The following is a 115,343-nucleotide window of genomic DNA, read 5'->3' on the forward strand; positions in this document are numbered from 1 at the left end:
CATACAATACCTTAGTGCCATTTGGATGGTTGTAAAGGTTATTCCATGCATTTATACTAGATGCTCCGCAATCTACAATTACCTTGTAAGCAATTGATTCTATTTCCCTATTTCTTGATTTTATACAATCTTTGAACACAGTTGCAAAATTTCCTTTGAAAAGTTCATTAAAGTCAATTGCGCTATCTTTTTCAATATTGTATACAACAAGTTTTAACTTTAAGTAATTCGCAAGTATTGTTACCAATAATCTGGAATCAATATTCGAAAGAAGGTTTAATGATTCAATATAATAACTACATGCACTGCTGAGTCTTATGGATTAAGAACTGATTCACTTTGAAACTATTGAATTTCTAAATTGCAGAAATAATGAGTTGCCTTTTAGCATTGAATAATAAGCAACTGACTCTAAATAATCTTGTAAATCATAACTACCAATATTCAATTCGCTAAATGCTTTAGCTGCTTCTAGATAGAGAGGATATCTTTCAGACATATCAACTTCACGTGCATTTTTTGCTTCTTCAAGTATAGCTTTTGCCACAAATGCAGTAGGTTTTCCACCATTACGTATTATATCCGGATGAGTGTATTTATGTTCTTTAATATCAATGTCAATCATTTTGCTAATTGCAGTAGTGTCATCATCTGTTTCAATTAGCAAATGTTCATCGGTTTCTTTATTTGTTTTTGGCTGGTCAACCCTTACTGTCTTTCCCTCTAAATTGTCTTAAAAGGTTAATTGCAGAAATTGTTATTATGTTTAAAATTAAGAGCTTTTAACAGAATTAAGGGCTAGTACTTTTATCTATATTTTGTGCCTGAAGCCTTGCCAGTTCAGTATATAAATGACTTAGATTATTATCTGGTGATTTGATTAACTCATTAAATCTAATTAACTCCTGATAAGAATGTTCAGATAAAGTAGGATTGTTGAGTGAAGAATAAATCTGTGCTTTCTTTAATAGTAAACTGCTTTTATATTTATTATCAATTGTATTGTGTTTTAACTCTTCATCAATGGACTTTAATGCACCTTCATAGGTTTGTTGACGAATTAGGTCGTTTATTCTTTTTTCAATTTGCTTAAATGCCTTTCTGTTTTCAGGATTTTCAGGTGACTTTATATCTGTTTTCTTAATTTCTTTTTGCCCCTCTTTTTTATTAAGAGATTTAAAATATCTTATAAGAATTTCAATTTCGGGGTACTTTTTAGCAATGTTAGCCGCAATAATAAAAAGACTTAAACTAGCCTTTTCAAAATCATCATTTTCAATATAGCAAACAATTTCATTAGCAAAAGTAGAAATAGGTTGCGGTTTTGCGATCGAATTACATATTGCTTCTTTTCCAGCTGTAGTATAGTACACAACAACTACTGGAATTATGGATCCAATTTCGAATGACTCTATTTCATTTTGCAAATCAGTTTGGTAAATCTTACTATTGGGAACTACTATTTTATTATGTTCTTGGTTAGCAGCAACAAACGTTTACCTCTGACATCAATTATATTTGCATTTGGCTTTATGAATTCGTTAACCCTATCCAGTTTTTGTCTAAGAGAAGTAGCCGCTTCAAGTATTTCTTTTTTCTGAAATTTTTCTTCAATACTTCTTGTTTTCTCCTCAAATACTTCCGTATTTATTTTTAAAATCACTTCCCATCCACCAATTAGTTTGTCGAAAAATCTATTTTGAGTGTTATCATTAGCTTGAAGTAAAACGAAGTTTTCACCAATAGAAACAACAATTCCTTCTGGTTCTTTTCCAGTCGTCAAGTAAAGTTTTACTTTATCCCCAATTTTTATGTCTTGCTTAAATATGTCGAACATTTATCTGGTGTAATATTTAGGTAATAATGCGAAGATATAAAACGGTTCTTTGGCTTTTGTGAAGGGTAGGGTTGTGTGTCGGGCAAAACCCAATGTGCCGTTTGTGCGGTTGGCTAAAAGAAATTTTAGAAAATGCGAAAAGTGGGCATTTTCTTTTTTTACTGTCAACTGTCCCAATAGCAAAACACGGTCAGCTTGAACGTTTGTCCGCTTGGTAGATATGGTCTGTATGTCGACTCCAATTTCAGTCATTGTCTTTCTGTGTCGTCTGTCTTTTAGCATTGGTGGTAACATTTTGCAGATTTGCGATGGGCGGGCTTTTTACCGTGAACGTTATTCGAAGATACCATTTTCTAAAAATGTAGAATTATCTGCGGAGCAGGAGATCCCGCCTATTGCAAATGTTCTGTTATGGTAAGGTTCTTTAGTAATTCTACTCTTCTTACTTGTTAATTTTGAATCTAGATTAATACTTTGGTTTTCACAAAAAATCCTAATTAATCTAGCAGCATCAATGAGAGATTTGACTCTTGGCGTGGCAAATCTAATGGAACAACTGGTTTTCCCATGTACAAGTTGATTTCTGAGTTCAAAAGCCTTGATTACTGCATTCCATTCTTTTACAATTGTCGGAAGCTTGGGCAAAAATAAAACATCTGAAATCAATTCCTTCCAACAATCTTTATACTTTTTAATACCATAAACCATTTTTAAATTGCGCCTTACTTCTTTATTAGGTAATATACTTAAAGAGATAATTGCTCTTTGAATTGTCCATTCAAAATGAATAGTTGCCATAATTATAGCAAGTGCTGGATCGTTTTCAACGAATTTAAGAATCCTTGATTCGCGATCTACTGATTTGTCCTTTACAAGAAACATGATACTTTTTATCCAGTTTTAATTGCAATTATCTTGTTATTAATTACGTTCATTCATTATCTTCTAAATCTGCTCTTAGTAACCAACCTTTTGTTATAATTCTATTATTATCAAAAGACACATATACAAAATCTCCCTCGCTATCTAAAACTTGGATTTCTTGACCTATAATAATGTAAGAGTGTCTAAGAGAATTTACTTCTGGTTCATCATAGAAGTAAGTTTTGGCAACTTTCACTGTTGCCTTATGTGGGTATACAACACTTTCCATGCTTAATTGAAGAGTTGAATCATAATTTGAAACTGCATTTGCTTTTTTTTCCTTCTCGATATCTTCAGTTTTTATTATTGAATCCTGATTATTTTTTAATTGCAAAATTGTTTGACGTAAATTCTCTCTTTGATTGTTATATTGTTCAACATAATCAGCATTTGACCCTGTGAAAATAGCCAATTAATATTATTTACCATCAATAACGCATCATCATATTTTTTTTTCTAGTACAGACTGGCTTACATTATTGACAATTTCATCTAACCTTTCTCGTTCATCGGTGATTAACTGTTCGTTTGATATACTAATTTTATCAGTTGAGGTATCATTAATAGAATAAAAGAGAATTATTAAAGTTGTTAAGCCAACTACTATAGATAAATATTTCAAATATGAATTGGGCAATTTTGTCCTATTTGTCAGTTGTCGACTTGTTTTTCCCATTGCATTAGAAGCAGTACTTTCAATTAACACATTTGCTTTTCGTCTACAGTAGAATGTTTTTGAATTTTGTGTTTATCTTCATTAATGTCATCTTGTGAATCATTTAAAGTAATTGATGAAGTTGCAAGTGAGATTTCACTATTTTGCTCAGTACTTAAGGCGTTTTGTTCTGAGTGAGATACTTCCCCTAATGCACTAGAAATTATTTTTTTTGTTCTGAAGGCTGAAAATATTAAAATAAGTATTGAAAATAGAATAAAAAGTAAAAAACCATATTCAGCACTAATAGCTCCACTTATTTTACTGCTAAATTCCCCATATCCAGATTGACTGCTTATTTTACTTTTTGATAAAGTATGTATAAATCCAAATGTAGTAAAAAATATAGCCCATGGCAAAATAACAAATAAATAACGAGGCCTAAGTTTTTTGTTGTAAATTAAGTAGACGTAAAATGCTATTGTCGCAAAAGCGAAAAATCCAGCATTAAAACTGATCCCTGATATGCCTGCTGTACGAAAGCTCGAGTTATTATAAGAACTGTCTCCTCTATAAGAAACTGAACTTTCAACGTGACCCCAAGGAAGGAAAATGGATAGTATAGTAATTAAACACAATGCTAATAATAGATTATTGATTCTATTATTAATAATTCGAGTTTTATTCATTTTTTTAATTCTTATGGTACAATATTTAATTAATTCAAGTGTGTTTTTGATTCTAAAATAAATAAATATTTTAGAATTGATATTTGGAGTTTTTATAGGGATATTTAAAATTACTTACTTTAAATGCCGTATTGGACAAAATAATCAAACATATATTTTCTTCAATAATTAGTGACATGTTTAGTTTTTGCTAACAGTTATTACCATTATTAGTTTTAATTTTGTTTGGTGTAGAAATTGAGAGTATTGTAAAGTTATTTGAGATACAATTATAATTAAAAATATTTATTTTTTTATTTGAGTTTGCTTTAAACTTTCCCATAACGTTTGGCAGATTTGCGATGGGCGGGATTTTCACCACAAATGTTTATTCGAAGATACAAACTTAATATAACCACAAAACTATATGCGGAGCACGAAACCCCGCCTATTGCAAATGTGCTGTTATGTGCCGTTTTTCTTTAGTCTTATTGTTGTCAATCCAAGTCATAGCCTGTTGATTTGCTTACATAATGATTTTTTGTTTCGTCTCTGTTGTCAAGTAGTCGCCAATATTCGTTGTCTGCCTTTGACGCAATTACAGGAAAAACTGTCAAGATTACTTTGCTGTCAAAACAAATTTGAAGTCCACCAAAATTGTCTGCAATTGCAGATTTTACAATGTGCTTTGTGTCTGCTATAAACCTGTCAAGTTTTACGTCTCTTAAATTTACGTTAAACTCTTCCCAATTAAAATTCTCGTCATAGTTCGCTGTTTCGTCCGCTTGTTCGTATAGGTCGTTACTGCCTGCATAATTATTTCGTTGTCATTTGTCAAACGCCAAGGACATTGTAAATGCAATCCAAATTCTCCATAATTCGAAGTTTCGCCCTGTCTGTCTTTGAGATATAAGTTCCAAATTTTAAGCACTCCATATTTGAGGCTCTGGTCGTCTTTGTCAAAGGAATAACCATAAGCAACATTTAAAACTTGAAAGAAGTAAGGTGTGTATTAGTAGAAAGGCACTAAAAGAATCTTTTCTCCTTCAAAAATAATAAATTGTTTAATATACCGGATAGTTAAAAGGTATTTCTCTATGCAATTGTAATTCAGCCTATTAACTGAGCCGTCATATGCCGATATTCAAGATCTACCTGGTAAAATCCTTAATACAAACACCCTCCTTTCACCCAACCATCAAAAACATCAATAAATCACCTCATCATAAAGAGCCCTCTTCAAAACAAATATTAAATTGAACCTTAAACTTCGATCTACAACCCCTCAATCGTCCTCTTTATTATCTCCGCACACTCCCTCAACTGCCCCTCCGTAATCACCAACGGCGGAGCAAAGCGGATAATATGTCCATGTGTAGGTTTCGCAAGTAAGCCGTTTTCTTTTAGTTTGAGGCAGATATCCCAGGCGTTGATTTTATCGGTTTCCCGGATGACGATGGCGTTGAAAAGTCCCTTGCCGCGGACGGTGGTGATGAGGTCGGTTTGAATGTTTTTTAGTTCGTCGCGGAGGATTTTACCGAGGCGCATGGAGTTGTCGGCGAGTTCTTCGTCGAGGACAACTTGCATGGCTTCCATGGCTACTTTGCAGGCGAGTGGATTGCCGCCGTAGGTAGAGCCGTGTTCGCCGGGTTTGATGGTGAGCATGATTTCATCATCGGCCAGGACAGCAGACACGGGTAACATTCCTCCCGAAAGGGCTTTTCCTAAAATTAAGATATCCGGTCGTACACCCTCATGGTCGCAGGCGAGCATTTTGCCGGTGCGGGCGATGCCGGTCTGGACTTCATCGGCAATGAATAATACTCTTTTAGACTTGCACAATGCCGCTACCTTCTGCAAATACCCTTCATCCGGAATAACCACACCCGCTTCTCCCTGTATGGGCTCTACCATGAAACCTGCTACGTTGGGGTCTTCCAGGGCTTTCTCGAGTGCCGGAATATTGTTGTAAGGGATGACTTCAAAGCCCGGCATATAGGGTCCAAAGCCTTCGTAGCTGGAAGGGTCGGTGGAAGTGGAGATGGCAGATAACGTTCTTCCCCAGAAATTACCTTCGGCAAAGAGGATTTTGGCTTTGTTTTTCTCGATGCCTTTCACATCATAGGCCCATCTGCGGGTGAGTTTGATGGCGGTTTCTCCTCCTTCAACGCCGGTGTTCATGGGGAATAGTTTATCGTAACCAAATAATTTGGTCATGAAGGCTTCGTATTCGCCCAAAATGTCGTTGTGGAAGGCTCGGGAGGTGAGGGTGAGGCGTGAGGCCTGGTCGATCATGGCCTGAAGAATGCGCGGGTGACAATGTCCCTGATTGACGGCTGAATAGGCGGCGAGAAAATCATAGTAGCGGTTGCCTTCTACATCCCAGACATAGACACCTTCTCCGCGGGTGATGACGACGGGAATGGGGTGGTAGTTATGTGCACCGTGTTTTTCTTCGAGTTCAATGGCTTGCTGGGTGCTGATAGTAGTGGGGTCGAATCGCATACGGGCAAAGGTAAGGAAGGATTGTCGTCCTGCAAATAATTTGGGGTAGGCAGCCAGTATATACCGTGAAAAGATTGAATTTATCTTATCAAGATACTCATTTTATCAAAGGATAAAGATTTTCGGGGACATAGTGACGACGGTTTTAACCACTAAGGCACAAAGGACACTGAGGGACACTAAGGCTAGCGCTATGATGACGACTAGATAGAATTTTTAATTTTTAATTCTTAATTTTTAATTCTGAATTCTGAATTCTGAATTCTGAATTCTGAATTCTGAATTAATTCCTACCGTATTAATGTTACCGTCCCGGTTTTTTCAATAATGTCGGCTTTTTCAAAACCGGAAAATTTAATTTTGTATAAGTAGACCCCTTGCGGGCAATCATTGCCGTTGTATTTGCCATCCCCAGGTTTGTTCGAAGGTGTTGGTGTAGAAAACGCGTTGGCCCCAGCGGTTGAAGACCTGGATTTCGAGGTTTTTTACGTAGGCGAAGGCGGGGCCCCAGGTGTTGTTGTTGGCATCTTCGTTCGGACTAAAGGCATTGGGAACGTAGAGCAAGGGCGATTGTACGAGTTCTACTTCGTTGGAGAAACTCTCGGCATTGCTTCCTCCTGATCCTTCAAAAGCATGCACTCTGTAATTGAATACGCCTCCGGAGAGGGGGATTTCCCGGTCTTCAAAGGCGAGTCCCTGGGCGGAAAGCTGGACGATGGGTCCGAAGGGGGTGTTGGTGGCGAGGCCGGAGCGCTCGAGCAGGTACGATTGAACGCCGCCGCGCCATTCGCTGTAGGGTGTCCAGGAGAGGTTATTGTAGAAGGGCTTTGCTTCTCCGCTGAGCAGGATGGTGCAGGCTTCCTTGCTGTATTCACTTTCGTTTTCGCAGAAGTTGATGTTCTTCATCCGGTAACAATAACTCTGCTTATCGGTGAAGGTTTGTGCATCTTCCCATTCGTAATCTTTTTTGCCGCTGAGTCGGGCAATTTCAGAGAAGAGGCTGCCGGGTTCATTGTTACGGCGCTCGATGATATAGGTGCCGTATTGTCCATCCGGAAAATCTTCCCAGCGCAGCGAAACGGTATTTTCATCTTTTACGGAAACGACTTCGATGTAATTGACCGTGGTGTTGACTTGTGTAATGGAACATAAAGTGTCGGATACAATTCCTTCTTCACCACAGGTGTTCACGCCGGAAATATAATAGCAATAATCGTTGGAAAAGGGATCAGCAGCCGATGAATCGGTAAGGATGAATTTGGCAGGGTCTTCTTCGTTTTGAATGACCTGATAGGGGCCGCCATTCACACTCCGGTAAAGTTTATAATGCAGAAAATACCGGTCGAGAATTTCCGGCTGGGGATTTTTATAGACATGCACCAGATCATTTTCAAGTCCCAGGCAGAGTAAGTTCGGCTTCTCAATGATGGGCACCGGCTTCACGCGGATAAATACTTTCCCCAGAGATAGTAACGGTATCGGACAGCCGTTATCTTTAATTTCATACACCACTTTATACACCGAATCGCGCGCCTGGTTGCAGGTGGTTTCCCAGTAGAAATTCACGCTAACCGAATCCACACCCACCGTGTCGGAGGAGATGGCATAGGGCGCAGAAAGTCCGGCCGCAGGGGATTGACTAAACACCTCTCCGGTATGCACAAGAAAAATGGAATCGCCATCCGGATCTCTGGCCTTCACTTCAAAGTTCAAGGTATCGGTGGCATAAATTTCATAATTATAATTCGCCACATTGGCAGAGAGGTTGGGCGCGGCATTGTCATCACAAATGATCACCGTAAATTCTATTTCGCGGCGCACACGTCCGATGAGGATTCCGTTTCTATATTCTTCAATCGTCACCGCCATGGCGTAAAATCCGGGGTCATCGGGAATACCTTCTACCAGACCGGTGGCGGGATTGATGGTCAGCGGGACCGTTCCGCCGCAGATATTGGCCAGGCTATAGCCAAACTCCCAGACCGCATTCTGATAGGGCAATGGCTCGGGCGCCAGATTTCCTCCTCCCTGTGAGTTGGTCGCGCTAAAGGGGTTGGGATTCTGGTTCGAGGAATAGCCTCCTGCAATCGGATCGCTGAGGCTGTACACCAGTGAATCTCCATCGGCATCGGTGGCGTCGAAGTTGAAACGGAAAAATTGTCCGGCGCAGGTGTAGGGGAGAGGGGCACTGTTAAACACCGGACTGGAATTATTCAATACCGGATTGGCCATCTCATGATAAAAAGTCATCCCGGTACGATCCGGATTATTGAGATTCGTCACGGTGCTGTTTCTACAACAACGTTCCCATACCAGATAAAATCCTCCGGAAGAAGGGGGCAACTGAATCGTGCGGATATAATCTCCCTTTTCCATACAAACGGCCGGAGGAGGAATACATCCCGCTCCCGCTAATTCCAAAGGTACTACAGTAGAGAGATTCACATGAAACGAATCCTGCAGCACACTGCCATTCATCGTATAGGCAGCAATGATAATCGTAGGATCAAAATTCGCCGCGCTGGGGTTGGAGCAATCTCTGTAGAGGGTCAGCGTCACCTTAAAGGAATTTCCACCTAACCATTGTGTCGTTAAATCACCTCCCGCGATATGATAGGCCCGGGAAGTAAAACCCGATAAAAGCAACAAGAATAAAATGGGCCAGCGTTTCATGGTTCCTTAACACATCAAAGTTATCTAAATTTGCACTTATAAACAGCAGTCGCCGTCAATAGTTTTACAAATGCCGGTAATAGCAAGGTAAATTTACTTAAATTGAAAGGGAAAATACTCAGTGATTTAGAAGTAGTTGACATGGCCGAAGAGGGCCGCGCGATTGCCAAATGGGAAGGTTTGGTCATTTTCATTGAAAAAGTAGTGCCGGGCGATATCGTCGATGTCCGGATTCGCAAGAAGCATTCATCGTATCTCGAGGGCGAAATGGTGGAGCTCAGGAAGCCATCTCCCCTGCGCATTGATCCCTTTTGCCAACATTTCGGGACCTGCGGCGGTTGCAAATGGCAGTACCTCGACTATGAAAGTCAGCTGAAATATAAACAAAAGCAAGTCATGGAGACCCTGATTCGCATTGGCAAGATTCCGAATCCGAATGTCATGGCTATCCTCGGTTCGGCCAATACGCGCTACTACCGGAATAAGCTGGATTATACCTTCGCCGATAAGAAATGGCTGACGCGCGAAGAGTATGCAGAAAGGGAGGAAGCCGGTGGTCCCGCGCTGGGTTTTCATATTCCCGGCAAATTCGACAAGGTGCTCGATATCGAAACCTGCTACCTGCAGCCCGATCCCTCCAATGCCATTCGTCTGGCAGTGCGGAAATATTGCCTCGAACATGAAATTCCGTTCATGAATCTGCGTCACAAGGCGGGCATGATGCGCGGACTCATCATCCGCAATACCCTCGCCGGCGGATTGATGGTGATTGTGATGGTGTACGAAAATGATCAGGAAGTACTCGAAGGCTTGCTCAGACATCTGGAGACGACCTTTCCGCAAATCACCTCGCTCTTGTACATCGTGAATCCAAAAGGGAACGATACCTTCCATGATCTCGAAGTGAAAACATGGTCGGGCTTGCCCTATATCACCGAGGAGATGGAAGGGCTGCAGTTTAGGATTGGACCCAAATCATTTTTCCAAACCAACAGCGGTCAGACCTTAGAGCTCTATAAAATTGCCAGAGATTTTGCCGGACTTCAGGGACATGAAATCGTTTACGACCTGTACACCGGCACCGGCACCATTGCCTTATTCATCTCCCGGACTGTTAAAAAAGTAGTGGGGATAGAGTATGTGCAGGAATCCATTGAAAATGCAAAACTGAATGCGGAGTTGAATGGCGTGAGCAATTCGGTTTTCTTCGCGGGAGATATGAAGGATTTGTTAAAGGAAGAGTTGTTCCGGCAGGAAGGGCATCCCGATGTCATCATCACTGATCCTCCCCGTGCAGGGATGCATTTTGATGTGGTGGAGCAACTGCTCAAGAGTAATTGCCCTAAAATTGTATATGTGAGCTGTAACCCCGCCACTCAGGCGCGTGATGTGCAGATGCTGTCAGAGAAATACGATCTGATAAAAGTACAGCCTGTAGATATGTTTCCACATACCGCCCATGTGGAGAGTGTGGCGTTGCTGGAGTTAAGAGGATAGATATAGAAAAAAATAACGGGAGATGATTTAATTTCTCCCGTTCTCTTATCCTTTCCAATTACCATTTCGAGAAGCCTTTCAGAGCAGTAACAATTCCCAACTTAAACGCTGCGTTCGCGGCGGGTTCGCGGCGGTCGCTGCGTTTAAACAGATGATTTTTTTTGAAAAAGAAATTCCAACTTGAATCTAACTATGCTATAGATTCTTCATGTAGGCGCTGCGTTCGCGGCGGGTTCGTGGCGGTCGCTGCGTTTAAACAGATGAATTTTACTGGAAAAGACAATTGCATTCATTACCATTTCGAGTACCCTTTTGTTGTAATCATTATGACTCCTCCGGTCACATCACCGATACTTGCGGGGATGCCTCCCGTTAGTACTTTCATTTCTTTGATAGCAGTCTTTGGCAGACGAAAATCTCCGATGACTTTGATGCCATCAATATAATACGCCGTTCCATCTTCCCGCGCTCCACGCATATAAATCGATTCCCCTTCATCTTCCTGATACACACCCGCCGTAGTCGCTGCCAATTGTTTGACATCCATATAGGGCGAACTGCGGATTTCTTCCGTTCCAAGCACCTGCATGGTGGAGATCTGTCCGGGATCGATGAGTGGCGTAGTATAGGTGGAAATGGTTGGTCCGGGGAGAGTGATGCCTACCGAATAACACTTTAACGTTAAAAATGTCATTTTTCCGGAGTTGACTTTTACATCGTTAATGATAAGGCTGGAGTAGCCCTGCGAGCTGGTTTTGATCTGATAGGATCCGCTTTGGAGAGGTTTGATGGAGAAGTAGCCCTCGATATCCGTCGTTGCTCCGGCTATAAGTGTGCCGTCCATATAAGCAATAATACTGGCGAAGGGAATCGGTTCCAGGTTGACACTGTCGGTCAGTTTCCCTCTGATTTCTCCAAATTCATTTTGTGCAGTGAGTTTGCCGTTGATTGCTGAGAGCAGCAAGAAGGCGAGGAGGATTTTGTTTTTCATGATCTTTTGTTTCTACTAAGACCGCAATTCCCGGATTTCCATAAAAAATTATTATTTCTTTGTGTTATGGAAAAAGGTCGTTTCGCTGTCACTCTTCTAAACAAGCTGTATGTGGAAGTTTTTCACGGGCAAGAATAAGCATAGCCAAAAGAGTGATGAAGACCTCTTGTCAGTGTATAAAGCGACAGGGGATGGAGAAGTCATGGGGGTCTTATACGACCGGTATGCGCAACTGCTGTTCGGCTTTTGTATGAAGTACCTGAAGGATGAGGAGGGAAGTAAGGATGTGGTCGGTCAGTTGTTCGCGAAATTGTTCGATGACCTGAAGCGGTTTGAAGTGCAGCATTTCAAAGCCTGGGTGACACGAGTGGCTTTTAATGCCTGTATGTCCCGCCTGGAAAGCGAACGCAGGAATGTATATGTACGTGAGGAATTCCCTGAAGTAGAAGAAAGTGCCGGTGCATCGGAAGGTGTGCCGGATGAAACGGAAGTCCTGGAAGCGATGAAGAGTTTGAAAGAAGAACAACGGGTTTGTCTCGAATTGTTTTATTTAAATGAATTGTCGTATGCGCAGGTGAGTGAAAGAACGGGATATCAGATAAATCAAGTGAAAAGTTTTATTCAAAATGGTAAGCGGAACCTTGAATTGTATTTCCGCAAAAAACATGAAAGCATCAATAAGTAATATGCTGAATAGAGGCGCCGGGTCCTGTCCGGATGCGGATGCGCTCTGGTTGTATACCAGGGAGAAATTGCCGCATGCTGAACTTCGTGTGATCGAAGAGCATTTGGTCGGTTGTGATTTATGCGCTGCCGCAGTAGAAGGATTTGCAGGAATGGAGCGTCCCGATGCCCTGAAGGATATTGCAGCAGCAAGGCCGGTTGCTGTTAAAACAAATTTTTCTTCCTTATGGACCATTTCCATCGTGTTGGTGGTGTTGTTTATCATCGGTTGGTGGGGATCTGCTCTTGTGGATAAAAAGGAGGCAGGAGATATGGAGAAGGGAGCAGTAACACCGTCCAGTATTTTAGTCGTTGATTCTATAGGTGCGATGCCGGACTCCGTGGTGCTGCAGGTCGAATCCGGGGAAGCAGATGCTGTAGCAAGAGGGGAGAAGGAGCCGGAGAAAATTCCGGAGCAGAGTCAGCGGTGGACAGAAGAATTGTTTGCTATCGAAAAGAGAAATATTCAACCTGCAAATTTCAATAAGCCGGAATATCGGGTGAGCGGCAGACCTGAAGTGCCGATTATTTATATGAACAATTTAAAGGTCATGGATTTCTCCGGGAAGTATGCTATAGCCGAACAGATATTTGAAGTCCCACAAAATCTCCATCCCCGCTTTGCAAACGCAAGAGAGTCCGGACAAGAATCGCTTCAGGCAGATCAGGACACGGTCTTTTACCGCGAATTACTGCGTTCCGCCTTGTTGGCATTTGGACGCGATGATTTCAATCAGACCATAGAGCAGCTTTCGATTATTTTACAGAAATATCCGGAAGATGATAATGCATTGTTCTATTCCGCTTTTTCATTTGCGCAGCAGGGGAACCTGAACAAGGCGATCGGATTGTTTAAACGGCTTACGGTGAAAAAGCATTCGGCATTTATAGAAGAAGCTTCCTTTCATCTCGCAGAAACTTATCGACAAAACGGCAATGTGAAAGAGTCGGAGGTGTTGTTTAAACGAATTGCTGCAGGAGAGGGATTCTATGCCGGACAAGCAAAATTGAAATTAGCCGAATGAAAGTTTACGGATTGTATTTTTATTGCTGATGTCAGGATGTTCGCCATTTCTTGTCACCGCTCAAACCATTTCCATTCATTGTATCGATTCCGTTTCCGGTGCAGGCATTGCGTTCATCACGGCGCAAACGATTCCTTCAGGACAACTTTTCTTCGCGAATGAAGATGGAATTTTAAAACTGGAATCTTCGAATGGCAAAGGAAGATACGCTTGCTCCTGAGTCGGGTAGGGTATCCGGTGGTGAAATTGCCTTTTCCTCCTCTCTCCGGCAAGGACATCCGGCGGATATACATAGCACCTCTTGTCCGGCAACTTCCTGAATTTACGGCCACCGGTAAATCGCCCGCATCACTTTTGAAAGAGCTCCGTTCTAAAATAGAAAAAGGCAGACCGCAGGCTTCATTCACGATGAAGGGATTTTACCGGCAGTACCATTGGGAAAATGGTCGCGCCGTATTTCTGGTAGAAGCACTCGGGTCCATTTTCTTTTCTGCGCAGAAATCAAAACTCGAGCGGATGAATATGGTGGAACTGAGAAGAGCTTATCCACTGGAGAAAAACAAAGAAACACATGCCGATCATCTTGCCGATCTGCTTTCAGAGAACCCTGTTTATCATGATGCAGGAACTATCCTTTCACCGGATGATAGATCTGCTTATACATTTCATCTCCCGGAGGAGAAAGAAAACAATTCATTGACCACACTACAATTTACGAGCGAGGATGAACTGTTTATTACAGAAGGTTCACTCTTGTTTGCCACGGAAGACCTGCAATTGTTAAAGTATAAATTACACATCTCCTTAAAACCTGATGCGAAAGTGAATTTTTTGAATGGAGGCGGAAGATATGTTTGGTTCAAGCAGGAAGAACGTATAGAAGCCGATTTCTATTGGAAAAAGGATAGTATCTACTTAAGCGAAATACATCAGCAATACCGACATTTCCTCCTTGACCCTGTTTTTCACAGCGTTGATTTTGATCTGACAGAAGATTTTTTCTGGAAGTCGGAGGAGGATATCAATTACACCACACATCCCGGACCTGATTATACTTTTTCCAGCAATCTTTATTCCCGGAAATACATTTACAATCGGGCGAATTGGGAAAGTAGTGCGTTGGTGAGAAGTTGTCCACTTGCCGGTAATGTAGCCCAATCACTCATTGAAAAAGTTCCATTGGAGAATCAGTTTAAGGAAGCCGGACACTAATCATTTTCTTCCACAAAAGCCCTGTAGGGGCGGTATCTCTGTATCCGACAAACTTCCCTTCTTCCTTCAAAGCCCTGTAGGGGCGGAATCTCTGTAACCGACAAACTTCCCTTCTTCCTTCAAAGCCCTGTAGGGGCGGAATCTCTGTATCCGACAAACTTCCCTTCTTCCTTCAAAGCCCTGTAGGGGCGGAATCTCTGTAACCGACAAACTTCCCTTCTTCCTTCAAAGCCCTGTAGGGCGGAATCTGTAACTGACAAACTTCCCTTCTTCCTTCAAAGCCCTGTAGGGGCGGAATCTCTGTAACCGACAAACTTCCCTTCTTCCTTCAAAGCCCTGTAGGGGCGGAATCTTTGTAACCGACAAACTTCCCTCTACTTACAACCGCCGGCCCCCGACCAAAGGTCGGGGGCCGGCATAGATGGGAGAAGATGATTTCCTTTCTTACAGAGATTCCGCCCCTACAGGGCTTGTACGACGAAGAACTCAGTTCATGCTTAAAGCGATGCCTGATCACCCCTAAGACTCCCTTGAATTTGCAGTATCAGATTGTTTTTCTATCAATGATATATTCAACTTTTGTTCAACGGATCAGAAGTGAGTGTGGTTATAGCCTCCGTGAATACCTTTTGAATGAATGAATTATTTTTAATAGGTTTCGGCTGCTATTTTTTTAACGCTTCGATCCGTGGAGATTAAATTAGAGTACCCTGATTTTACGTTTCGTCGTTTTTTCATATTTCTTTCCTGGCATTATGATTTACTTTGCACTCACCTTACTTTCGAACTATTTCGCCGCTTCATTAAAAAATCAAACATTCAGCTCACCATTTATGCAGAAGTTCCTCTGTTTCTCATTGCTATTCCTGACGCTATATTTTAATTCCTCTGCCCAGGTCCCCTCTCAAACCATACGCGGAACAGTAGTGGATGAAATTTCTAAAATTCCTATTCCGGGTGTCACGGTCATCATCAGTTCACTCGACCCTGTACAGGGTGCCGCCACCGACATCAACGGTGAGTTTCGCTTTTCGAATATCCCGGTGGGGAATCATACTTTGCGTTTTACCATGATGGGCTACGAAGAAGTCCTTCGTCCGAATATGGTGCTGAATTCCGGTAAGGAATTGATTTTACAGATAAGTATGCGGGAGAAAATTGTGATGACGAAGGAAGTCACCATCACTGCCGAGCTGGAGAAAAATAAACCCCTGAATGAAATGTCATTGGTGAGTGCGCGTACCTTCTCCGTGGAGGAAACACGGAAATTTGCTGCAGCGGTAAATGATCCGGCCCGGATGGCGACATCATTTGCAGGAGTAGTAGGTACCGATGATGGCAATAACAATATTTCTATACGTGGTAATTCGCCCAATGCTTTGCAATGGAGAATGGAAGGTGTGGAGATTCCCAGCCCGAATCACTTTTCATTTCCCGGTACGGCAGGAGGTGGAATATCGATTCTCAGTGCGCAGGTCTTGAATAATTCCGATTTCCTCACCGGCGCTTTTTCTGCAGAATATGGGAATGCATTGGGTGGTGTTTTCGATCTGAAATTGCGCAAAGGAAACAATGAGAAAAGAGAATTTACCGTGCAGGCCGGATTTCTCGGCTTAGATGTCGCTGCGGAAGGACCGTTTAGCAAGAAGTACAACGGTTCTTATCTGATCAACTATCGCTATAGTACGCTGGCGGCTATTGGAAAGATGATTGATTTAGGAGATGCAGCCACGGACTTTCAGGATCTCTCTCTGAATATTTATCTTCCTACAAAGAACGCCGGTCAGTTTACCATCTTTGGTTTCGGGGGATTGAGCGGACAGAAGTTTGAGGCAGAAAAGGATTCCGTGAAATGGGAAGAGGAGGGAGAGCGGTATAGTTCCACCTTCAGTTCCAACACCGGTGCAATCGGCGCCACGCACTCGATCAGTATAGGTAAGAAAACTTTTCTCCGTTCTGCATTAGTGGGATCTATTTATGATAATAATTATAGACAAAAGCGATTAAATGATGATTATGTCAATGAGAGTCGCGCACAGGGACAAACGTTAAATGACAGAGCGATTTTAAGTACAACACTGCACCATAAATTCAATGCGAAACATAGTATACGCACCGGATTGATTTTTTCACGCATTGGATTTTCAATTGAACAAAGAGATTATGACTTTGAAAAAGATGCGGTGGTGAAGACTTTGGATGTCAGCGAAAGTACATATACCACGCAGGGCTTTGCTACGTGGATGAATCGTATCACCGAGAAACTGAGTCTGCAATTGGGTGTTCATTACCTCGGATTGGCCATCAACGAAACCTATTCCGTGGAGCCCCGTGCAGGAATAAAGTACACGGTAAATGAGAAGCAAAGTTTATCCTTGGGATACGGACTCCATAGCCAGATACAACCCATAGGTGTCTATTTTGCCGAGGTGCGAGATAGTTCCGGAAACGTGTTCACGCCCAACAAAAATCTGGAGTTGACGAAATCCCATCATGTGGTTGTTGGATACGACAGGATGTTGAAGCCCTGGTTGCATGTGAAACTGGAAGCGTATTATCAGCAGCTGTTTGATGTGCCTGTTGGAACGGATACATCGGAGAACTTTAGCATATTGAATCTGCGCGATGGTTACGCCACTGATCCGCTCGTCAACAAAGGCCTGGGACAAAATTACGGACTTGAACTCACCTTCGAGCAATACCTGCACAATGATCTCTACTTCCTGCTCTCCTCTTCGGTGTACAATTCACAATACAAGGCACTCGATGATAAATGGAGAAATACACTCTTCAATTCCAACTATGCATTCACCTTTACAGCAGGAAAAGAATTCAAGACCGGAGCAAAATTCCGCAATCGGATTATTGGTGCCAATATAAAAGTTGTCTACGCCGGCGGACTCCGCAAAACGCCCATCGACATAGAGAAATCCATCGCCGGAAGGAACCACCTATTACTTCGAAGACCGGGCGTTCAGCGAACAATACCCTGCCTACTTCCGTACCGATATCCGCGTCAGCATGAAGCGCAATCGTCCCAACGCTACCCATATTTTATCACTCGATATCCAGAATGTCACCAACAACAAAAATATTTTCGGCGACTACTTCAATCCGATTTCCGGAAAAGTAAAAACGTATTACCAGACACCGCTGATCCCTGTATTGGCGTATCGGGTGGAGTTTTGATACAGAGATCCTCTCTACCCAAGGCCTGTAGAAGACATTTTGAGAATGTGCCAAGTTGATTGTCTGAGCACTTCGACACAAGCAAGGGCGACATCTTGAAAAAGGGTCCTCCCTCCCTAAAACACCTGCACCCGACCGTAGGTCGGGTGCAGGTGGTATGGTGATGTAAGATGGCTCTCGTGTACCAGTATTTCGCCCTTACAGGGCTTGTGCGAAGAAGGGAAAGTAGCTACCCTGCAGATTCGTTTCTTCTGCGTGAATTATTTGTAATCCAGTCTTTAATTTCTTCGTAACGAATTTCGCCTTTGCTTGCCATAAGAACAAAATTATATTTCTCTTCCTGAGAGGCATCAATGTCTAAATCTCCTTCTAACAATAATAATCGCATCAATACATAAGAAATACGTTTATTGCCATCCATAAAAGGATGATTAATTATCATACTTTCGAATAGTGCAGCAGCTTTATCTATGACTTCCGGATATAGATCCTTTTGGTCATATGTCGCAAAGGGTCTTGCTAAGGCCGACTTCAAGGATGTACTATCCCGAATTCCTTTACTTCCGCCAAATCTATCTATAAGAATATTATGAATTCTTTCAACAGTACTGATGTCGATCATTTAGCAAGCTTTTCGAGCAACTCTTTGTCCTCATTCAAAATTTTGCGAAGCGAATTGGATACTTCTAATAGTTTATTTGGATGCCCTGAAGATCTTTTAATAATACTAAAATGTCCTGCAAAACGTTCTCTGGAACATTATCAAGCACTTTTTGAATTTCGTTTTTTATTTCCGTTTTTGTCATAACCAAAAATACAAAAGTTTTTAGACTTTTTAATAAAAATAATCAGGTTAAATCGACATTAAACAGTTGAAAGCAATGGTTATTAATTTATATACAAGCCCTGCCGCAGCATCTCATTCCTGTATTGGCGTAACGTGGGAGATTTAATACAGAGATCTCGCCCTTACAGGGCTGGTACGATGACGGAATCAGTCGGAGCTTTGATTGTATTGAGTTCTTGGAATTACAATCCCTGTTACGGCAGAATGATATTGATGTGTTGGCTTTTCGGGTAGAGTTTTGATTGGTTTTCTTACAAGTAAAGGAAGATTTTGGAAACCTAAAAACTAACGGCATACTTTCATAAAGGTAGATGCAAGAAATTTTATTTTCTCCGCATTTTAATATGTTTCTGAGTTAAAACTTGGAGCAGAATGATGAATAGCTATTACGTCTACTCTCTTCTTAGAGATGATCCAATTAATAATTCTGTAATTTCCAAGAATTATTTCACGAATGGATTTAATCTTTACTTCCGGGACAATTCTTCCTAATTCTGGAAATTCTTCCAGATACTTTATTGCTTCAAAAAAACTTTGAATAGTAGCTTTTGCATATTTTTCTGAATCACGAGAAATAAAGTCTCCAATAGCAGAAATGTCGAGGTATGCTTTTTCAGTTACTCTTACTTCAACCATTTTTTTAATTTATTCTCTATTTGCTTTAAAGAATATGTTTTACCTGCTTTTGATTGTTCCATCCCCTATTTGGATTTTATCCAATAAAATAATTCGATCAATTACATCTTCGCTTGAAAAACTAGCTGGTAGTTCTTGAATGGATTCAATGACTTTTTTCTTAGATAGCATTTCTTTTATTATTTAGTCTAAGATATATATATTTGATACAGAGATCTCGCCCTTACAGGGCTTGTACGATGAACGTATCATACGGGGTTTTGATTGTACTGAGCACTTCGATGCCCAAGCCCTGTAAGGGCGACATCTTTGTAAGAGAAGGGCTCCTCTCTCCCTAAAACACCTGCACCCGACCGTAGGTCGGGTGCAGGTGGTATGGTGGGGTAAGATGGCTCTCGTGTACCAGTATGTCGCCCTTACAGGGCTGTCTTTGTAGCTAAAAGTATTTCAAAAATACAAACCTAATTCTGCATCTTCCATCCGGTGTACAGGTGGTGCATTCAAAATTCTTCCTTCTCCTTCTCTATTCTCATCTTCCTTCTCCTTCTCCCTTCTCTCTTCTCCCTTCTCCCTTCTCCCTTCTCCCTTCTCCCTTCTCCCTTCTCCCTTCTCCCTTTCAATTCTCCCTTCTCCCTTCTCCCTTCTCCCTTCTCCCTTTCAATTCTCCTTCTCGCTTCTCTCTTATAAATTATCAATTCTGAATTCTGAATTCTGAATTCTGAATTCTGAGTATTAAACCTGCCAACGGCAGGTTTAATACTACATATGGATTACTTCCCCATACGCATCCGCCGCGGCTTCCATAATCGCCTCCGACATCGTGGGATGTGGATGAATCGACTTCACAATCTCATGCCCTGTGGTTTCCAGGTTTCGGGCGACAACAACTTCTGCAATCATCTCTGTCACGTTCATCCCGATAAAATGCGCGCCGAGCCATTCGCCATATTTCGCATCAAAAATTACTTTAACAAATCCTTCACTCGCACCGGCGGCTTTCGCTTTTCCGCTGGCAGTGAAGGGGAATTTCCCGACTTTGATTTCGTATCCTGCTTCCTTCGCTGCTTTTTCTGTCATGCCCACAGAGGCAATTTCAGGGGAACAATACGTGCAACCCGGAATATTTCCATAGTTGATGGGCTCTACATGTAAACCGGCAATTTTTTCTACGCAACAAATTCCTTCTGCGGAAGCGACATGAGCCAATGCAGGACCTTTAACAATATCTCCGATAGCATAAACACCCGGAATGTTCGTCTGGTAATAATCGTTGACCAGCACTTTCCCTTTATCGGTGATCACTCCCGTTTCTTCGAGACCAATGTTTTCAATATTGGGTGTAATTCCAACAGTGGATAAAACAATATCACAGGAAATAATTTCTTCTCCCTTCTTCGTCTTCACTTTTACCTGACATCCGGCTCCACTCGTATCCACACTTTCTACAGAAGATTCCAGCATGATCTCAATACCGGACTTCTTAAACGAACGTCCCAGTTGTTTAGAGATATCTTCGTCTTCAACAGGAACGATATTGGGCATGAATTCGACGATGGTGACCTTTGTACCAAGACTATTGTAGAAATAAGCAAATTCACAACCAATGGCTCCGGATCCGACAATCACCATTGATTTGGGCTGGTCCGGTAGTACCATTGCCTCACGGTAACCGATCACTTTTTTTCCGTCTTGCTTCAATCCGGGTAACTCACGGCTACGGGCCCCCGTTGCAAGTAGGATATGATTCGCTTCGTAGAGCGTCGTCTTCCCGCTTTCATCCGTCACTTCCACCTTTTTTCCGGCTTTTAGTTTACCGTATCCGTTGATGACATCAATTTTATTTTTCTTAAAAAGAAATTGAATACCCTTACTCATTCCATCTGCAACATGACGGCTCCGTTTGATGATGCTGTCGAAGTCTGCCTTATAATCATTCACCGTGATACCATAATCAGCAGCATGTTTGAGGTATTCAAAAACCTGTGCACTTTTCAGCAAAGCCTTCGTTGGAATACATCCCCAGTTGAGACAAACTCACCTAAAGATTCCTTTTCTACAACGGCTGTTTTAAGTCCGAGTTGTGAAGCGCGAATAGCCGCAACGTAACCACCGGGGCCGCTGCCAATAACAATAAGATCGTATTGCATAATGTGAATTACTTTTTCTGAGTGCGAAGGTAATTCATTTCCCCGAGTGGATAAAAAGCCTTGATTATCAATAAATCAGCCGCCTATTGGAGCAGAATGCGAATCGATTCATTGTTCTTTTGAGTAAGTATAATCCTGCTGAAAGAGAGTTGAGTTGTATCGTTTTCGATGGGTTGTTCACTTGTTTTATCATCTGACCGGAGGAATTAAATACATCAATACTTCCATTTCCAATCCATTGTTCGGGAAGGTTAATCTCTCCGTTGGATGGGTTTGGAAAGACTGCAAGTGCCGGTGCATTTTTATCCGCTCCCGGAATGCCTGTGGTCATGTTGTTGTTGAGTTTGGCCAGCATCATGTTTTGCGGATGAAGGAAATCAACATTCACCGTGTCAAAGGCAATACCGGTTTCTGCATTATGCGAAGCAGAGAAATACCAGTTACCATCATTGAAAACTACAGCGTGCATTTCGGTGAAAGTGTTTCCTGTAATATTTTTAGCCCACATCGCAAGACCCGAAATATCGAAAGCGACCAGATCGAGCTGACCTTGTGAAAGTGTGCCGTTATTGACAAGAACGCCATTTCCCCAGTCAATACTGCCTCTCAAATTTCCGGCGAGAAGTATTCTTCCTGCGGGATCATACGCCAGACATTTTCGAGATGCAGGATAAAAATCGCCTACAATACCTCCTGTTGAATTCGGAACTTCCTTCGCCCATTGAAAGTTGCCGGTACTGTCCACTTTTACGAGAAAGAAATCATAGACCCAATCCGGTCCTTGTAAAAGAAGTTTCCCAGGAGAGGGTATCCATTAAATGGCCGGCAACATAGGCATTGCCATCGGTATCGGTCACTACATTGGGATGCTGGAAAGTAACGTCATGCGCCAGCTGGACAAAGGTGGCCTGTGCGGCAGGGTTGATTCTTGCAATGAAAATCATATACTGCTCAGGTACATTGATGCTGAATGTCCCGACACTGAATGTTCCGATACTCGTAGAACCCGTAACGAAAATATTTCCGAAAGGATCGAATTTGAAATCACCGATCGTCTTCGCGCCGTTGATGATGATTTGTCCGTCATCATTTCCCATACTATCCAGACCGGTGATTTTCCCATCGGTGAAATCATCAGTGGCATAATAGACCTTTCCGGAGGGAGAAAGAGAGAGTGTGCTGAGATTTAAAGTAGTTAAAATCCCCGGATTCAAATTTCTTTTCCACCTAAAATTGCCTGTTGAATCAAAGCAAATCAGGAACGGATCTACATTTAATGACCCTCCTGAGTTTTGCATCGTATCCTGACCGTCGATGTTTAAGGTCTCCATAAAAGACCCTGCGATGATCAGGTTGTCATCCAGATCAGTCACCAGATCATGAATGGTAACTTTTGATCCTAGCTGAAGGCTGCGTAGAGTATTTCCCGATGCATCTACAGCATCAATATGCACAATTCCAAACGCATCTTGCCCGAAGAGGATGATCACGCTATCCATTCTCGCCACATGGTTCATGCCATTCGTCGCTGAGCATAAATTGGAACTGACTAATCCCGGATTCTGACTGTAGCGTACCTGATGTGTTTGTACCCATTCAAAATCTGAGAGTGGGAGGGAAGGGTAAAGAGAAGCAATAATGGTAGAAAGTATTTCATGTTCGTGATGGTTTTTAAAGATATAAAAGTAGAAATTGTTTTTAGCGTTTTGTCAAAATAAAGTTAAATTTGTACGGACAGTTATCCTATGAAATACAAAATAAAATCGCCATTACCCCAATCACGTTATATTGCTATTGAAGCTTCTAAACATGTTGAACAAGCCGGTCCTCTGGATTTTCAATTGTCATCATGGCGTCCCGGGCGATATGAGCTGGGGAATTTTGCGAAGAATGTCCGCGGATTAAAAGCGACTTCCGGTAATGGGGCAGAGTTGTCTATACATAAAATTGCAAAGGATCGCTGGCGTATAGAGGAGGCTGCGGTGGGTGAAGTTATATTGTCTTATGAGTACTTCGCAGCACAGCCGGATGCAGGTGCCTGTTGGACAGATGATCAATTGCTCTATGTGAATCCTGTGCATTGTATGATTTATGATGCCAACAGGTTGGATGAAGAGTGTACGGTACACTTACTCAGCCACTCGGATTGGCAAAGTGCCTGTGCATTGCCTGAACAAAGCGAGAACGTCCTACATGCTAAGGATGTTCATGAATTGTTGGATAGTCCGTTCTTTGCAGCGAAAGCATTGCATCACCGTAGTTATTCCGTGAATGATTATGTTTTTCATATTTGGTTGTATGGTGAAGCACGGCCGGACTGGAATAAAATTCTACACGACTTCGAAGCGTTTACAAAAGTGCAACTGGAGATGATGCAGGCGTTTCCGGTTCCTGAATTTCATTTCTGGTCCTCTTACTTCCTTTCCCATTTTACCATGGTGTGGAGCATACTGCAAGTACTGTGTTTGGCGCTCGGTCCCGGTTATAAATTGATGCAAAAAGAAATGTATACCGATTTGCTAGGAGTCGCTTCTCATGAATTGTTTCATGCGTGGAATGTAAAAACGCTGCGTCCAAAAGATTTTGTAGTGTATGATTATACCAGGGAAAATTACAGCCGTCTCGGATGGGTGTATGAAGGATTTACCACCTACTATGGTGATTTGTTTCTAGCAAGAAGCGGTTACTTTAATACCGATGAATTTTTTAGTGAAATCAATCAGCGGTTACAACGGCATTTTGATAATTATGGTCGTTACAACAGCTCAGTAGCGGAAAGTAGTTTCGATACCTGGCTGGATGGATATGTTCCGGGAGCGCCGGCAAGAAAGACGTCCATCTATGATGAGGGTTGTCTGATCGCATTGCTTCTCGATTTATATATCCGGCGCAGCAGTGATGGAAAACATGCTCTGGATGATTTATTCAAACAACTCTATCACGATTTTGCGCCCGGTGGAAAGGGGTATAGGGAATCGGATGTGCTGCGCCTGGCGATTTCTTATTCGGATGCCGGTGTGGAGAAGATTTTTGATAAATGTATTCATTCGCGATCGGGATATGAATCCATGCTGCAAGAGCTTTTACCCTATGCCGGTTGTTGGGTCAACACTAAACCTTCTCGCTTTATACATGAACAATGGTTTGGATTCAGGATTATTGTGGAGAATGGAATATCGAAAGTAGGGACTGTGCTGCCCGGTTCTCCTGCTGAAATAGAAGGTTTAGCGAAAGACGATGAAATAATTTCCTGCAATGGCTGGAAAGTAGAAGGAAATCTGAGTGAGCTTTGTGGATTATCAGAGGGGAAATGTGAGTTGATGATTTTTTCTCAGCGCAGGCAAAAAAATATCCGACTGGAAAAGTCTTCGAAGCGTTGGTTGGATACTGTCGGACTTTCAAAGATTCAGGATGCAGATCATTTCGCCCGTCAGGCCTTTACCGGATGGACAGGCATGCCCTGGTAGAGTGAAATGAAATCTTACGGAAGTCGATGTTACAGCAGCGCAATAACCGAAATTTCAACATTCACATCTTTTGGCAACCGGGATACTTCTACGGTTTCTCTGGCAGGGAAATCTGCGGTAAAGTAAGTTCCGTAAACAGCATTCACTTTGGCGAAATCATTCATGTCACGGAGGAAGATCCCTGTCTTTACAATGTTATCATAATTTGCACCGGCTTCCTTTAAAATGGCTCCGATATTTTTCATGACCTGATGGGTTTCTTCTTCAATGGAAGTAGATATTATTTCTCCGGTAGGTGGGTGAATCGCGATTTGTCCGGATACAAATAGCATATTGCCAGCTTTTACGGCTTGTGAATAGGGACCGATTGGAGAAGGCGCTTCGGGAGTATTGATTATTGTTTTCATCGTTTTAATTTCTGTTCAAAGTTCTTAAAAGAGTTGATACTCAAAATTTATTTTGAAGGAAGATGAATTGGCGGTCGTGTAGTCATATTTTCCTCTTTCATTTTATCGATATCAATCCTCGTATCACTTCGCTACCAGTGATTAAACAACGATGTTTTTAAAAAGCGCTACTTATTCCGGATAAGTTTTGGGTACATCCCGGATCAGTAATGATAATGTAATCACCAAGGTGTTTGTGTTTGTTCCAATCAATGTCAGGGAAGGATTCATCAGACCCCGCAGAGATGATAAGTGATTTTATTTTTGAATTGTATTTCTTCAATTGGGTGACGATAGCAAACCCTTCATCACTGTGAAATCGTCCGTTTACCTGCAGGACTTTTCTTCCTTTATTTTGTTTCAGGTAGCTCGCAATTGAATAGGCCATAGTGGCGTCCCATAGCGATTGTGCAGGAATCATATTGAAATTTCCCATAGCGGGCATAGGTGGCATTTTAAGGGCCGACGTATCGTTCGCTACAGGTGCATCATGCGACGTCAACGCCATTAATTTTTCATAATATTTTCCGGAAGCTGTATCGTAGGGTAAGGGAGCAAAATTCTTTTTTGATTCAGCAGATAATTCCTTTAATGCTGACGGACCTTTTCTCCCTGCCAGATTCGTGTATCGGCTCGGGGCATTGCCACAAATGACATTCAGCTTTTTTTCCTTCGCAAATTCAACCATCGGTTTGTAATCTCTGTAGTTCTTCCATGCTCTGGCGTCTTTGGTAAAATTTTTTTCGCGGATGTTTCCCTGAAGATATTCATCCATTACTAGTTGCACATCTCTGTCGAACATCTCCATTGAAAGCGCGATGTTGTTATTGAATTTCAGGTATAAAGTTTCAAGCATTTTAATTTGCAGATGATGTGCTACCGAGTCGTTATGCTCTTCTCCAAAAAGCAAAACATCGGCAGTAATCATTTCTTCAGCAATGTCGGTGAGACTTACTTCTTTGTTCAACTTTACGGAGTATATTTTATAATTGCTCTCATTTAGTTGTCCAAAAGATGGACTGCTGATCATTAAAAGTGGAAGCATTACGAGAGCCCAAAACGTATTCAGCACAGTTGATTTATTATTTATTGGTGACATACTTTTTTCTTTCATCAGGTTTAGTTTACAATTGTTGCTTTTAGACTCTCCTTATTTCATCAGTTTATTGCAGCCGGGCCATTATTTTAAAGTCGGTACAAGTTAGGTGAAAAACCAATTCGACTTGTTAAAAACGGGAAAGGCTTGCAGATCGTTAGAGCTATTCTATGTGCAAAAAAAGATACGCCGCTTCATTTTGAATACGGTATATTCATAAGAAATTGACTTTCTGCTAATAAGTTGTAAATAATTCTCAAGCTAATTAAACAAACCAACGCTTCCGGTGTTTCAAGGAGATGTCATGATCAAATTATGATTGAAATCATTTATTCATTAATTTAGCAACCTTCCGGATCTGAGAAAAAGAAAGTTGATCGGAAAATTAAAATATCAAATAAACTATAAAAACTTAAATAATGGCAAATAGTTCTTCTGAAAGCACAGCATCCTACAATGTAAATGCAGAAAGCAAATGTCCTTTCGGCCACGGTGCGCTGAAACAAACCGCCGGCAGTGGTACCAGTAATCGTGACTGGTGGCCAAATCAGTTGAAGGTGAATATTCTTCGTCAGCATTCCTCTCTTTCAAATCCCATGGGAGATAACTTCAATTATGCCGAAGAGTTCAAATCATTGGATTATGCAGCGTTGAAGAATGACATCGTGAGCCTGATGACAAAGTCCCAAGAGTGGTGGCCTGCAGACTGGGGTCATTACGGACCATTTTTCATTCGTATGGCCTGGCATAGTGCAGGTACTTATCGTATCGCTGACGGTAGAGGTGGCGCTGGCAATGGAACTCAACGTTTTGCACCGCTGAACAGCTGGCCGGATAATGCCAACCTCGATAAAGCCCGTCTACTCCTCTGGCCCATTAAGCAAAAATATGGGAAGAAAATTTCATGGGCGGATTTGATGATCCTTGCCGGGAATTGTGCATTGGAATCTATGGGATTCAAGACCTTCGGATTTGGCGGTGGTCGTGAAGATGTTTGGGAGCCGGAACAAGACATCTATTGGGGATCAGAAGGCAAATGGCTGGAGGATAAACGCTATTCGGGAAATCGGGAATTAGAAAATCCTCTGGCTGCCGTACAGATGGGATTGATTTACGTGAATCCGGAGGGGCCTAACGGTAATCCTGATCCTCTTGCTGCCGCGCATGATATTCGCGAAACCTTTGGCCGTATGGCGATGAACGATGAGGAAACCGTTGCGCTCATCGCGGGTGGACATACCTTTGGTAAAACTCATGGTGCCGGTGATCCGGGGAAGTATGTTGGACCTGAACCTGCTGCTGCCGGTATTGAAGAACAAAGTATGGGATGGAAGAATTCCATGGGCTCCGGAAATGGTGTGAATACAATTACCAGCGGACTCGAAGGAGCATGGACGACTACACCTACGAAATGGAGTAATAACTTTTTTTGGAATCTCTTCGGTTACGAATGGGAATTAACAAAAAGTCCTGCAGGAGCACAACAATGGATTCCCAAGCATGGAATGGGTGCAGATTCAGTTCCGGATGCGCATGATGCATCTAAACGCCACGCACCTGTCATGCTCACTACTGACCTTGCGCTGAGAATGGATCCGGCCTATGAGAAAATTTCCAGACGCTTTCATGAGCATCCGGAAGAATTTGCCGACGCCTTTGCACGTGCTTGGTTTAAACTGACTCACCGCGATATGGGACCTCGTGCCCGTTATCTGGGTCCTGAAGTTCCGGCAGAAGAACTGATCTGGCAAGATCCGGTTCCCGCTGTAACACATAAAATTATTGATGAGAATGATATTGCTGCACTTAAAACAAAGCTGATTTCCTCAGGATTAACGATTGCAGAACTGGTTTCAACTGCATGGGCTTCCGCTTCTACTTTCCGCGGTTCTGATAAACGTGGTGGTGCAAATGGGGCTCGTATCCGCCTGGCTCCGCAAAAGGATTGGAAAGTCAACAATCCTGCTCAATTGTCAAAAGTCCTGAATACAATGGAAGGCATTCAAAAAGAATTTAACGCTGCTAGTAGTGGCGGGAAAATGGTTTCATTGGCTGATTTGATTGTACTCGGTGGATGTGCCGGCATTGAGAAAGCCGCGAAGAACGCAGGTCACGATATCAAAGTGCCTTTCATCGCCGGCCGAACAGATGCTTCACAAGAACAAACGGATGTGGAATCATTTGCAGTGTTGGAACCACTTGCCGATGGATTCCGCAATTATATTAAAACGAAATACACTGTTAGTGCAGAGGAAATGCTCGTAGATAAAGCACAGTTGCTGACATTAACAGCTCCTGAAATGACCGTGCTCATTGGAGGTATGCGTGTGTTGAATACTAATTTTGATGGCGTGCAACATGGTGTCTTTACAAAGCGTCCTGAGTCACTTACCAACGATTTTTTCATCAACCTGCTTGATTTAAGTACGAAATGGGTGGCAACCAATGATGGACAAGATGTGTTTATGGGTAGCGATCGTGTTTCAGGAGAGCCAAGATGGACAGGCACCCGTGTTGATCTGATCTTCGGTTCTAACTCTGAATTGCGTGCTATCGCTGAAGTCTATGGATGTGGAGATGGCCAAGAGAAGTTTGTAAAGGATTTTATCGCAGCCTGGACCAAGGTGATGAACGCCGACCGCTTCGATCTGGAAAAATAAAACAGTTGAGATACAGTTGAAATACGGTTGAAATACAGTTGAAATACGGTTGAGATACAGTTGAAATACGGTTGAAATACGGTTGAGATACAGTTGAAATGCAATGTATATCTATTGTATATCTATTGTATATCTATTATATATCTATTTTATATCAACCGTATTTCAACTGTATCTCAACTGTTTTTTTTCGGAGTAAATGTATTTCTAAAGTGTTAATTATATTGTTTGGAAAATAGGTGACTCTGTTATTATTTCATACGCTAACGAGAACTTAAAATCAACAATAAATACAGAGCGGGATTTATGGATCAGTCTGAGGAATATTATGGAAAAGTTGTTTTGTCTTCCATTGACAACAGTAGGAATGGAGTGAATGTAAAAGAAGAGGAAAATAATATTTATCCACTACTCACTCCCAATAATTTGAAGCTGGTTCATTATCCGGAGTCACAACAATTGGTCATATGGTTACCGGATAGTGGAAGGTTGTATGATACTATTGCAATTGAGGATGTGAATTGTAATGATATAATCTGGAACAAAAAGGTAGATGATATTCTTAGTGGAAGTATTCAATTAATTATTAATACCTTGTTTTTATCTCCGGGTGATTTTAGGGTTTCGATAGTTAAATCGGATAGCTTAGTACATCGGATTTATTTAAAGAAGTATCCACAAGGTGTTGAGCCGCCGGTCGAAAAAATTCAAGAAATAAGTACGCCTGATGTTGAAAAAGGTCCCATCATTTACAGAGATGGTTTTGGAAATGTATTGCCGGATGAAGATTTGATATTAAGAGATAAAGTCATAGAAAAGATGCAAGCGAAATTTAATCGTCGGGTCGAATTTGATGGAACTGTCAGATCGGGAACAGTGAAGTATATCGAAGGTAGTCGTACGATCAGTTTTTACGCTGAGATGGGTGGCGGTAATTGTATATTTTATATCGATATCCCCACGAGCGGAAAATGGGAGGAACTAACCGGATTCAAGCTTTCTGAGCGGGAAGAGATTGTTAAATTTGTTGCAGAGGAATCTGTAAGGAAACAAACGCGTTCTTCCGGTATATATTATTTAATTGGAGAGCGTGATATTGTGATAATGAATAGCTGAAGTGAATCTGATGGAAATTCTCACCCGAAATAGAAAATCATGAATATATTAAATACAATCAAAATGGTTTTCTCACTGGTTTTTGCCATAGCCGGATCAATGTTTCTTTTCATAGCGTGTAAGGAAGGATTGAAGCCCTATAAATTACTGAAGTATGGTGTCGAAACGCAGGGTATTGTGATAGAAATGTACAAAAGGCCTATGCGGGGGAATGAAAAGTCGATGGGGTCAGTGGCTCCTGTAGTTCAGTTTTGGACGGAAAAAGGAGAGGCGGTGAAATATTATTCAACCACTTTTACCAACTTTAACGAATATATAATCGGACAACCCATTACACTATGGTATTCGGCCGAGGATCCCCAACTGGCCACTTTAGAAGGAAAGGATAATTTGATACTACCGGTTGTTTTCGGTGCATTCGGAATAGCCATATGCCTTGTTTTTTATCCGATGTTGATCAGAAGTTTGTTTTCGGCTTTTAAAGAATATGCCCAACTAAAAAGAAGTTGACCAACTCAATGCTGCTTCAATTACTTTTCGTCCTGGAAGAATAGAGTTTAAAAAAATGCAGTCCACCGACCGGTGTGTGATGGACTGCATGAAATAGTTTACCTTAATTTCAATGTGTTTATTTAAGCCTGAGGTTTTCCATCATAACTGATCATCCAGTTGATGCCAAATTTATCGGTGAACATGCCAAAATAGGACCCCAGAATGTTTTATTCATTGGCATGGTAACTTGTCCTCCGGATGAAAGTCCAGCATAAGTTTATCAGCCTCATCCTTGCTTTAGCATTTATTGAAATTGAAAAATTATTCCTTGCTTAAATCCTGCAGACCATTCCCCCCCGTGTCACTGCCCATCAAACTGGTCCTTTGCTGATGGGTAAGGAGATGTGCATGATTTTTCTCCATCTTCTTCACTCATTGCCTGCACTCCTTCCTGAGGCGGCATTTCATTGAATTTTCCCACATAGGAAATTCTCCGCCGAAAACAGATTTATAGAAAAGAAGGCCTCAAGGCAGTTGCCATTAAAGGTTAAATACGTGTTTACTGTTGCCATTGTTTTGGTTTTTAATTATTTTCAGATATGTTTTTTAGTTCATTTAATGCAAGTGGAAAAACTTTATTCATGAAATCAAAAAATTATCTACCGTATCAACAATTACGGTTAGCGTTATACCCTGTCAACTTGAACAAGACGATAAGTTTCCAGGGCATTCGTCCATTTTTCGGTTTCGTTATCAATAGGAAGCTCTTCAAAATTTTTAATGTTACCAATATGCCGGAAGGCTAAATACTCATAAGGATCAATTTTTTCAATAACACTATACATTCCTTGTCCATCAGGAGTAAGGAAATGTATTTTATTTCCTTCTGTGAAATGATCGGTTTTATAATAACTGCCCTGACAAAAGGGAGTTGTCCATATTTTATAGTTCTCCGAATCCCAAAGTGAATGCCACACTTTTTCAGGTGTTGCTTTTATTTGTATAGTGAAGATTAAAGAGGTCATATCATGCTTTGTATTTTGAATGGGCTTAAAGGTTCCTTTTTTTCTATCCATTGAATTCGTTGATGCAATGGTACTCATTATCCATGAATTATCATACATCTTTTATTGATTTTACGATGAGCAGGCACCCTCCGGTGATGCAGAACACTCCCATCAAGAGCAGCATCGCTTTTTGATAGTTTTTCATTGGAGTGGTGGTTACATGCTCATTATTTTCTCTGAATATTTCTTTTGGAAAGAGTGCTTTTATGCAAAATATCCCGACAAAAATGAAAACTGTTCCAAAGCCGGCAAGATAATTTATTCCTCTCATGTTCGGGTATTATGATATGAATTTAAATTCATGAAATAATATAGTGGTACTTGTGATCAGGATGGACTGTTAGAATCAGTTACCTATTTCGTCATTACCGGAACAATGGTATATCCATCTTTCTTTAGCAACGATATAATTCCAAAATTGCCACAAAGATGAGCCGCCCCTACTGCAATAAATACATTTCCCTGCTCAATATAATTCCTGATATTTTTAATCCAGAATAAATTTCGCTTTAGGATTATTGTTGAATCGCCGGGAGCCGTGTAATGGTTCATGTCGTCCACCTTGCAAAAGCAACTTAAGTCTTGTTTTTCAAAGCAGGCATTCATGGTTTCTTCGCTGCGATTAAACGAATGATCTTTTAAGGAATGCAACAGCAGTTTTGCCTGATCCTGTAAGGGCATACCTTTATACATGATGTTAAAAATGTCTTGTCTTGTTTCAAGACCTTTAATTGGTATTTTCTTTACAACGCTTAAGGCATAAAAGGCGTTTTCCATAAGTGGCATTTTACTTTTATAGATTTCTTTATCTTTTTTTCCTTTTTCAATCATGAGCATTATGGCTTGCGGCATCCTGAATTTATACTGTTCAATATCTTTTCCGGTCGCTTTAAAAAATTCATATTTTACATATTGATAGTCCGAATAGCCCAGTAGTTCATCTAACGCCGTATCACTGGTAAAATCAAAACCGGGATGGGTAGAGTGGAGTAATTCTGTAGTGTCCGCCTCTTGAACAATCAATTTGCATCTCATTATAATTCTCATGAGTTCCTTATTGTCTAAAACAGGTTTTGGCCCCAGGTGGTGAATTGTTCCAAAAATAAAAGAGGGGGTTTGGGTTTTCTTTGATAAAACCATCCAGCAAAATGTCGGAGTTTTACTTATTTGACCGAAGCAAGGGATGCAGCTTAATAGAAGCAGAGACATCATGCCAGCCATAATTTTATGAATGTTCCGGTTCATTTTCTGATCCTCGATGGGGGTTAGCGAACAAAGTTAAACTAACCGGATGAATAACTTTAAGTTGATGCCCGGTATAGCTCATAGCGTGACTATACCACTCCACTTTATTCTGAATAATCGTTCATGAGAATGCCACGTTCGCAGTGGGATTTCTCCTTGACTCAATGCACTGCCTCCTTGCTTCTCAACCTGATTCTTTGTTTTAAACGAAATATAGGTGAGGAGTGATAGGATGTTCGTGTTGTCGTTTTGTCCGGGCTGGTAAAAAGGAGAGCCCTTCTCTGTTGGAATTTGAAGGGAGGGAGAACATCATTAGATGTTCCGGCTTCTTTGTCATTGTTGCTTCATTTTCTTAATCATCTCCACTGCATTCCCGTTCGTTGGGTCTAATTGTAAACTTTTCTCATAATTCTTTATGGCTGATATTTTGTCACCTTTATTCATATAGGCTTCTCCTAAACTATCAAAAGCATTAAATGAATTGGGATTGGCGATACAATTCATTGCAAAAACACCAATAGCTTCATCATTTTTGTTTTGAGATAATAGTTCGTACCCTTTTCTATTTAAGAGGTATTCTAAAACATCTGTGTTTGAAGGTCTTGTTTTATAATATAACTTAGCGTCTTCTAGTCCTTTATTTACTATTATTTCAATAATTTCTTGCGAAAATCTTTGATTGACTTCGTTGTCAGGTTTTGGAATAGTAGGTTGGTAATTCTTCTCAAAGATTATTTTTGCTATTTCAAAGTTAAGTTGGTCTGTACCCCTAAATGTTTTATTCGACATTAAAACCAACGTTGTTTGTTCATCAATGAATCGCATAACGTCCGCGTAAAAAATATTATTTGTGCCATTGTGCCAAACCCGAAAAGTATTTCTATTTGTTCTGGAAACGTCCCAGCCATAAGCATAAATAGCATTGTTGTTTTCGTTTGCCCTGATTAATGGATGGTACAATTTGTATTTTGCTTCTTTCGATAAAATATTTTCAGTCATCAGCGATTTATGCCATTTAAACAAATCTTCTGATGTTGATAGTATACCACCATTTCCTAATAAATGAAGGTAAGGTGTCTTTCCATTCCACTTTTTTTCCGTTGGCTTTCCCCATATCATATTGTTTTTACCATACCCGACAGCAATTAAGCCGGTATCAAAATTTGGTCTGCTATAACCCGTTACTTCCATTCCTGATGGTTTCCATAGGTTTTCGTAGAGGTATTGCTCATACGTTTGTCCTGAGACTTTTTCAACGATAAGCGCCAACAAGCTATACCCTATGTTTGAATATGAAAAATCTGAACCAATTTTAAATTGTATAGGTGAAATCATTAGAGAGTCAAGAAAAGCTGTTTCTGTTATTGGGTCGTAGTCTTCACCTACATTACTTAGCAAACCGGATTGGTGTCTTAATAGATCGTGAATTGTTATCGTTGATTTGTCAACCGGGATATTTTGAAAGTATTTAGTTATGGTGTCAGAAGTGGATAATTTACCTTGCATTTCTAATTTTAGAATAGCTGCCGCTGTAAATTGTTTTGTCACAGAACCGATGTCAAAAATGGTATTTGGCGTATTTTTTTCTTTGAGTTCTAAATTTCTAAATCCATAACCTTTTGAAATGACTTTATGTCCGTCAAGTTCTACGAGTACAGTTCCTGCAAAACCAAGTTTTTCAAATTCATTTAAGTAGGTTTCAATTCGTTTGGTTATTTCAGAGATTTTTCTTGTTGCGCAAGCGAAAGTGTATTAAAGAACAACGTTATTATTATTGCAATTATTACTTTTTTCATTTTTTGCCTGTTAATGTTAATTGTCAGACTCAGTAGTCAGCAGCGGATACTATTTAAAAAGTAAAGTAGAAGTAATTAATGATAATCCACTTTCATATTCCTGGGTATGCTTGTTTTCATCAAAAATATCCTGGAAATAACTGAACCGGGATTTAGAATCATTTAATTTTATTTCAAAACATTCTATAAGAAGATTTTGTTCTGCCAGGGTTATATATAATTTTTTTCCTTTCAACATTTTTTGTCCAAGTTCTTTTTGGAAATCCTCAGTGGTACAATTTTTCTTTCCAAACTTCTTTACCATTTCATCAATCAGGCTCATTAATGTAGTTTCTGCATCAATTTCGAAGATTAAGATGACAAGGTTGTTCCCACTAAACGTCCAATTTTTATAGCCATCATTTTGCTCAAATTCATAAGATAAATGCTGAGGATATTCAAATGAGATGAATGGGGACTTAAATATTTTATAATCGGATAGTGAAATGGAAATAATGGGCTTTGACAAGATGGTGTCTAACTTTAATTCATCGTTTTCTGAGAGATGATAAATTACACCATTGATGTTAACATTAAAAATTGATTCGGGTTCAGTTTCTCCGGTATGTATTGATTCCTGGCTTTGCGAATGAATGAAAGTAAGAGAGAATAGAAGTGTGAAGAATATTTTTTTCATGAGTAGGCGATATTTAATATTTTATTGCTATTGATGTACCGGGTTATAAATATTCAGATTGCAAATTAAAGCAATAAAACCTTTCGGTCGGCTTTTTGCATCATTGACCGTTTTCAGCAGATAACATTTTTGTACGTAGGGTAAAATTGTAGAATATCATTTCTTTTTTACTCTGACTGACTAGGACTTCTCCAATTTTCGGACTAAAAAAATTAACGGCATATTCACCGGGATCAGGTATCAGGGCGTCCATACCTGAATGGTAGCAATGTCTGAATGTAGATCTTAATACTTTTAATGAAGAGTTTACAAAATTATCATCTTGGGTTTCCTTAAGATTTTCAATGGTAATTAATGAATCAACATCCGATGGGTTGAACCTGAACATGGCGGCTTTGCATTTTTCATTTAAATTTTTAGTAGCTACCTGAATGCTTGCGTCGCCTTCCAAATAGTATCCGGTAACTCCTGAAATGGTTCGGATTTCGAGTATCTTGCAATTTTTAGCAACAAAGTGTATTGAATCGGTTTCGAAATTAAAAGTTTTTGCTTTATAGATCTTGGGATTCAGCCATTCAACCGTTTCTGTACGATAGGATTGAGCAAAAAAAGTATAAACAAGTAATAGCAATATGGGGATAATGATTTTTTCAGATTTTTTTTCATAATTTACTGCTTTTATTTTTTAGCTTCAAGATGTTGGTGTCAGAATTCTCAGAATTCTCAGGATTCGAAGCGCCATCCCGTTAGTTATCGTAATCACTAAGTCATTGATCCGCCAATATCTTGCAGGTACTGTTAGCGGTTCTGGCTTGTTTGTTTAGTCTGCTAGGGACTGTCATTTTTTATCGTTTCACTATTCTGTACTCGCCTGGCAAATAAAAATACGGACCTTTTTGAATGACGAATTCTGAATTATGCCAGTCTCCAATGAATTCAATTTTTATACTAAACTCTTTTTTCGTGGCTGATATTAATCCTGCATTGTTGAAGAAATAGTATGTGCCAATGTAATTGTATCTGGGAATCCCTGTATTGAGTGAATAGCTGGTTGAAAATACGGAGACAACTCCTTTGTTGTCTGAAATTTCTTTCACTCCATCACAAATAAAAGGAACTATCACATTTCCTGCACTGTCAATCACACCCCATTTTTTAGTGTTGATGGTAACGAGGTTCCCTGTAAAGAAAGCCTCCGTGGAATTCTTTTCAATCTTTTTGGAACATTCTAAGTAGTGAATACTGTCCATTTGATGGTAAGTAATAAATAAACCACCAAAAATTGAAAACAAAGTATCGTATTTAACTTTTACTCTTTCAAATGTTAGGCTGTTAGATGATTGAATAGTGAAAGTTTCATCTTGATGTTTTACTTCAGCAATTTCATGGTTTTTTGTGAACTGCCGTTGTAGATCAACAGAAAGAAAGGAACAAGAAAAAAATTATAAATTCTCATGATGGTGTTTTTGTATCAAATGCTGTCGTATGGTAGCCTGACCTCTAACGTCTCTTTCGCACTACTCGGGACAAGCTTCACAATAACAAACATACAAATATTTCTTCAAAGGCACAGCGCTCAGGGGAGAGTAAGTGACCGTTAAATTTTTTTCCATACATTACTTCTGAATAGCGCCCGGTATTCGCAAAAATTGAAGTAAACACCTTTCCGGATGTTTTATAGCTGGAATAATAGCATCCATTTCGCCCCGAGCAATGCCACGGGGTAACTTCTTTACTCAAGGAGACGTGACGCGATGGTGGCGCCTATACTGAAGCCTGCGCCACCCCTTTAGCTTTAGCGCACGCGGGTAGCACAAGTAGGGGAGAGCCCCTCCCTGTCAGAATTTGCCGGCATGCCGGGCTAGTTAATTATCGGTTCGGGCTTCCTGTTATCTGTTTCTTTAGCTCCCATCTCCATATTAGACCATCATCCGGGTCATTGATTTCTTGAACTTTTTCAAAGCCACATTTCTGCAAAATTTTTGTAGAGGCATTTTCTTGACCTAGTGTATGAGCAATAATGGATTTCACTTTTTCGTCTTTGAAAGCATTTTCAATCAGCCCCCTTGTCATTTCGGTTGCAAGTCCACGATTACGATAATCTGGTGCTATTTCATACCCTATTTCAACGGTTCCGTCTGTGGCAGGTTTGCCTTTATATCCACCACTTCCAATTAATTTATTGTCTTGCTTGTGAATTGGAAAATAGGTCCACCAATATTTTTCTTCTTCACTTTCCAATAATTTGTCAAGTGAATAGTGTAATGCACCAACACCAAATTCGGTCCAATTGTCCTGAACCTTCACGTTAAGTTTTTCTGCAATAAATTTATTCCCTTGAATAGCCGATTTCAATATTTCAGTGTCGCAGGGAATGAGTTTTAAGTTCTTTGTTTCTATTGTCAATTTATATAAATAGTTGTGGTTGTGTTGTCTCTTAGCCTTCAAGCTAACGAAGAAGTGATTAAACAGGTCAATAAAGAAAGGGATTAGAAGGATCCCGATACATCGGAATGCGTTTACCTGCACTGCTGCTTATAGTTACTCCATTCGTTTATCTCTCTAAGCCCTTCTTTTTTCGATTTCTTTTAATCTTGATGTTATGCGTTCGTGTTACTCCTGCTATGAAACTGTTTCTGCAAAGTACATATCAATCTCTCCTTTATTCTTTGCCTGTATTTTTCCTCTGTGGGTGCAATTGAATTTTTCTTTTACTAATTCATAAGTACTTCCGCTGATGTTTACTTTTCCTGATTCGCCGGATGATTCCATTCGGGAAGCGATGTTAACTGTGTCTCCCCAGATGTCGTAAGCAAATTTCTTTACGCCAACGATACCGGCAACAACAGCGCCTGTGTGAACTCCAATTCTTATTTCAAAAGGTTCTTTGTCTTCATTCTTTCTTTGTTGCAAATGCTGCTGCATGAATTGTTGAATTTCCATTGCAGCACTTACCACATCAGTCGCATTTGTTTTATTGATAACCGGCAATCCGCCTGCACACATGTAGGCATCGCCAATGGTTTTTATTTTTTCGATGTTGTGTTTGCCGATGATGTTATCGAATGCTTTGAAGCAGGTATCTATTTCAGCAACCAATTCTGCCGGAGAAAGTTTTTCTGAAATCCGGGTAAAGTTTTTAAAGTCTGTGAACATGACGGTAACCTTATCAAAGTGTTTTGCATCAGCTCTGCCTTTTGCTTTTAGTTCCTCTGCAACTTCTTCGGGGAGAATGTTAAGGAGCAATTCATCGCTGCGCTTCTTTTCTTTTTTTATTTTCTTGCGTTGGCGGTTAACAATCACTAAAAAAATTAACGTCCCGCCAAGTCCTGCCAGAATGAAGTTGCGTATATTCCTTTGCTTTATATCCTTTTTCTCCTGCTCGGATTTTTGTTTGTCGAATTCGTTTTGAAAATTTTCTTTCTGTGCTGCTTTGCTGCTTTCGTCACCCTTCAATTTATTACTCAGCAAAATATATTGTTTGTAATGTTTATAGGCTCCGGTTCCATCACCTCTTGCCGAATCAATTTCAGAAGCAAGCAGTTCAGCTTCGCTGATAGATTTTACATCGAATTGCTTTTTTAAAATAAAAAGTGCACGGTCACTGTATTCTTTAGCTGCCTTGTAATTATTCTGACCGCTGTAATCACGTGCAAGTAATTGATAAGACCATCCTATGTCGCTTTCAGCATTTAATTCCTGTGCAATTTTTAATGCGTTAAGATGAAAGTCAATTGCTTTTGATAAATCACCTTGCTTGTAATAGACTGTTCCTGTTTCATCAAGCACTTTTTTGACCTGCCATTTATTTTTTGTTGAGTCGAACACCGACAGACTTTTTTGAAAATACAAAAGAGAGTTTGTGTAATCGCCTTTGTCTTCATACACTAATCCCATCCACTTGTAAACGGAACCAACATCATGGCCCATATCTTTTTTTGCATTGCATAATTCAATTAGTTGGTTGTAATACTCAAGAGCCTTGTCTGCATTATGCAGCGTGTAATAAAATCCGCCCACTGCCGCCAGCACATTAAATAAGTCATTCGTGTCTTTCGTTTCACTCAGTAATGACAAAGCGCTTTGGTAATTTTCCAGCGCCTGACCGACTTCGCCATTGTCTCTGTACATATCACCCAATACAGACAGACAAAGAGCAGTTCCTTTTTTATAATTTAATTCTCCGGAAATTGAAATGGCTTTTTGAATAGCCTCTAAGGCCATCGGAAAATTTCCGGTTGATAAATAATATTGACAGAAATAAATAGATGCGTTTACAATATGGGCAGTGTCTTTTATGGCAATAGAAATCTCAAGACTCTTTTGCATGGAGCTGATAAATTCAGCAGTGTCATTTTTGTATTGATAAATTCCTGCAAGGTTTGAAAATGTTTCAGCAATTCTCTTTTTATCTCCGTTATCTTCAAATGCTTTTAAGCGCCTTTTGGCATATGCAATAATCTTATCCCAATCAACGGAAGTGCCGTTGGAATAATAAGCAATCAATAAATTGTAGGCTCTGTATTCCTGTTCAAGAATTTTATTTCGTTGTTTGTCATCTTTAGTTTGTGAAAGAATTTTGTCAACCAATTTTAAAGCAGGTTCTGCGTAGAGCAAGTTGTCTTTTTTCTCACAGGCATCACCCATTGCCAGATAAATCTTCAAACGGGTAGTATCCTGCTTTGCTTTTTGCAATTCTGTTTTCAGTGAATCCATCACGCTCTTACTTTCTGCCGTAGCGGGGTTCTGTGCATGGCACAGGTTCATGAATGTACTTAGAACGAAAAGAAGGAGGAGTGTTAGTTTCAAGGTAGTTTTTGTATCAGTTGCAAGATGCGATGTCGTTTGCTACGAAGCACAAGCACGACGCTTAACACCCGGCGGATGGATGAAGTGCCTCATGCCATCATTCAAATATAAGAAGATATTTCATGGCGATTTTCATTCAGGCGTTGTGGCAGCTATAAGAAGTTGGCGTCCCGGGGCTTCGGGCTCGAAGGACAATACTGATAGCTATCGGAATCATTCAACAACTGAACTCTCAGCTATTTACAGGTGCTGTTAGCGGTTCGTTCTACTTTCTTCTTGAGGTTAATCAATTTTCAATGGTAATCCTACTACTTTCATATCATGGTCTTCAAAAACCTTTGCAATTTCTTCTTTTGTCTGTATAGAAGTCCATTTGTCTGTAACCTTGAAAAATGCTTCCATCTTTCCTGCCGGGTAAATGAAACTATCATCTTTCCTTTTTCTGTCAACTGCAAGAAGGCATGTTGCACATTTCTTGGTAGAAAAATGGTATCTCCTGATTTCATTTGATATTTTTCGTCGCCGACTTGAAACAAATACTCTCCTTCAATAACATAAAACCATTCGTCCTGGAAAGGATGAATATGCAATGGAGGTCCTCCGTTTGGAGTGAGACCTGTTTGCTCAAACATTGCTAAATCATTTTCAGTGTCCGTCCCGGAAATTTTGATGTCTAAAGTGTTTAGTGTAACGCCTTTCATTTTAAAGTGCTCACCAAATCTGGCTTCACCGGCCTTTACTTTAAATCCTTTGTCTGTTCTCATTAAACCCTTGGTTTTTATTTTAGCAAGAATAGGCAATGTAAAGAATGTAAGTGCCGAGGTTATAAATGTTCTTCGTTTCATTTTATTGTATTTATTCGATCTGATCATTTTATTTAAAGTATGTACTGTCGTTGCAGCATGAACGATTTGCAGCTAGGCGAAGCGGTGGATTTTGTACCGGAATGCTTCACAAAACCGCAATGTTCAAACTTACTAAAATCTTTCAATTTAAACGTGAAGCCGCCGTTTTGGTTAGCCGCAGTTATATTCCGTTTTTATTAAGGGCATTTTGTGTCCAATTTATACAGTCGTCTACGTCCACAATTGACCAAGGATGAGGATGTTTTGTTCCGTCTGTTCTATAACCTTTGCCAAGTGCATTGATAGATTCTACTTTGTCGTTTCCAATAATTTTTAATTGATTAATCATTGCTTTTTGATTTAAAGCAAACATATCATAAGAATCCATTCGTCTGTTCTTCCACCAGATTGGTTGTTTAATTTTCGAACTCAAAGCTGCATCACTATAATTATGCAATAAAAAGTTAAATCCAGGCAATCGATAAATCCATTTTCTGACAATAAAAAAAGGGCAGAAACTAATTCCTGCCCTTTTTATTTACCTAAAGAAAAAATAGAATTACTCAATAATAATCTTACCTGAATTCATTACATTATTCTGATTCTTTATTGAATAAAAATAAATACCTGAATTTAGCTCTTTTAAATTAAGTTGGTTGTTGGGAGCGTTCAAATTAAATTGTTTAGTTACTTCACCCAAACTGTTAATCAATATAAAGTTCATTCCCTTTATAAAATCAATACGTGAAATTTCAATAGTTAAATTGTCCTGCGCTGGATTTGGATAAATAGAAACCTTCAATTCATCAGCTTCCATATTATTTTCAATTCCTGATAAAACACAAACATCAGTTTTAACATAATTAACTGCAGAGAAATTAATCCTCGTCAGATTTGTTGCTGATGTAACAGGAGTTGCAGCAACAGGTGTAGTAGCAAGTGCAGTCATTGTAACATTAACAAAACTATATGAAGTATCATACAATGCACATGATTGCGATAATGCAGTGTCAGTGCTGCAGAAAGTCCTGTAATTATTAAAACACATCTGACTTCCATTTATCGAAAAATCATTTGAAGTACCATAGGCAACATCATTTATATAATCAAATTCAGGATGGATGCGTGTCCATAACACATCTCCATTTGAATCAATTTTAATAGTTGCTGGTCTGATATCAACACCTGACCATTCGTAATTTCCGGCTATATATAACAGGTTATCAGAAAATTCATATCCATAATTATTAATCCTGGAAGTGCTTAAACTGCTTTTACACCATATAACATTACCAACAGAATCAACCTTTGTGATTAAAGTTCTTAATCCCGGAACTGTTAATTGTGAAGAAGTGCCAACAAGTAAAATAGAACCATCAGGCAATTCAGTAAACTCGCGAAAACCAGTAGTCCATTCCGGACCAGCATAACGTTGACTCCATAATATCGTACCAGTTGCATTATAACAGGCAATAAGACCTGATCCATTAGAAATAGATGGATTATCATAAGCAGTACCAACAGCCAGATAATTTCCATTACTTAGTGGGCGCGCTATATAATAATGATCAGGATCTGGTAAAAAATTTCTTGCATCACTCCAAACAATATCACCAGAAGAATTTGTTTTTATAATTCCAGAGATTGTGTTACCTGAATTAGTAGTTAATACAAAACCATCATCAGTTGGATCAGTTATACAATCATAAAGTTGAATACCATAACTTTTCATAAATACAACAGTGCCTGAAGCATCTGTTTTTAGAATAAAACCACCTCCATTAAACGTAGTATTTCCTGATATTGCAAAACCATTATCAGGTAATTCAACGATTCGTAGAAATACTGCATTGCTGGTTGTAAAGCCAGAAATGAAAGTATTCCATAATTTTATGCCATTTACATCATAGCGGATCAGTGAAAACCCATAATCTGCCGGTGAAAGGGAGCCTCTGTATTCACTTTCAGTTGATACTATCATTCCACCATCTGCAGTTAAGGCAGTTAATGCTACACGTCGCAAGTTGGAATCAAGACTGTAGTCAAACAATTTATAATGATGATTCGTTTGCGCATCTACAGCAGTGATGCTGAAGGTAATAGAGATTAAAACAAGTTGTAGTAATTTTTTCATTCTTGAAAGATACCACTTAAATATGGATAAAGCTGCTTTATCATTTTTTGATAGATTTTTGTAATCCTATTTCAGGACAGACAGTAGAGAAGTTTCATTTTTTTATTTATAAACGATTTGAAGAAATTCAATCCCAAATAATATTAAAAAAGTTTTCTAATAGATGTGGTTTTCATAAAAATGGCATATAAGGTTTTATTACCGATCATTCCAAGCACGCTATTGCTCCTAGAAAGAAGGATAGCTAAACATTATCGAAAAATCAAAAATAGCGCATTTAAAAGCAAACGACCAGTAAAAGCTATTCTTGCCGTTTTCAAATTTTGGCCGATGGCGGCTATTTTGTCAGATGTTCTACACTTCATCAATTTCTACCGATATTTGAGCAGTACTTATAAAAATGCTCCTCCTCCTCGATAACTACGATTCGTTTACCTACAACCTGCGGCAGTACCTGGAGGAAATCCTGCAGGACGATGTTGCTGTTTATCGGAATGATGAAATTTCATTAGCCGAGGCCGGTAAATACGATGGATTCGTTTTTTCGCCCGGTCCGGGCCTTCCCAATGAAGCCGGTATTTTGATACCGCTGATAGAACGTTATTTTACGTCGAAGCCCATGCTGGGCATTTGTCTCGGCCATCAGGCGATCACGCTGGCTTTTGGCGGTAAACTGAAGCAGCTGGATTTCGTGCTGCATGGGCTGAGTCGAAAGGTGTATATGAAGGAGCCTTCCCATGGTATTTTTGAGGGTATAAGTACACCGTTTGAAGCCGGTCGCTACCATAGCTGGGTGCCGGATCCGACTCTTTCCGGAAGGTGCTGGAGGTGCTGGCGACGGATGAAGACAATGAAATCATGGTGTTGAAGCATCGGCTTTTTCCTGTCTATGGCATGCAATTTCATCCGGAGTCTGTTTTGACCCCTTGCGGAAAAAAACTTCTCTCCAACTGGCTTGCATTGACAGGACAAAAGCAACTATCTTTGCAATGAAACAAACTGTCTTGTCGCCTCTGTGAAAGCAGGGGAGGAAAGTCCGGGCAGCATAGAGTACCACACTTCCTAACAGGAAGGTCTCGTTTTAGAAATGAAATGGGAACAGATAGTGCCACAGAAAAATATACAACCCACCTGCAAGCTACGGGTGGGTGAAAGGTGAAAACGTGAGGTAAGAGCTCACGGCTTAGTCAGCGATGGCTACGCGGGTAAACCTTGTGGGCTGAAAGGTCAAATAGGTTGGGGAGCAGGGCTGCTCGTCTATCTTCTTCCGCTTGCGGAAGTTGCCCCAATGGGTAGACTGATTCAGGTGGCGCGTGAGCGTCATCGCAGATAAATGACAAGAGTCCACCACCCGGTGGAATACAGAACCCGGCTTATAGGTTTGTTTCATTTTTTATTTTATTATTCTCTTTGACGACAGGTAGGTAATTCGTTTTAGTTAAATTTGAAAATGGTCAGCGGATATCGACGAAATTGGTAGGTAATAAGTAGTTATCAGCCAATGGTAAATAGACTTACACGAACCGACAAAATACCTGTATGAAATTTTTTTTGATTATACTACTTTCCTGCTTGACAATTTGGTCTTGTGCTAATCGAACAGCTGACAATTCAGATTCGGTAGACACGTCTGCAACTAAGGACAATTTAATTTTACCAACCGACACAAGTAGAATACCAATTAATGCGAATTTCCCATTTGGTTGTGCCGACCTGAAAAAAATTTAAATATCCAAAGTACTGGGAAGGAGATTTACAAAATTATGGCCACCTAAAAAACGAATCAGGGAGTTTGAAAATATCGAACAGTGTTTTGATGCTATCAATTTGTCTAAAACAATAAAATCGCCAAGACCTCAAAGCCTGAGTTACTGGAAATTGGGGACAATTTTAAAAACGCATATAATCTGGATACATTAATGCAAAGGTCAATTGACAGTTGCAGGTATCGTTTGCCGGACATGGGCATCTACGAATGTTATTATTCATACGCACATTATGGTAATTTAATGCTTCTTGACCCTAAAACGAATAAAGGAAAATTATTAAATATTTATGGGAACGACTTAGGTGGCGATTCTTATACCCTATTACGCTATTTTTTCATAGACAAAAATGAAATAAATATTTATGAAGCATACTACTATGATGACGGATGTAGCTTGGACGAAACATTTAAAATTGTTGTGAATACAGACGGTGAAATAAAAATTATTCAATTAAAGAAGTAATGAAGGTAGGCGAAACAACTGGCATAATTGCACCTACAAGAAATTGGCGGTTCAGTGGTTAAATGAATCCGATAGCTGAGAGTGGTCAGCCAATATTTAATTTAAAGGATGAGGTGTATTATCAGCCAAAAGACGAAAGTAAGGCGAAGCGACTATCTCGTTAAGTAATTCTTCCCCCAAAACCCTAATTCTGAATTATACTTCTATTTTTGTCGGGATGAATCTGCGGAAAATTTTTATATCGATCAGTAATAAACACGACTTCTATTACAGGGTGGTGCTGGTGTCGATTTCTATTCTTATTATTACTTCCTTCCTGCCGCAACAGGTTCGTTTTAAATACAATTATAAGACAGGTCAACCCTGGAATTATGAAGATTTAAGAGCCCCCTTTGCATTTCCTGTCTTTAAATCGAATGCGGAGCTGGATGCCGAACGGACCAAGTACAATCAGGATGCGCCTCTTTTCTATAAAATGGATTCTACGGTTCAGTATGCAGTGATGGCCATGTTGAAAACGCAACTGGTGAATTTACCGAAAGAGGAAGTGGATCTGGCAGTGAAAACGGTGGCGTCGGTGTATGATTTTGGTGTTTTTGATGAGAAGAAACATTCACTGCCGGCAGAAGGTCAAACCATTAACTTTGGTGCAGGGTGGAGCCTTATCTCAAAGCGACAGATCGATGCATCTGAGTATGGAGCAGGTTCAGGATTTCGTCCGGAAGGAGTTGTCGGATAAAGGAAGAACAGCGAATAAGGATTTGTACAATGGGGTGGTCGCGGCTATTCGTCCTAACCTTGCTTTTGATGCCGACCTGACCTCTGCCTATACCCGCGACTTACTGCGCTCGCTGAGTCCGGTGAAAGGGGAAGTTCAGGAAGGAACGATCATTATCCGGCGTGGACAATTAGTAGGAGAACGGGAATTCTATCAACTCGAATCCCTGCGTAAAGTTTTTCAGGGTGAAGCAACAGTAGAAGCCGCCTTGCCCTGGCTCTATCTGGGTTATCTCTTGCTGGTTTTTACGGCGATTGCGGTGTTGGTTACTTTTCTCTGGATTTTACGGAGAGATATCCTCTTCGACAGCAGGAAAATTACACTCTTGTTTTTGTTGATTATCCTGACCTGCATTATTTATTCGGTATTGCTGGCGAGCAACCGGGTCAATATGCTGATGATGCCGCTCTGTATCCTGCCACTCATCACCCGTGCTTTCTTCGATACCCGCACCGCTTTGTTTACTCATGTGCTCTCGATGCTGATTTTAGGAACCGTCGCCCCCGGTGGATTTAACTTCGTGTACATGCAGGTGATTGCAGGTATGGTGGCCATCTTTAGTATTGTGAACATGAGAAAGCGTTCTCAGCTATTCCTGGCCGTTAGTTTGATTTTTGTGGCGTATATGATTTCATTTGTCGGACTTTCCTTGCTGAATGAAGGCGCCATCACCAAGATTAATCCCATGCAATTTTTGTGGCTGGGAATTAACTGTCTGCTGACCTTATTGAGCTATCCATTGATTTTCTTTATCGAAAAATCTTTCCGCGTGACTTCTGATTTTACACTCATGGAGTTAACGGATTTCAATAGTGAACTTTTACGCGATTTGGGATTAAAAGCACCCGGTACCTTCCAGCATTCTCTGCAAGTAGCCAATCTCGCCGAGTCTGCCATATATAAAATCGGTGGAAATTCCTTGCTGGTGAGAGTGGGAGCCCTTTATCACGATATCGGGAAGATGGATATGCCGATGTATTTTATCGAGAACCAGAGTACTCAAATTAATCCGCACGATGAATTGTCTTTCGATGAAAGTGCGTCGATTATTATCAGTCACGTCATTAGAGGTATCGAGAAAGCGAAGAAGTATAAGCTGCCCGATATTATCATCGACTTTATCCGCACGCACCACGGAACCATGATGGTGCAGTATTTCTACAATAACTATATTAAAAGTTTCCCCGATCAGATTCCGAATGAGGATGATTTCAGATATCCCGGCCCGCGTCCGTTTTCTAAAGAAACCGCTGTGCTGATGATGGCTGATTCAGTGGAAGCCGCCGCCCGCAGTCTGCCCATCCACGATCAGGATGCTATTGATAACCTGGTGGAGAAGATTATCAGCAAGCAAATTGAATCCGGTCAGTTTGAAAATTGTGATATCACCTACCGCGATATATCTTCCATTAAAAAGATTTTTAAGAAAATGCTGACCAGTATTTACCATGTGCGGGTGGCTTATCCGTCTTGATACCACCCCATGCAGCCTTGTAGAGGCGGTATCTCTGTAAGAAAGAAAATCATCTTCTCCACCAATACCGGCACCCGACCTAAGGTCGGGTGCCGGCGGTTAGAGGGAGCTAGGAATTTCTCGGTTACCGAGATACCGCCCCTACAGGGCTTTGCACGAAAATACTGACCATTATTTATCATGTACGTAGGGCTTTTCCGGCTTTGCTTTTCTTTAAGTATTTGTAAAACAACCTTCTGACTTTGCTGACAAAAGTCATTTAGAATTATTCTAAATAAGCTTTGAGTTTTGCGATGCGCATACTTTCTTTGCACCACTATTTAGACTAATTCTAAATAGCATCCCCTATGTATCGCCCGTTTATCTTATTTACATGGCTGTTGCTCTTGGTTTCATTATCGGATTCAATTGGCCAGTCTTCAGAAAATCAATGGTTTATTGAAGGAGCCCTTTCTATTCAGGACAGAAAACTTCATGGTGCTTCGGTGAGTCTTCAGCATACCGGCATTCGGACAATAACGGATAAAGATGGTCGCTTTGAATTGAAGGGCACAACGTCCGGAAATTTTTTACTGGTCATCCACGGACTTGGCTTCTCCGATTTCGATACCTTATTGCATCTGGAAGCAGGCAAAACAACATTGCTCGATTTGAAATTGGATCCCGGCTATTGCGAGATGCCTCAATTGGAAATTTTTAGTTCCCGTTACGATGCCATGCGGAATTTACCCGGCGCAGCAAGTCTGGTGACAGCAGAGCAAATTGAAAAAATCCAACCACTCAGCAGCAATGAAGTCTTGCGCAAAGTAGGGGGTGTGCATGTAGTGGATGAAGAGGGATTAGGCTTACGTCCGAACATTGGTTTCCGCGGACTCGATCCCGACCGTAGCCGCTATGTGATGGTGCTGGAAGATGGAGTGCCCGTTTCCTTAAGTCCTTACGGTGAGCCGGAGATGTATTATTCTCCTTCTATTGATCGCATGCAGCAGGTAGAGGTGTTGAAAGGAAGTTCCTCGATATTATTTGGTCCACGCACGATAGCCGGTGTGATTAATTACCGGACTGCTGATCCTCCCGCTGAGCAGAAGGGCGTGCTGCAACTTACCGCAGGCGATCAGGGGTTCGCCAGTGCAATGCTGGGCTTCGGGACAACGATTGGTAATACCGGCGTGCAGTTGAATTATCTCCGTAAACAGACGGATGATTTTGGAATGCTCCGTTTGAGAATGAACGATGTGGTGACCAAGTTCAGATGGTTCCTCTCTGCAAGATCTGTCGCGGGAATTAAAATCGGTGTGTACGATGAGTTTTCAAATGCGAATTATATAGGAATGACGGAGTCCATGTATCAATCCGGGCAGTATGATGTGGCACGCCTTGCTCCGGATGATCAGTTTCATATTCGTCGCTATTCGCTCTCCGGTACTTATACCTGGAATGTAAGCGATCAATTGCGCATCGAAGGATTGGCCTTTGCCTATTCTACACAGCGGAACTGGGTGCGCCAGGATTTTGCATATAATACCCTTGATTCTTCCGGAATGCTATTGCCCAAACCATCAGATTATTCAGGGGTGACATGGGGAGATGAATCGGTGAGTGGGGGAGCGATTTACATGCGTAACAGTACCGGAAACAGATACCGTACCTTTGATGTGGCCGGTGCGGATCTGCGTCTCCGTTATACCTTTCAGGCATTATCGATGCGGCATGAGTGGAGTGCAGGGATTCGTTTTATGGCGGAGAGAGCGCACGAAATTCGGGTGAATGGATCTAAACCGGGCGCCCTCTCCGGTGAAATCAGCGACGAAGAGTACCGTCCGATTCAAGGTTATAGTGCATTTATTTATGATCAGATTCATGTGGGAAATAAATGGGAAATCTCTCCGGGCATACGAGTAGAATACATGGACTTTACACGTGAAATTGTCAGAGGAAAGTACAAAGTGAATGGTGTCACTCAGGCCAGAGATACCGTCATCAGTACCCGAAGTCAATTGTCTGAAGTGATCCCCGGCATTGGATTCGTGTACCATCCAGCTAAAAAGGTCTGCTTGTTTGGCGGAGTACATAAAGGATTCGCGCCTCCCCGTATCAAGGACGCAATCACCACAGATGGCGTCGATCAGGAATTGTCAGCGGAGCTGAGCTGGAATTATGAACTGGGTATCAGAGCAGATTTCTTTCAATCACTTCACCTGGAACTCACGGGCTTTTATCTCGATTTTGAAAATCAGGTGATACCTGTTTCTGAATCTTCCGGAGGAACCGGCGCTGGTCTCGTGAATGGCGGAGAAACTAAAAGTACCGGAGTAGAAGCAACTCTTTCTTTTTCTTCAGCCAATATCATCTCCTCCCCCTGGCAGCTGAGTCTCCTCACTACAATGACCTATACCGAAGCGCTTTTTGATGCCGATCGGTTTATCGGAACAGCAGAGAATGCAGTGAATATTAAAGGGAATACATTGCCCTATGCACCCACCATTTCAGGGAATAGTTTACTCTCGGTTTTATCTCCCATCGGATTGAGATTTAATGTGAACATGCAATATACCGGTGCGCAGTTTACCGATGTGAAGAACACCGAAGCCCCTGCTGCCAATGGTCTCACCGGTGAACTTCCCGCTTTTTATACAGTAGATGCCGGATTAAGCTATGAATGGAAAAAGGCCAACACTCAGATATCCTGCTCCGTGAAAAATGTCACCGATGAGCGCTACATCTATACCCGTCGTCCCCAAGGTATCCGAGTCGGTTTAGAACGCATGATATTTTTCGGCGTCAAGAAAAATTTCTAATGCCTCTTTGCAATCTAAAATCCTAACACTCATTAAATTCTTTTTCCACAACCGATATTGCTTTCATTCTCCTTAGTGCCTTCTTAGTGCTCTTGTGCCTTAGTGGTAAAAGAGACAAATTTTCGGTACTACCATAAGTCGACCTTTAAAGTTATAGATAGCTTTATTCCTTGTCGAAATGATTCGTTTTTATCATTCGAAAGTTTAAAGTCTTGATTATACTATCGTTAAAATATCCATAGCTTCGATTTTGATGCAGGAATCTCCTGTGGCGAATACTACCTTTGTCGGAAGTTTATGGCTGATATTATTCGTTTATTGTCGGAGAATGTCGCGAATCAGATCGCGGCGGGTGAGGTGATTCAACGTCCTGCTTCTGCGGTGAAAGAAATGCTGGAGAACGCCATGGATGCCGGTGCTTCCCGCGTGCAGTTGATTTTGCTCGATGCCGGTAAAACCCTTATCCAGGTGATTGATGATGGTTCAGGCATGAGTGAAACAGATGCCCGCTTGTGTTTTGATCGTCACGCGACTTCTAAAATCAGAAAAATTGATGATCTCTTTACCCTGCATACCATGGGTTTCAGAGGAGAGGCACTGGCTTCGATTGCTTCAGTAGCTCAGGTGGAAATGAAAACGCGTCGTGCTGAATTTGAATTTGGTCAGCGGGTAGTGGTGGAAGGCGGAACCTTCATGGTTCAGGAAGCAGCAGTGATGCCGGGCGGGACTTCTATCGCCGTGAAGAATCTCTTTTTCAATGTGCCGGCCCGCAGAAATTTTCTGAAATCGAATCCCGTCGAATCCCGTCATATTCAGGAGGAGTTTATCCGTATCGCTCTGGCAAATCCGCATATTTCGTTTAGTATGCACCATAACGAAGCTCAGGTTTTCGATTTACGTACAGGCAATCTGCGTCAGCGGATCTCTGCGATCTTTGGAAATGCGTACAATGAACGTCTGGTGCCGGTAGAAGAAGAAACAACGATCGTGCGCATTGAAGGCTATATCGGTAAGCCGGAGTTCGCGAAGAGGAACAGGGGAGAGCAGTACTTTTATGTGAACAATCGTTTCATTAAAGATAATTACCTGCATCATGCCGTATCTTCCGCTTTTGATTCATTGATTCCCAAAGAAGCCTATCCATCCTATTGGTTGAAGTTGTCGGTGAATCCTGCCGATATCGATGTGAATATTCATCCTACAAAAACGGAAATTAAATTTCAGCACGATAAAGAAATTTATGCCATCATTAAAGCTGCTGTAAAAAGAGCACTCGGTCGCTTCAGTGTGGCCCCATCTCTCGATTTTGAACAAGAACCGGCCTTCGATCTGCCCCTGTCCAAACTGAGTGAGATGCCCGTGCAGCCGCAAATCCGTATCAACCCCAATTATAATCCCTTCCGTCAGGAACAACGCGAACAGGAGCTAAAAGGCAACGGTTTACAGCCGGCAAGTGGAGATTTCGGTGGAAGAAGTTTTCAAACTTCCCGATCGGATGTGAGAGCCTGGCTGGAAGTTCATAAAGACACTGCCGTGCAGCAGGAGATAACGCATGCGGATAGCCGAAATCATCCGGTGATTGATCTGCTGAACGTTTTTGAAGAACTCGATGATTTCCGCTTTGTGCTGGTGAGCCCGGGTATTGTGGCCGCCGCTCACGCACGAGGTCTGGTCTTGTTTGATCTTCCCGCCGCCCGTGAAAGAATATTGTACGAAAAATTCCTCTATGCTTTTTCGAAACATCATCTCCCTTCGCAGCAGCAGTTGTTCCCTCCGCAAATCAACCTGAGCCCGAATGATTTCCTGCTGGTTAGAGAGCTGCAGGAAGATCTGCGAAAAATCGGTTTTGATATTACAGAGTTTGGTCAGCATACGATTGTGGTGCAGGGTGTCCCCGGTGGATTGGATCCCGGCTCTGAACAGGCTACCTTACAGGCCTTGCTGGAGCAATACAGAATGAATAAAGATAAATTGCAATTGCCGGTCCACGAAAACCTGGCCCGCTCACTGGCAAGATCCTTCCTCCTGCGACAGCAATTGAATTATTCTTCACGTGAACTGCGTCAGGTAGCCATCGATTTGTTGCATTGTGATCAGCCCTTTTATGGCGTAAATGGAAAAGTGATATTGAAGAGTTTGGAAACAGAACAGTTAAATCAGTTTATGCAATCGGCCGGTTAATTTCGCCGTTAAAGTATACCTATGTCCTATCAGCAATTTCGTCCTATGCGTTGGCAGATACTACCCCCGGTAGTAAAAAATCTGTTGATCATTAATGGCATCATGTTTCTCGCGACGGTGGTCCTGGAGAGTAAACTGGGACTGGATTTAACATCCTACCTGGGCCTGCATTTCGTGACCAGTCCTCAGTTTGAACCGTATCAGTTTGTGTCGCATCTGTTCATGCACGGAAGTATGTTGCATATTTTTTCCAATATGTTTGCGCTGTGGATGTTCGGCAATGTGCTGGAAAATGTTTGGGGAGGGAAGAAGTTTTTAACGTATTACCTCATCACGGGACTTGGTGCCGCGTTTATTCATACCATTTTTTCCTGGTACGATATTTCAAAGATGCAGGATAGCGTTGATCTTTTTCTCGCGCATCCGCAGCCGATGGATTTTAAGATGTTGGTCACCAAATACCAAAGCTTTTTGAGAAGTGAAGATATTGCAGCGCTCAATGAATTATTAACGAACTGGGCGGCGATGCCCTCTAATCCCGAGATGATCAATACTGCAAGTGCATTTGCTCAGGGTCTCGTGGAAAGAAAGGCGGATATCCCTACCGTGGGAGCCTCCGGTGCTGTCTTCGGTGTATTGCTGGCCTTCGGAATGATGTTTCCCAATACAATTATCTATATTTATTTCGCCATTCCAATGAAAGCGAAGTGGTTTGTGATGTTGTATGGGTTGTTTGAATTGTATAGCGGCATTCAGAATAATCCTTCAGATAATGTTGCACATTTCGCTCACCTCGGTGGAATGCTCTTTGGTTATTTGCTTATTCGCTCGTGGAGAAAAAATATGTACCGGCCCTATCAGGATGATTATTAAACGATGAGTAAACTACTGGATGATATCAAAATGCAGTTTACAGGTGCAGAAGCCTTGTACCGCTTATTGCTGATTAATTGTGCCGTATTTTTATTGATTACCGTTTCAAGATCTGTTTTCTTTCTGGCCGGTGCCGATAATGGAACCGTGGAGTGGGTGGTGATGAAATTGAGTCTGCCGGCTGATTTATCAGCGCTGCTGCGTCAACCCTGGACATTCCTCACCTATATGTTTTTGCATACCGGACTGCTTCATATTTTATTTAATATGCTTATTCTTTTTTGGACCGGTCGCCTCTTTACCGAGTATTTAGGCAATGCAAAACTTTGGGCTACGTATGTGGCAGGAGCATTGGTGGGTGCCCTCGCTTATGTGATTTCATTTAATCTTCTGCCGGCTTTCGATGGAACTGTTTCAAGCAGCTATCTGATGGGTGCTTCTGCAGGAGTCATCGCGGTGCTGGTCGCAGTGGCTACACTCTTGCCGGATTATGTCGTGCACTTGCTGATTTTTGGTGCGGTGAGATTGAAGTATGTCGCCATTTTTTCAATCGTCCTTTATTTTATTTCTATTCCTCTCGGAAATGCAGGCGGACATATCGCCCATCTTGGAGGTGCTTTGTTCGGTTACCTGATGATTGTACAACTGCGGAAAGGTCGGGATCTTACAGCATGGTTGACCGGACTCTCCACTATGAAATTGAGATCAAAACCGGTGAAAATGACGGTCGTTAAATCCGGTCGCGGCCGGTATAATTCCGATGATCTGCATGAAGGCATCGCCAGTCAGGAGCTCGTTGACCGTATTCTGGATAAGATAAATAAGTCCGGTTTCGATAGCCTTTCTAAGGAAGAAAAGGAAATATTGTATAAAGCCAGTGGCAAGAAGTGATCAATGAAACCAGTTCCTGAATTAGGAAAACAGCCTCCCAAATTGGGAATTTACTGTTCGTTTAGAAGCTTTTACACAGCCATTTTATAACTTAATTTATTTATAATCAATAATTTTTGCTTTTTTCAGATTTTTGGCATAAACATGGAATATTAACGAATTGTTATTTTAAAAACCATAAAAAAATGCGTGTAAAAATCTCATTTCTACGTGATCAGATGTCGGCAAATACGATCCCACTGCATCACCAAACATTAATTGCAGAAAGCCTTTACCAGATTATTGATGGATTCGGAGGCGACCGCAATTTGTTCAATTTCTCTAGTCTGAAAGGGACTTCTAAGATTCAGAACGGCTTCATGCGTTTTCTGTCTTCTAAAGTGACCCTGGTGCTTTCAGCCAGAAGCTCAGAGCAGATGGAGCAATTAGTAGCAAAAGTTTTTGAAATGCCTTACCTGGCTGTAGGCAAAATGAATCTCATGCCGCGAAGTCATGAAATCATTCAGGATCCGGAGTTCAACACTAAAATGCGTTACCTCTGCATCAGCCCGATGATTCTTGTTGATCCTCACAAAGACCCTGAAAAGAGTCAGATCACTATTGATCCTACCTCTCAGGAGTTCTCTGACATTCTTTACGAGCAAACCCTCGACAGAATGGAGAAAGCAGGATATTCTGAAGCAGATCTCAACAATTTCGCTGAATTCGATGCGCAGCCTGACCACGAATACGTGCAGAAGCTCAATGAAACAGGAAAGAAATTCGCACGCTATTACCGTGCAGCCAATGGAAGTACGATGATGGGGTATCTTTTACCTTTCACATTGCACGCACACCCTGATGTTCAGAAATTTATCTGGGAATCAGGAGTAGGCGCCATGAGTGAGCAGGGCTACGGAATGGTAGATCTGGTGAAGTTAGCCGTTGCTTAAAAAGTAACTAATAGTTCATTGCATTTCGGGTAGGTACAACCATCCAACCTTCATCCATTAAATGAAGGAGGATTGATCGACTGCTTCGCAAGCATTGAAAAAAGAATAATATAAAGTCATTGAGGCTGTTTCCTTCACGGGAGCAGCCTCTTTGTTTTCAAACTTTCGGGCTAATTTTCCTGTTGCTTAAGTGTGAAATTAAATTTGCTTTCTTATTTTCGCCTCTATGGAGATGTGCTCACTGTTGTAAATGCGCTGATGGATGAAATCGTTTAAATGGGTATTGATAGTTGTTTTTGTGTTTTTTCTGTTGGCAACTACATTGTTGCTGATCCGCGAACCGGTACTTGATTTTATCGTGGGTAAGATTAAAGTAAAAGTCAGTGAAAAGTACAATGCGGAGTTGATCATTGCAGAAGCGGATTTTAGTGGTATCCGTGATCTGGTGTTGAAGGATATCAGTCTGGTTCCGGAAAATGGTGATACGCTGATTACTATAAAACGCCTCCAGGCAAAGATCAGCATTTCAAAATTATTGCGGCTGCGCCCCGGCGTTAGAGAACTGCTCGTGGATACCGGTCGCATTCAGCTGGTACGTAGAGCAAATAGCGATAACTTCTCCTTTCTGCTGAAAAGAAAAGGGGGGGCCGCATCCGATACTACACTCTCCACTTCAACTTCCGGATTCAATGATCGATTTATGGGGATTCTCGAGAAAGTGAATGAGCTTTTCGATGAACGTATTACCTTCCGGCAATTTCGAATTGTGTATAAAAGAGCCGATGTGGAAGAGATGGTGCAGATCCCCGAATTGTATTTTGATGGAAGGGAATTTAAATCGAGTATCATCACTTCTTCCAAAGAAGGCGTGAACCTCTGGCTGGTAAATGGTGTTGCAGATCCCGACAGGAGCAGGTATGATTTCTCCCTACGCAAGACGCGCGGTGGTGAATTTGCCTTGCCCTTTTTCGATCTGTTTGACGGATTTAAAATTTGCTTTGATTCCGCCCATGTGGCTTTCTCCGCAATGGAGCATCGTGGAAACGTGGAAGTGAAAAGTGATTTCAGAATTCATAATTTTCTGGCGAATCACTGGCGCATCGCTCCCGGTGATGTGAGGATTCCATTAATGAAATTCGATGTCCTTGCATTTGCCGATGAAGATAGCATAGGTTTGAAAAGAGGTACGGTTTTTACACTCAATGAACTTCCCGTAAATATAACAGCATCGTATAGCCGTCAACCGGAACGTCGCTTCCGTCTGCTAACCGATTTTAATACAGGAAATGCACAGGATGTATTTAATGCCTTGCCGGAGGGCATGTTTTATACCTTTAAAGGGTTCAGAGCAAGCGGAGGTCTCGCCTATACGTTGCATGTAGATCTGCCGGTAGATAGCCCTGATGGCCTTGTTTTCAACTCATCGATGACTGGTGATAAACTGAAAATTGAAAGTTACGGGACAGAGAATTTTTCCAAGATCAGTTCACCGTTTAATTTTTTAGCAATGGATAAGGAACGTCCGGTGCGGAGTTTTGAAGTGGGTCCGGAGAATCCTTATTTTACACCCTTACCTTTTATTTCAAAATACCTGCAGGATGCCGTCCTGACAGCGGAAGATCCTTCGTTTATGAATCACAATGGTTTTGTGGAGGAAGCGTTTAAGGAATCTATCATTACCAATATCAAGGAGAAGCGGTTCGCTCGTGGTGGAAGTACAATCAGTATGCAATTCGTGAAGAATGTGTTTTTAAGCCGGAATAAGTCGGTGAGCAGAAAGATTGAAGAAATCATGATCGTCTGGCTGATGGAATCAAAAAGATTAGTGAGCAAGGAGCGGATGTTTGAAGTCTATTTGAACATCATCGAGTGGGGACCCAATGTGTATGGCATTGGTGAGGCCTCGCGTTTTTATTTCAGTAAGTCGCCCGATGAGTTGACCCTTGGCGAGAGTATTTTCTTGTCAAGCCTGATTCCGAGTCCGAAGTATTTCCGCTATCGCTTCGATCCCAATGGGAATCTGAAACCTTATATGGAAAATTATTTCAAACTCATAGCGGGCCGCCTGGCAACGCGTGAGAAAATCCCACAAATAGAAGCCGATAGTCTGCAGCCCTTCATCAAATTGGCCGGACCCGCCTTGGAATTCGTGCAACCTGTCGATACGATCCCTGTGGATACGCTGGAGTTGATTCCGGTAGTTCCCGCGCCCTAGTCGTTTTCTTATAGATGTTTTCCCATGGAATCTGGAAGGGATAAGACATCATTGAGAAGTCTTGAGTGTAGAAGCCCTGTAGGGGCGGCATCTTTGTAATAGAAATCATCTTCCCCACCAGCCTGCATCCGACCTGAGGTCGGATGCAGGCGGTTGAAAGAAGAAGGAAGTTTGTCGGTTACAGAGATGCCGCCCCTACAGGGCTTATTAGTAAGATATATCCATCTCCGTTCTGACGATAATTAATTCTTCCCACTGCAAATAAACAACGCTGAGGATTGTCATAGCACTCTTCGGATTTTAAATAAAGGTGCCCCGGTTCGGAACTCAGGAGAATTTGTTGTACTTTAGTGGACTATTTCACGAGTATAGACATGCAACTAAAAGTTACATTTATCTTCTTCCTGGCCCTCATTATGACCCTGCATAGTTGTAAGCAAGAAGAGCAAAAAAGCAGATCAGGAATGTGCCCCACTAAATCCAAATGGAGATAGTGAACTCTCTCTCCTCATGCGCAAGATGGCAACACTGGCGGAGGAAAATGCCATCGCTATCCGTGAAGGAAAGGAACTGGCTCCCTATGATGGCAGCTTTGATAAAATGCTGAATGCAAAACGTAGTATGCATATTGAGGAAGATTTTTTTCAGGGAATGGCAAAGACGTACATCTCTACCATCAACAAATTGTATGAGGCAAAGCCGGAAGATCGATTAGCCTTGCACAATAATCTGATTCAAACCTGTCAGTCTTGTCACGGTGAAACCTGCAGAGGCCCCTTGAAGCGCATTGATAAAATGCTCGTGACGCTGTAGCTTTTTCCGGTCAGGAATTATTTCGTTTTTTCTGCCGGTGTTTTCTCCGCGTCACCTTCAAAATCCAGGCTAATTGAATTCATGCAAAACCGTTTTCCGGTAGGAGGGGGGCCATCGTCAAAAATATGTCCGAGGTGGGAGTCGCATCTTCCACAAACCACTTCTACACGAATCATCCCATAACTTTTATCTTCATGGTACTTTACACTGGTTGGACGAATACTTTCGTAAAAACTCGGCCATCCGCAACCGGAAGCAAATTTCGAATCGGATTTGAAAAGAGCGTTCCCGCAAGCGGCGCAATAGTAGGTGCCTAATCCTTCATAGTCCCAGTATTTACCGGTAAACGCTCGTTCTGTATTCGCATGACGGGCGATTTGATAAAGATCATCGGGGAGGATTTTTTTCCATTCTTCGTCAGCTAATTTAAGTGAAGACGTATCGGTTTTAGAATAGTATTTGTGATGTTCAATTGGTTGAGTCATACTGTTTGTAATTTCTGGTGTAGGTGGAATAAACTTATCAGTTTGACCCGAACACTGTGTAAAACTAAGGGCGATAAGGATAATTGGGATGAGAAATGGTTTCATTGGTCATTACAACGTCACTTGAAAGGATTTATTATATTGTAATCTTAATACAATTAACTTGATGCATAAGTTAAAACTATTTAGAGCTTTTTGGAGCTAGTGAATGGTAGGGAAGGTAGTTTGAAAGTAGTATTCTTTAAAAGTTAAATAGTAGTAAATCACATTTTATAACTTTACCAATCGTTCAATTCCCTGATTCTTATTCGCTCTTATTTTAAGAATATACATGCCGCCATGTGCGTTGGTAATGTCCAATTGAATGTTGTTTTCGTTACAAATTACCCTGCTTTGTATTACTTTCCCAGCCATATCATAGACTTCAAGGATTGCTTCTTTCGGAAATCCATTTTCACAAGTTATTTGATATACGCCTTCGGAAGGATTGGGAGAGATAGTGAAGACGTTGTTTTTCAACCCTTCTTCAATGGTTGCACAAACGTTAACGATAATGGTACCGGTAGCATTTACTAAGGGGCCGCATAGACCCATTGTTATTGTATAATTATAAATTCCGGAAGTTGTAGGAATGCCTTGCAGGATAAGCGTATCATCAGAAAAAGTTAAAAATACTCCGGTTGGAAGTCCGGCAATACTCTGAACGATCGGATTTCCTACAGTCAGGTGGGTGATATTGGGCATCATTGTATTTACACAAAGTGAGGGAGACAATGAAGCCGGACCTACTCCTACAGCCGGAATCACTTCCAATACCCCGGTTTTGACTGAAACACCTCCGCAATCAAGACTGGCACTTATTGTATAGTTATAAATACCACTGGAAATTGGAGTTCCACTTATGACAACAGTATCCGATGTCCAGGTGCCGGTTATTCCAGGTGGCAGCCCTGTAATGATGACATTTGTAGCGAAAGAGGTTCCGCCAACTGTATAGGAAATGGTTGTAATAGGTGTATTAATACAACGTACTTGACTCACGGAGTTTGAAGATGAAGTCAAACCGAGACCCGACAAGCACATTTTGCTGACGAAAGATTCATAATCATTATTTGAGATCGTTGTTTGAAATGATCCGGGAGTAATTGGTAAATCGCTAGATTTAGTACTTCCTGCAATGTATACGTAGCCTGCTGCATCAATTGCAATGGCATCTCCCAGTTCAAAATCAGTTCCACCAAAATAAGTGGAATAAATCAAATTACTTCCGGTGGTGTTAAGTTTAATAACAAAAGCATCATTATCGTTGTTACTACCAATAATTGGTTGAATGGCATCGGATGTGATATCAAAATCATCTGAAGAAGTACTACCTGAAACAAATACATTGAGGGAATTGTCAAGGACAATCGCATTCCCGGCTTCAGATCCTACTCCTCCAATAAATGTTGAATACAATAAGGCGGTTCCGGCAGCATTTATTTTAGTAATGAAAATATCAGAGGCGCCATCTTTTACCGACTGGTAGCACGAAACTGTAATTGGATAATCATAAGAGAGGGTTGAGCCTGTGATATAAGCATTACGGGAAGGGTCAATGGTGATAGCTAATGCATAATCACTGCTAACACCACCTAAATATGTGGAATAAACTAAAAATGAAGCTGTAAGACTTAATTTAGTAATAAAAGCATCTCTGTTTCCTGACAGTGTATTTGAAAACGCCCCAACAGTTACATCGTAATTGGTAGAATACGTCGCTCCTGTTATATAGGCACTTCCAAAATTATCAACTGCGATTGAATAACCAAAATCATTATCATTTCCACCAATATAGGTAGCGTATAAAATGGCTGTACCGGTGGCATTGAGTTTCATAACAAATACATCACTCTGGCCATTGTTGGTAGATTGAAAAACCCCTGGTGATGTATAAAAATCAGAAGAAGTTGTATAACCTGTCATGTATGAATTTCCTGCTGTGTCAATCGTGATTGAATAGCTTGCATCTATCAAGCTACCACCCAAAAAGGTTGAAAAGACCAATGCGGTTCCTGAAGAATTCACTTTGGTGACAAATGCATCGAAGTCTCCTGCTATGGATGGTTGTAATGACCCGGCGGTTGTAGCGAAGTTTGTGGAATTTGTTCTTCCTGTAATATAGGAATTGCCGGCGTCATCAAGAACAATATTATAACATTGATCAGTAGCCATTCCGCCAAGGAATGTGGAATACACCAAATTGGAACCTGTAGCACTTAGTTTTGTAAGGAAAATATCAAAATTCCCACCTGAATAAATAGTTTGAAATCCTCCCGGAACAATATCATAGTCAGCAGCTCCGGTTGACCCAGTAATAAATGCATTTCCTACACTATCCAGGACGAGCGCATTGCATTCGTCCCATCCATTCCCTCCTGCATAAGTAGAATAAATTAGCGGATCAATAATTAAAGTTTGATTTTTATCGTAGGCCCCTAATGCAAATGAAAAACTATTGCCGGTTTCAATAAATTTAGCAGACACCTGTTTCTTATTTTGTTGTTGATAACAATACAAGTCGGCATTTTTTACTTCTCCAAAGCAAGTTGAAAATACCAGTTCGCCTCTTTCATTCAAAAAATTTTTATCGCTTCCTTCTAATTTAAAATGTATTTGACCCGGGTCAGCCCCGGGATGAACAATATAATCATAGCGTAAAGTTCCTTTATCAAAATAATAGCGCATATCAATACCATCATAAACATTTTGAACAACAGCTTCTTTATATAAGCCTACATAACTTGCATACTTGCCGGGATCGTTTCCAATTAAATAATTATAATAACCTTCTTGTTTTTGTTTACCAAGTGTGGTTACTTCAATATTATTTCCAAGGAGTGAATAGGATACTCTTTGTCCCCAACGTTTGTAATTTTTGTGCCGGTGTTTGTCCGGAATACTTTCTGGTTTTTCTTTAGATCCCGAAAGTTCAATTTCCTCAGTTTTGTAATACTCATACAACATCCCCTTTTTAGTGATCCATGTATTCAATCCGCTTGATTGTAATAAAAACAGTACTTCAGTTGGCCATTGTCCTTTGTTCTCAATGAAAAACAGCCGGTCTTTTGTTGAAAGTGTTTGTTTTGCCTCTAAAGTGGTTTCAATATGTTGTGCCTGAAGTGTTAGAGAGCCAATGAAAATAATCGAAGTAAAAAGTAAATGTTTTTTCATGATTAATAGTAGATATTAAATTCAAATGGGAGTTATACAAATCTATTATAAAAGTATTGGAAACTGTCAGGTCCCTTTATCTAATATGTTGAAGTAAGGTCTGTTTATGTTCACCGACTTGAAGATTTACCTTGTTCTCCATGCGAATGGTTTGAAGAAAGGCATGTCGGCCTCAATTCAAATTTGAATTTTATTATTTGTAATGGTTTAAAAATCAATGTAAAAGGCGTATTGGGAATTAAAGTAAATGACGTTCCCAATTTTGGAATGAGGATTTTATTAACTATTTTGCGAGAAAGAAGGCGGATTCAGGAAAAACTGAAAGTGATTAACGCTTGATTTTTAACATCTTCAAGGATTAGTGAAAAATTTTCACAGGGGAAATGTTGATAACGGAAGGCGGAATGAATGAATTTGTGGATAGCATTGAGATAACTTTGAAATCGACGGGTGAATTTTTCCGAATTTTGCACCTGGATTTGCAAAAGACAATAGAGCACTAAGAAATGGCGAAGAAGCAAGCAACATTGGATCATAATTACACAGAGGATAGTATACAATCACTTGACTGGAAGGAACATATACGTCTCCGTCCGGGAATGTATATCGGTAAACTGGGTGATGGATCAGCGAAGGATGATGGTATTTATGTCCTGATGAAGGAAGTCATTGATAATTGTATCGATGAATATGTCATGGGCTATGGTAAAACGATAGAAATTGAAGTCCGTGAAGGTCGTGTGCGTGTGCGTGATTATGGTCGCGGTATTCCGCTGGGGAAAGTAGTGGAATGCGTGAGTAAGATCAACACCGGAGGTAAGTACGATAGTCAGGCCTTTCAGAAATCAGTGGGTTTAAATGGAGTGGGTACGAAGGCGGTGAATGCGCTCTCGAGTTTTTTCCGTGTGCAGAGTGTCAGAAATGGAAGAACAACCTGGGCCGAGTTTGAACGGGGAGAATTGAAGAAACAGAAGAACGATCAATCCACCGACCTGCAAGACGGTACTGAAGTGACTTTTTATCCCGACGGAGATATTTTCCTTGATCATGATTTTCGGATGGAGTATATCGAAACGATGGTGCGCAATTATTGCTACCTGAATGTCGGTATGAAAATTATGCTGAATGGTCAGGAGTTCAGGAGTGAAAACGGTCTCATGGACCTGTTGAAAGCGAATATCAGCGATGAAGCTTTGTATCCCGTCATTCATATCAAAGGAAAGGATATTGAAGTGGCATTCACGCATACTACGTCCTACGGTGAAGATTATTATAGTTTCGTGAATGGTCAGCACACGACGCAAGGTGGAACCCATCTGGCTGCTTTCAGAGAGGCGATTGTTAAAACAGCACGTGATTTTTATGGAAAGGATTTTGATCCGAGTGATGTACGGACTTCTATCACTGCAGCAGTAAGTATCCGCATTCAGGAGCCTGTGTTTGAATCGCAAACGAAAACGAAACTGGGTTCATTGAATACCTTCCCCGGGGGACCTTCGCTGCGAAACTGGATCAATGAATTTGTAACGCAGCAACTGGATAATTTCCTGCACAAGCATCCGGAAACCGCCGAAGCCTGGAAGAAGAAAATCCTGCAGAGTGAAAGGGAACGTAAAGAGATCGCCGGGATTAAAAAGCTGGCCAACGAACGCGCTAAGAAAGCCAATCTCCACAATAAAAAACTTCGCGATTGTCGTGTCCATCTCAACGATCTGAAGAATCCACAGCGTCTCGAAACAACTTTGTTTATTACCGAGGGAGATTCTGCTTCCGGTTCTATCACGATCGCCCGTGACGTGAATACACAGGCAGTGTTTAGTCTGAAAGGAAAACCGCTGAACTGTTTCGGCCTTACGAAGAAGATCGTGTATGAGAACGAAGAGTTCAATCTCATGCAGAATGCACTCGACCTCGAAGATACCATTGAGAATTTGCGTTACAATCGGATTGTTGTCGCTACCGATGCCGATGTGGACGGAATGCATATCCGTCTTTTATTGCTGACTTTCTTCCTTCAGTTTTTCCGGATGTGGTGAAGAATGGTCACGTCTTTATCCTGCAAACACCTTTGTTCCGTGTAAGAAATAAAAAGGAAACGATTTATTGCTACAGTCAGATGGAGAAACAACTGGCGATGCAGAAGCTGGGAGCGAAGCCGGAAATTACCCGTTTCAAAGGACTCGGTGAAATTTCTCCCGATGAGTTTAAGAATTTTATTGGTCGTAAAATGCGACTCGATCCTGTAATCCTGACCGGCGAGACATCCTTGCATGGCTTGTTAGATTACTATATGGGAAAAAATTCTCCGGAACGTCAGGAATTTATCATCCGCAATTTGCGCATAGAGGAAGAACTAGAGCCGCTGCCGGAAGAAAAGGAGATCACGGAATCTGAAACCGTTGAAGCCTGATCGTTTTTATTACTGTAATACCTTAAGAAGAAAATTGAATGACACAAGATAAATTGCAATCCAACGGACACGGTCCCGGTGATCATCACGGTCAGGTAGCTACGATGTATGAAAGCTGGTTCCTGGAGTATGCCTCTTATGTGATACTGGAAAGGGCAGTGCCTTATCTGGACGACGGACTGAAGCCCGTTCAGCGCCGCGTGCTGCATTCTATGTGGGAACTCGAAGACGGCAGATACAATAAAGTGGCGAACGTGATCGGACATACGATGAAATATCATCCCCACGGTGATGTGAGTATCGGTGATGCCCTGGTGCAAATGGGACAGAAAGATTTGCTCATCGATACACAGGGAAACTGGGGTAATATTTATACCGGTGACAGTTCCGCTGCCGCACGTTACATCGAAGCCCGGCTAAGTAAATTTGCACTGGAAGTAGTCTTCAATCCGAAGACGAGTATCTGGCAGGCCTCCTATGACGGTAGAAATAAAGAGCCGGTCACACTTCCGGTGAAATTCCCCTTGTTGCTGGCACAGGGTGTAGAAGGAATTGCTGTTGGTTTGGCGTGTAAAATTTTGCCGCATAATTTCTGTGAACTGATTGAAGCTTCCATTGATATTATCAGAGGAAAAAAAGTAAGTATCGTTCCGGATTTTATAACAGGTGGGGTAGCCGACTTTTCAAAATACAATGAAGGATTAAGAGGAGGTCGAATACGCGTGCGTGCCGTCATTGAAAAGCTGAGTAAGAAAATGCTGGCGATCCGTGAAATCCCTTTCGGAACTACTACTTCTTCTCTCATCGATTCTATTCTCACGGCGAATGAGAAGGGAAAGATCAAAGTCAAAAAGGTAGAAGATAACACTGCCGCGAAAGTGGAGATCATCATTCACCTGCATCCGGAATCTTCGGAAGATGTCGATAAAACAATAGAAGCACTTTACGCTTTCACCGATTGCGAAGTCAGCATTTCACCCAATTCCTGCGTGATTGTTGATGGTAGTCCGAAGTTTTTATCGGTGAATGAAATTCTACGATTGTGTGCCTTGAATACACAGGAGCTCTTGCGCCGTGAATTGCAAATCAGACTGGCAGAACTCGAGGAAGGATGGCATTTTAGTTCCCTGGAGAAAATATTTATAGAGAAACGCATCTATCGCAACATCGAGGAATGTGAAACCTGGGAAGCTGTTATCGAAACCATTCATAAAGGGTTGAAGCCGTATAAGAAGCGTTTCTTCAGAGAGATTACCGATGAAGATGTGGTGCAATTGACGGAAATAAAAATCAAGCGTATTTCTAAGTTCGATGCCTTTAAAGCAGATGAACATATCCGTGGACTGGAAGAAGAAATTGGTCTGGTCAAGAGTGATCTGGATAATATCAAGACGTATACCGTTAACTATTTTAAAAATCTGCTGAAGAAGTTTGGAAAGGGCAAGGAACGCAGAACGGTCATTTCAGAATTTGAAAATATCATCGCTTCGAAAGTGGTCATCAATAATTCAAAGCTCTACATCAACCGTGCTGAGGGTTTTGTGGGCTATGGATTGAAGAAGGATGAATTTATCACCGATTGTTCGGATATTGATGACGTTATAGCCATTACCGGTGATGGAAAACTGGTGGTGACACGCATTCAGGAAAAAGGATATGTTGGAAAAGACATCCTTCATGTGGCCATCTTCAGAAAAGACCTGGATGAACAAACGGTGTACAATATGATTTATCAGGATGGAGCACGTGGTGCAATCATGATGAAGCGATTTACAATAGGCGGAGTAACGCGTGATAAAGTGTATGACCTCACCAAGGGTGCAGCAGGGAGTAAAGTGCTCTACCTTTCAGTAAGCACTCCTGCAGATGGACCTACCGTCATCATTAAACTGCGCCCGAAACCCAAATTGAGAAATCTGGAATCCGTGGTGCATTTCGGCAGCCAGCTGATAAAAGCCAGAGGCGTGCAGGGGAATGTCATCACCAAGTTCCCGATTTTGAAGGTGATCGCAGCTACTGCAGAGGAAGAAACGAAGCTCCGTAAAAAACAACCGGAATTGTTCCAGCCGGCGTCGAAAGATGATAAGTCACAATTGAAAATGGATATCTGAAACCAGCTAACATAAATGGAAAGACCGGTATTATTCGGTCTTTTTTTTTGTTCTTTACCTATTAAAAAAATCTTTTAATCATGCATAGTTATATACATACTTCACTCGCTTTCCTCCGGGAATATGACGGGTCAATGCCCTTACATCATTTTCTGCGGAATCAATTCAGGAAGGATAAAAAGTACGGCTCCCGCGACCGGCGTTGGATAAAGGAGATTTGTTATGCCTGGTTTCGGACAGCATCTCTATTGAAAAGTCTTCCCGATGAGAAAAGAATTTATTGGGCTTTTTACCTCATCAACGCGCAGCGGTTACCCATTACAGACCTTATCCTTCAATCCGGAGGAGAAGAATTTTCCGGCAGGAATCCTGAAGAGGGTTTGAATGAGAAATTAAATCAGCTCCGGTCAGCTTTTCCTGAATGTAGCCATGAACTTATTTTTCCCTTTGGAAATTTAACAAGTGCATTGCTCGATAGGGAGACCTTTTCTTTAGCCCTTTTACAACAACCAAAAGTATGGATTCGCGTAAAGAGCTCTGCGTTTCAAAAGACAGATGCAGCTTTGAACAAAGCCGGGATTCCCTATCAACGTCATAAGGATTTGGAAAATGCCTGGAGCACTGATCCTGCTTCAAAACTCGAAGAGACGGGTATTTTCGAGAAGGGGATGGCCGAAATACAAGACTTATCCTCTCAGAAGACAGCAACGATGATGGATGCGAAAACGGGAGAGCGTTGGTTCGATGCCTGTGCGGCTTCAGGAGGGAAGAGCCTGCTCTTGCTGGATAAAGTGCCCGGTGTGATACTCACGGTGAGCGATAACCGAAAATCGATCCTCGAGAACCTGAAAGAACGCTTCCGTAGAAATGGAGTGAGAAACTATACCATGAAATTGTTGGATCTCACCTCGTCAGAAAACGACGATTTTTATAAGAATAAATTTGATGGTATAATCGCCGATGTGCCTTGCAGCGGATCCGGAACATGGCCACGTAGTCCGGAACAGATGCATTTCTTCACTGAAGAAAAACTCAACCACTATGTTTCATTACAGGAAGCCATTACCACACGACTGGCAGGTATGCTGAAACCGGGTGGGAAATTAATTTACATCACCTGTTCTGTTTTTAAATCTGAAAACGAAGACCGGATGGATGCACTGATAAAAGATCATGGATTAGTTTTGAGTAGTATGCAATTCTTCCAAGGCTCAACAGAAGGAGCAGATACGCTGTTTTGTGCGCGACTTTTAAAAATGTAAAATTATTGCTAAGTGAAAAGTATTTTATTTATCATAATTGAAATTCACGTTTTATTCGGGGACATTTGCCAATCCTTGTTTATTGTGAGGTTCAAAAGTTGTTATTATGTTTATTGTAAACTGTAAATTCAGGAAATTCATTTCTTCGCAGTAACAGTATAGCCGCCTGACTTCTGTATAAAAAGCATTGATTTTGCAATGAATAGAAAAACAGCCTTATACTGAAAATTCATGGGTGACTTAGAGTGTCCCGGGTGTGTTTAGTCATAGCTTTATACATGTCCTGGAATCATTGTCGTACAAGCTTAGTAGTAGTGGTTTAGCTGTCAGAACTCAGTATTTATTTCTGCATATATAATCTCACTCGGTTCCAGCCGAACTAAAGTACAGCACTCAGCAAACATATCTTTCTGCAACAGCCCTGTAGGGGCGGTATCTCTGTAACTGACAATGTCCTCCTCTCCATATAACCGCCGGCACCCGACCTAAGGTCGGGTGCCGGCATTGGTGGGAGAAGAGGATTTCCTTTCTTACAGAGATACCGCCCCTACAGGGCTGTTGTGGAAGAAAGGTCTATCTCCGGTCTGACGATCTAACGTTGTCATGAAGTACACAGGAAACATACTCTTAAGTCATTGGCATGTGAATACAGTTCACATTTCTCAGAGGAAGTTGGTATAACAAATCAAGTATCATCATATTGTTGCTTGAATTTTGTGGCATTTATTATATAATGTACCAGGACGAAGTCTTAAGGGAAAGAAATCAAGCATGAGCCCGGAGAGACTCATAGAAATCATTCTAAATATCCATTAAATCAGCCTTCTTACGCCTAACCATGAACTGATAACCCGTATTCTGCTACTATCTGACGAAAAACGAAAAGTCAAAGAACTCTTTGAAATTTAATTTAAGGTGTCCCGAGGAGGATTTCAGGAAATTCATTTCTTCACAATAACAGTATAGCCGGTAAAAAACAGGGGTCATCCGATGAAAAATGACCCCTGTAATTTTATGTGTTTTCTACTTTTACCTCAATACAATCGACGATACTCCGGAAAAACTACCGTCAACATATAATTCAACAGTATAAGTGCCGGCGGTAAATATCCGGTCCTGCTCTTCAAATTCCATGCAGAAATTATCTTTTTCGTTTTTATAGTCAATGGCTTTAGAAACCGTGAAGAGCATCTCTTCAGACGTACTCGCATTCTTAAAACTACTGCTGCCCTCTGAACGGTTGCCTAAAACTTTTCCACCCGGTTCAATGATTCGTAAATAAATAGTTTTTTGACCTGCTTTCGCGATTTTATTTTCCAGCAATGTAAAACACGTTTCGATTTTGTTGGCACGTTTTGCCATCGCGGTAGAAGTGTATTTATCGTTATTGCGCTTTTTAAAGGCGAGTACTTTTAAATACTCTGAGCGTAAAACAGAAGCGGTATTGACAGTACTCTCTAAATTTTTTGATAAGGAATCTACGGTACTTGTCAATTCATTTTTCTCGCGTTTCAAATTTTCATTTTCTACCAGTAAAGCGTCGATCCTTTCCAGGTATTCATCACGTAATTTTTTTAACTCCGCCACTTCAGCTTGCAATTGTTTATTGAGTTTGGTGGAATTAGATTCTTTACGCATCAACGCCTGAATTTTGGCTTTCTGCTCATCTACCTTTCCATTTGCTTCCAACAGCAGACTGTCAAGACGGGAATTAACGCCCTTAAATTGATTTAATTCTGTGTACGTATCGTTCAGCTCCTTTTCAATATCAAGGTTAGCTGTGATGAGATTTTCTTTCTCTACACGATGATCATCCTGCATGGATGTCTTGCTCATGAAGAGCCATCCGTTTAATCCCAAAGAAGCGATAAGTAGTGCAATAAGCACTTTGTTTGTATTATTGCCGCCCGGCTTAGTATTGTCCATTTTTTGTTTAATTTGTTACTGCTAAGCTATGGAGGATTTAGTCGAAGTGGGGCAATTGTTTTCGTTTTTTGTGAACAGGTAAAGTACTCTGGATTTTTATAAAGGTAGTCGGGCCAGTGGCGTGGTAGCAATGGAACAGAATTCTTTCGCGAGATATTTATGATAGGCGAATGCCGAAATCATACCCGCATTGTCAGTACAGAATTCAAAATCAGGTATGTAGGTTTTCCAATTTTCGGCTGTTCCGGTCTCTTTAATTGTTTTCCTGAGGTGACTGTTGGCAGATACTCCACCTGCAAGAGCGATGGTTCTGATACCGGTTTCTTTGGCTGCTAACCGGACTTTATTGATGAGAATTCTAACGATGGTTTCCTGAACACTTGCGCATACATCCGCCATTTTATCTCCGGGGAAATTCGGATCAGGAAGTCTTTCTTTCTTTAAAAAATAGAGCACAGCAGTTTTTAATCCGCTAAAACTGAAGTCGAGGCCGGGTGCATGTGGATGCGGGAATTTATAAGCAAAGGGGTTTCCGCCCACGGCAAGCTTATCTATAAAGGGTCCTCCGGGGTATGGTAATTCAAGCATTTTAGCGATTTTGTCGAAAGCTTCGCCTGCTGCATCATCCTGTGTTTGTCCGATGAGTTCCATCTTGAGGAAGTCCTTTACGAGAACAATTTGTGTATGACCACCGGATACCGTCAGACATAAAAACGGGAAATCGGGAATCTCCGCTTGCTGTTGCTCCCGGAAAGTAAAATTCGCAATAACATGCGCCTGCATATGATTCACTTCAATCAACGGGATATTCAAGGACAAGGCCATCCCTTTGGCAAAGGAGGTTCCTACAAGTAAAGAACCAATCAATCCGGGGCCTCTGGTAAAGGCAATAGCATCCAATTGGTCAACTGTAACTCCCGCATCTTTTAACGCTGCGTCAATAACAGGAACGATGTGCAGCTGATGTGCCCGGGAAGCCAATTCCGGAACCACTCCTCCGTAACGGGCATGAATTTCCTGTCCTGCGGTAATATTAGAGAGGATTCTGCCGTTCCTGCTTACAGACGCTGAAGTTTCATCGCACGAGGATTCAATCCCAAGAATATAAACCGCTTTGATGTTCATAATACGTTCACAAAAGTATGCTAACCTTAGCAATTAGAACTTAGTTTCGCCCTGTTATTGCCGGTAACTGCACTAAAAAACATTAATTATCCGCCGACTTAGAAACATATCAATTTTTTTGCTGGTATTTGTATTGCTGGTGCTCTTAACTTTCAGAATGATTGTTAAAGTGCCTGTCGTGCAAACCTGGCTGGTTCAACGTGCCACATCCTATCTGTCCGGTGAGTTAGAGACGAAAGTAAGTATTGATGCAGTAGATATAAAGTTATTTAGAAGCGTTGTTTTAAAAGGAGTTTATGTAGAGGATCTGCAGCAGGACACTTTGTTGTATTTACCCGATTTGCAGGTTTCCATCAGCAGATTTAACTATAAGAAGCAAAGAATTACCATTGCAGCCGTCACCTTGGAAAATGCGAGAATCGGAATTAAGCGTTACAAGGATCCCCGTGACTATAACCTTGATTTTATTCTGGATTATTTTTCCGGTGCCGAAAAGGACACTACCACTAAACAACCCTGGGACATCAAAGTGGAGAAGATTACATTGAAGAATTGTTTTCTGACATATAAAGATTATAAGTTTTCTGATGTGAACGATGGTATCGACTGGGACGATTTGGCTTTGAAACACCTCGATGTTCAACTGGAAGATCTGGAACCCAAGGGTGATTCCCTGCAATTTCTTTTGAAGCATATCGCTTTTACAGAGAAGAGTGGCTTTGTGTTGAAGCATCTTTCATCAAAAACATCCATGAAGCCGGAAAGTATGGATTTTGAAGCCTTGCTAATACAAACAGAAGGTAGCGACATTCACTCCAATATTCGTTTTGAGTTCAATACTATGGATGACTTTCAGGATTTTATCACCAATGTGAAGTGGACTGCGAAGTTTGACAAGAGTACCGTTGATTTTTATGATCTTTCCTATTTTGCCTCCGAGTTAAGAAATGTAAATAAAACGCTCGAACTGAAAGGTGACGTAGCAGGGACGGTGGACAGATTTAAAGGGAAAAATCTCGAGCTGCGTTATACCCCATCGACGTATTTCAAAGGAAATGTGAATATGACAGGGTTGCCTGATTTCTTTGAAACGTATATCGAATTGAATGCGGAAGAGATTGCTTTCAATAGTAAGGATATAGAAACCATTCCTTCCTTTCCTTTTGATAGTATGAAAACAATTTCATTGCCGGAGCAAATCAGATCATTAGGAGATGTAAAATTCAAAGGGCATTTCAATGGGTTTTATAATGATTTTGTAGCGTATGGCAATGTGAGCACCGCACTGGGTTATATCAGCTCTGACCTGAACTTGAAAATTGGTAATGTAGATAAGCAAACCAGCTACAAAGGAAATGTCAGACTCTTTGATTTCGATATCGGCAAGTTCTGGAATGTGGAAGATGTGTTGGGTAAGATCAGTATGAAGTCTGCCGTGGAAGGAAAAGGTTTCTTGTTAAAAATATCGACGCGAAGCTGGAAGGGGAAATTTCAGCTTTATACTTTAATGGATATGATTATAGCAACATCAGTATGAACGGTCGCTTTGCCCGGAAGTTATTTACAGGTGAAGTTGTGGTGCTGGATAAACATCTGGATATGGATTTTCAGGGGGAAATTGACTTTACCGGGAAGTTGCCCGTATTTAATTTTAACTCCTCCTTACGCAAAGTGGATCTGGCGAGTCTGAATTTTCTGAATAGAGAGAACAATCCCACTTTCGCAGCCGAAGTCAGCATCAGTCTTACCGGAAATACATTAGATAATGCCGAAGGCTCTGTGTTGTTTGAGGAAGTGAGTTACAAGGAAGGTGATAAGTTGGTGACGGCCGATAGTATTTTTATAGAAACGATGCTGGGTGAAAGAAGAGATTTTAAACTGACATCCGATTTCATTGACTTGCGTATAGCCGGTGATTATAATTTTTCAGCCTTGAACAGAACCTTACAACATTTTATCTCCCTCTACATTCCGGCTTTAACAACCTTAAATAACAAGCGACCTGAATCGCAGGAATTTAATTTTAAGGGACAAATCAAGAAATCTAGAGAGATCATGAGTATATTTTTTCCGGAACTTGTTATCGCCGATAGTAGTTCCTTTGAAGGTAAAGTAAGTACAGATAATAGTGAACTTTCCATTCTTGTGAATTCAAAAAAACTTTTGATAGGTGAGATCGCATTTGATGATATTTATATTGACAGTCATAGTGACGCCATGAGTTTTTTCTTCAGAACTAATTTTAGCAGGATATCTTTTAGCGATAGTGTGGCATTAAATGATGTTTCATTAAATGGCTTTACCAATAAGGATACTGCCAGTTTTTTAATTGGGTTCTCCGGTGAAGATTCCCTGGTCTCTCATGCCTCTTTTTATCTGAACGCAGGTTTTTTGACCACCGGTTACACTACGATTAAAATTGTTCCGGAGGATTTATTACTTGCCGGAAAGACATGGTCCATTGATAGTGAAAATTATATTCTTGCAGATAGTACCGGTTTATTATTGAGTAAGGTGAATTTCCGAAATGAAGTACAGGAGTTGTCGTTGAATGGAATCGTTGGAAGAGATTCTACAGCTAAACTCGCAGTTATATTTAAAGATTTTCAAGCGGATCAGGTCAATGATTTTTTAAGTATATATAATGTTAAAGTCGGTGGAATTGTCAATGGAACAGCATTGATTTCAGGGGTGACAGGCCGCCCTGCATTCAATTCTGATTTGAATGTTCAGAATTTAAGTTGGTTTAATGATACGCTGGGCGATACTGAAATTCATACCAAATGGGATAGCCGCTTAAATCGGGTGGATGTAACCGGTATCGCTACCCGGGGCGGAGAGAAAAATATTCAAGTGGAAGGATATTATCAGATTACAAAAGAAGATGACATCCTGGATTTTACGGCAAAACTTCAGAAGACCTATATTCAATCTTTTGGTCATTATTTGAAAGGCCTGGTGTCAAATCTTTCCGGTATAGCAAGCGGTGAACTGTTTTTGAAAGGAACGGCTAAAAAACCGGAGCTTACTGGAAAAGTATACCTGCAGAAAGTTGGATTTATGATTGATTACCTGAAGACGAGTTATACGTTTTCAACCGAAGTCGATATTTTAGAGGATCGTTTTACTTTTCGGGAACTGATTTTGAATGATGTAAAAGGAAATCAATCCATCGTAAATGGATATATCCGTCATGAACATCTGGACAATTTTTATTTTGATATAGGTATAAAGGCCAATAAAATGCAGGTGCTCAATACAGGACCTGCCGATAATGATATGTACTATGGTGTCGCCTATGCCAGTGGGGTTGTGAACATAGAAGGATATCTGGACTATCTTAAAATGGATATTGGTCTGAAAACAGAGAAAAATACGAAGTTCAGTATTCCTTTGAGTAACCCGGAGGAAGTGAGTCAGAGTGGTTTTATTACTTTTATAAATAAGGAGAAAAATATTGAACCGGAAGTAACCGGGCCTGACTTTTCAGGGATTACTTTGAATATGGATTTTGATGTGACTCCGGAAGCGGATATTTTTCTTGTGTTTGATTCAAAAATAGGTGATATAATAGAGGGGAGAGGGACAGGAACAATTAGTATGACCTTAAGTCCTACTCAGGCACTACGCATGTTTGGAGATTTTACCATTGAAGAAGGAAAGTATTTATTTACCATGCAGAACATTATTAATAAACCGTTTTATATTGAGAAAGGCAGTCAGATTCGTTGGTCTGGCGATCCCTATAACGCTACTGTTGATATCACCGCGGTCTATCGGTTAAGAGCAGGTTTGTATGATTTATTTCAGGACAGTAGTTTCCGGAAACTTGTTCCTGTAGATCTGAAATTGCACCTGACCGATCGTTTGTTTAATCCGAATATCAGTTTTGATATTAACGTACTTAATGTAGATCCGAGTATCGACAATCAGGTAAAGAGATTGATAAATACCGAGGAAGAAAAATACAGGCAGGCTGTAGCATTGTTGGTCATGCGAAGATTTACTTCCCCCAGTGAAATTGCGAACAGATCCAGCGTAAGTTCCGGAAGTGTAGTAGGGGCGAATGCGTATGAGATGTTAAGCAATCAGCTGAGCAATTGGGTGTCACAGGTAAATAGTTCGGTCAATGTAGGAGTGAATTACCGTCCGGCAGATGCTTTGACAAGTGAGGAGCTGGAAGTGGCTTTATCCACCACATTGTTCAATGACCGGGTCACCATAGATGGAAACGTAGGGGTAGCCAATTCTACCACTTCTAATCCGAATAACCAGAATACTTCCAATTTGGTGGGAGATTTCTCAGTGGAAGTCAAAGCGAATAAAGATGGCCGGATTCGATTGAAGGCCTACAACCGATCAAACAACAACTCTCTTATCAATAATGTGAACTCCCCGTATACGCAAGGTGTGGGTATTTTTTACAGGGAAGAGTTCAATACCTTTGAGGAGCTTCAAACAAAGATTCGGGACATGTTCAGAAGAAAGTCGAAGAAGAAGTTTAATCCGGATGCTTGAGAAAGTTGAACGATGGTAAATGGATCCAGCTACCTTGATTTTAACCCAGGCTGACAAATTGGAATTGATGGTTTTTCCTACGTCCTGAAAAAAAAGTAATCTGTTGTTTTTTAGTAGCGTGGGGGAGACTCGAACTCCCGACCTCAGCATTATGAGTGCTGCGCTCTAACCTGCTGAGCTACCACGCCATAAAGCAAAATCCCGGATGGGGAAATGCGAAAGGGAGCGCAAAGGTATTAAAAAAAGTTTTCTGAAGATGTTTTATCAATTTATTATTTAAATATTTGATAAACAATTATTTAAGTCTGTATAATTTTTTTTGCTATTTCCATCTGTAACCCTTTACTTTGATATATTGATTTGAAAGATGTTTATTTATTTACCAAGGTAACTTAATTGTTTGCCAATAAATATTTCTCAATTCCAAAAAATATCGTAAATTACGCATTGTCGGTGAAACTCCGGCTTGAATCACACAAGAGCATATGAAGAACAAATACCCAAAAAAACTCATCAGATTATTCGTAATAATCATCTTATCATTGCTTCAGGAAAACGCAATGGCGCAGTTGAATTATACTTTTCAGGTGGCCGCTGAAACCTATCAGCCCTTGAGTGGAGGTACTACACTCATCACCGCTACTGATTCACTGAATAATACCACTTCATTGAACAGTTATGTGAGTACGCTACCTGTTGGAGCGATTCCATTTGTGTTTTATTATAACGGTTCTGGTTATACGAATTGCTCTGTAAACTCTAACGGTTATTTAACATTTGGCACGACATCTTCTTCTGGTACCAATGTAAATCCAATTTCTTCTTCCGCGGCTTACGCCGGAGCAGTGGCAGCATTTGGACGGGATTTAATCGGTAACTATCGCATTTCAAATTCCGGTGATCCTGATACCATTGCCAGCATTCGTTATGGTGCAACCGGTGTTAGTCCGAATCGAAAGTTTGTGGTGGAATACAATAATTTTCGCCCAACATCTACCGTAGGGCAGGGAACAGGCCCTAACTTCAGTTTCCAGATTCGATTAACAGAAGGAACAAATAATATTGAATACATCTACGGTAATTTTGTGGGTTCCCCATGGCCGAACGGCGGAGCGCAGGTAGGTTTAAGAGGTCAAAACAATACAGTTTTTTTCAACAGAGCAGTAGCCAGCGGGCAGCCATGGGTAAATACAACTCAGGGGCCTATAAATAATTCTTTTTGTTTATATACTTCGGCTACGCTACCCGTTAGTGGAACCGTATTTAGATTCCTGGCTCCATGTCCCACACCAACCAGTCTTTCACTGGTGGATGCATTGCCCACTTCTGTAAAGTTGCGCTGGAATTCAGGAACCGGTCCCGGAGGATTTCCCGGTTCTTCATATACGGTGCAGTGGGGTCCGGCCGGTTTTGCATTAGGTACAGGTACTACTGTAGTGACTACGGATACATTTTTACTTTTAACCGGATTAACAACCGGTGCAAATTATGACTATTATGTGCAGCGTAATTGCACACCTACCGGTAATGGACTAAGTACCTATGCGGGGCCTAAAAACTTTACTACGGGTGGCCCTACTGAAGATTGCGATAACGCAGTTTTGGTACCGGTAGCTACTAATCTGGCAGTCTGCTCTCCCACTTTTGTGACGAGTGGTATTTCTCAAAATGGTCCAAACTCACTGTGTTCTGATGCATTAGGAGGGAATCTTCCGAATGATGACAGATGGTACAAGTTCGTTGCTCCGGGGAATGGAAAAAGAATAGTGATCACAACAACCGCCGGCACAAATGGTGATTGGGTAATGGAAGTATGGAACTCCTGTCCAGGAACAGGTGGCTTTGCCTTTAAATGTACGGATGATGTCACCGGAGGTATGCCGGCCGATACGATTTGTCAGGATGAATATACACCCGGCCAAACCTATTACGTTCGTTTATGGACATATAGTCAAACAGCCACTGGAAATATGACCTTTTGTGTTTATGAAGATGCACCTTGTCCAATAGCACCTTCTTATGATATATGTGATACACCTGCTGTTTTCCCGATTAATGCAGTGTTAAGCTGCCCTGGAAATGAATTGATTTTCTCTACTTTATTTGCAACTCCATCCGGTGTTGGAGGTACCAATGGCGCACAGCCAACCTGCGATGGAAGTCCGGCATTGAATGATATTTTCCTGAAATTTAATTCGGGCTCTACTGGAACTTTTACACTTACCTTTAATGCCATTACAGCCACTGACCTTCGGGCTCAATTGCTATTCTCTTGTTCTGAATTTGAAATTCAATGTTTTAACCCCGCTAGCGGAACCCATACAATCACAGGATTGAATCCTTCTGCTCCCTATATTTTAAGAGTCTGGTCCGCGAATGGGCAAGGGGGGACATTCAGCGTCTGTGCTCAGGATGCCTGCGATGATGCTACTGCTCAACTTTCCGGATCTTCAACTATATGTTCGACAGGAGTCGCTCAGCTAAGGGTGGATTTAACAGGTCTTCCACCCTGGAACGTTACCTATACAGACGGCATCTCTAATTTTAATTTTAGCACTTCCACCACCCCTCATTTTATTAATGTGTCACCCACTATTACGACATTCTATAATCTCGTTTCCGTTTCAAGTCCCTTGTGTAATGGTGTAGTAGGTGGTGTTGGGAGCGTCAATGTGGTACCTGCCCCAACTGTAACGCTGGCACCTTTTACTTCCAGTGTCTGCTCGAATCAGATTATTACTTTAACAGGTGGGTCACCCGTCGGTGGATCGTATTCAGGAATTGGAGTAAGCGGGAATCAATTTAATGGTGCCACGGCAGGCGTAGGTACGCATACCATTACTTATACTTACGGTATAGGAAGTGGATGTCAGAGAACTGCCTCCCGGCCTATCACAGTTATTCCCGGTCCAACGATTACTTCATTTACCCCATCGGTGGCACCTGTTGGATCTACGGTTACCATTACCGGTAGCGGTTTATTGAATGTGACTACCGTTCGATTTAATCTGACGAACGCCGTATCATTTACTATTGTTAATTCTACAACGATTACCGCTGTTGTTCCCGTTGGTGCTACAACAGGATTTATAACATTGATTAATTCGAATACCTGCACCGCTCAAAGCACCACTACATTTGGTGTTGGAAACCCTCCGGGAGCTGTACTTAATATAAAGGCATTCGTGGAAGGGTATTATATAGGCGGTGGTTTAATGAATGCTGTGGTTGAACCCGCTCTTTTGCCCACAAAATCAGATACCTTTCGCCTGGAACTTCGGAACCCGATTTCACCTTATGGTCTGGTTGCTACAAGAACAGAGTTAGCGAATACCAACGGAACATTTTCTGTTTCCTTCACCGGTTCATTCGTAGGTAATTCATATTATCTGGTTTTAAAGGGAAGAAATATCATTGAAACATGGAGTAAAAACCCGGTTTTATTGCAATCCGGAAGTAATACTTTTGATTTTTCAATTCCGGGTGCCGCTATGTTAAGACAAAATCTAAATGGTTCAGGACCAAATAATACAGGAACGCCATCTCAAAGTGCTCCGATTGAGAAGCCGGAACACCCTGAATAGATAAAAAGGGTGATTTACCTATTGGATTAGGTGAATCACCCACATTTTTTTGATATTTTACCTCGATTTATTTTGAGAATTGACTTAGATTCTTATCTTTGTTTTTAAGCCGTTTTATATGGCGATTACACAATTAGACAAAACACACCCAAAATGAATAGAAAAATTTACTCAGCAATTAATTGGATTACGCTGACTGTACTGATGGTAACATTATCATCAACAGCGGCTAATTCTCAGGTAAGTGCCTACAATTTCCAGCAGTCAACCGGCTCGTATTCGGAAATTACAGGAGGCACTGTCGTCGCAACAGCAACCGGAACAACGGGCGCAGCATCATTGGATGATGTAATTTATGATTTACCTACAGGAACAATTCCGTTTAGCTTCACTTTTAACAGTGTTGCCTACACAGGATGTAAGATCAGCACCAATGGCTTTATCACCTTTGGTACTACTGCCCCTTCTGCAAACGGTTCTACCACCGGCTATACCCCACTTTCGGCTACTACAGCTTATAGCGGTGCTGCATCACCGTTAGGAAGAAATCTCAATGCGTATTTTTTTGCAGGTTCTCCTACTACAACAGGTGAAATCAGATATCAAACACTAGGCTCCTCACCGAATCGGACATTTGTGATTCAGTGGAAAAATTTTAAGACTTTTAATACCAGTGGTGCTACTTTTGGTCCGGTATTAAATTTTCAGGTGCGATTTTCAGAGTCAAGTAATGCAGTTGAATTTAAATACAATTGCAGCGGATCCTTTGCCAGCAGCCCTTCACAGGTTGGTCTTAGAGGTCCCAGTAATGCTTTCCCTTCAAATATCAATAACAGAAGTGTTGTCAATGGTGTAAATACCTGGATCAGCTCTACTGCTGGAACTTCAAATGCCTCGACTTGTGAACTAATTACTTCTACATTGCCACCTTCCGGTTTAAGTTATCAATTCGCTCCTTCCGCATGCCCTGCTCCCCAAAATGTTGCAGCCACTAATGCTACTCAAAACTCCGCTCAGTTGACCTGGACAAGTTCCGGTGGCGGAGGTACTTTTACAGTGGAATATGGCTTGTCCGGTTTTGCCCTTGGCTCCGGTACAATATTGTCAAATGTTAGTTCAGGAGTGATTGTTACAGGATTAGTGTCTACCACAAACTATCAGTTTTATGTAAAGCAAGTATGTGGTGCTAATGGCAATAGCTCTAATGTAGGTCCGGTGAGTTTTGCAACCGGTGGCCCCGGAGAAGATTGCGCCACGGCTACGCTTATCAGTGTTGCGAATAACCTGGGTGCATGTAGTTTTACAACTGTTAATAGTGGTGTATCATCCAACGGACCCAATGCAGTATGTTCGGATTTTAATGGGAATGGTGCAAATGATGATAAATGGTTAAAATTCGTTGCTCCTTCAGGGGGAAATAAGCTCATAATTACAACTACCGCAGGCACAGTGAACGACTGGGTAATGGAAGTTTGGAATGGTTGTCCGGGTAGTGGTAATATGTTGTACTGTTCTGATGATGTGAATGGTGGAATGCCGGAAATTAGCTTATGTCAGAATGAATACACAGCGGGTCAAACGTATTATGTGCGTATCTGGACTTACAGTACTACAGCAGTGGGTACGGCTAATCTTTGTGTTTACAAAGCAACTGCCTGTCCTTTACCTCCTGTAAATGATGAGTGTATTTCAGCCGTCAGATTAACTGTAAATCCTCCCTTGGCTTGTCCCTCCTCCGCTACTACACATAGTACATCTTTTGCAACACCCAATACAGATGGAGCTACTTGCGATGCGGGTACAAAACGTGATGTTTGGTTCGTATTCAATACCGGAAATTTTGGTGATATCCGAATGACAATTTCTCCCGGAACTGCTACCACACTAAAAGCACAATTATTATTTGAATGTGGTGGTTTTGAAATTGGATGTTATTCACCTGCAAATGGTACTTTTACTTTTACAGGGTTAAATCCACAGGCAGATTATATCATTCGTGTTTGGTCAGATACTTTAACCGCCGGAACATTTAGTATTTGTCTTGCGGATATTTGTTCAAGTCCAACAGCGACTTTTGGTGCCAATCAATCAGTTTGTACAGGGCAAACGGCCGGCTTACCTGTTAATTTTACGGGTGTTCCTCCATTCAATTTCACCTATAAGAATAATACAACTAATCAGAACTTTCCGGTCACTACCTCATTAAATCCATATTTCATTCAACTGAATCCTACTGCCACAACTTCTTATACCTTGCTGAGTATGTCCGATGCCGCCTGTAATGGCACAGCAAGCGGAGTTGCGACCGTAACAGTAGTGACACCTCAAACGGTGACACAGGCTCCATTTACTCCTGTCTGTTCCAATAGCCCACAAGTGACTATGTCCGGTGGATCTCCTGCAGGTGGTGTGTATAGTGGGATAGGCGTATCCGGTAGTAAATTTAATCCAGCCGTTGGTACGCAAACAATCACCTATACAGTCACCTTTGCACCGGGATGTACCGGTTCAGCAAATCAGGTTTTTACAGTGAATCCGCAACCAAACGTAACGTTGAATTCATTAGGATCAGCCTGCTTAACTGCAAGTCCTTTCACATTAACCGGAGGTTCTCCGGGAGGTGGAACTTATTCCGGTTCAGGTGTGAGTAATAATATTTTTAATCCGGCTACTGCAGGATTGGGAACAAAGGTGATTACCTATACCTACACATCCGGAGCCGGTTGTTCGAATTCAGACACCGCTTTAATTACTGTAATTACCTGTACCAATTGTACAAATCCTCCCATTGCAAACGCAGGCCCTGATCGCGCTTCATGTAATGGAAGTGGCGTCAACCTTGGAGGTGCAATTTCAGGAGGAGCTAATTCAGCGCAATGGTCAGGAGGAGCAGGTACATTCTCTCCCAATAATACTTCCTTAACAGTTGCTTATACCCCAACCGCTGGTGAAATATCTGCCGGACAACCTATCCTTTTATTCTTAACAACCAATGATCCGGATGGAGCAGGACCTTGTGTAGCAGACCGTGATACCATGATCGTTACTTTCCAAAGTCCTTTAATACAACAAACAATGACAGGGGTTACAGGTGTTTGCCGCCCTGTGAACGGTGTAACCTACTCTGTTCCTTCACAAGCAGGTGTAAATTATTCCTGGACTGTACCAACGAATGTAGTTATTGCCAGTGGTCAGGGAACGAGTGCCATTTCAGCGAATTGGCCTTCAACAGGTCAGGCAGGTGATGTTTGTGTAACCCTTTCCAACGGTTGTGGTACCCAGCAGATTTGTAAAAACATTAAATTGAGATCCTCCATTGCTGCGGCTCCGAATTCTATAAAAGGATTTAATGCCGCTTGCAGAAATGAAGTGCTTACTTATTCTTGTCCAAGAGTTGGTTCCGCTGACTGGTATATCTGGACTCCACCCGTTGGAGCAACTATTAACGGCTCTGCTTCTAATTTCATAACACCGGATACGTTTGTGGTTGTAACATTCGGAGCAGCTTATACGGGAGATACACTGCGGGTTAGAGGCGCAAATTGTGCCGGTCAAAGTACTGCACAAACCAAATTCCGGATTAGCAGAAAAACAACTGTACCCGGTACTGCCGGTGCAATAAACGGAGAAGCAAATGGGTTATGCGGAAAGGATTTTGAATATTATATCAAACCTACCTTTGGAGCAACCAGCTACCGTTGGAGAACAACAGTTGCAGGTGCATTAATTAATGGGCTTCCATCACCGCAGATAACAACAGATACTTTAGTAGTGATTACCTGGCCTTCAACTTTTGGAGCAACAGGAACATTGTATGTTGCTGCAAGAAATGCCTGCGGACAGGGAACTGAAAGATCCAAAACTGTTAAAGGAAAAACTGCCATTCCCGGTACTATAACCGGACCAACATCTGTATGTACCAATGCGAATGCAACGTATTCTATCAGTCCGTTGGCGGGTGCAACCAATTATAAATGGGTAGTTCCTTCAGCAGTCACGATTCAATCAGGTCAGGGTACAACCTCTATTAATGTTAAATTTAACGCATCAACAACTGCTAAAGACATTAAGGTAAGAGGTGAAAATGCATGCGGTAATTCTCCGTATAAGAAAGTTACTGTGGTCCCTGTAGTTTGTCCAAGATTAGGTGAAGAAACCATCAGTAATGTCTTTGGGGTGGATGCTTATCCTAATCCGGCAACTGATATCCTGAATATCACCTTTGAATCTGAAACTTATGAAAATTATACCATAAGTTTAATGGATATGACCGGGCGTATGGTTCGGACGGATAGATTCGCTGCTGCCGAAGGACTAAATAATCTGATCTGGAATATGAGTGAATATCATTCCGGAGTTTATTTGCTGGTTGTTCAGGGCAACGAAGGAAAGAGTACTTTAAGAGTAGTGGTTGAATAACACTATTTGTGATATATAATCAAAGAGGCTGTTATGAATTCATGACAGCCTCTTTGATTTATAAGATGGTTTCGAAGAATTATACCTTTAGAGAAATCTCCTTGAAGTTTGCATTTGCTTTAAATTTAATGACCCCTAAATGCGAGTACCGCTTGGTAATACGGTGAGTCTTTCCATCCACTTCAAATTCATTAATATTTTCGGGAACACCATGTAATATAATTTTATAGTGCGCATAGCTGGGTTCAAAATTCCCACTCACAGTTTGGAATCTTTTGAAGACACCTCTCTTTACAGTGACGACGAATTTTTTAATGTTAAATTGTCCGTTGCGATATCCGTAATAATCTCCGGCATCCTCATAGATATGACTCGTCTGAACAGTTTTGGTAAAGTAGATATGTAGGGTTAATTCAGTAATTGGAATTTCTCCTACATATTGCATCTTGGGATAATTAGGAATAACGGAACCTTCCTTAACAAAGAGTGGGAGTGTATCCACCGGCGCATCTACTTCAATCTCCTTGCCGCCTGTTTCCAGTTCATCATCCCAGAAATTATACCATCGCCCTTTGGGGAGATAAAGCAATCGTGTATCGGCTCCGGGCAGATGCACCGGACATACCAGAATCTTATCTCCAAACATGTACTGGTCGGTTCTGTACAGCGACTCCGTGTCAGTCTGGTCATGCATGATGAGCGGACGGACCATGGGTATTCCATAAGTGGAATGCTGCCAGAAAGTAGTGTAGATGTAAGGGAGAAGTTGATAACGCAGCAGAATATATTTCTTAGCGATAAATTCAAATTTGCTGCCATACGACCATGGCTCCTGAGGCTCGGCACCGGGATCATTTCCCGCCGAATGTGTTCTGATGAAGGGATGGAAGGTAGCCATCTGCACCCAACGTACGTATAACTCACCATCCGGATTTCCAATGAATCCACCTACATCGGATCCTGCAAAAGATATCCCCGACATGCATAAACGCTGAATCTGCATATTAGCAATCCAGAGATGTTCCCAGGTCGCAATATTGTCTCCAGTCCATACAGAACTAAAACGCTGGGCACCGGAATAACAGGAGCGGGTGATGACAAAAGGCCGGTTGGGATAAAGGAACTTCCGGATACCATCATAAGTAGCTCTGGCCATCTGCATGCCGTAAATATTATGTGCCTTACGGTGACTGCAGGGATCACCGTCAAAATTATGTCGTACGTCTTCCGGGAAAGTGCCGATCTCGAACACAGCCGGTTCATTCATATCATTCCATACTCCTCGCACACCCATTCGAATCATCTCTTCGAACAAACCACTCCACCATCTTCGAACCTCCGGATTGGTATAGTCAGGAAAATTACAGGCACCGGGCCAAACATCACCTTCCATGAATTCACCATCTGCCCGCTTGCAGAAATATCCGTTTTTCAGACCTTCCTGGTACACCCAATATTCCGGATCTATTTTAATCCCCGGATCAATAATGACGATAGTTTTAAATCCTTTCTCTGCCAAATCACCCATTAACTTGGCCGGTTTTGGAAATCCTTCCTTGCTCCAGGTGAAGCAGCGGAATCCTTCCATATAGTCGATGTCTAGGTAGATGGCATCACAGGGAATTCCCCTGTCACGGAACTCTTGCGCAATTTCACGTACCTGCTTTTCCGGGTAGTAACTCCATTTGCATTGATGATAGCCCAAAGCCCACATGGGTGGCATCTCCGGAGTACCCGTAAGTCCGGCATATTGTTCTACAACATTCATCAATTCCGGCCCATAAATGAAATAGTAATTCATCTCCCCACCGCGGGCCCAGAAACTGCAAACATCAAATTGTTCTTTTCCAAAATCGAAAATGCTTCTGAAGGTATTATCAAAGAATATTCCATAGCCGATGTCGTGGTGAAGTCCAAGATAAAACGGAATGTTCTTATAAATGGGATCCTGATCTTTTTTAAAGCCATAGGTATCGGCGCCATAGTTTTCTATCCGCTTTCCGCGCAGATTTAACTCCATCGGCTTGTCGCCCATACCAAAGAATACCTCGCCATCCTGTATTTTCTTAGAGCAATAGTTGATTTTGCCCCCCTTCTTGATGTAGTGCTGCCAGTGAAAACCAAGTTCATCTTCACTGATTACATTATACTTCCGGTCGAGTATGGTAACTTTCAAAGATTTTTTGTAAATCTGTACCACTAAATGATCTGTCATGAGATCGAATTTATGTCGATCCTCATATACGGAAAGGTTAGCGTTTTGTATGGTTAAATTCTCGACAAGGGCGTAGGAGAAGTCCCGTTGAAATCTACCGTCAGGGGCATATCTGAACCTTACAATTTTATCCGAAAAGACTTTGACTTCGAGTACAGTATCTGTGGCATAGAAATAAAAAGTTTGACCTTCTTGTACATACCTTGTAATATCAGCAGGGAAATACTTGATAGAGTACTTATCCTTTTTAATTTCCATAATCCATTTTGTTTAAAGACAAAATTGCGTTTCAGTTTGAAGTGATTGGCTAAAAACGAATGTTCTTATTCACGCTGCACTGTTAATAGCCGGCAATTTTATACGTCTAAAACAAAATTTTGTTCTGATCCTTAATGAAGGATCAATAATCTCCTGCTTTCTGAAAGGAGGGTATTCGTTATTTTAAGCAGGTAGAGGCCCTCCGGGTAACCGGAAACATTGATCTCTATTTTGTTTTCACCGGCCGGGACGATGATTTCCTTCATCACGCGACCATCTAAGGTGAAGAGTTGAATGCGGGACGCTGATTTTACAGAGGTTCCAAATGAAAGAGTTAAAGTTTCCTTTGCCGGATTCGGAAACAGGCTGATGGTGTTATTTTCAACAAATGATTCCGCAATATCAGTACAACTTGTAAGCATGATATTGCCGGTTGCACTTGAGGAACAGCCGTTAGGAGATTCGTAGACGTAATTGAAAATATATTGTCCTGTATTGCTTCCAAAGGGATCGAAGATGCTATTGTAGATCCCGGTTCCGTAATAAATACCGCCGTTAGGAACTGCTCCGTTCAGCGTATAGGGGAGCTGATGGGTACATATGATGAGATCATTGACAGCAACTACCGGAACAGGAAGTAGATTTAAATTGGCATCATTACTGGTGACACATCCACTCATCCGACATCGAAACAGGTTGTTCTGCATGGATGCTGAAGTTTGACTGAGATGAAGTGTTGAGCTGTTTACTCCTGAATAGGGTGGGAGTGGAGGAACCGGCGCCCATCCGTTTCCGGTATTCATTTCCCAATTGTAGTAAAGGAAACTTCCACTGCCAATAGCAGTGAAAGAGGTGCTGTCACCTTCGCAAATAATACTGCTGACAGGTTGAGTAAGTACGGTGGGTGATGGCGATAATATCAACTCTCCATTGTTAGAGGAACTTGAGCCCGGAGAACAAAGGCCTGTTATATTGCATCGGTACAAATAATTATTATAAGATGCGGGTATATTCGATATTTGAAGTAAAGGTGCATTAGCTCCGCTATAATTTGTTCCGTTAATTACCGGGGTAAATCCGCTGCCGTTATCTTCTTCCCATTGGTAGCTAATTCCTGCACCCGCAACAAATACATTGAATTGTGCACTCCCTCCGTCACAAAAAGGTTCCTGTGAAAGTATACTCGCCGTTACCGGCTCACCATTTACAATTAATGCAACACTGTCGGTGAACAAACAGGTTCCAATCTTGCAACGGTAAATGTATCCATCCATATTTGCTGAAGTGAAATTTACAATGAGGCTGGAGGTATTCACTCCCGTATATTGACTTCCGTTACTAATAGTACTAAATACCCCAAACCCGCTATTTACTTGCCATTGATAGCTTAATCCTGACCCGGCGGCTGTAAGTGTGAATGAGGCCGCTTGCCCACTGCAAACTGTAGTTGCAACGGGCTGCCCGGTAACGGTTGCCGTGATGGCATTTACTGTTAAGGTTCCAAAATTTGATAACGTGATTCCGCAACTGTTGCTGATTTGACAACGATACCGGTATCCACTCATAATGGGAGTCGGACTTGTAATGAGCAGTAAGGGACTGTTTACATCCTGATACGTTGCATTATTATTTAAATTGGTGTAAAAACCCGCCCCACTCTGATCTACCTGCCATTGGTAAATCAGTGAATCGCCCTCCGCTCCAACATAAAATCCCGTTCCCTGTCCCTGACATGCATTTTGATTGGCCGGCTGAAGGTTGATATTCGCCCGCTGAAGAATAGTAAAGTAATTGGTGCAGGCAGTAGCAAGTAAGTAAGGAGATGAACTTACGATTCTAACCTTATATTCAGTTCCTGTTGGCAGACTATCAGGAAGAAGTCCGTTTAGCGTTACTGCTGCAGCAATGCTCGTTGCGGAGTCCAGAATAACAGGATTTAGAAAACGTCCAAAGCGATCAGATAACTGCAGGTAGTATTTGTTGCCTGCATTTAAAGCTACAGTACTCAAGGCTGAAACAGATATTATCGATCCTGTACAAACGCTGGATGAAGGTGCATTTGTAATCGTGATTTCCGGTTCTATCGTTCTTTTCCATGCTGAAAATTCCTGACTTCCTGCGTAGAGGACATCTCCATCTGCAAAAAGGTTTTCTATCTGTCCCATATATTCCGGAAATCCATCATTCCAGGGATGAAATGTTTTGCCGAGATTATCACTGAAATAAACACCATTGTATCCGGCAGACCATATAAAATCATTCGCATAAATGATATCGATAACAGGAGCATTCGGATTTACATTTCGCCATAAACTATCTTCAATAGTTCTCCTGTAAATGCCCAATGTGCTATTGGCAACGAGTGTGTTTCCTATGCTTAGAATAGAGGACATTAAACCATTTCCTTGTATTCCCTGGCTGAAGTTCGTCCATGGTGCTCCCGGATATGCCATCTTGTAAACGCTGTTGTTTATCCCTGCGTAAGCACTTTCACCCATCACTCCCACAGAGTAGACTGTTCCGTTCACCGGTAATCCGGAGCTGTAGATATTCCAGCTTTGTCCTAAATCATCGCTGTAAACCACATTATTTCCGGATGGAGCAATGATAGCGTTGCCATATTTTGCAATGTCATTGTTGGGATAGGTGCGACGAACGGACTGGTCCAGGTTTGTCCGTCGTCGGTAGAAGTGTACATCGTATAACTGGACGGTATAATAATCGTGTTGTTGATTTTTATACCACTCCTGTATAATCCTTGTTGATTGACAATGCTGGTATTCGTCCATGTTGCTCCACCGTTTTGCGTTCTTTTTAAGCCGGAGTAGAAACCGGATCCGGCAAGAACCAGATTATTGTCTGCCCAACCAATCGTGGTTCTCGCTCTGGTGATGTTTCCATTTTTCGGTAGCCAGTTTCCTCCGGCAATCGGACAACTGAAAATTCCCTCTACAGACGCCGCGAAAAGATTGGTGCCATCGTTGGTGAGCATCCAGGGAAGACTATAGCCATAGTATCCGCTTCCAAACACAGTCCAGTTGCTTTGGCCCAGAGGAGAGGAGTAGATACCGTGGTTGTATAAGCCGGCATACACGGTACCACCTATAATTTCCCAGCTATAACAATAAATAGGATTCCCTAATGCTGGAATAGAAAGGGGTGTCCACATTTGTCCGCCGTCAGTGGTAGAGTAACAGCCGTTAGATGTTCCGCAATAGGCAGTGTCACCTTTTGCTACCAGCGAAGTAATACTTGCACTGAATGGAATATTATTACTCGCCGCATTGAAAGTGGCACCTCCGTCAATCGACTTAAAAACTCCCGCCGATGTGGAAGCCCATAAGGTATTTCCACTGCTGAACAAATGATTCAAAGAAATGGAAAAGCTTAATGAGTAGCCTGTAAATGTCCAGCTTTGGCCGTTATTTCCGGTCTTATATAATTCTACAGTCCCGCTTCCAAAATATACGGCAGCATAAAGTTCGCCCTGATGCACCGCCAATTCATACACATTTGTGAAATCCGGCAAGGTGTTATCGGCCGCTATCCACGTTAAACCCTGATTATTGCTGCTATAAACTCCCGTATCACAGGCAACGAAGATTAAATTTCCTAATGCTTCGATATCCCTCGCATAAGGTTTGGGTAAGCCGGAAGAAACATTGGTCCAGCTATTCCCGGCATCTGTTGTTTTCCATACACCGGTTCCGGAACTACCATTGATATTGGAAGAAGCATAGATGGCTCCCTGATGGTGGATGATAGTTTGTGGACTATTGTAGCCGAAAGGACCATTTAAAGGTGTCCATGGACCGGCTGCTACAACTGACAGGTATTGAAATGTCCAGGCAATTGTGATGATGATTGAAAGGTGTTTTATTTTCATGATCTTGTTGATGAGTTCGCGTTTCAGTCAAAAGTCTTGCCGTAACAGGTTGAATAACTGAATTGTTGATGAAATAGTGGTTTAAAGTATGAGATCAAAAATAAGAAGATAACAGTGAAATCCGGCCTTTTTACCCGTATACATTTGCTATTTTTGCACAATGTCCATAACAGCTTCGTCAACACATAGAACCGGACTCAGCACCGATTTACTGCTCAAAGCCTATCGATTAATGTGCACTGCAAAAGAGATGACAGTGCTTTATGAAGAGAAAGTTCAAATTACCGCCAAATATGTTCATGCCACTTCTCGAGGGCATGAAGCGATTCAATTGGCTGTCGGTTTGCAATTGAAAGCACAGGATTATCTCAGTGCCTATTATCGTGATGATAGTATTTTATTAGGAATTGGATTGCGCCCTTATGAGTTGATGCTTCAACTGATGGCGAAGCGTGATGACCCTTTTTCAGGAGGCAGAACGTATTATTGTCATCCAAGCCTCAGGAGAGAAGGAATGCCTAAAATCCCGCACCAGAGTTCCGCAACCGGGATGCAAGCTATTCCAACTACCGGTGTGGCAATGGGCGTTCAATACATGTCGAAGATGGGCTTGCTCCCGGAAGGGGAGGAATTGCCAATAGTTATTTGTTCTCTCGGAGATGCATCTGTCACTGAGGGTGAAGTAGCAGAAGCATTTCAGATGGCTGCATTAAAACAATTTCCAATTATCTATGTCGTGCAGGATAATGAATGGGATATTTCGGCAACCGCCGCGGAAACCAGAGCCATGAATGCCTTTGAATATGCAAAGGGCTTTAAAGGTTTAGAAGCCGTGAGTATCGATGGGACTGATTTTTTTACCTGTTATGATACCATGAACAGGATTATGTCATCTGTCAGAAAGAATCCGCGTCCATGGCTGGTGCACGCTACCGTTCCGCTGTTGAATCATCATACTTCAGGCGTTCGCAAAGAGTGGTATCGACATGATTTGGAGCAAGCGGCCTTACGTGATCCTTTGCCTCGCTTTCGGGCTGAATTACTAGAATCTGGTATTTCGGAAAATGAGCTATTGGAAATGGAAGCACTTGCGTATACAACAGTAAGGGCTGATTTTGAGGAAGCGTTTAAATCAGAAGATCCTCGTCCGGAAGACCTTTTTACTCATGATTTTGCTCCTACACCTGTATTGTCAGAAGCAGGAGAGAGAAGTCCTGCTGGAGGAGAAGTAAAGGTGATGGTGGACTGTGCTCTCTTTGCCATTCAGGAATTAATGGAGAAGCATAAGGAATGTTTGTTGTATGGTCAGGATGTCGGGGGAAGATTAGGAGGTGTTTTTAGAGAGGCGGCTACACTGGCGCAGAAATTTGGAGATGATAGAGTATTTAACACGCCGATTCAGGAAGCTTTCATCGTGGGGAGTACAGTGGGAATGAGCGCGACAGGTTGTAAGCCGATTGTAGAAGTGCAGTTTGCGGATTATATCTGGCCGGGCCTGAATCAATTGTTCACGGAAGTAAGTCGATCTTGTTATCTTACCAATGGGAAATGGCCGGTGAGCTGTATCATCCGTGTTCCGATTGGTGCCTATGGCAGCGGTGGCCCCTATCATTCCACCAGTATTGAAAGTGTATTGACGAATATCAGAGGAATTAAAATTTGCTATCCTTCTACAGGAGCAGATTTGAAAGGATTGATGAAAGCAGCTTATTATGATCCTAATCCTGTGGTCATGCTGGAACATAAAGGCTTGTATTGGTCGAAGATAAAAGGCACAGAGGACGCCAAAACGGTTGAACCTGCTGAAGATTATATATTACCTTTAGGAAAGGCACGCATAGTGGTGGAAGCGGCAGCATCTGCAACTTCGGATACGCTTACCGTTATAACCTACGGTATGGGGGTATACTGGTCAGGAAATGCAGCAAAAAATTATCCCGGACAAATTGAAATCATTGATCTTCGCACATTGGTCCCGCTCGACACGGAAACTGTTTTTGCATCCGTGCGAAAGCACAGCAGATGTTTGGTCGTTACAGAAGAGCCGGTACATAATTCTTTTGCGCAATCCATAGCCGGTCGTATTCAGCAGGAATGTTTTACTTTTCTTGATGCACCTGTGCGGGTCATTGGGGCGGAGAATATGCCTGCGATACCTCTGAATAGTACTTTAGAAGCCACGATGTTGCCCAACGCTGATAAAGTTGGCAAGGCGATGGCGGCTCTTTTAAAATTCTAAACTTATTAATTGATCATACTATGTTCCGTTTAAAGCTTCCGACTGATCCGCGTTGGGTAAATATCGTTGAAAAAAATATTGAAGAAATATTGACGGATCATGCTTATTGTGAGCAGAAGGCGGCATCAAATGCCATCACCATCGTTGTAAAAAATCCTGAAAAGAGTGATTTGGTAAAGGCGGTATTGGAAGTGGCACAGGAAGAGCTGCAGCATTTTCAAATGGTGCACGAGAAGTTGCTGGCCCGGGGGTTTGTTTTGGGACGTGAACGAAAGGATGAATATGTAAATCTCCTCTATGACTTTATGCGGAAAGGAGGATCCTCCGCACAACAATTGCTGGATCGCCTCTTATTTGCAGCAATGATAGAAGCACGCAGCTGTGAACGGTTTAAAGTGCTTTCAGAAAATATCAAGGATGATGATCTTCGTGTTTTTTACCATGACCTTATGGTGAGTGAAGCGAATCATTATACCTTGTTTTTAAATTTTGCCAGGAAATACGGGGAAGGGGAGGATGTTGAAAAACGCTGGCAGGAATGGCTCGATTACGAGGGGGAAATCATTCAGGGTTTCGGTAAGAAAGAAACCATACACGGGTAGTCAGGGTTGTACCGGAGTAGGGATGTCCAGCTTTTCAAACTCAGAATTCTTGCTCAAAAACTCAGGAACTATTTCTTTCATCTTTCGCACGATCGCTTCGTTGTTCTGCTCGTGGAAAAGCGCAATCAATTGTGCAATTTCTTCTTTTACGAGAGTAAAATCATACTCTTTCACCTTGGCAATCATAATTTTTTTATGATGGGTGGGTATGGTGTTTTCTTCATTCGCCAGCAATTCTTCGTAGAGTTTTTCTCCCGGACGAATACCTGTATAATTGATCTGAATATCTTTTCCGAGTTAAGTCCGCTCAATTGAATCATCTTCTTCGCCAGGTCGTCAATTCGTACCGGCTGGCCCATATCGAAAATAAATATCTCCCCGCCTTTACCCAGCGTTCCCGCTTCCAGAACTAACTGGCAGGCTTCACTGATCGTCATGAAATATCTGGTGATATCGGGATGCGTTACTGTTAGGGGCTGTCCGGAATCAATTTGTTTCTTAAATCTCGGTATGACGCTGCCGTTAGAGCCAAGGACGTTGCCAAAGCGGGTGGTGATGAATCTTGTTTTTCCCAGTTGATTCATGGCCTGCGTATAGATTTCTGCAATACGTTTAGTGGCACCCATTATATTGGTAGGATTCACCGCTTTATCTGTACTGATCATGACAAATTTCTTTGCATCGTATTCAATAGCCAGATCAGCAACGGTCTTGGTTCCTAAAACATTATTCAGGATGGATTCACTGGGGTTCAGTTCCATTACGGGTACATGCTTATAGGCTGCAGCGTGAAAAATAATCTCCGGACGAAAGGTGCGGAAGACATTGCGCATACGTTCAGGGTTTCGAATGTCACCTATTACCATTTCTACCCGTTGCATTTTAGTTTCCGGGTGATCTTTTAACTCGAGTTCTAATTCGTAGAGCGGAGATTCGGCAATATCAAGGATAACAAGCAGCTTCGGTTGGAAGGGTAAAATCTGGCGGACAATTTCACTGCCAATAGAACCTGCAGCCCCGGTCACCAAAATGACTTTGCCGGTGAGTTCTTCTTTTATTTTTTCAAGATGTAATTGAATCGGGTCGCGTCCGAGTAAATCTTCAATATTCACCTTGCGGATTTGTTTAAAGCTTAACGATCCATTGATCCAGGAGCGAACAGGAGGCACATTTAATACCCGGATATTATGTTTTAAAGACGATTCCACAATGTACTGCTTCCGCTCAGGACTGATATTCTGTATGGCGATAATCAGATTTTTGATATTTCCCTTCACTAAAAGATGCTCCAGATTATCGGAATGGTGAATCGTAATTCCTTCCAGCTTTTTACCGGCTTTTTTTACATTGTCATCAATAAATCCCACCACCTTATATTTCGTGCCGGCATCTCTGTCTAATGTTCTTTTTGTGATGAGTCCGGCTTCACCTGCCCCATAAATTAAAATTCCGGTTTTTTCGCTGCTGGGATTTTTCAACTCCATATAAACTACCTTCACCAATAGACGACCGGTAATCATCAGAAAAACGGTAAGTAGAAATTCAATGATGATGATGGAAAAAGGAACGAGATAGGCTTCGTTAAATTGATAACTGATCAGATTGCTGAGGGCCATCACCACCGACCCTCCTGCAAGTGTAAGCAGAATTCTAAGGGAATCCCGGGTGCCGGTATATCTGATTATTCCTTTATAAGTTTTAATAATTAGAAAAGATAAAAATCGAACAGCCAGGACAAAAGGAATCACGGTGGGAAATGTATTACTTTCCGACACCGGTATTTGGAAATTGAAACGTAACTGATAGGCCACCAACAATGCGAAAATGCAAATTAGCATATCAGCAATGAGTACAAGAATACTGGGTGTGTTTTTATCAAATACTCCTTTCATGGAGTTTAACTTTTTTGAATTCGTTGCAAATTTATGCAATTATTTGCTCTTGAGTATTTTGAGATGGTATACGGATGAGACTTTTCAAAAAAATGTCTATTTTTGGTCTCTATTCAAATAAATATGCCAATTTCATTAGTAACCGGTGGAGCCGGTTTTATTGGTGCTCATGTAACCAATGAATTGATAAACAGAGGGCATCAGGTCGTTGTGTTGGATGATCTGAGTGGAGGCTTTCAGGAAAATGTGAACCCGAAAGCCACTTTTGTGCAAGGATCAGTAATGGATCATGCCTTATTAGAACAGTTATTTAACAAGTACAAATTCGAATACGTTTATCATCTCGCGGCTTATGCTGCAGAAGGACTCAGCCATTTTATTAAACGATTTAATTACAATAATAATCTCATTGGAAGTATTAACCTGATTAATGAGTCCGTAAAGCATAAGGTAAAATGTTTTGTCTTTACTTCATCCATAGCTGTCTATGGTAAAGGTCAATTGCCAATGCGGGAAGAAATGTTGCCGGAACCGGAGGATCCATATGGAATTTCTAAATTGGCAGTTGAGATGGACCTGAAATGCACACATGAAATGTTCGGCTTGAATTATATCATTTTCCGTCCGCATAATGTTTACGGCGAGTATCAAAATCTGGGCGATAAATATAGAAATGTGGTCGGTATTTTTATGAATCAACTGATGCAGGATATGCCCTTGACTATTTTTGGTGATGGTAGTCAGACCAGAGCTTTCAGCTATATTGGCGATGTCGCACCTCATATCGCGGAAAGTGTAAATATTCCGGCTGCCTACAATCAGGTTTTTAACATTGGAGCAGATCAGGAGTTTTCAGTCAATGACCTCGCGGGTACCGTCTGTGAAGTGTTGGGTGTTCAGGGGCAAATTCGACATGTGGAAGCAAGAAATGAAGTATTACATGCTTACGCGGATCATACTAAAGTGCAACGTATATTTGATATCAACACACATTATACCTTAAAGGAAGGACTACAAAAGATGGCGGATTGGGCCAAAACTTCCGGTATACGAAGAAGCACGAAATTTAATGGTATTGAAATAACAGAGAAGCTTCCGCCGGTTTGGCTGGAAGATTAACAGATCATTCCCAATATTAAATCGTGAAGCAGGTATTGATCATTACAGCGCATCGAAAAGACCGTGCGCCTAATCAACGGTTCAGGTTTGAACAGTATATTGATTTTTTGGAGCAGAATGGATTTCATTGTCATTTTTCACATTTGATTTCTGAAGAAGATGATAAGGTGCTTTACAGACCCGGCCATTATTTCTTAAAGGGCGCTATCGCATTAAAGGCAGCAATGAAACGTGCCAGGGATGTTATTTCAAGAAATAAATTCGATTTGATTTTTATTTGCAGAGAGGGTTTCCTCACCGGCACTACGATTTTTGAAGAGCTGTTGCATAAATCCCGTGCACCCATTATTTATGACTTCGATGATGCCATCTGGCATTTCGATGTTTCCGATGCCAATAAAAAATTTGGATGGATGAAGAATCCCGGTAAAACAGCAAAACTGATTAGTATGGCTGACCTCGTTTTCGCCGGGAATGAATATCTCGCTGATTATGCCAGGCACCACAATGACCATGTCGTCATTATCCCCACAACTATTGATACAGACGAATATCTGCCGGTTCCGTTCAGAGATAAGCTGCCTGTATGTATCGGCTGGAGTGGATCTATAACAACAATTCGTCATTTTGAAATGGCTGTACCGGTGTTGAAAGCGATCAAGGCAAAATATGGTGAAAGGGTAACCTTTAAAGTGATTGGTGATGGAAATTACCAAATGAAAGAACTGGGAATCGTTGGGATTCCGTGGAAGAAGGAGACCGAACTACAGGAACTTTCCGAAATTGATATTGGTATTATGCCACTACCCGATGACGAATGGGCAAAAGGTAAATGCGGACTTAAAGGTTTGCAGTATATGGCTTTGAGTATTGCAACAGTGATGTCGCCGGTTGGAGTGAATACAGAGATTATCCGAGATGGAGAAAATGGAATGCTTGCTGCAACGATAAGTGAATGGATAGAAAAACTTAGTTTGTTGATTGATAATCCTTCGCTTCGAAGGTTATGTGCTGAAAATGGTCGAAAAACTGTCGAAAAGGAGTACTCGGTTAAAGCTTTACAGCCTGCTTACCTAAAATATTTTCGTGATCTGACTGAGCAAAAAAAGCATTAAATTTGCCTACTTAAATTATAGTAATTATGACTTCCCAAACCGCTGAGTTAAGACTGACTGCTTTAACAGATATACATCAAGGACTTGGTGCTAAAATGGTGCCTTTTGCCGGCTATCTGATGCCAGTTCAGTACGAAGGTATTACTGTTGAACACGATACCGTACGTAACAAAGTTGGGGTTTTTGATGTGTCCCATATGGGCGAATTCATTCTTAAAGGACCGGGAGCCCTCGATCTGATTCAAAGAGTGACGAGTAATGATGCATCAAAACTGAGCCCGGGAAAGGCGCAATACAGCTGCCTTCCTAATGAAAAAGGGGGTATTGTAGATGATTTAATCGTTTATTATCTCGAAGATGGGCATTGGATGTTGGTGGTAAATGCTTCCAATATCGACAAGGATTGGGAATGGATTCAAAATTTCATCACAGCTAAAGTGGAGATGCATAACATCTCAGAGAAAACTTCCTTATTGGCTGTACAGGGTCCTTTAGCCATGGATACCATTAAAAAACTGACTTCGGTTGATTTATCGTCAATTCCATATTACTCTTTTGCCAAAGGTGAATTAGCCGGTTGTAAAAATGTTCTGATTTCAAATACAGGATATACCGGTGCCGGTGGCTTCGAACTTTATTTCGAGAATCAATACGCAGAAACGATTTGGAATGCCCTTATGGAAGCAGGTAAGGAGTTTGGGATTAAGCCCTGTGGATTGGGTGCCCGCGATACCTTGCGACTTGAAATGGGTTTTTGCCTCTATGGAAATGATATTGATGATAACACGTCTCCGCTGGAAGCCGGACTGGGTTGGATAACAAAGTTCACCAAGGAATTTACCAATAGTGTTGCCTTGAAAGCACAGAAAGATGCAGGAGTGCAGCGCAAGCTCGTCGGTTTCGAAATGAAAGAAAAAGGAATTCCCCGTCATGGTTATGAGATCATGAATGCCAGCGGTGATGTGGTTGGTGTAGTGACATCCGGTACTCAGTCGCCCTCCCTGCAAAAAGCTATCGGTATGGGATATGTGCATATCGATCATGCTGCTGAAAATTCAGAAGTATTTATTAAAATCAGAGATAAAGCCATTAAAGCAAGTGTTGTTAAAACCCCTTTTTTGAAAAAGTAAACTAAGAAATATTGAGTTCCACGGTAAATAAATCCAGCCGAACCTTAGAAGTCTGCTTCTCTCCGGCATTGATCCAATTGCATGATGTCACATCTTCAATCGTTGTTGTGATTGATGTGCTGCGGGCGACGTCTTCGATGTGCGTTGCTTTTGCAAATGGAGTGCGAAGTGTAGTGCCCGTGGCCACAGTGGAAGAAAGTGAGTCGTATCGGGCAAAGGGTTTTCTCGTTGGTGCAGAAAGGAACGGTGAAATGATAGATGGTTTTGATCTCGGGAATTCACCTTTTAGCTATATGGATCCCAGAGTAAAGGGCAAGGATATCGCGCTCTCTACCACCAATGGTACACAGGCGATCACTGCAGCAAAGGATGCCTATATGCTGGTAGCAGGTTCTTTTCTGAATCTGGATGTCCTCTGCGATTGGCTGCTGACGCAAGATAAAAATGTGCTGCTCTTATGTTCGGGCTGGAAGAACTCTTTCAATTTGGAAGATACGCTTTTTGCCGGTGCAGTTGCGGAGAAGCTGTTGCCGCACTTTGAATTGAACAGAATGAGAGATGCTGTTCTGGCTTCCGTACATCTTTACGGATTAGCAAAAAATGATTTGAATACTTTTCTCGAGCAGAGTTCCCATAGGAAAAGGCTCGAGAAACTACATATTAGTAAAGATATCGAGTATTGCCTTACATTGAATCAGGCTCCGGTCATTCCGGTGCTTGTTGATGGTGTATTGGTGAAGCTTACCGCTTGATTTTCATATCAGCGAAAACGTTATTTTAATTGAAACGATGATGAATAAAAAACAATTGGGCATTCTTATGCCGTTGATCTTCGCACCGGGTGCGGTGATCACCCTCCTGGCCTGGGGCTTCTGGGGCCATCAACAAATTAACAAAGCAGCTGTTTTTACCTTGCCACCGGAGATGTTCGGATTTTATAAGGAACATATCGGCTTTGTCACTGAACATGCAGTCGATCCCGATAAACGGCGCTATGCCGATCCGGAAGAAGCACCCCGGCATTTCATCGACCTCGATCGCTACGGTGATCATCCTTTCGATAGTCTACCTGTGAGGTGGGACGAGGCAGTAGCGAAGTACGGGGAGGATTCACTCAAGGCGCATGGCATCGTTCCATGGCATGTGATGGTGATGTTGGGCCGACTCACCCGGGCATTCAAGGATCACGACAGGGAACGTATTCTCCGCTATTCAGCTGATATCGGACACTATATCGGTGATGCACATGTGCCTTTACATTGTACCCGGAATTATAACGGACAACTCACCGGTCAACATGGAATTCATGGTTTCTGGGAATCACGACTGCCGGAATTATTCGGAGATAAGTATGATCGGATTACAGGTCGCGCCCTTTATCTGGAGCGTCCATCAGCCGTCATCTGGCAGGTCTTGAGAGAAAGTTATGCCGCTCATGATTCTGTATTACAAATCGAGAAAAATCTCAGTCAGCATTTCCCATCCGATAAGCGCTATAGCTACGAAGAACGGGGAAGCCAACTGGTCAAGGTGTATTCAAAATCCTATAGTGAAGCCTATCACAAAGCCCTGAATGGTATGGTAGAGCGACGATTTCATGCCGCTGTACATGTGGTGGGATGTTTCTGGTATACCGCCTGGGTAAATGCCGGAATGCCGGAGATGGATTATAAGGGAGATTTTATTTTAAGCAAGGAAACCATCGCAGAAATGGATAGTCTGAACCGTATTGTTGGTGGTGCGAATGCAGATGCACATGATCATAAAGATTAATTCAACCGGTTGCTATAAAACACCACTCCAGTGTGCATAGGAATTCCATCCGGTAAGGTCAGGTTGTGATCGGAATAGCCCGAATACCGCTGCTCCTGAGCCACTCATTGATGCATACACTGCGCCTCGTTCGTACATCATCTGTTTGATTTCTCCTATCACAGGATATCTTTCGATAACGGTTGCTTCAAAATCATTGATCAGTTGGTCTTTCCATCGCTCCGGAGGGAGGCGGATGATTTGACGAATTGAAGTTTCCGGGACTTTCGGAGTTATCCGGCTGTAGGCCTCTGCTGTTCCAACAGCAACAGGTGGCATAACGATCAGCATATGCCAATTCCGAAGGTTGATTTCAACGGGTTCCAGGATTTCACCTCTGCCACTGACGAGTTTCGGTGTGGATTCAATAAAAAATGGGCAATCGCTACCCAATTCCGCGGCCATTTTTTCCAGTTCTTTCATGGAGATCCCAAGCTCGCATACCTCATTGATCAGTTTTAAGGCATAGGCACCATTAGATGAACCTCCACCTAATCCGGCACCCATAGGGAGTATTTTGTGGAGATGGAAGTTTAGTCCTGGTAGGATATGTTCTTTTGAAAGTAAATTAAAGGCCTTGATTACTAAGTTGTTCGCTTGATCCCCGGGAATGGGTAGTCCGGTGGAATTAAATGTAAGGTTCTGATGATCAGTGATTACAACCTCCAGAGCATCCGTCCAGGGTACCGGAAAGAAAACAGATTCGATCGAATGATACCCATCTTTTCGTTTCTCAATGATACTCAGACCTAAATTGACCTTAACGGGAGGGAATACAAGCATACTGCAGATAAGTTTTCATTAAAATAATTTTACGAATCTAAGTTTTTTTATTTTCGGGTATCTTTGACCCCAATCCTTAAAACATGAGCGCAACATTATTGGATTTTGAAAAGCCCCTGGAAGAACTCCATGATCAGTTGGAGAAGGCCAGGCAAATTGCTGAAAAGGGAAAAGTAAATGTAGATGATGTTATAAAGGATTTAGAGAGCAAGATTGAAAAGACCCGGAAGGATTTATATTCGAATCTGAGTCCCTGGCAACGCGTGCAACTCTCCCGTCACCCTGACCGGCCTTATACCATGAATTATATTCAAGCCATTACCGGAGCTGATCTTGTAGAGTTGTTTGGCGATAGGCAAGTCAAGGACGATACAGCAATGATTGGTGGCTTTGGAAGTGTGCAGGGCAAGTCAGTCATGTTTGTTGGACAACAAAAGGGAAATAATACCAAGATGCGCCAGTACCGGAATTTTGGTATGCCGAATCCTGAAGGTTATCGAAAGGCGCTGCGTTTATTTAAGCTTGCCGAAAAATTCAATAAACCTATTGTGACCTTGATTGATACTCCGGGGGCTTATCCCGGTTTGGAAGCCGAAGAGAGAGGGCAGGGAGAAGCAATTGCAAGAAACCTTTATGAAATGTCTATCCTTAAGGTGCCTGTGATTTGTATCATCATAGGCGAAGGAGCATCCGGCGGAGCATTGGGTATAGGCATCGGCGACAAGGTGTTTATGCTGGAAAATACATGGTATTCGGTGATCTCACCTGAATCCTGTTCCAGTATTTTGTGGAGAAACTGGGATAACAAGGAAAAAGCTGCTGAAGCATTAAAACTGACAGCCATTGACATGAAAAAACAGCACCTTATTGATGGGATCATTCCTGAACCTGTTGGTGGTGCGCACTCTAACCCGAATGAAATGTTCGCGACCGTGAAAGGCGAGATTTTAAAGCACCTGACGATCTTATCAGAAATGAGTCCTGAAGAGCGCATTAAAAAACGTCTCGATAAATTCACCTCTATGGGAGTTTATAATGAATAATTCCATTACCGGATAATACTGCAAAGCCGGTGATTTATTGCCGGCTTTTCTGTCTGATAACTAATCTGCCTGAAACAGCGGGCAATAAGATGGCTGTTAATAAAAGAAAAAATAGAAACGTTTCTATTGAGTTAATTTTGAAAAATGAGTACTGAAAAATCCACGCGGAGAAAAGCAAATCCGCTTTCATTTGTTAATCCGGAATCAATGCCGGGAAAACTGCCGCCTCAGGCCACCGATCTCGAGGAAGCAGTATTAGGGGCATTGATGCTGGATAAAAATGCCGTGGCGGAGGTGATCGATATTCTAAAACCGGAAGCTTTTTATAAGGAATCCAATAATAGAATTTTTGCAGCCATTCAACAACTTTTTCATTCCACTCAGCCGGTGGATATACTAACGGTGACGCAGCAACTAAGAAAGAGCGGAGACCTTGAAATCGCAGGTGGAGCCTATTATATTACTCAACTCACAAACAGAGTGGCTTCTGCTGCCAATGTGGAGTTTCATGCGCGCATCGTACTACAAAAATTTATTCAACGCGAATTGATCCGCATTTCCAGTGAGACGATTCGTGATGCTTTTGAAGATACCACCGACGTACTGGATTTACTCGATAAGGCAGAGAAAAATTTATTTGGTATCGCCGAGAGTAATATCCGACGGAAATATGAATCCATGTCAGGTCTGGTGACAAAAGCTTTGAAAGAAGTGGAAACCGCCGCGAAACAGGATAGTGGTGTAACGGGTGTTGCCAGTGGGTTTACGGAACTGGATAGAGTAACAGCAGGATGGCAGAAAAGTGATCTGATTATTATCGCAGCTCGTCCGGGTATGGGTAAAACAGCTTTTGTACTGAGTCTCGCGAGGAATGCCGCCGTCCGTTTTCAAAAACCTGTCGCGTTTTTTAGTCTGGAAATGTCATCCATTCAATTGGTAAATCGTTTGGTGGCCAGCGAAACGGAAATTGATACAGAAAAACTGAAAAAGGGAACATTAGCAGCCCATGAATGGCAGCAACTGAACCTGAAGGTGGCTCCTCTTACAACTGCGCCGATTTATATTGATGATACGCCTGCGTTGAGTGTCTTTGAATTAAGAGCTAAATGTCGTCGTCTGGCCTCTGAAAAGAAAATTGAAATGATCATCATTGACTACCTTCAGTTGATGGTAGGAGGGCAGGATAATAAGAACGGAAATCGTGAACAGGAGATCAGCCATATCTCCCGATCGCTGAAAGGTATTGCCAAAGAACTGAATATTCCGATCATTGCACTTTCACAGTTAAGCCGGAATGTGGAAAAAAGCCAAACCAAGAAACCACAGTTGAGTGATCTTCGTGAATCCGGTGCGATAGAGCAGGATGCGGATATGGTAATGTTTATCTATCGTCCTGAATATTACGGTCTTACTGAGACGGAAGATAATACGCCTGCCAACAATTTAGCGGAAATTATTATCGCCAAAAACAGAAATGGCGCACTCAAATCCGTGAATCTGAAGTTTATCGGCCATCTTACCAAGTTCACCGACTACGAGACGTACGATTTTATGGATGAAAGTAATTCCGGACAAGGGCCATCTCCTGTTTTCCCGAATCCGGGTATTGATTCCAGCCGTATCACCCGGACTTCCAGAATGAACGATGAGGAAGATGCTCCGTATTAGTGGACGAATTCTGATAAAGTAGTTAAATTGAAAATCCCATCTTTCCAGGTGAAAAGGTGCTTTTTCCTCTGAATAAGTGTTGATAAATGTTGAAAATTTCAGGTTTTATCAGCAACATTTTAAGGCTGAATTCGTTTTACTATTATTGCACCGGAATGATTAGAAAAATATTTCTCAGTTTCTTACTTATCTGTTCATTGATGAGCACGTCTATGGCGGCTTATATTCTTGTGCCGATGGATGACAGTCAGAAAAATCATCTGAAAGCCTATGGAGTTGCTTATTGGATTCTCACCAATAATTTGGAAGTGGAATGGCTCCTCAATTACAGAGGCGGAAGTTTTCTGTTTAAACACTTACCCGCACTGGAAAAAGAATGCACTATTCGTGGAGTAAGTTATTCTGTCATTGCCGATGGACAAGCGGTAAACATTTTAGAAGAAATTTCCCGTCCCGAAGTCAATATGGATGTAGTGAAGTTGGAAAAGGCTCCAAAGATGGCTGTCTATTCACCAAAGGATAAATTACCCTGGGACGATGCAGTAACCTTAGTCTTAACCTATGCTGAAATTCCGTACGATATCATTTATGATGAAGAAGTAATCACCGGCAAACTTCCGCTGTATGACTGGCTGCATTTGCACCATGAGGATTTTACCGGACAATACGGTAAGTTTTATGCGATGTACCATACGGCAGCCTGGTATCAGGAGCAGGTAAGAACCGATGAAACCATGGCCAGGAAACTCGGTTTTGAAAAAGTTTCCCAGATGAAAGGTGCAGTAGCCCGACGGATTAAAGAATTCACAGCAGGTGGAGGTTTTATGTTCTCGATGTGTTCGGGAACGGACAGTTATGATATCTCATTAGCAGTAGAGGGAATTGATATTTGTGAAAAATGTATGATGGTGATGGTACCACTTCAAACTATAATTCGAAGCTGGATTTTTCCAAAACCGTTGCCTTCAGGGATTTCAAATTAAGTGTAAACCCGATGGAATACGAATTTTCTGATATCGATATGACAACCCAGCGAAAAATTCCGAAAAATGAAAGGATTCATGGGCCAAACCACTTCATTCAAGAAGGATCTGATCAAACCTGAAGTCCTGGTGATGGGAGAGAATAAGGCCGCAAATGAGGCGCGCTATATTCATGGAGAGACGGGAAAAGGAACCTGGACATTTTACGGTGGACATGACCCTGAAGATTATCAACATATGGTAGGTGATCCGCCAACTGACTTAAATCTGCATCCCAATTCACCGGGATATCGTTTAATATTAAACAATGTATTGTTCCCCGCGGCGAAAAAGAAGAAGCAGAAAACGTAAAAATTTCTGTAATTGGAAAGGTGCAAATGATGAAAATACTATCTTTATTCTTTAAAATTTAACATAATGCTGGAATTATTATTCTTTCTCGTATTTCTCGTGGGCTTGCTGATGAAGATGCTGCATCTTCCCTGGCATACTATTGTAATGGCTATCGGTCTGTCAGCAATGATGATTTTTTATGTGATGAAGTTAATTAATGGTAAACCCGGTAGAATTCGCAATGCAGGGTGGTTAGGTCTCGCTACGGTAAGTTGGTTGATATTTTTCCTTTCAGAAGTGAAGTTCATGGGAGGTACCCTGATCCTGATGGGACTTGCGCTCTTCGTTTCCATTCTTTCCTTGCTGATGACATTACGCGAACCTGGAGCACTTTCCCCCGGTAGAATTTTCGTATTACTCGCCGCTCTCTTCTTGTCCGCTTCAACTTCATGGATGGAATTGCATACCCGCTATTATGTTTTTAATATTCATTTTAGTCCTTCGGTATGGTCTGATTACCTGACGCTGGATAAGTACAGCTGGTTTTTATACAAAGACAAGAAATACGACGAAGCCCTTGTGATCAATGGCAAGGCCTGGGACGCTGCTAAAGCGGTCGGAGCAATCGAGTACATTCCCACTGTAGAAGAGCATCAGGAAGCGATTAAAAAGCGAACGTGGGGAAGTTACGAATTGGAACCGTAATTTCATTCCGGAAGAGAAATACTGTTCATTTGATTTTTTCTTTTTCAATATAAAAAATCTAAACCCTGATTTCAATTTTCAAATTTTCTCAGATGGACATCTGTCCCGTCAAATTCTGCATACATAAAGTGATTGATCCACTCACCCAGATTGATATACCGACTCTTATCATTGAGTTTAATATCAAGAGGTAAATGCCGGTGACCAAAGATGAAATAATCAAAATGTTCTTTTTTCAAAACTTCTTTAGAGTAGATGATAAGCCATTCTTTGTCTTCTCCTAAAAAAATATCATCTTCCGTGCCGGTGGCGATTCTGCTCTTTTGCGAAAAATAACGCATCAGACTAATCCCCGCGTTGGGATGAAGTCGTGCAAAGAGCCATTGGGATACCGGATTCGCAAATACTTTTTTGATGAACTTATATCCATGATCTCCGGGACCAAGTCCATCGCCATGCCCGAGATAAAATTTTTTCAGGTTGTACTCTTTCTGTATGGGTTCCCGGTGCAGATGTAATCCAATTTCTTGTGGCAGATAATCAAAAGCCCACATATCATGGTTGCCCGTGAAGTAATGCATCTCTATTCCCCTATCTGCTAACTCAGCCAGTTTCCCCAGTAATCGCACATAACCTTTCGGCACGGCATGCTTATATTCAAACCAGTAATCGAAAACATCTCCCATCAGGTAAAGGATGGCCGCATCTGCTTTGATTTGCTCTAACCATCTTACGATTTTCTTTTCACGTTCCAGACTGCGTTGTTGGTCCGGCACGCCAAGATGAAAGTCGCTGATGAAGTAAATTTTTTTGCCTTGCGGAAGTTGCATGAAGGAGTGTTAAAGGATGTGTAAAGATAAATATTCCGTTATCGTAGCAACTGATTTCTAATATTCAACGGATTGAGTCGTGCGATATTGAATACAAATCGTATTTGTTCTTTGTATTTTATTTTATTCGCATCCTGGTATTTTTTAATTTCTTCAGAGAGGAGCAACGGGAAATACACATCGATCACATTTTTGGCGAGACTAAAACAAATACCGGCATTGTAGCTGAAGGAAGCATTGAGGTCATACACCTTTTTCAAATCTGATTTCAGATTCTCTGTGGTACCAATATCTGCATAAAACCGGATAGGAAGTGGCATAGGCAATTCAGCTTGAAGATTCACGGCGAAGATCCAGCTTCTATACGCTCCGAATGGAGTATATACTTTAAAGGCACCCTGCCGCAGCGCCATTTGCTGGAAAAGAAACCCTTCTGTTTCTGTTCTGCCAAAATACCATTCGTCGTAAGCATAATCATTAGAACCGCGTACTCCATTTCTATCACTCAGGAAAAAACCATTTGCTCCATTCACTTTATCATCAAAAGTATATCCTCCGAATACACGAATATCCGCACCTCTTCCTTTTACTTTATAACTGATCCGGTAATTCAGTTCCATTTCCGCTTTAAAAACATTTTTATTTGCCTCAGTTTGCAAAACGAAGTTCCAGGGATCAACAGCTCGTCGGTCTTTGTATGAATAATTTAAGCGGTAGAAATCAGAGTAGAGCGTTGACTTTTTAGCAAAGACCGGACTCGCCTCTAAATTGTATTTTACAGTCTCTTCCCAAAGATGCACGGCTTCTGCTTTTATCGCCTGCTGAATAGACGAACGTGGATGTGGTTTTCGGAATTGAAAAGTCAGTGAGGGCGAAAAACGTTGATACGCGAATAGATCCGTCTCCAGATTTCCTGAAGCTGCCCTGTAAGTATCTTCTGAATAAGAGAATTTACGGTAATTGCTACTCATTCGTATTTCTTGAAATGGAGAACCCTCCGGATAAATACTGTATTTGACAAGACCGTTTCCATTAATGGTTTTATCTCCAAATCCGTATAAAGGAGCCAGATAGTATTCGAAGTTTCTGAAGGGTATAACTGAATTATAAATAACCGTCCCGAGCAGGAACTCGTTGTAATTGTTCCATCCGGCAATGGGTGTTATGAAAAGTGATGAGCGATCTGTACGATGTACTTTGGGGAGAAGATGAAAAGCCGGGAGTATTCTTTTCCGGTAACTATTGTTTTTATGATTCACATCCAGACTTGCACCTGACGCATCAATTTTAAGTTGATCACAATCGTTGCATGGAATGAAGAGTTCTTTGTTGAGTGCTGATGGGTCATACCACGTTTCCGTTATCGGTTTATCATCTTTAAAAGTAGAGAGAGAGAAGGGAGCGGATAAGCCGGATTTGTCCGTCACGCTAATCTTGAATCCCTCCTTGCTTTTTTCATGTTTGGTCAATTTGAAATCCTGCTGTTTGGTGGTAAAAAGGATTTCGTTAAAAAACCAATCGAGATTTTTCCCACTGACACTCGTAAAAACACTTTTGATATCTTCCGGCTGAGGGTGTTTGAATTTCCATTGCTCATAATAGGTTTGCATACAACGGTCGAATAAACTATCGCCAAGGTATTTGCTGAGATAGTGGAATGCAACAGCCGTTTTTTTGTAAACAATAGTCGCGTAATTCAAATCAGTGTAAACAGGTGCCGGTCTGGAAATGGGTTGATCCGTATGACTGCTGGCAGAAAGCAAGTACTCGAAGAATGAAAATGCATTGTAATTTAGTTTATCCAGTCCCGTAAGTTGACCGAGAAAGTTGAGACTGCTCAATTCGTTGACATTGCCAAAAAGATCATGCGGATATTTTTCCATGATGGACCGGCTTTCATAATACGAGTTGATGCCTTCATCCATCCAGGGATAAATCCGTTCATTGGATCCTAAAATTCCATAAAACCAATTATGTCCTACTTCGTGTATGATAACCGTTTCCAGTATTTCTTTTACTCCGGATTTACCGACAATCGTAATATTCGGGTATTCCATTCCCGCCCCTGCTGCTATAGTACCATCTACAACAGTACATTGATTGTAGGGATAGTCTCCTAGCCATTTCGAATACTGGTAAATCGCGAAATTGATATAGTCGGTGGCTTTGGTCCAGATCTCCGGTTCGGAATTGGTATATAAAGCCCATGTATTGACCGTGCGATCACTGTTAGGTAGTTTTACTTCACTCTTCTGCACATGAAATCGCTTATCGGCAAACCAGGCAAAATCATGAACATTTTTTTGTTTGAATTGAATGGTTTTGAATTGCGGATCAGAAGGAGGAAATCTTTTATCTGTTGATGAAATAACCTGCTCCTTCGATTTATTGTTCATCCATTCAATTTCGGAAGGCGTTTGTAAATCGCCCGTGGCTCCAACAACATAATTTTTCGGCAAGGTGATGTTCACCTCAAAACTTCCATACTCTGAATAAAATTCTCCGAGCGTAAGGTAGGGCATCGCATGCCATCCCTGATTATCATATACCGCCGGCTTGGGATACCATTGTGTAATGGCATAGGCTTGTCCAAGATGACCCAATCTGGAAAACGAAGCGGAGGGGAGTTTTACATAGAAGGGTGTGCGGATGATGACTTTATTCCCGGGGAGCAAGGGTTTCTTTAGTTGCAGCAGGCAGATATCCTCATGCACCTGGTCCGGTTTCCAGCTTATTATTTCATCATCGGCAGTGAATTGCAACGAATCGATAAACCCTCTTTCCTTTTCATCAGCAAAGTAAAGGGTAGCATCTCCACTTTCCAGTAGTTGTTTGCACAATGCAGAATTTCTATTCTTGTAGGCGTTGGGCCAAAGATGAAAAAACAGTTCGTTAAGGGTATCGGAGGAACGGTTGATGTATTCAATTTCAATGTCGGCATGCAGACTCTGTTTCTTATCATTGAGCCGCACATTGATTTTGTAATTTACTTCCTGTTGAAAATAGGAGGGAGATGGGTCGCCGGAAGCTGTCAGACAGAATAAGAATAAACAGGGAAGGATCCACAATTTCATATGGTCAAATGTAGTAAAGAATCGAATGAGAGGATAACCGGTGAACTTCTGTGAGGGAAGAATCAATATCACTGACAGTAATCACTTTATTGTAACAAATGAAATGCGCGCATCATTTGCTTTACGGGGATGATAGTATATGGTACAGTTGACCCGGTAGTCCAATCAGATACTGACTGCTTTAACACTAACGTTTTTTTTTATCATGCTGACAAATTCATCAAAAAGATAGGCCGAATCGTGTGGACCCGGTGCAGCCTCCGGATGATACTGTACAGAAAAGGCCGGTTTCGATTTCACGCGAATGCCCTCTATGGTATGATCGTTCAGATTGACATGTGTAATCTCGAGATCTTCCGCATTTTCGATATCTTCCTGCAGCACCGCAAAACCGTGATTTTGTGAAGTGATTTCACTGCTACCCTTCACTAAATTTTTCACCGGATGATTGATACCTCTATGACCATGGTGCATTTTATAGGTTCTCATCCCACAGGCTTCAGCGAGTAACTGATGTCCCAAACAAATACCAAACAAAGGCACTGATGCCTCCAAAATCTGTTTTACAGTGTTTACGATTTCCGGCATCGCTGACGGATCTCCGGGACCGTTAGACAGCATATATCCGTCCGGCTGCCATTGCTGCATTTCACTAAAACTCGCATTGTACGGGAAGATGCGAACATGACACCCTCGGTCGGCCAGACAACGTGCAATATTAAACTTGAAACCTCCATCCAGCAACGCTACTTTTAGTTCTCCTGATGCATTAAAATCCCAGGCTTTATCGGAAGAAACGGCAGAAGACAATTCCAGACCCTCCATCGAAGGAACTTTAGCAAGTTCTTTCTTCAGAAATTCGATGTCCTGATTGTCGGTACTGATGATGGCATTCATGGCACCTTTACTGCGAATATGACGAACGATGGCTCGCGTATCCACATCAGTAATGGTAACGAGTTTATTTTCCTTTAAAAAGTCCTGTATCGGCATATCACTCTCTTTTCGGGAAGCGATGGGACTCAGATTTCTGCAAATCATGCCTGAAATGCGGATTTTTGCGGATTCAGATTCTTCTAATCGAATTCCATAATTCCCGATATGCACACTCGCCATGACCATTAACTGTCCGGTATAGGAGGGGTCGGTGAAAATCTCCTGATACCCTGTCATCCCGGTATTAAAACAAAGCTCTCCTGTAGCCATCCCCGGATAACCGGCAGATTTTCCATGGAAAACAGTTCCATCTTCAAGTAAGAGCAGGGCAGGGGCTTTGGGAGTATATTTCATATGGGGAGAAGAGGATGAATTCTAAAAGGCAAATTTATAGAAAAATCTGCTTCGTGTCATATTTTTAAATTACTGTAAAATAGGGTTTGATTTTGTATACGGGCACTTTTCAATTTCCGACAAAAGTGTGATGTTTATTAAAGATAATTTTGTAGAAAATAGAAGCGTTGTGATTGCAGGCTCATTCACTTCCTTCCAAAATCCGCAGGGATCTCTCCCCAGACTTCCGTTTCCCATTTTAATATCGGATTATGGTAGGAGTTGTTTAGAAGCCATTGCTCGGCGCGGTGGATGAGATCGAAGAGTTTACCGTTGCGTCGGTTCTGCTCGAGTTTAGTTCCGCATTTTTTCTTCTTTATCCAGCCTATGGCGATTTTAGAATCGGAGTAAATAATTTTAGTGGGCAATTGTTGTTGTTTTAAAAACGCCAGGGCATGTACGATCGCTAAAAACTCACCAACATTATTGGTTCCATGATCCAGCGGACCCATATGAAAGATTTCCTCTTTGGATTGATAATCTACCCCACGGTATTCCATCAATCCCGGATTGCCACTACAGGCAGCATCTACACAAACTGCATCGGGTCGCGGTTGACCAACACCGGCTTTTCGCGTAGAGACACTCGCAGCACCCGGCTCTTTATCCTTTTTGTAAATATGTTTGGAAGGATGATCTGCATATGCAGTTTCAGCTTCTTTCTTCGACAGGTAGGATTTATATTTTGCATTGGGATAACCCTCGATGTTTCTACGGCATTCATCCAGGTTGAATAAACTCCGGGCCTTCTTCCCTCCCAAACAACATAGAATTTTGATTTCCCTGCCATGGGATAAAAGTAGTCGAAAGGATGTCGTGGAAATGCAGATCAGGAATTTTTATTTTAAAAAAAATCGATTTCAGAATGAAATGAAACGAATACTTTTAATTTGAATACTATTTAAATATTGAATCAAAAAAACCTTCAAAAAAAACCAAGTTCAGATTTTAATTGTGATTTCGTGTACTATACCATTGAAAGCCTGATTCAGGAAAGAGGGAATTAAACTTGCCTGTGTCAAGTTGATTTTATCGGGATCATTCAGTTGAAGTAACATTTCATCGTACTTCTCCTGACCATGATGTTTAATAACAATTTCCTTTTTGTCACTGCGGAGTAAATAATGCAACATACCCAATGGATCTGCTTCCGGATGAAACTGCATGCCCATCATTTCGGGAGTAAAGCGGATACCCATCACAGCCCTTTCATAGGGAACATGTGGTCTCTCCTTTTCGATAGCCAATACTTGGGCTCCAAATTTTTCCATGGCTTTCATGTCCGGTTGTACTACTTGCCAGTCGCGGCTGTCCACTGCATAAAAGGGATCAGGCAATTCATTGAAACAGGTTTCGTGTAGACCTGAATCCATCTTATGCATCGGGAAAATACCAAAGGCTGTGGAATGCCGTTTGGTGATATCAGCAAGTTCCAGATGGCGACACATCAACTGAAAAGAGTGACAGATAAAAAAAACAAATTTTGGGGAGCCATCACCTCTTTTGTTGTGCGCGAGGAGAGCATCTATTAGTCCGAAGTATTCTTTCTCCCAATGTGCGCCCGGTTCTTCTAAGGGACTTCCGGGACCTCCGCTGCTGATGTAGATATCAAAAGAGGTATCCGGAATTTCTTCTTTAAAGCGTACATCAAAACGTTCCCAATGGATAGTGTATGGAGCAGGATAGTGATGGCGGTTCAGGATAGACTGAATCCCTCTCATCCCCTCATTGGGCTCGTTGTTATACAGGTCTAGTATGGCTACACGTATCGTATGGTTTTCCATGCACTTCTGAAGAGTATTATAGAATTCCATTTATACGTTTATAAGCCGAAGTTGGTTTCACTCACCATATAATCGACAACATCTTTCAGATCACCTGTTTTCTCATAGATGGCTAATTGTCTGTCAGCACCTGTTCCCTGTTCGAGCATTTTTTCGATATAGCGCAATTCATGGCGGCTACCCAAATCATCTACCACATCATCGACAAAGTCTAATAACTCGTAAATGAGATCTTTTGTAGATACCTCTGCTTCTTTTCCAAAATCGATCAGCTTTCCATGAATGCCATATCGTGCGGCCCTCCATTTGTTTTCGTTGATGAGCGCTCTTCCATAATTTCTGAAGCTGAGATTGAGTTGCATCAATTTATAAATTTTCGCTACTACCGCCTGCATCAACGCTGCTAATGCAATGGTCTCATCAATACGCATGGGCACATCGCAAATTCTGAATTCAATGGTTTCGAAGAAGGGGTGCAGACGTAAATCCCACCAGATCTTCTTACCATTATCTATACAATTTGTTTTGATGAGCAGATTGACATAGCTATCGTACTCCGCTACGCTCGAGAAATAATCAGGAATACCGGTGCGCGGAAATTTATCGAAGACTTTAGTACGGTAGGCTTTGAAGCCGGTGTTCCTTCCCAGCCAGAAGGGAGAGTTGGCAGACAAAGCAAAAATATGCGGCAGGAAATAACGCGCCTGATTCATCAGTTGAATCCCTATTTCACGACTGGGAATACCCACATGCACATGCAATCCGAAAATCAGGTTGCCTCTTGCTGTATCCTGAAGTTGATCCACAATCTCATGGTAACGCGGATGGTCAGTAATCAACTGATCCTGCCAGCGACTGAAAGGATGCGTACCACCGGCCGCAAAGAGCAATCCCTGCTTCGCTGCTATCTCACCAATCATTCTGCGCAGGTACGTCACTTCTGTCCGGGCCTGATCGACATCTCTGCAGATATTGGTGCCGACTTCTACCACACTTTGATGCATCTCCGCCTTCACCTGCTCTTTGAGTGTGGTTTTCCCACCTTCAATGATCTGGTGCATATGGCTGCGTAACTCGCGCGTTTCAGGATCTATGATTTGGAATTCTTCTTCAATACCTAAAGTGAACATGGTCATAATGAAATACTGGATGTGTTGTAGAAATTAAACCGCTTTTATTTCGGTTATAACTTCAATGGTTTTTCTGATTTAAGTATAAATGGAAAAGGGTGCAGTTTTATTCTACACCCTTTTCATTCGAATTATGCGTTTTGTATTTCCTTTGTATGTCCGAATTTTGGAACAGGATTTCCCGTGGCCATACCAAGTGTAGCATTTTTCATGTAGGTTCCCCAGGTCAGATTATCTGCATTGTCACGATGTGCCTTTGCCCGACGAATACACATGTTCGCTGCGGATTCAATTACCCAGTCGAAATTTTCTTGTCCTACGCTGTTGATATCAGCATCAGGAGCAGGGTTGCAGAAATCAATCGCATAAGGAATGCCATCTCTCACAGCGAATTCCACGGTGTTGAAATCATAACCCAATGCTTCATTGAGGCGATAGGTATAATCAGTAAGGGTATCTAACAATTTTTTATCGGCATTGAACTTATTGTGGACATATCGGAGATGATGCGGATTGCGTGGCTCATACTCCATGATCCGGATGTCTTTTTGTCCGATGCTGTAAATTCTATAGTAGGAATCAAATTTAATTTCTTCCTGCAATAACATCACCAACTGTCCGGTTGTTTGATGCGACTGGAAGAAACCATCCTGCGTGTCTAACTGAAATACATTTTTCCAGCCACCGCCTGAATGAGGCTTCATATAAACAGGTAAGCCTGTGTATTCAAACATCCCCTGCCAGTCGAGTGGCATGGCAAGATTTCTAAACGAGGCTTCGCTGGTATCAGTCGGCCATTGGTTAGAGGGCAATAAGCAAGTTTTTGGTACAGGAATACCAAGGCGAGTGGCCAGACAATTGTTAAAAAACTTCTCATCCGCGCTCCACCAAAACGGATTGTTCAGTACGGCAGTGCCATTCAAAGCGGCGTTCTTCAGATAAGCTCTGAAAAAAGGAACATCCTGTGAAATACGATCCAGAATCACGTGGTAGTCAACCGCTTCTCCTTGAATGCATTTGTCGATTTTTACAAGCTCCGCTACTATACCGGGTTCTTTTTTTGAATTAATCCTTTCAATAAGGGCATCGGGAAAGCTACGTTCCATGCCATGCATGATTCCTATACGTTTCATATGATAAATAATTTGAGATTTTTCCGCTTCGAAGGTACTAAATACAGGCAAATTTTAAAAGATGCGCTACTGATGTATTTCACAACCGAAGTTGATTTTCGTAAGGTGATGGATTGAAATCAACTCTCTGATATGAAACACTCTGCGGCGATTTCTTATAACGATTGATTTCGCTAAACAGTGAAAGACCAGCTATTTCAGAAGTCCATTCTCCCGAAATAGGTCGGCAGCATATCTCGCCAGGCCGGCCAGTCGTGGGGCATTCCCGGGCGGACATCTAACCAGTAGGGAATACCTTTTCTGGACATGATTTCAGCCAGGCGTTTATTCTGCGGGAGACAAAAATCATGTTCTCCAACACCCAGCACAATGCCCATCTTCCATAAGTTTTCATCCTGTAATCCTCCTAAAAAATCTACGGGATTATTGTAGTATACATTTTCATCATAATAACCATCCATATGATTGGTGATATCAAAGGCGCCACCCATGCTAAATACATTGGCCACTCTATCCGGATGTCTGAACGCGAAATTGATCGCCTGATAGCCTCCAAAACTACAGCCGGCCACCGTCACTTTATGCTGACCGCTCTCGTTGCTGGCTCTTCCCACCACCTCATCCAAAATAAACTGATCATATACGGTATGGCGACGTATCCGC

74 protein-coding genes, 1 tRNA gene, 1 other RNA gene and 11 pseudogenes (1 of these 87 running past the window's edge) are annotated in these 115,343 nt (G+C 41.6%); 40 read left to right on the forward strand and 47 right to left on the reverse strand.

Annotated features, from left to right (window positions below):
• Nucleotides 1-334: 334 nt before the first annotated feature.
• The 8 genes from IPJ86_06425 to IPJ86_06460 all read right to left on the reverse strand — a co-directional run bounded on the left by IPJ86_06425 (nucleotide 335) and on the right by IPJ86_06460 (nucleotide 9,262).
• Nucleotides 335-667 carry a hypothetical protein gene (locus IPJ86_06425; GenBank protein ID MBK7886941.1) on the reverse strand — a complete coding sequence of 111 codons (333 nt, stop codon included), beginning with the start codon at nucleotides 665-667 and terminating at the stop codon, nucleotides 335-337.
• A gap of 124 nt (nucleotides 668-791) precedes the next feature.
• A complete protein-coding gene (locus tag IPJ86_06430) occupies nucleotides 792-1,427 on the reverse strand; it encodes a hypothetical protein (GenBank protein MBK7886942.1) in 636 nt (211 codons plus the stop codon).
• 32 nt (nucleotides 1,428-1,459) lie between these two features.
• The gene (locus tag IPJ86_06435) at nucleotides 1,460-1,837 is read right to left on the reverse strand and encodes a hypothetical protein (GenBank protein ID MBK7886943.1); all 378 of its coding nucleotides are present in this window, start codon (nucleotides 1,835-1,837) and stop codon (nucleotides 1,460-1,462) included.
• A gap of 333 nt (nucleotides 1,838-2,170) precedes the next feature.
• Complete coding sequence (locus tag IPJ86_06440) at nucleotides 2,171-2,719, reverse strand: hypothetical protein (GenBank protein ID MBK7886944.1); 549 nt, start codon at nucleotides 2,717-2,719, stop codon at nucleotides 2,171-2,173.
• A gap of 49 nt (nucleotides 2,720-2,768) precedes the next feature.
• Entirely contained in the window at nucleotides 2,769-3,173 is a 405-nt protein-coding gene (locus IPJ86_06445; protein MBK7886945.1) for a hypothetical protein, read from the reverse strand.
• A gap of 287 nt (nucleotides 3,174-3,460) precedes the next feature.
• Nucleotides 3,461-4,105, reverse strand: a complete 645-nt coding sequence (locus IPJ86_06450) for a hypothetical protein (GenBank protein MBK7886946.1) — start codon at nucleotides 4,103-4,105, stop codon at nucleotides 3,461-3,463.
• A gap of 1,254 nt (nucleotides 4,106-5,359) precedes the next feature.
• On the reverse strand, nucleotides 5,360-6,589 hold the full coding sequence (rocD, locus tag IPJ86_06455) for an ornithine--oxo-acid transaminase (protein ID MBK7886947.1): 1,230 nt from the start codon (nucleotides 6,587-6,589) through the stop codon (nucleotides 5,360-5,362).
• 387 nt (nucleotides 6,590-6,976) lie between these two features.
• The gene (locus IPJ86_06460; protein MBK7886948.1) at nucleotides 6,977-9,262 is read right to left on the reverse strand and encodes a gliding motility-associated C-terminal domain-containing protein; all 2,286 of its coding nucleotides are present in this window, start codon (nucleotides 9,260-9,262) and stop codon (nucleotides 6,977-6,979) included.
• Between the two features lie 141 nt (nucleotides 9,263-9,403).
• On the opposite strand from IPJ86_06460, the gene rlmD reads away from it, so the two are divergent.
• A complete protein-coding gene (rlmD, locus tag IPJ86_06465; protein MBK7886949.1) occupies nucleotides 9,404-10,759 on the forward strand; it encodes a 23S rRNA (uracil(1939)-C(5))-methyltransferase RlmD in 1,356 nt (451 codons plus the stop codon).
• 292 nt (nucleotides 10,760-11,051) lie between these two features.
• On the opposite strand, the gene IPJ86_06470 is transcribed toward rlmD, so the two are convergent.
• Entirely contained in the window at nucleotides 11,052-11,750 is a 699-nt protein-coding gene (locus IPJ86_06470) for a carboxypeptidase regulatory-like domain-containing protein (protein MBK7886950.1), read from the reverse strand.
• A 109-nt stretch (nucleotides 11,751-11,859) separates the two neighbouring features.
• Between IPJ86_06470 and IPJ86_06475 the strand changes: the two genes are divergently transcribed.
• From IPJ86_06475 to IPJ86_06495, 5 genes and pseudogenes are all read left to right on the forward strand, one after another.
• Complete coding sequence (locus IPJ86_06475) at nucleotides 11,860-12,435, forward strand: sigma-70 family RNA polymerase sigma factor (GenBank protein MBK7886951.1); 576 nt, start codon at nucleotides 11,860-11,862, stop codon at nucleotides 12,433-12,435.
• Nucleotides 12,416-13,498, forward strand: a complete 1,083-nt coding sequence (locus IPJ86_06480; protein ID MBK7886952.1) for a tetratricopeptide repeat protein — start codon at nucleotides 12,416-12,418, stop codon at nucleotides 13,496-13,498. Before IPJ86_06475 ends, IPJ86_06480 begins: the two co-directional genes overlap by 20 nt.
• A 28-nt stretch (nucleotides 13,499-13,526) precedes the next feature.
• A complete protein-coding gene (locus tag IPJ86_06485) occupies nucleotides 13,527-13,718 on the forward strand; it encodes a hypothetical protein (GenBank protein ID MBK7886953.1) in 192 nt (63 codons plus the stop codon).
• Entirely contained in the window at nucleotides 13,709-14,710 is a 1,002-nt protein-coding gene (locus tag IPJ86_06490) for a hypothetical protein (protein ID MBK7886954.1), read from the forward strand. Before IPJ86_06485 ends, IPJ86_06490 begins: the two co-directional genes overlap by 10 nt.
• 833 nt (nucleotides 14,711-15,543) lie before the next feature.
• Nucleotides 15,544-17,899 (forward strand): annotated as a pseudogene (locus IPJ86_06495) (TonB-dependent receptor).
• 229 nt (nucleotides 17,900-18,128) lie between these two features.
• On the opposite strand, the gene IPJ86_06500 reads toward IPJ86_06495, so the two are convergent.
• The 6 genes and pseudogenes from IPJ86_06500 to IPJ86_06525 all read right to left on the reverse strand — a co-directional run bounded on the left by IPJ86_06500 (nucleotide 18,129) and on the right by IPJ86_06525 (nucleotide 23,028).
• On the reverse strand, nucleotides 18,129-18,521 hold the full coding sequence (locus tag IPJ86_06500) for a type II toxin-antitoxin system death-on-curing family toxin (protein MBK7886955.1): 393 nt from the start codon (nucleotides 18,519-18,521) through the stop codon (nucleotides 18,129-18,131).
• Between the two features lie 564 nt (nucleotides 18,522-19,085).
• Nucleotides 19,086-19,382, reverse strand: coding sequence for a type II toxin-antitoxin system RelE/ParE family toxin (locus IPJ86_06505; protein MBK7886956.1), 297 nt, complete (start codon nucleotides 19,380-19,382; stop codon nucleotides 19,086-19,088).
• Between the two features lie 500 nt (nucleotides 19,383-19,882).
• A complete protein-coding gene (locus tag IPJ86_06510) occupies nucleotides 19,883-20,077 on the reverse strand; it encodes a hypothetical protein (protein MBK7886957.1) in 195 nt (64 codons plus the stop codon).
• Nucleotides 20,078-20,141: 64 nt separating this feature from the next.
• A pseudogene (gene lpdA, locus IPJ86_06515) lies at nucleotides 20,142-21,529 on the reverse strand (dihydrolipoyl dehydrogenase).
• Nucleotides 21,530-21,596: 67 nt separating this feature from the next.
• The gene (locus IPJ86_06520; GenBank protein ID MBK7886958.1) at nucleotides 21,597-22,274 is read right to left on the reverse strand and encodes a T9SS type A sorting domain-containing protein; all 678 of its coding nucleotides are present in this window, start codon (nucleotides 22,272-22,274) and stop codon (nucleotides 21,597-21,599) included.
• Between the two features lie 16 nt (nucleotides 22,275-22,290).
• The gene (locus IPJ86_06525) at nucleotides 22,291-23,028 is read right to left on the reverse strand and encodes a hypothetical protein (protein MBK7886959.1); all 738 of its coding nucleotides are present in this window, start codon (nucleotides 23,026-23,028) and stop codon (nucleotides 22,291-22,293) included.
• Between the two features lie 246 nt (nucleotides 23,029-23,274).
• On the opposite strand from IPJ86_06525, the gene IPJ86_06530 reads away from it, so the two are divergent.
• A complete protein-coding gene (locus tag IPJ86_06530; protein ID MBK7886960.1) occupies nucleotides 23,275-24,996 on the forward strand; it encodes a M61 family metallopeptidase in 1,722 nt (573 codons plus the stop codon).
• 29 nt (nucleotides 24,997-25,025) lie between these two features.
• Here IPJ86_06530 and IPJ86_06535 read toward each other — a convergent pair whose 3' ends face one another.
• Together IPJ86_06535 and IPJ86_06540 are read right to left on the reverse strand one after the other, a co-directional pair.
• On the reverse strand, nucleotides 25,026-25,403 hold the full coding sequence (locus tag IPJ86_06535) for a RidA family protein (GenBank protein ID MBK7886961.1): 378 nt from the start codon (nucleotides 25,401-25,403) through the stop codon (nucleotides 25,026-25,028).
• 157 nt (nucleotides 25,404-25,560) lie between these two features.
• Nucleotides 25,561-26,556 carry a ChaN family lipoprotein gene (locus tag IPJ86_06540; GenBank protein MBK7886962.1) on the reverse strand — a complete coding sequence of 332 codons (996 nt, stop codon included), beginning with the start codon at nucleotides 26,554-26,556 and terminating at the stop codon, nucleotides 25,561-25,563.
• 401 nt (nucleotides 26,557-26,957) lie between these two features.
• Between IPJ86_06540 and katG the strand changes: the two genes are divergently transcribed.
• The 3 genes from katG to IPJ86_06555 all read left to right on the forward strand — a co-directional run bounded on the left by katG (nucleotide 26,958) and on the right by IPJ86_06555 (nucleotide 30,824).
• Nucleotides 26,958-29,198: a catalase/peroxidase HPI gene (gene katG / locus IPJ86_06545; GenBank protein MBK7886963.1), complete on the forward strand. Its 2,241-nt coding sequence runs from the start codon at nucleotides 26,958-26,960 to the stop codon at nucleotides 29,196-29,198.
• A 306-nt stretch (nucleotides 29,199-29,504) separates the two neighbouring features.
• The gene (locus IPJ86_06550; GenBank protein MBK7886964.1) at nucleotides 29,505-30,314 is read left to right on the forward strand and encodes a hypothetical protein; all 810 of its coding nucleotides are present in this window, start codon (nucleotides 29,505-29,507) and stop codon (nucleotides 30,312-30,314) included.
• Nucleotides 30,315-30,353: 39 nt separating this feature from the next.
• Entirely contained in the window at nucleotides 30,354-30,824 is a 471-nt protein-coding gene (locus IPJ86_06555) for a DUF3592 domain-containing protein (protein ID MBK7886965.1), read from the forward strand.
• 122 nt (nucleotides 30,825-30,946) lie between these two features.
• Here IPJ86_06555 and IPJ86_06560 read toward each other — a convergent pair.
• The 13 genes and pseudogenes from IPJ86_06560 to IPJ86_06620 all read right to left on the reverse strand — a co-directional run bounded on the left by IPJ86_06560 (nucleotide 30,947) and on the right by IPJ86_06620 (nucleotide 43,378).
• Nucleotides 30,947-31,378: pseudogene (locus tag IPJ86_06560) on the reverse strand (VOC family protein).
• 11 nt (nucleotides 31,379-31,389) lie between these two features.
• Nucleotides 31,390-31,831, reverse strand: a pseudogene (locus IPJ86_06565) (SRPBCC domain-containing protein).
• Between the two features lie 91 nt (nucleotides 31,832-31,922).
• Nucleotides 31,923-32,144: a hypothetical protein gene (locus tag IPJ86_06570; GenBank protein MBK7886966.1), complete on the reverse strand. Its 222-nt coding sequence runs from the start codon at nucleotides 32,142-32,144 to the stop codon at nucleotides 31,923-31,925.
• A gap of 83 nt (nucleotides 32,145-32,227) precedes the next feature.
• Nucleotides 32,228-33,013, reverse strand: a complete 786-nt coding sequence (locus IPJ86_06575) for a TraB/GumN family protein (GenBank protein MBK7886967.1) — start codon at nucleotides 33,011-33,013, stop codon at nucleotides 32,228-32,230.
• Nucleotides 33,014-33,451: 438 nt separating this feature from the next.
• Nucleotides 33,452-34,666: a serine hydrolase gene (locus IPJ86_06580; GenBank protein ID MBK7886968.1), complete on the reverse strand. Its 1,215-nt coding sequence runs from the start codon at nucleotides 34,664-34,666 to the stop codon at nucleotides 33,452-33,454.
• Between the two features lie 297 nt (nucleotides 34,667-34,963).
• Entirely contained in the window at nucleotides 34,964-35,590 is a 627-nt protein-coding gene (locus tag IPJ86_06585; GenBank protein ID MBK7886969.1) for a hypothetical protein, read from the reverse strand.
• Nucleotides 35,591-35,690: 100 nt separating this feature from the next.
• A complete protein-coding gene (locus tag IPJ86_06590; GenBank protein ID MBK7886970.1) occupies nucleotides 35,691-36,221 on the reverse strand; it encodes a hypothetical protein in 531 nt (176 codons plus the stop codon).
• Nucleotides 36,222-36,435: 214 nt separating this feature from the next.
• Nucleotides 36,436-36,882: a WG repeat-containing protein gene (locus IPJ86_06595; protein ID MBK7886971.1), complete on the reverse strand. Its 447-nt coding sequence runs from the start codon at nucleotides 36,880-36,882 to the stop codon at nucleotides 36,436-36,438.
• Between the two features lie 577 nt (nucleotides 36,883-37,459).
• Nucleotides 37,460-37,996, reverse strand: a complete 537-nt coding sequence (locus IPJ86_06600) for a GNAT family N-acetyltransferase (protein ID MBK7886972.1) — start codon at nucleotides 37,994-37,996, stop codon at nucleotides 37,460-37,462.
• A gap of 216 nt (nucleotides 37,997-38,212) precedes the next feature.
• Nucleotides 38,213-40,357: a tetratricopeptide repeat protein gene (locus IPJ86_06605; GenBank protein ID MBK7886973.1), complete on the reverse strand. Its 2,145-nt coding sequence runs from the start codon at nucleotides 40,355-40,357 to the stop codon at nucleotides 38,213-38,215.
• A gap of 324 nt (nucleotides 40,358-40,681) precedes the next feature.
• A pseudogene (locus IPJ86_06610) lies at nucleotides 40,682-41,244 on the reverse strand (cupin domain-containing protein).
• 181 nt (nucleotides 41,245-41,425) lie between these two features.
• Nucleotides 41,426-41,722 carry a hypothetical protein gene (locus IPJ86_06615; GenBank protein MBK7886974.1) on the reverse strand — a complete coding sequence of 99 codons (297 nt, stop codon included), beginning with the start codon at nucleotides 41,720-41,722 and terminating at the stop codon, nucleotides 41,426-41,428.
• 81 nt (nucleotides 41,723-41,803) lie between these two features.
• Nucleotides 41,804-43,378 carry a T9SS type A sorting domain-containing protein gene (locus IPJ86_06620; GenBank protein MBK7886975.1) on the reverse strand — a complete coding sequence of 525 codons (1,575 nt, stop codon included), beginning with the start codon at nucleotides 43,376-43,378 and terminating at the stop codon, nucleotides 41,804-41,806.
• A gap of 400 nt (nucleotides 43,379-43,778) precedes the next feature.
• On the opposite strand from IPJ86_06620, the pseudogene IPJ86_06625 reads away from it, so the two are divergent.
• The 12 genes and pseudogenes from IPJ86_06625 to IPJ86_06680 all read left to right on the forward strand — a co-directional run bounded on the left by IPJ86_06625 (nucleotide 43,779) and on the right by IPJ86_06680 (nucleotide 58,564).
• Nucleotides 43,779-44,371, forward strand: a pseudogene (locus IPJ86_06625) (aminodeoxychorismate/anthranilate synthase component II).
• Nucleotides 44,370-44,770, forward strand: an RNA gene (gene rnpB / locus IPJ86_06630) — RNase P RNA component class A. Before IPJ86_06625 ends, rnpB begins: the two are co-directional and overlap by 2 nt.
• A 527-nt stretch (nucleotides 44,771-45,297) precedes the next feature.
• Complete coding sequence (locus IPJ86_06635) at nucleotides 45,298-45,609, forward strand: hypothetical protein (protein MBK7886976.1); 312 nt, start codon at nucleotides 45,298-45,300, stop codon at nucleotides 45,607-45,609.
• 217 nt (nucleotides 45,610-45,826) lie between these two features.
• Nucleotides 45,827-46,348, forward strand: coding sequence for a hypothetical protein (locus IPJ86_06640; GenBank protein ID MBK7886977.1), 522 nt, complete (start codon nucleotides 45,827-45,829; stop codon nucleotides 46,346-46,348).
• Nucleotides 46,305-47,861, forward strand: coding sequence for an HDIG domain-containing protein (locus IPJ86_06645; GenBank protein ID MBK7886978.1), 1,557 nt, complete (start codon nucleotides 46,305-46,307; stop codon nucleotides 47,859-47,861). The genes IPJ86_06640 and IPJ86_06645 overlap by 44 nt, the downstream gene beginning before the upstream one ends.
• Nucleotides 47,862-48,208: 347 nt before the next feature.
• The gene (locus IPJ86_06650) at nucleotides 48,209-50,659 is read left to right on the forward strand and encodes a TonB-dependent receptor (GenBank protein MBK7886979.1); all 2,451 of its coding nucleotides are present in this window, start codon (nucleotides 48,209-48,211) and stop codon (nucleotides 50,657-50,659) included.
• 297 nt (nucleotides 50,660-50,956) lie between these two features.
• The gene (gene mutL / locus IPJ86_06655) at nucleotides 50,957-52,840 is read left to right on the forward strand and encodes a DNA mismatch repair endonuclease MutL (GenBank protein ID MBK7886980.1); all 1,884 of its coding nucleotides are present in this window, start codon (nucleotides 50,957-50,959) and stop codon (nucleotides 52,838-52,840) included.
• Between the two features lie 21 nt (nucleotides 52,841-52,861).
• Nucleotides 52,862-53,713 carry a rhomboid family intramembrane serine protease gene (locus IPJ86_06660; protein MBK7886981.1) on the forward strand — a complete coding sequence of 284 codons (852 nt, stop codon included), beginning with the start codon at nucleotides 52,862-52,864 and terminating at the stop codon, nucleotides 53,711-53,713.
• Nucleotides 53,714-53,716: 3 nt separating this feature from the next.
• A complete protein-coding gene (locus IPJ86_06665) occupies nucleotides 53,717-54,604 on the forward strand; it encodes a rhomboid family intramembrane serine protease (protein MBK7886982.1) in 888 nt (295 codons plus the stop codon).
• 185 nt (nucleotides 54,605-54,789) lie between these two features.
• Nucleotides 54,790-55,536, forward strand: a complete 747-nt coding sequence (cas6, locus tag IPJ86_06670; protein MBK7886983.1) for a CRISPR-associated endoribonuclease Cas6 — start codon at nucleotides 54,790-54,792, stop codon at nucleotides 55,534-55,536.
• A gap of 262 nt (nucleotides 55,537-55,798) precedes the next feature.
• Nucleotides 55,799-57,751, forward strand: a complete 1,953-nt coding sequence (locus IPJ86_06675; GenBank protein MBK7886984.1) for a transglycosylase domain-containing protein — start codon at nucleotides 55,799-55,801, stop codon at nucleotides 57,749-57,751.
• 510 nt (nucleotides 57,752-58,261) lie between these two features.
• Nucleotides 58,262-58,564 (forward strand): hypothetical protein, encoded by a 303-nt coding sequence (locus tag IPJ86_06680; GenBank protein ID MBK7886985.1) that lies wholly within the window; start codon nucleotides 58,262-58,264, stop codon nucleotides 58,562-58,564.
• A gap of 17 nt (nucleotides 58,565-58,581) precedes the next feature.
• Here the strand turns inward: IPJ86_06680 and msrB are convergent, their stop codons facing one another.
• On the reverse strand, nucleotides 58,582-59,154 hold the full coding sequence (gene msrB / locus IPJ86_06685) for a peptide-methionine (R)-S-oxide reductase MsrB (GenBank protein ID MBK7886986.1): 573 nt from the start codon (nucleotides 59,152-59,154) through the stop codon (nucleotides 58,582-58,584).
• A gap of 165 nt (nucleotides 59,155-59,319) precedes the next feature.
• A complete protein-coding gene (locus IPJ86_06690; protein MBK7886987.1) occupies nucleotides 59,320-62,262 on the reverse strand; it encodes an SBBP repeat-containing protein in 2,943 nt (980 codons plus the stop codon).
• 506 nt (nucleotides 62,263-62,768) lie between these two features.
• On the opposite strand from IPJ86_06690, the pseudogene IPJ86_06695 reads away from it, so the two are divergent.
• From IPJ86_06695 to IPJ86_06705, 3 genes and pseudogenes are all read left to right on the forward strand, one after another.
• Nucleotides 62,769-64,672 (forward strand): annotated as a pseudogene (locus IPJ86_06695) (type IIA DNA topoisomerase subunit B).
• Nucleotides 64,673-64,710: 38 nt separating this feature from the next.
• Nucleotides 64,711-66,783, forward strand: a complete 2,073-nt coding sequence (locus IPJ86_06700; protein MBK7886988.1) for a DNA gyrase/topoisomerase IV subunit A — start codon at nucleotides 64,711-64,713, stop codon at nucleotides 66,781-66,783.
• A gap of 80 nt (nucleotides 66,784-66,863) precedes the next feature.
• The gene (locus IPJ86_06705) at nucleotides 66,864-68,045 is read left to right on the forward strand and encodes an RsmB/NOP family class I SAM-dependent RNA methyltransferase (GenBank protein ID MBK7886989.1); all 1,182 of its coding nucleotides are present in this window, start codon (nucleotides 66,864-66,866) and stop codon (nucleotides 68,043-68,045) included.
• Between the two features lie 1,029 nt (nucleotides 68,046-69,074).
• Here the strand turns inward: IPJ86_06705 and IPJ86_06710 are convergent.
• Both IPJ86_06710 and tsaD read right to left on the reverse strand, forming a co-directional pair.
• Nucleotides 69,075-69,971, reverse strand: a complete 897-nt coding sequence (locus IPJ86_06710) for a hypothetical protein (GenBank protein ID MBK7886990.1) — start codon at nucleotides 69,969-69,971, stop codon at nucleotides 69,075-69,077.
• 96 nt (nucleotides 69,972-70,067) lie between these two features.
• Entirely contained in the window at nucleotides 70,068-71,096 is a 1,029-nt protein-coding gene (gene tsaD, locus IPJ86_06715; GenBank protein ID MBK7886991.1) for a tRNA (adenosine(37)-N6)-threonylcarbamoyltransferase complex transferase subunit TsaD, read from the reverse strand.
• 118 nt (nucleotides 71,097-71,214) lie between these two features.
• Between tsaD and IPJ86_06720 the strand changes: the two genes are divergently transcribed.
• Both IPJ86_06720 and IPJ86_06725 read left to right on the forward strand, forming a co-directional pair.
• Entirely contained in the window at nucleotides 71,215-72,633 is a 1,419-nt protein-coding gene (locus IPJ86_06720; protein ID MBK7886992.1) for a hypothetical protein, read from the forward strand.
• A complete protein-coding gene (locus IPJ86_06725; protein MBK7886993.1) occupies nucleotides 72,630-75,614 on the forward strand; it encodes a translocation/assembly module TamB domain-containing protein in 2,985 nt (994 codons plus the stop codon). Before IPJ86_06720 ends, IPJ86_06725 begins: the two co-directional genes overlap by 4 nt.
• A 114-nt stretch (nucleotides 75,615-75,728) precedes the next feature.
• Here IPJ86_06725 and IPJ86_06730 read toward each other — a convergent pair.
• A tRNA-Met gene (locus tag IPJ86_06730) sits at nucleotides 75,729-75,802 on the reverse strand.
• A 297-nt stretch (nucleotides 75,803-76,099) separates the two neighbouring features.
• Between IPJ86_06730 and IPJ86_06735 the strand changes: the two genes are divergently transcribed.
• Both IPJ86_06735 and IPJ86_06740 read left to right on the forward strand, forming a co-directional pair.
• Nucleotides 76,100-79,198, forward strand: a complete 3,099-nt coding sequence (locus tag IPJ86_06735; protein MBK7886994.1) for an IPT/TIG domain-containing protein — start codon at nucleotides 76,100-76,102, stop codon at nucleotides 79,196-79,198.
• A 153-nt stretch (nucleotides 79,199-79,351) separates the two neighbouring features.
• On the forward strand, nucleotides 79,352-83,617 hold the full coding sequence (locus tag IPJ86_06740; protein MBK7886995.1) for a T9SS type A sorting domain-containing protein: 4,266 nt from the start codon (nucleotides 79,352-79,354) through the stop codon (nucleotides 83,615-83,617).
• 79 nt (nucleotides 83,618-83,696) lie between these two features.
• Here IPJ86_06740 and IPJ86_06745 read toward each other — a convergent pair whose 3' ends face one another.
• A complete protein-coding gene (locus IPJ86_06745; GenBank protein ID MBK7886996.1) occupies nucleotides 83,697-86,090 on the reverse strand; it encodes a glycoside hydrolase family 31 protein in 2,394 nt (797 codons plus the stop codon).
• Between the two features lie 131 nt (nucleotides 86,091-86,221).
• Entirely contained in the window at nucleotides 86,222-88,879 is a 2,658-nt protein-coding gene (locus tag IPJ86_06750) for a T9SS type A sorting domain-containing protein (protein MBK7886997.1), read from the reverse strand.
• A gap of 1,257 nt (nucleotides 88,880-90,136) precedes the next feature.
• Between IPJ86_06750 and IPJ86_06755 the strand changes: the two genes are divergently transcribed.
• Together IPJ86_06755 and IPJ86_06760 are read left to right on the forward strand one after the other, a co-directional pair.
• A complete protein-coding gene (locus IPJ86_06755; protein MBK7886998.1) occupies nucleotides 90,137-92,215 on the forward strand; it encodes a tungsten formylmethanofuran dehydrogenase in 2,079 nt (692 codons plus the stop codon).
• Between the two features lie 20 nt (nucleotides 92,216-92,235).
• On the forward strand, nucleotides 92,236-92,817 hold the full coding sequence (locus IPJ86_06760; protein MBK7886999.1) for a tRNA-(ms[2]io[6]A)-hydroxylase: 582 nt from the start codon (nucleotides 92,236-92,238) through the stop codon (nucleotides 92,815-92,817).
• On the opposite strand, the pseudogene IPJ86_06765 reads toward IPJ86_06760, so the two are convergent.
• A pseudogene (locus IPJ86_06765) lies at nucleotides 92,818-94,709 on the reverse strand (polysaccharide biosynthesis protein). It abuts the gene before it with no gap.
• 123 nt (nucleotides 94,710-94,832) lie between these two features.
• On the opposite strand from IPJ86_06765, the gene IPJ86_06770 reads away from it, so the two are divergent.
• From IPJ86_06770 to IPJ86_06790, 5 genes are all read left to right on the forward strand, one after another.
• Complete coding sequence (locus tag IPJ86_06770) at nucleotides 94,833-95,828, forward strand: NAD-dependent epimerase/dehydratase family protein (protein MBK7887000.1); 996 nt, start codon at nucleotides 94,833-94,835, stop codon at nucleotides 95,826-95,828.
• Nucleotides 95,829-95,851: 23 nt separating this feature from the next.
• Nucleotides 95,852-96,943, forward strand: a complete 1,092-nt coding sequence (locus IPJ86_06775) for a glycosyltransferase family 4 protein (protein MBK7887001.1) — start codon at nucleotides 95,852-95,854, stop codon at nucleotides 96,941-96,943.
• Between the two features lie 26 nt (nucleotides 96,944-96,969).
• On the forward strand, nucleotides 96,970-98,073 hold the full coding sequence (gene gcvT, locus IPJ86_06780; GenBank protein MBK7887002.1) for a glycine cleavage system aminomethyltransferase GcvT: 1,104 nt from the start codon (nucleotides 96,970-96,972) through the stop codon (nucleotides 98,071-98,073).
• 11 nt (nucleotides 98,074-98,084) lie between these two features.
• A complete protein-coding gene (locus IPJ86_06785) occupies nucleotides 98,085-98,825 on the forward strand; it encodes a 2-phosphosulfolactate phosphatase (GenBank protein MBK7887003.1) in 741 nt (246 codons plus the stop codon).
• Between the two features lie 67 nt (nucleotides 98,826-98,892).
• Entirely contained in the window at nucleotides 98,893-99,846 is a 954-nt protein-coding gene (locus IPJ86_06790; protein ID MBK7887004.1) for a S1/P1 Nuclease, read from the forward strand.
• Nucleotides 99,847-99,858: 12 nt separating this feature from the next.
• On the opposite strand, the gene IPJ86_06795 is transcribed toward IPJ86_06790, so the two are convergent.
• Nucleotides 99,859-100,668 carry a 4-(cytidine 5'-diphospho)-2-C-methyl-D-erythritol kinase gene (locus IPJ86_06795; protein ID MBK7887005.1) on the reverse strand — a complete coding sequence of 270 codons (810 nt, stop codon included), beginning with the start codon at nucleotides 100,666-100,668 and terminating at the stop codon, nucleotides 99,859-99,861.
• 83 nt (nucleotides 100,669-100,751) lie between these two features.
• Between IPJ86_06795 and IPJ86_06800 the strand changes: the two genes are divergently transcribed.
• The 4 genes and pseudogenes from IPJ86_06800 to IPJ86_06815 all read left to right on the forward strand — a co-directional run bounded on the left by IPJ86_06800 (nucleotide 100,752) and on the right by IPJ86_06815 (nucleotide 105,400).
• The gene (locus IPJ86_06800) at nucleotides 100,752-101,711 is read left to right on the forward strand and encodes an acetyl-CoA carboxylase carboxyltransferase subunit alpha (protein MBK7887006.1); all 960 of its coding nucleotides are present in this window, start codon (nucleotides 100,752-100,754) and stop codon (nucleotides 101,709-101,711) included.
• Nucleotides 101,712-101,855: 144 nt separating this feature from the next.
• Entirely contained in the window at nucleotides 101,856-103,379 is a 1,524-nt protein-coding gene (gene dnaB, locus IPJ86_06805; protein MBK7887007.1) for a replicative DNA helicase, read from the forward strand.
• 200 nt (nucleotides 103,380-103,579) lie between these two features.
• Nucleotides 103,580-104,713: pseudogene (locus tag IPJ86_06810) on the forward strand (asparagine synthetase B).
• 66 nt (nucleotides 104,714-104,779) lie between these two features.
• Nucleotides 104,780-105,400, forward strand: coding sequence for a hypothetical protein (locus IPJ86_06815; GenBank protein MBK7887008.1), 621 nt, complete (start codon nucleotides 104,780-104,782; stop codon nucleotides 105,398-105,400).
• Between the two features lie 71 nt (nucleotides 105,401-105,471).
• Here the strand turns inward: IPJ86_06815 and IPJ86_06820 are convergent, their stop codons facing one another.
• From IPJ86_06820 to IPJ86_06855, 8 genes and pseudogenes are all read right to left on the reverse strand, one after another.
• Nucleotides 105,472-106,230, reverse strand: a complete 759-nt coding sequence (locus tag IPJ86_06820) for a UDP-2,3-diacylglucosamine diphosphatase (GenBank protein ID MBK7887009.1) — start codon at nucleotides 106,228-106,230, stop codon at nucleotides 105,472-105,474.
• 38 nt (nucleotides 106,231-106,268) lie between these two features.
• Nucleotides 106,269-109,304 carry a M1 family metallopeptidase gene (locus IPJ86_06825; protein MBK7887010.1) on the reverse strand — a complete coding sequence of 1,012 codons (3,036 nt, stop codon included), beginning with the start codon at nucleotides 109,302-109,304 and terminating at the stop codon, nucleotides 106,269-106,271.
• Between the two features lie 165 nt (nucleotides 109,305-109,469).
• The gene (gene carA / locus IPJ86_06830) at nucleotides 109,470-110,594 is read right to left on the reverse strand and encodes a glutamine-hydrolyzing carbamoyl-phosphate synthase small subunit (protein MBK7887011.1); all 1,125 of its coding nucleotides are present in this window, start codon (nucleotides 110,592-110,594) and stop codon (nucleotides 109,470-109,472) included.
• 185 nt (nucleotides 110,595-110,779) lie between these two features.
• Nucleotides 110,780-111,423 (reverse strand): annotated as a pseudogene (locus IPJ86_06835) (ribonuclease H family protein).
• A gap of 151 nt (nucleotides 111,424-111,574) precedes the next feature.
• On the reverse strand, nucleotides 111,575-112,417 hold the full coding sequence (locus IPJ86_06840; protein ID MBK7887012.1) for a GMP synthase: 843 nt from the start codon (nucleotides 112,415-112,417) through the stop codon (nucleotides 111,575-111,577).
• A 38-nt stretch (nucleotides 112,418-112,455) separates the two neighbouring features.
• Entirely contained in the window at nucleotides 112,456-113,553 is a 1,098-nt protein-coding gene (locus tag IPJ86_06845; protein ID MBK7887013.1) for a carboxylate-amine ligase, read from the reverse strand.
• A gap of 194 nt (nucleotides 113,554-113,747) precedes the next feature.
• Nucleotides 113,748-114,680: pseudogene (locus tag IPJ86_06850) on the reverse strand (hypothetical protein).
• 197 nt (nucleotides 114,681-114,877) lie between these two features.
• Nucleotides 114,878-115,343, reverse strand: the 3' portion of a protein-coding gene (locus IPJ86_06855; GenBank protein MBK7887014.1) for an esterase family protein. It continues 245 nt past the right edge of the window; 466 of the gene's 711 nt are visible here — the last part of the coding sequence; its start codon lies beyond the right edge, outside the window — the gene reads right to left on this strand; its stop codon occupies nucleotides 114,878-114,880.

It is taken from the genome of Bacteroidota bacterium (assembly GCA_016713925.1).
In the GTDB taxonomy this organism is placed as follows: domain Bacteria; phylum Bacteroidota; class Bacteroidia; order AKYH767-A; family OLB10; genus JAJTFW01.

Excerpts from the sequence above, each read along its gene's own strand:
- IPJ86_06750 (MBK7886997.1), bottom strand. The coding sequence starts at position 88,879 with ATGGACGAATACCAGCATTGTCAATCAACAAGGATTATACAGGAGTGG.
- IPJ86_06790 (MBK7887004.1), top strand. The coding sequence starts at position 98,893 with ATGCCGTTGATCTTCGCACCGGGTGCGGTGATCACCCTCCTGGCCTGG.
- IPJ86_06800 (MBK7887006.1), top strand. The coding sequence starts at position 100,752 with ATGAGCGCAACATTATTGGATTTTGAAAAGCCCCTGGAAGAACTCCAT.
- IPJ86_06770 (MBK7887000.1), top strand. The coding sequence starts at position 94,833 with ATGCCAATTTCATTAGTAACCGGTGGAGCCGGTTTTATTGGTGCTCAT.
- IPJ86_06585 (MBK7886969.1), bottom strand. The coding sequence starts at position 35,590 with ATGAAAAAAATATTCTTCACACTTCTATTCTCTCTTACTTTCATTCAT.
- IPJ86_06700 (MBK7886988.1), top strand. The coding sequence starts at position 64,711 with ATGACACAAGATAAATTGCAATCCAACGGACACGGTCCCGGTGATCAT.
- mutL (MBK7886980.1), top strand. The coding sequence starts at position 50,957 with ATGGCTGATATTATTCGTTTATTGTCGGAGAATGTCGCGAATCAGATC.
- IPJ86_06815 (MBK7887008.1), top strand. The coding sequence starts at position 104,780 with ATGCTGGAATTATTATTCTTTCTCGTATTTCTCGTGGGCTTGCTGATG.
- IPJ86_06485 (MBK7886953.1), top strand. The coding sequence starts at position 13,527 with ATGTCAGGATGTTCGCCATTTCTTGTCACCGCTCAAACCATTTCCATT.
- IPJ86_06650 (MBK7886979.1), top strand. The coding sequence starts at position 48,209 with ATGTATCGCCCGTTTATCTTATTTACATGGCTGTTGCTCTTGGTTTCA.
- IPJ86_06475 (MBK7886951.1), top strand. The coding sequence starts at position 11,860 with ATGTGGAAGTTTTTCACGGGCAAGAATAAGCATAGCCAAAAGAGTGAT.
- IPJ86_06660 (MBK7886981.1), top strand. The coding sequence starts at position 52,862 with ATGTCCTATCAGCAATTTCGTCCTATGCGTTGGCAGATACTACCCCCG.
- IPJ86_06635 (MBK7886976.1), top strand. The coding sequence starts at position 45,298 with ATGCAAAGGTCAATTGACAGTTGCAGGTATCGTTTGCCGGACATGGGC.
- IPJ86_06795 (MBK7887005.1), bottom strand. The coding sequence starts at position 100,668 with ATGCTTGTATTCCCTCCCGTTAAGGTCAATTTAGGTCTGAGTATCATT.
- IPJ86_06620 (MBK7886975.1), bottom strand. The coding sequence starts at position 43,378 with ATGAAAAAATTACTACAACTTGTTTTAATCTCTATTACCTTCAGCATC.
- IPJ86_06570 (MBK7886966.1), bottom strand. The coding sequence starts at position 32,144 with ATGAGAGGAATAAATTATCTTGCCGGCTTTGGAACAGTTTTCATTTTT.
- IPJ86_06675 (MBK7886984.1), top strand. The coding sequence starts at position 55,799 with ATGAAATCGTTTAAATGGGTATTGATAGTTGTTTTTGTGTTTTTTCTG.
- IPJ86_06845 (MBK7887013.1), bottom strand. The coding sequence starts at position 113,553 with ATGACCATGTTCACTTTAGGTATTGAAGAAGAATTCCAAATCATAGAT.
- IPJ86_06840 (MBK7887012.1), bottom strand. The coding sequence starts at position 112,417 with ATGGAAAACCATACGATACGTGTAGCCATACTAGACCTGTATAACAAC.
- IPJ86_06755 (MBK7886998.1), top strand. The coding sequence starts at position 90,137 with ATGTCCATAACAGCTTCGTCAACACATAGAACCGGACTCAGCACCGAT.
- rocD (MBK7886947.1), bottom strand. The coding sequence starts at position 6,589 with ATGCGATTCGACCCCACTACTATCAGCACCCAGCAAGCCATTGAACTC.
- IPJ86_06725 (MBK7886993.1), top strand. The coding sequence starts at position 72,630 with ATGAACGGTCGCTTTGCCCGGAAGTTATTTACAGGTGAAGTTGTGGTG.
- IPJ86_06745 (MBK7886996.1), bottom strand. The coding sequence starts at position 86,090 with ATGGAAATTAAAAAGGATAAGTACTCTATCAAGTATTTCCCTGCTGAT.
- IPJ86_06525 (MBK7886959.1), bottom strand. The coding sequence starts at position 23,028 with ATGGATAGCGTGATCATCCTCTTCGGGCAAGATGCGTTTGGAATTGTG.
- gcvT (MBK7887002.1), top strand. The coding sequence starts at position 96,970 with ATGACTTCCCAAACCGCTGAGTTAAGACTGACTGCTTTAACAGATATA.
- IPJ86_06435 (MBK7886943.1), bottom strand. The coding sequence starts at position 1,837 with ATGTTCGACATATTTAAGCAAGACATAAAAATTGGGGATAAAGTAAAA.
- IPJ86_06460 (MBK7886948.1), bottom strand. The coding sequence starts at position 9,262 with ATGAAACGCTGGCCCATTTTATTCTTGTTGCTTTTATCGGGTTTTACT.
- tsaD (MBK7886991.1), bottom strand. The coding sequence starts at position 71,096 with ATGAACATCAAAGCGGTTTATATTCTTGGGATTGAATCCTCGTGCGAT.
- msrB (MBK7886986.1), bottom strand. The coding sequence starts at position 59,154 with ATGAAACCATTTCTCATCCCAATTATCCTTATCGCCCTTAGTTTTACA.
- IPJ86_06575 (MBK7886967.1), bottom strand. The coding sequence starts at position 33,013 with ATGGTTTTATCAAAGAAAACCCAAACCCCCTCTTTTATTTTTGGAACA.
- IPJ86_06605 (MBK7886973.1), bottom strand. The coding sequence starts at position 40,357 with ATGAACCTGTGCCATGCACAGAACCCCGCTACGGCAGAAAGTAAGAGC.
- IPJ86_06740 (MBK7886995.1), top strand. The coding sequence starts at position 79,352 with ATGAATAGAAAAATTTACTCAGCAATTAATTGGATTACGCTGACTGTA.
- IPJ86_06735 (MBK7886994.1), top strand. The coding sequence starts at position 76,100 with ATGAAGAACAAATACCCAAAAAAACTCATCAGATTATTCGTAATAATC.
- rlmD (MBK7886949.1), top strand. The coding sequence starts at position 9,404 with ATGGCCGAAGAGGGCCGCGCGATTGCCAAATGGGAAGGTTTGGTCATT.
- IPJ86_06470 (MBK7886950.1), bottom strand. The coding sequence starts at position 11,750 with ATGAAAAACAAAATCCTCCTCGCCTTCTTGCTGCTCTCAGCAATCAAC.
- IPJ86_06645 (MBK7886978.1), top strand. The coding sequence starts at position 46,305 with ATGGAGCAGGTTCAGGATTTCGTCCGGAAGGAGTTGTCGGATAAAGGA.
- IPJ86_06450 (MBK7886946.1), bottom strand. The coding sequence starts at position 4,105 with ATGAATAAAACTCGAATTATTAATAATAGAATCAATAATCTATTATTA.
- carA (MBK7887011.1), bottom strand. The coding sequence starts at position 110,594 with ATGAAATATACTCCCAAAGCCCCTGCCCTGCTCTTACTTGAAGATGGA.
- IPJ86_06710 (MBK7886990.1), bottom strand. The coding sequence starts at position 69,971 with ATGGACAATACTAAGCCGGGCGGCAATAATACAAACAAAGTGCTTATT.
- IPJ86_06665 (MBK7886982.1), top strand. The coding sequence starts at position 53,717 with ATGAGTAAACTACTGGATGATATCAAAATGCAGTTTACAGGTGCAGAA.
- IPJ86_06555 (MBK7886965.1), top strand. The coding sequence starts at position 30,354 with ATGAATATATTAAATACAATCAAAATGGTTTTCTCACTGGTTTTTGCC.
- IPJ86_06705 (MBK7886989.1), top strand. The coding sequence starts at position 66,864 with ATGCATAGTTATATACATACTTCACTCGCTTTCCTCCGGGAATATGAC.
- IPJ86_06760 (MBK7886999.1), top strand. The coding sequence starts at position 92,236 with ATGTTCCGTTTAAAGCTTCCGACTGATCCGCGTTGGGTAAATATCGTT.
- IPJ86_06820 (MBK7887009.1), bottom strand. The coding sequence starts at position 106,230 with ATGCAACTTCCGCAAGGCAAAAAAATTTACTTCATCAGCGACTTTCAT.
- IPJ86_06440 (MBK7886944.1), bottom strand. The coding sequence starts at position 2,719 with ATGTTTCTTGTAAAGGACAAATCAGTAGATCGCGAATCAAGGATTCTT.
- IPJ86_06690 (MBK7886987.1), bottom strand. The coding sequence starts at position 62,262 with ATGAAAAAACATTTACTTTTTACTTCGATTATTTTCATTGGCTCTCTA.
- IPJ86_06640 (MBK7886977.1), top strand. The coding sequence starts at position 45,827 with ATGAATCTGCGGAAAATTTTTATATCGATCAGTAATAAACACGACTTC.
- IPJ86_06530 (MBK7886960.1), top strand. The coding sequence starts at position 23,275 with ATGAAATACAAAATAAAATCGCCATTACCCCAATCACGTTATATTGCT.
- IPJ86_06535 (MBK7886961.1), bottom strand. The coding sequence starts at position 25,403 with ATGAAAACAATAATCAATACTCCCGAAGCGCCTTCTCCAATCGGTCCC.
- cas6 (MBK7886983.1), top strand. The coding sequence starts at position 54,790 with ATGCGTGTAAAAATCTCATTTCTACGTGATCAGATGTCGGCAAATACG.
- IPJ86_06825 (MBK7887010.1), bottom strand. The coding sequence starts at position 109,304 with ATGAAATTGTGGATCCTTCCCTGTTTATTCTTATTCTGTCTGACAGCT.
- katG (MBK7886963.1), top strand. The coding sequence starts at position 26,958 with ATGGCAAATAGTTCTTCTGAAAGCACAGCATCCTACAATGTAAATGCA.
- IPJ86_06540 (MBK7886962.1), bottom strand. The coding sequence starts at position 26,556 with ATGAAAGAAAAAAGTATGTCACCAATAAATAATAAATCAACTGTGCTG.
- IPJ86_06500 (MBK7886955.1), bottom strand. The coding sequence starts at position 18,521 with ATGATCGACATCAGTACTGTTGAAAGAATTCATAATATTCTTATAGAT.
- IPJ86_06550 (MBK7886964.1), top strand. The coding sequence starts at position 29,505 with ATGGATCAGTCTGAGGAATATTATGGAAAAGTTGTTTTGTCTTCCATT.
- IPJ86_06505 (MBK7886956.1), bottom strand. The coding sequence starts at position 19,382 with ATGGTTGAAGTAAGAGTAACTGAAAAAGCATACCTCGACATTTCTGCT.
- dnaB (MBK7887007.1), top strand. The coding sequence starts at position 101,856 with ATGAGTACTGAAAAATCCACGCGGAGAAAAGCAAATCCGCTTTCATTT.
- IPJ86_06480 (MBK7886952.1), top strand. The coding sequence starts at position 12,416 with ATGAAAGCATCAATAAGTAATATGCTGAATAGAGGCGCCGGGTCCTGT.
- IPJ86_06680 (MBK7886985.1), top strand. The coding sequence starts at position 58,262 with ATGCGCAAGATGGCAACACTGGCGGAGGAAAATGCCATCGCTATCCGT.